Annotated in this window: 123 protein-coding genes and 1 tRNA gene (2 of these 124 only partly in view); 59 read left to right on the forward strand and 65 right to left on the reverse strand. The window is 61.5% G+C overall.

The window, feature by feature from the left end; all coding sequences use genetic code 11:
- Both V5N47_RS04310 and V5N47_RS04315 read left to right on the forward strand, forming a co-directional pair.
- A protein-coding gene (locus tag V5N47_RS04310; RefSeq protein WP_338729622.1) for a molybdopterin biosynthesis protein crosses the window boundary here: on the forward strand, positions 1–1064 show its 3' portion. The gene continues 820 nt to the left of window position 1, outside the view; the window shows 1064 of its 1884 coding nt (coding positions 821–1884); its start codon lies off the left edge, out of view; the stop codon is at positions 1062–1064.
- Positions 1065–1130: 66 nt separating this feature from the next.
- The gene (locus V5N47_RS04315; protein WP_338729623.1) at positions 1131–1343 is read left to right on the forward strand and encodes a hypothetical protein; all 213 of its coding nucleotides are present in this window, start codon (positions 1131–1133) and stop codon (positions 1341–1343) included.
- On the opposite strand, the gene V5N47_RS04320 is transcribed toward V5N47_RS04315, so the two are convergent.
- From V5N47_RS04320 to V5N47_RS04370, 11 genes are all read right to left on the reverse strand, one after another.
- On the reverse strand, positions 1340–2014 hold the full coding sequence (locus V5N47_RS04320; protein ID WP_338729624.1) for an HAD family hydrolase: 675 nt from the start codon (positions 2012–2014) through the stop codon (positions 1340–1342). The two genes, V5N47_RS04315 and V5N47_RS04320, sit on opposite strands and share 4 nt — an antisense overlap.
- A 41-nt stretch (positions 2015–2055) precedes the next feature.
- Positions 2056–2427 carry an LWR-salt protein gene (gene lwrS / locus V5N47_RS04325; protein ID WP_338729625.1) on the reverse strand — a complete coding sequence of 124 codons (372 nt, stop codon included), beginning with the start codon at positions 2425–2427 and terminating at the stop codon, positions 2056–2058.
- Complete coding sequence (locus tag V5N47_RS04330) at positions 2424–2699, reverse strand: 4a-hydroxytetrahydrobiopterin dehydratase (protein ID WP_338729626.1); 276 nt, start codon at positions 2697–2699, stop codon at positions 2424–2426. The genes lwrS and V5N47_RS04330 overlap by 4 nt, the downstream gene beginning before the upstream one ends.
- Before the next feature lie 47 nt (positions 2700–2746).
- Entirely contained in the window at positions 2747–3181 is a 435-nt protein-coding gene (locus V5N47_RS04335; protein WP_338729627.1) for a CBS domain-containing protein, read from the reverse strand.
- A gap of 98 nt (positions 3182–3279) precedes the next feature.
- Entirely contained in the window at positions 3280–4599 is a 1320-nt protein-coding gene (gene hemA, locus V5N47_RS04340) for a glutamyl-tRNA reductase (protein WP_338729628.1), read from the reverse strand.
- Complete coding sequence (locus V5N47_RS04345) at positions 4592–5248, reverse strand: bifunctional precorrin-2 dehydrogenase/sirohydrochlorin ferrochelatase (protein ID WP_338729629.1); 657 nt, start codon at positions 5246–5248, stop codon at positions 4592–4594. Before V5N47_RS04345 ends, hemA begins: the two co-directional genes overlap by 8 nt.
- Positions 5245–6300: an Lrp/AsnC family transcriptional regulator gene (locus tag V5N47_RS04350; RefSeq protein ID WP_338729630.1), complete on the reverse strand. Its 1056-nt coding sequence runs from the start codon at positions 6298–6300 to the stop codon at positions 5245–5247. The genes V5N47_RS04345 and V5N47_RS04350 overlap by 4 nt, the downstream gene beginning before the upstream one ends.
- 43 nt (positions 6301–6343) lie before the next feature.
- Positions 6344–7792: a hypothetical protein gene (locus V5N47_RS04355; RefSeq protein WP_338729631.1), complete on the reverse strand. Its 1449-nt coding sequence runs from the start codon at positions 7790–7792 to the stop codon at positions 6344–6346.
- Positions 7793–7949: 157 nt separating this feature from the next.
- Positions 7950–8348 (reverse strand): DUF5778 family protein, encoded by a 399-nt coding sequence (locus tag V5N47_RS04360; RefSeq protein WP_338729632.1) that lies wholly within the window; start codon positions 8346–8348, stop codon positions 7950–7952.
- An 89-nt stretch (positions 8349–8437) separates the two neighbouring features.
- Positions 8438–8632, reverse strand: a complete 195-nt coding sequence (locus V5N47_RS04365) for a cold shock domain-containing protein (RefSeq protein ID WP_338729633.1) — start codon at positions 8630–8632, stop codon at positions 8438–8440.
- Between the two features lie 2 nt (positions 8633–8634).
- Positions 8635–8829: a cold-shock protein gene (locus V5N47_RS04370; RefSeq protein ID WP_332899871.1), complete on the reverse strand. Its 195-nt coding sequence runs from the start codon at positions 8827–8829 to the stop codon at positions 8635–8637.
- A 130-nt stretch (positions 8830–8959) separates the two neighbouring features.
- On the opposite strand from V5N47_RS04370, the gene uppS reads away from it, so the two are divergent.
- The gene (gene uppS, locus V5N47_RS04375; RefSeq protein WP_338729635.1) at positions 8960–9883 is read left to right on the forward strand and encodes a polyprenyl diphosphate synthase; all 924 of its coding nucleotides are present in this window, start codon (positions 8960–8962) and stop codon (positions 9881–9883) included.
- A gap of 48 nt (positions 9884–9931) precedes the next feature.
- Positions 9932–10846, forward strand: a complete 915-nt coding sequence (locus tag V5N47_RS04380; protein WP_338729636.1) for an EamA family transporter — start codon at positions 9932–9934, stop codon at positions 10844–10846.
- A gap of 103 nt (positions 10847–10949) precedes the next feature.
- Here V5N47_RS04380 and V5N47_RS04385 read toward each other — a convergent pair whose 3' ends face one another.
- Positions 10950–11558, reverse strand: coding sequence for an undecaprenyl diphosphate synthase family protein (locus V5N47_RS04385; RefSeq protein ID WP_338729637.1), 609 nt, complete (start codon positions 11556–11558; stop codon positions 10950–10952).
- A gap of 98 nt (positions 11559–11656) precedes the next feature.
- On the opposite strand from V5N47_RS04385, the gene V5N47_RS04390 reads away from it, so the two are divergent.
- Positions 11657–12976, forward strand: coding sequence for a DUF92 domain-containing protein (locus tag V5N47_RS04390; RefSeq protein ID WP_338729638.1), 1320 nt, complete (start codon positions 11657–11659; stop codon positions 12974–12976).
- Positions 12973–13380, forward strand: coding sequence for a GNAT family N-acetyltransferase (locus tag V5N47_RS04395; protein ID WP_338729639.1), 408 nt, complete (start codon positions 12973–12975; stop codon positions 13378–13380). The genes V5N47_RS04390 and V5N47_RS04395 overlap by 4 nt, the downstream gene beginning before the upstream one ends.
- Here V5N47_RS04395 and dnaG read toward each other — a convergent pair.
- Positions 13369–14682, reverse strand: coding sequence for a DNA primase DnaG (gene dnaG / locus V5N47_RS04400; RefSeq protein WP_338729640.1), 1314 nt, complete (start codon positions 14680–14682; stop codon positions 13369–13371). The genes V5N47_RS04395 and dnaG overlap by 12 nt on opposite strands.
- A gap of 192 nt (positions 14683–14874) precedes the next feature.
- On the opposite strand from dnaG, the gene V5N47_RS04405 reads away from it, so the two are divergent.
- The 4 genes from V5N47_RS04405 (at position 14875) to V5N47_RS04420 (ending at position 17887) form a co-directional block, all read left to right on the forward strand.
- Positions 14875–15222 carry a tRNA-binding protein gene (locus V5N47_RS04405; protein ID WP_338729641.1) on the forward strand — a complete coding sequence of 116 codons (348 nt, stop codon included), beginning with the start codon at positions 14875–14877 and terminating at the stop codon, positions 15220–15222.
- A gap of 76 nt (positions 15223–15298) precedes the next feature.
- Complete coding sequence (locus tag V5N47_RS04410; protein WP_338729642.1) at positions 15299–15520, forward strand: DUF3311 domain-containing protein; 222 nt, start codon at positions 15299–15301, stop codon at positions 15518–15520.
- Entirely contained in the window at positions 15513–16979 is a 1467-nt protein-coding gene (locus V5N47_RS04415) for a sodium:solute symporter family protein (RefSeq protein ID WP_338729643.1), read from the forward strand. Before V5N47_RS04410 ends, V5N47_RS04415 begins: the two co-directional genes overlap by 8 nt.
- Positions 16979–17887 carry a DUF6293 family protein gene (locus V5N47_RS04420; protein ID WP_338729644.1) on the forward strand — a complete coding sequence of 303 codons (909 nt, stop codon included), beginning with the start codon at positions 16979–16981 and terminating at the stop codon, positions 17885–17887. Before V5N47_RS04415 ends, V5N47_RS04420 begins: the two co-directional genes overlap by 1 nt.
- Here V5N47_RS04420 and V5N47_RS04425 read toward each other — a convergent pair.
- Together V5N47_RS04425 and V5N47_RS04430 are read right to left on the reverse strand one after the other, a co-directional pair.
- Positions 17884–18603: a DUF1405 domain-containing protein gene (locus V5N47_RS04425; RefSeq protein WP_338729645.1), complete on the reverse strand. Its 720-nt coding sequence runs from the start codon at positions 18601–18603 to the stop codon at positions 17884–17886. The two genes, V5N47_RS04420 and V5N47_RS04425, sit on opposite strands and share 4 nt — an antisense overlap.
- A 49-nt stretch (positions 18604–18652) precedes the next feature.
- The gene (locus V5N47_RS04430; protein ID WP_338729646.1) at positions 18653–18841 is read right to left on the reverse strand and encodes a hypothetical protein; all 189 of its coding nucleotides are present in this window, start codon (positions 18839–18841) and stop codon (positions 18653–18655) included.
- Between the two features lie 143 nt (positions 18842–18984).
- On the opposite strand from V5N47_RS04430, the gene pdxS reads away from it, so the two are divergent.
- Positions 18985–19893, forward strand: coding sequence for a pyridoxal 5'-phosphate synthase lyase subunit PdxS (gene pdxS, locus V5N47_RS04435; protein ID WP_338729647.1), 909 nt, complete (start codon positions 18985–18987; stop codon positions 19891–19893).
- A gap of 81 nt (positions 19894–19974) precedes the next feature.
- Here the strand turns inward: pdxS and V5N47_RS04440 are convergent, their stop codons facing one another.
- Complete coding sequence (locus V5N47_RS04440) at positions 19975–20853, reverse strand: homoserine kinase (RefSeq protein WP_338729648.1); 879 nt, start codon at positions 20851–20853, stop codon at positions 19975–19977.
- Positions 20854–20953: 100 nt separating this feature from the next.
- Here V5N47_RS04440 and V5N47_RS04445 point away from each other — a divergent pair, with 100 nt between their 5' ends.
- The gene (locus V5N47_RS04445) at positions 20954–22261 is read left to right on the forward strand and encodes an NAD(P)/FAD-dependent oxidoreductase (protein WP_338729649.1); all 1308 of its coding nucleotides are present in this window, start codon (positions 20954–20956) and stop codon (positions 22259–22261) included.
- Positions 22262–22362: 101 nt separating this feature from the next.
- Here the strand turns inward: V5N47_RS04445 and V5N47_RS04450 are convergent, their stop codons facing one another.
- Positions 22363–22950 carry a DUF6149 family protein gene (locus tag V5N47_RS04450; RefSeq protein ID WP_338729650.1) on the reverse strand — a complete coding sequence of 196 codons (588 nt, stop codon included), beginning with the start codon at positions 22948–22950 and terminating at the stop codon, positions 22363–22365.
- A gap of 121 nt (positions 22951–23071) precedes the next feature.
- Between V5N47_RS04450 and V5N47_RS04455 the strand changes: the two genes are divergently transcribed.
- Positions 23072–24334, forward strand: a complete 1263-nt coding sequence (locus V5N47_RS04455; protein WP_338729651.1) for an FAD-dependent oxidoreductase — start codon at positions 23072–23074, stop codon at positions 24332–24334.
- 42 nt (positions 24335–24376) lie between these two features.
- Positions 24377–24784: a hypothetical protein gene (locus V5N47_RS04460; protein ID WP_338729652.1), complete on the forward strand. Its 408-nt coding sequence runs from the start codon at positions 24377–24379 to the stop codon at positions 24782–24784.
- A 70-nt stretch (positions 24785–24854) separates the two neighbouring features.
- Here V5N47_RS04460 and V5N47_RS04465 read toward each other — a convergent pair whose 3' ends face one another.
- Positions 24855–25121, reverse strand: a complete 267-nt coding sequence (locus V5N47_RS04465; protein WP_338729653.1) for a hypothetical protein — start codon at positions 25119–25121, stop codon at positions 24855–24857.
- A gap of 86 nt (positions 25122–25207) precedes the next feature.
- Between V5N47_RS04465 and V5N47_RS04470 the strand changes: the two genes are divergently transcribed.
- The 3 genes from V5N47_RS04470 to carB all read left to right on the forward strand — a co-directional run bounded on the left by V5N47_RS04470 (position 25208) and on the right by carB (position 29260).
- The gene (locus tag V5N47_RS04470) at positions 25208–25738 is read left to right on the forward strand and encodes a DUF5815 family protein (protein ID WP_338729654.1); all 531 of its coding nucleotides are present in this window, start codon (positions 25208–25210) and stop codon (positions 25736–25738) included.
- A 66-nt stretch (positions 25739–25804) separates the two neighbouring features.
- Positions 25805–26032 carry a hypothetical protein gene (locus V5N47_RS04475; protein WP_338729655.1) on the forward strand — a complete coding sequence of 76 codons (228 nt, stop codon included), beginning with the start codon at positions 25805–25807 and terminating at the stop codon, positions 26030–26032.
- Between the two features lie 135 nt (positions 26033–26167).
- Positions 26168–29260, forward strand: coding sequence for a carbamoyl-phosphate synthase large subunit (gene carB, locus V5N47_RS04480; RefSeq protein WP_338729656.1), 3093 nt, complete (start codon positions 26168–26170; stop codon positions 29258–29260).
- On the opposite strand, the gene V5N47_RS04485 is transcribed toward carB, so the two are convergent.
- The gene (locus V5N47_RS04485; protein ID WP_338729657.1) at positions 29254–30165 is read right to left on the reverse strand and encodes a prenyltransferase; all 912 of its coding nucleotides are present in this window, start codon (positions 30163–30165) and stop codon (positions 29254–29256) included. The genes carB and V5N47_RS04485 overlap by 7 nt on opposite strands.
- Positions 30166–30271: 106 nt before the next feature.
- Positions 30272–31342 carry a glutamine-hydrolyzing carbamoyl-phosphate synthase small subunit gene (carA, locus tag V5N47_RS04490; RefSeq protein ID WP_338729658.1) on the reverse strand — a complete coding sequence of 357 codons (1071 nt, stop codon included), beginning with the start codon at positions 31340–31342 and terminating at the stop codon, positions 30272–30274.
- A 102-nt stretch (positions 31343–31444) separates the two neighbouring features.
- Here carA and V5N47_RS04495 point away from each other — a divergent pair, with 102 nt between their 5' ends.
- Positions 31445–31858 carry an Lrp/AsnC family transcriptional regulator gene (locus V5N47_RS04495; protein ID WP_338729659.1) on the forward strand — a complete coding sequence of 138 codons (414 nt, stop codon included), beginning with the start codon at positions 31445–31447 and terminating at the stop codon, positions 31856–31858.
- On the opposite strand, the gene V5N47_RS04500 is transcribed toward V5N47_RS04495, so the two are convergent.
- The gene (locus tag V5N47_RS04500) at positions 31855–32559 is read right to left on the reverse strand and encodes a CehA/McbA family metallohydrolase (protein WP_338729660.1); all 705 of its coding nucleotides are present in this window, start codon (positions 32557–32559) and stop codon (positions 31855–31857) included. The two genes, V5N47_RS04495 and V5N47_RS04500, sit on opposite strands and share 4 nt — an antisense overlap.
- 281 nt (positions 32560–32840) lie before the next feature.
- Between V5N47_RS04500 and V5N47_RS04505 the strand changes: the two genes are divergently transcribed.
- From V5N47_RS04505 to V5N47_RS04525, 5 genes are all read left to right on the forward strand, one after another.
- Entirely contained in the window at positions 32841–33773 is a 933-nt protein-coding gene (locus V5N47_RS04505; RefSeq protein WP_338729661.1) for a YegS/Rv2252/BmrU family lipid kinase, read from the forward strand.
- 23 nt (positions 33774–33796) lie between these two features.
- Positions 33797–34387: an NUDIX domain-containing protein gene (locus V5N47_RS04510; RefSeq protein WP_338729662.1), complete on the forward strand. Its 591-nt coding sequence runs from the start codon at positions 33797–33799 to the stop codon at positions 34385–34387.
- A 207-nt stretch (positions 34388–34594) separates the two neighbouring features.
- Positions 34595–35296 (forward strand): SDR family NAD(P)-dependent oxidoreductase, encoded by a 702-nt coding sequence (locus V5N47_RS04515; RefSeq protein WP_338729663.1) that lies wholly within the window; start codon positions 34595–34597, stop codon positions 35294–35296.
- Between the two features lie 32 nt (positions 35297–35328).
- Entirely contained in the window at positions 35329–35772 is a 444-nt protein-coding gene (locus V5N47_RS04520; RefSeq protein WP_338729664.1) for an MOSC domain-containing protein, read from the forward strand.
- A gap of 42 nt (positions 35773–35814) precedes the next feature.
- The gene (locus V5N47_RS04525; RefSeq protein ID WP_338729665.1) at positions 35815–37212 is read left to right on the forward strand and encodes an NAD-dependent succinate-semialdehyde dehydrogenase; all 1398 of its coding nucleotides are present in this window, start codon (positions 35815–35817) and stop codon (positions 37210–37212) included.
- A 14-nt stretch (positions 37213–37226) separates the two neighbouring features.
- On the opposite strand, the gene V5N47_RS04530 is transcribed toward V5N47_RS04525, so the two are convergent.
- The gene (locus tag V5N47_RS04530; protein WP_338729666.1) at positions 37227–37340 is read right to left on the reverse strand and encodes a rubrerythrin-like domain-containing protein; all 114 of its coding nucleotides are present in this window, start codon (positions 37338–37340) and stop codon (positions 37227–37229) included.
- 97 nt (positions 37341–37437) lie between these two features.
- Here V5N47_RS04530 and V5N47_RS04535 point away from each other — a divergent pair, with 97 nt between their 5' ends.
- Complete coding sequence (locus V5N47_RS04535; RefSeq protein ID WP_338729668.1) at positions 37438–39021, forward strand: acetolactate synthase large subunit; 1584 nt, start codon at positions 37438–37440, stop codon at positions 39019–39021.
- A gap of 1 nt (position 39022) precedes the next feature.
- Here the strand turns inward: V5N47_RS04535 and V5N47_RS04540 are convergent, their stop codons facing one another.
- Entirely contained in the window at positions 39023–39313 is a 291-nt protein-coding gene (locus V5N47_RS04540; protein ID WP_338729669.1) for a hypothetical protein, read from the reverse strand.
- Entirely contained in the window at positions 39313–40356 is a 1044-nt protein-coding gene (locus V5N47_RS04545) for a zinc-binding dehydrogenase (protein ID WP_338729670.1), read from the reverse strand. The genes V5N47_RS04540 and V5N47_RS04545 overlap by 1 nt, the downstream gene beginning before the upstream one ends.
- A 136-nt stretch (positions 40357–40492) precedes the next feature.
- Here V5N47_RS04545 and V5N47_RS04550 point away from each other — a divergent pair, with 136 nt between their 5' ends.
- On the forward strand, positions 40493–40939 hold the full coding sequence (locus tag V5N47_RS04550; RefSeq protein WP_338729671.1) for an ester cyclase: 447 nt from the start codon (positions 40493–40495) through the stop codon (positions 40937–40939).
- 51 nt (positions 40940–40990) lie between these two features.
- Complete coding sequence (locus tag V5N47_RS04555) at positions 40991–41623, forward strand: MogA/MoaB family molybdenum cofactor biosynthesis protein (protein ID WP_338729672.1); 633 nt, start codon at positions 40991–40993, stop codon at positions 41621–41623.
- Here V5N47_RS04555 and V5N47_RS04560 read toward each other — a convergent pair.
- Positions 41620–42060, reverse strand: a complete 441-nt coding sequence (locus V5N47_RS04560; RefSeq protein ID WP_338729673.1) for a DUF6884 domain-containing protein — start codon at positions 42058–42060, stop codon at positions 41620–41622. The genes V5N47_RS04555 and V5N47_RS04560 overlap by 4 nt on opposite strands.
- Before the next feature lie 143 nt (positions 42061–42203).
- Here V5N47_RS04560 and V5N47_RS04565 point away from each other — a divergent pair, with 143 nt between their 5' ends.
- Positions 42204–42686: an SRPBCC family protein gene (locus tag V5N47_RS04565; RefSeq protein ID WP_338729674.1), complete on the forward strand. Its 483-nt coding sequence runs from the start codon at positions 42204–42206 to the stop codon at positions 42684–42686.
- A 43-nt stretch (positions 42687–42729) separates the two neighbouring features.
- Positions 42730–43428, forward strand: coding sequence for a 5-formyltetrahydrofolate cyclo-ligase (locus tag V5N47_RS04570; RefSeq protein ID WP_338729675.1), 699 nt, complete (start codon positions 42730–42732; stop codon positions 43426–43428).
- Here the strand turns inward: V5N47_RS04570 and V5N47_RS04575 are convergent.
- A complete protein-coding gene (locus tag V5N47_RS04575) occupies positions 43425–43742 on the reverse strand; it encodes a cupin domain-containing protein (RefSeq protein WP_338730345.1) in 318 nt (105 codons plus the stop codon). The two genes, V5N47_RS04570 and V5N47_RS04575, sit on opposite strands and share 4 nt — an antisense overlap.
- A gap of 116 nt (positions 43743–43858) precedes the next feature.
- On the opposite strand from V5N47_RS04575, the gene V5N47_RS04580 reads away from it, so the two are divergent.
- Positions 43859–44674, forward strand: coding sequence for an aldo/keto reductase (locus tag V5N47_RS04580; RefSeq protein WP_338729676.1), 816 nt, complete (start codon positions 43859–43861; stop codon positions 44672–44674).
- Here V5N47_RS04580 and V5N47_RS04585 read toward each other — a convergent pair.
- A complete protein-coding gene (locus tag V5N47_RS04585; RefSeq protein ID WP_338729677.1) occupies positions 44671–45120 on the reverse strand; it encodes a pyridoxamine 5'-phosphate oxidase family protein in 450 nt (149 codons plus the stop codon). The two genes, V5N47_RS04580 and V5N47_RS04585, sit on opposite strands and share 4 nt — an antisense overlap.
- 90 nt (positions 45121–45210) lie before the next feature.
- Between V5N47_RS04585 and V5N47_RS04590 the strand changes: the two genes are divergently transcribed.
- The gene (locus V5N47_RS04590; RefSeq protein ID WP_338729678.1) at positions 45211–45882 is read left to right on the forward strand and encodes an MBL fold metallo-hydrolase; all 672 of its coding nucleotides are present in this window, start codon (positions 45211–45213) and stop codon (positions 45880–45882) included.
- A 2-nt stretch (positions 45883–45884) separates the two neighbouring features.
- On the opposite strand, the gene V5N47_RS04595 is transcribed toward V5N47_RS04590, so the two are convergent.
- From V5N47_RS04595 to V5N47_RS04610, 4 genes are all read right to left on the reverse strand, one after another.
- Positions 45885–46202 (reverse strand): CTP synthetase, encoded by a 318-nt coding sequence (locus V5N47_RS04595; RefSeq protein ID WP_338729679.1) that lies wholly within the window; start codon positions 46200–46202, stop codon positions 45885–45887.
- A complete protein-coding gene (gene guaA, locus V5N47_RS04600) occupies positions 46202–47119 on the reverse strand; it encodes a glutamine-hydrolyzing GMP synthase (protein WP_338729680.1) in 918 nt (305 codons plus the stop codon). Before guaA ends, V5N47_RS04595 begins: the two co-directional genes overlap by 1 nt.
- A complete protein-coding gene (locus V5N47_RS04605) occupies positions 47119–48759 on the reverse strand; it encodes a CTP synthase (RefSeq protein ID WP_338729681.1) in 1641 nt (546 codons plus the stop codon). The genes guaA and V5N47_RS04605 overlap by 1 nt, the downstream gene beginning before the upstream one ends.
- Positions 48760–48827: 68 nt before the next feature.
- Complete coding sequence (locus V5N47_RS04610; protein ID WP_338729682.1) at positions 48828–49424, reverse strand: CocE/NonD family hydrolase; 597 nt, start codon at positions 49422–49424, stop codon at positions 48828–48830.
- Between the two features lie 55 nt (positions 49425–49479).
- Here V5N47_RS04610 and V5N47_RS04615 point away from each other — a divergent pair, with 55 nt between their 5' ends.
- Both V5N47_RS04615 and V5N47_RS04620 read left to right on the forward strand, forming a co-directional pair.
- A complete protein-coding gene (locus tag V5N47_RS04615) occupies positions 49480–50286 on the forward strand; it encodes a PspA/IM30 family protein (protein ID WP_338729683.1) in 807 nt (268 codons plus the stop codon).
- Between the two features lie 44 nt (positions 50287–50330).
- Positions 50331–51368 (forward strand): hypothetical protein, encoded by a 1038-nt coding sequence (locus tag V5N47_RS04620; protein ID WP_338729684.1) that lies wholly within the window; start codon positions 50331–50333, stop codon positions 51366–51368.
- Here the strand turns inward: V5N47_RS04620 and V5N47_RS04625 are convergent.
- Positions 51365–51826 carry a hypothetical protein gene (locus V5N47_RS04625; RefSeq protein WP_338729685.1) on the reverse strand — a complete coding sequence of 154 codons (462 nt, stop codon included), beginning with the start codon at positions 51824–51826 and terminating at the stop codon, positions 51365–51367. The two genes, V5N47_RS04620 and V5N47_RS04625, sit on opposite strands and share 4 nt — an antisense overlap.
- Positions 51827–51904: 78 nt before the next feature.
- Positions 51905–53827: a threonine--tRNA ligase gene (gene thrS / locus V5N47_RS04630; RefSeq protein WP_338729686.1), complete on the reverse strand. Its 1923-nt coding sequence runs from the start codon at positions 53825–53827 to the stop codon at positions 51905–51907.
- A 229-nt stretch (positions 53828–54056) separates the two neighbouring features.
- On the opposite strand from thrS, the gene V5N47_RS04635 reads away from it, so the two are divergent.
- Positions 54057–55892, forward strand: a complete 1836-nt coding sequence (locus V5N47_RS04635) for a threonine--tRNA ligase (protein ID WP_338729687.1) — start codon at positions 54057–54059, stop codon at positions 55890–55892.
- Position 55893: 1 nt separating this feature from the next.
- Here V5N47_RS04635 and V5N47_RS04640 read toward each other — a convergent pair whose 3' ends face one another.
- From V5N47_RS04640 to V5N47_RS04660, 5 genes are all read right to left on the reverse strand, one after another.
- The gene (locus tag V5N47_RS04640; protein ID WP_338729688.1) at positions 55894–56910 is read right to left on the reverse strand and encodes an NAD(P)-dependent oxidoreductase; all 1017 of its coding nucleotides are present in this window, start codon (positions 56908–56910) and stop codon (positions 55894–55896) included.
- Between the two features lie 196 nt (positions 56911–57106).
- Positions 57107–58144 (reverse strand): dipeptide epimerase, encoded by a 1038-nt coding sequence (locus V5N47_RS04645; RefSeq protein ID WP_338729689.1) that lies wholly within the window; start codon positions 58142–58144, stop codon positions 57107–57109.
- Entirely contained in the window at positions 58141–59154 is a 1014-nt protein-coding gene (locus V5N47_RS04650; protein ID WP_338729690.1) for a DUF1611 domain-containing protein, read from the reverse strand. Before V5N47_RS04650 ends, V5N47_RS04645 begins: the two co-directional genes overlap by 4 nt.
- A 58-nt stretch (positions 59155–59212) precedes the next feature.
- Positions 59213–60097, reverse strand: a complete 885-nt coding sequence (locus tag V5N47_RS04655; protein WP_338729691.1) for a Vms1/Ankzf1 family peptidyl-tRNA hydrolase — start codon at positions 60095–60097, stop codon at positions 59213–59215.
- Positions 60098–60128: 31 nt separating this feature from the next.
- Positions 60129–60470: a DUF5802 family protein gene (locus tag V5N47_RS04660; RefSeq protein ID WP_338729692.1), complete on the reverse strand. Its 342-nt coding sequence runs from the start codon at positions 60468–60470 to the stop codon at positions 60129–60131.
- A 116-nt stretch (positions 60471–60586) separates the two neighbouring features.
- Here V5N47_RS04660 and V5N47_RS04665 point away from each other — a divergent pair, with 116 nt between their 5' ends.
- Complete coding sequence (locus tag V5N47_RS04665) at positions 60587–61213, forward strand: DUF1405 domain-containing protein (RefSeq protein WP_338729693.1); 627 nt, start codon at positions 60587–60589, stop codon at positions 61211–61213.
- Between the two features lie 34 nt (positions 61214–61247).
- Here V5N47_RS04665 and V5N47_RS04670 read toward each other — a convergent pair whose 3' ends face one another.
- Together V5N47_RS04670 and V5N47_RS04675 are read right to left on the reverse strand one after the other, a co-directional pair.
- Positions 61248–61385, reverse strand: coding sequence for a hypothetical protein (locus V5N47_RS04670; RefSeq protein WP_338729694.1), 138 nt, complete (start codon positions 61383–61385; stop codon positions 61248–61250).
- 57 nt (positions 61386–61442) lie between these two features.
- A complete protein-coding gene (locus tag V5N47_RS04675) occupies positions 61443–62060 on the reverse strand; it encodes a helix-turn-helix domain-containing protein (RefSeq protein ID WP_338729695.1) in 618 nt (205 codons plus the stop codon).
- A 675-nt stretch (positions 62061–62735) separates the two neighbouring features.
- Between V5N47_RS04675 and V5N47_RS04680 the strand changes: the two genes are divergently transcribed.
- Positions 62736–63398 (forward strand): metalloregulator ArsR/SmtB family transcription factor, encoded by a 663-nt coding sequence (locus V5N47_RS04680; RefSeq protein WP_338729696.1) that lies wholly within the window; start codon positions 62736–62738, stop codon positions 63396–63398.
- Here V5N47_RS04680 and V5N47_RS04685 read toward each other — a convergent pair.
- Positions 63395–63853, reverse strand: a complete 459-nt coding sequence (locus tag V5N47_RS04685) for a hypothetical protein (RefSeq protein WP_338729697.1) — start codon at positions 63851–63853, stop codon at positions 63395–63397. The two genes, V5N47_RS04680 and V5N47_RS04685, sit on opposite strands and share 4 nt — an antisense overlap.
- An 85-nt stretch (positions 63854–63938) precedes the next feature.
- Here V5N47_RS04685 and gatD point away from each other — a divergent pair, with 85 nt between their 5' ends.
- Complete coding sequence (gatD, locus tag V5N47_RS04690; RefSeq protein ID WP_338729698.1) at positions 63939–65180, forward strand: Glu-tRNA(Gln) amidotransferase subunit GatD; 1242 nt, start codon at positions 63939–63941, stop codon at positions 65178–65180.
- Positions 65171–66079 (forward strand): GNAT family N-acetyltransferase, encoded by a 909-nt coding sequence (locus tag V5N47_RS04695; protein ID WP_338729699.1) that lies wholly within the window; start codon positions 65171–65173, stop codon positions 66077–66079. Before gatD ends, V5N47_RS04695 begins: the two co-directional genes overlap by 10 nt.
- Here V5N47_RS04695 and V5N47_RS04700 read toward each other — a convergent pair.
- From V5N47_RS04700 to V5N47_RS04710, 3 genes are read right to left on the reverse strand one after another with little or no spacing between them, the layout of a single operon-like run.
- The gene (locus tag V5N47_RS04700) at positions 66066–66344 is read right to left on the reverse strand and encodes a ubiquitin-like small modifier protein 1 (protein WP_338729700.1); all 279 of its coding nucleotides are present in this window, start codon (positions 66342–66344) and stop codon (positions 66066–66068) included. The genes V5N47_RS04695 and V5N47_RS04700 overlap by 14 nt on opposite strands.
- 43 nt (positions 66345–66387) lie before the next feature.
- On the reverse strand, positions 66388–67554 hold the full coding sequence (locus V5N47_RS04705; RefSeq protein ID WP_338729701.1) for a TrkA C-terminal domain-containing protein: 1167 nt from the start codon (positions 67552–67554) through the stop codon (positions 66388–66390).
- Entirely contained in the window at positions 67551–68786 is a 1236-nt protein-coding gene (locus V5N47_RS04710; protein ID WP_338729702.1) for a TrkA C-terminal domain-containing protein, read from the reverse strand. The genes V5N47_RS04705 and V5N47_RS04710 overlap by 4 nt, the downstream gene beginning before the upstream one ends.
- 96 nt (positions 68787–68882) lie before the next feature.
- Between V5N47_RS04710 and V5N47_RS04715 the strand changes: the two genes are divergently transcribed.
- Positions 68883–70055: an NAD-binding protein gene (locus V5N47_RS04715; protein ID WP_338729703.1), complete on the forward strand. Its 1173-nt coding sequence runs from the start codon at positions 68883–68885 to the stop codon at positions 70053–70055.
- Here the strand turns inward: V5N47_RS04715 and V5N47_RS04720 are convergent.
- From V5N47_RS04720 to V5N47_RS04740, 5 genes are read right to left on the reverse strand one after another with little or no spacing between them, the layout of a single operon-like run.
- The gene (locus tag V5N47_RS04720; protein WP_338729704.1) at positions 70052–71533 is read right to left on the reverse strand and encodes an HPP family protein; all 1482 of its coding nucleotides are present in this window, start codon (positions 71531–71533) and stop codon (positions 70052–70054) included. The two genes, V5N47_RS04715 and V5N47_RS04720, sit on opposite strands and share 4 nt — an antisense overlap.
- A 37-nt stretch (positions 71534–71570) precedes the next feature.
- A complete protein-coding gene (locus V5N47_RS04725; protein WP_338729705.1) occupies positions 71571–72296 on the reverse strand; it encodes a nucleoside phosphorylase in 726 nt (241 codons plus the stop codon).
- Between the two features lie 46 nt (positions 72297–72342).
- Positions 72343–73212 (reverse strand): carbohydrate kinase family protein, encoded by an 870-nt coding sequence (locus V5N47_RS04730; protein WP_338729706.1) that lies wholly within the window; start codon positions 73210–73212, stop codon positions 72343–72345.
- A gap of 39 nt (positions 73213–73251) precedes the next feature.
- Positions 73252–74076, reverse strand: coding sequence for a DUF63 family protein (locus tag V5N47_RS04735; protein WP_338729707.1), 825 nt, complete (start codon positions 74074–74076; stop codon positions 73252–73254).
- Between the two features lie 42 nt (positions 74077–74118).
- The gene (locus V5N47_RS04740; RefSeq protein WP_338729708.1) at positions 74119–75078 is read right to left on the reverse strand and encodes a ribose 1,5-bisphosphate isomerase; all 960 of its coding nucleotides are present in this window, start codon (positions 75076–75078) and stop codon (positions 74119–74121) included.
- 72 nt (positions 75079–75150) lie between these two features.
- On the opposite strand from V5N47_RS04740, the gene deoC reads away from it, so the two are divergent.
- Complete coding sequence (gene deoC, locus V5N47_RS04745) at positions 75151–75795, forward strand: deoxyribose-phosphate aldolase (protein ID WP_338729710.1); 645 nt, start codon at positions 75151–75153, stop codon at positions 75793–75795.
- Between the two features lie 120 nt (positions 75796–75915).
- On the opposite strand, the gene V5N47_RS04750 is transcribed toward deoC, so the two are convergent.
- On the reverse strand, positions 75916–77091 hold the full coding sequence (locus tag V5N47_RS04750) for a PQQ-binding-like beta-propeller repeat protein (protein ID WP_338729711.1): 1176 nt from the start codon (positions 77089–77091) through the stop codon (positions 75916–75918).
- A gap of 245 nt (positions 77092–77336) precedes the next feature.
- On the opposite strand from V5N47_RS04750, the gene V5N47_RS04755 reads away from it, so the two are divergent.
- Positions 77337–78590 (forward strand): tRNA (N(6)-L-threonylcarbamoyladenosine(37)-C(2))-methylthiotransferase, encoded by a 1254-nt coding sequence (locus V5N47_RS04755; RefSeq protein WP_338729712.1) that lies wholly within the window; start codon positions 77337–77339, stop codon positions 78588–78590.
- A gap of 20 nt (positions 78591–78610) precedes the next feature.
- Here the strand turns inward: V5N47_RS04755 and V5N47_RS04760 are convergent, their stop codons facing one another.
- Both V5N47_RS04760 and V5N47_RS04765 read right to left on the reverse strand, forming a co-directional pair.
- Positions 78611–79531 (reverse strand): cation diffusion facilitator family transporter, encoded by a 921-nt coding sequence (locus tag V5N47_RS04760; RefSeq protein ID WP_338729713.1) that lies wholly within the window; start codon positions 79529–79531, stop codon positions 78611–78613.
- A gap of 54 nt (positions 79532–79585) precedes the next feature.
- Positions 79586–80128 (reverse strand): HIT domain-containing protein, encoded by a 543-nt coding sequence (locus V5N47_RS04765; protein ID WP_338729714.1) that lies wholly within the window; start codon positions 80126–80128, stop codon positions 79586–79588.
- A 308-nt stretch (positions 80129–80436) separates the two neighbouring features.
- Here V5N47_RS04765 and V5N47_RS04770 point away from each other — a divergent pair, with 308 nt between their 5' ends.
- On the forward strand, positions 80437–80607 hold the full coding sequence (locus tag V5N47_RS04770; RefSeq protein ID WP_332899952.1) for a hypothetical protein: 171 nt from the start codon (positions 80437–80439) through the stop codon (positions 80605–80607).
- A 55-nt stretch (positions 80608–80662) separates the two neighbouring features.
- Here V5N47_RS04770 and map read toward each other — a convergent pair whose 3' ends face one another.
- Both map and V5N47_RS04780 read right to left on the reverse strand, forming a co-directional pair.
- Positions 80663–81553 carry a type II methionyl aminopeptidase gene (gene map, locus V5N47_RS04775; protein ID WP_338729715.1) on the reverse strand — a complete coding sequence of 297 codons (891 nt, stop codon included), beginning with the start codon at positions 81551–81553 and terminating at the stop codon, positions 80663–80665.
- Between the two features lie 293 nt (positions 81554–81846).
- On the reverse strand, positions 81847–82704 hold the full coding sequence (locus V5N47_RS04780) for an isoaspartyl peptidase/L-asparaginase (RefSeq protein WP_338729716.1): 858 nt from the start codon (positions 82702–82704) through the stop codon (positions 81847–81849).
- Positions 82705–82800: 96 nt separating this feature from the next.
- Between V5N47_RS04780 and icd the strand changes: the two genes are divergently transcribed.
- The gene (gene icd / locus V5N47_RS04785) at positions 82801–84054 is read left to right on the forward strand and encodes an isocitrate dehydrogenase (NADP(+)) (RefSeq protein WP_338729717.1); all 1254 of its coding nucleotides are present in this window, start codon (positions 82801–82803) and stop codon (positions 84052–84054) included.
- 194 nt (positions 84055–84248) lie between these two features.
- On the opposite strand, the gene V5N47_RS04790 is transcribed toward icd, so the two are convergent.
- Positions 84249–84590 carry a cupin domain-containing protein gene (locus V5N47_RS04790; protein WP_338729718.1) on the reverse strand — a complete coding sequence of 114 codons (342 nt, stop codon included), beginning with the start codon at positions 84588–84590 and terminating at the stop codon, positions 84249–84251.
- 78 nt (positions 84591–84668) lie between these two features.
- Here V5N47_RS04790 and V5N47_RS04795 point away from each other — a divergent pair, with 78 nt between their 5' ends.
- Positions 84669–85190 (forward strand): DUF5817 domain-containing protein, encoded by a 522-nt coding sequence (locus V5N47_RS04795; RefSeq protein ID WP_338729719.1) that lies wholly within the window; start codon positions 84669–84671, stop codon positions 85188–85190.
- Here V5N47_RS04795 and V5N47_RS04800 read toward each other — a convergent pair.
- Positions 85185–85310, reverse strand: coding sequence for a hypothetical protein (locus tag V5N47_RS04800; protein WP_338729720.1), 126 nt, complete (start codon positions 85308–85310; stop codon positions 85185–85187). The two genes, V5N47_RS04795 and V5N47_RS04800, sit on opposite strands and share 6 nt — an antisense overlap.
- 111 nt (positions 85311–85421) lie before the next feature.
- Positions 85422–86633, reverse strand: a complete 1212-nt coding sequence (gene hmgA / locus V5N47_RS04805) for a hydroxymethylglutaryl-CoA reductase (NADPH) (RefSeq protein ID WP_338729721.1) — start codon at positions 86631–86633, stop codon at positions 85422–85424.
- 80 nt (positions 86634–86713) lie between these two features.
- Between hmgA and V5N47_RS04810 the strand changes: the two genes are divergently transcribed.
- Both V5N47_RS04810 and V5N47_RS04815 read left to right on the forward strand, forming a co-directional pair.
- Positions 86714–87220 (forward strand): GNAT family N-acetyltransferase, encoded by a 507-nt coding sequence (locus V5N47_RS04810; RefSeq protein WP_338729722.1) that lies wholly within the window; start codon positions 86714–86716, stop codon positions 87218–87220.
- Positions 87221–87257: 37 nt separating this feature from the next.
- Positions 87258–88787, forward strand: a complete 1530-nt coding sequence (locus V5N47_RS04815; RefSeq protein ID WP_338729723.1) for an amidohydrolase — start codon at positions 87258–87260, stop codon at positions 88785–88787.
- A gap of 4 nt (positions 88788–88791) precedes the next feature.
- Here V5N47_RS04815 and gpmI read toward each other — a convergent pair whose 3' ends face one another.
- Positions 88792–90306 (reverse strand): 2,3-bisphosphoglycerate-independent phosphoglycerate mutase, encoded by a 1515-nt coding sequence (gene gpmI, locus V5N47_RS04820; protein ID WP_338729724.1) that lies wholly within the window; start codon positions 90304–90306, stop codon positions 88792–88794.
- A gap of 95 nt (positions 90307–90401) precedes the next feature.
- Here gpmI and V5N47_RS04825 point away from each other — a divergent pair, with 95 nt between their 5' ends.
- Together V5N47_RS04825 and V5N47_RS04830 are read left to right on the forward strand one after the other, a co-directional pair.
- Positions 90402–91316 (forward strand): sodium:calcium antiporter, encoded by a 915-nt coding sequence (locus V5N47_RS04825; RefSeq protein WP_338729725.1) that lies wholly within the window; start codon positions 90402–90404, stop codon positions 91314–91316.
- A 45-nt stretch (positions 91317–91361) separates the two neighbouring features.
- On the forward strand, positions 91362–92600 hold the full coding sequence (locus V5N47_RS04830; RefSeq protein ID WP_338729726.1) for a DNA double-strand break repair nuclease NurA: 1239 nt from the start codon (positions 91362–91364) through the stop codon (positions 92598–92600).
- Here the strand turns inward: V5N47_RS04830 and V5N47_RS04835 are convergent.
- Positions 92597–92935: a hypothetical protein gene (locus tag V5N47_RS04835; protein ID WP_338729727.1), complete on the reverse strand. Its 339-nt coding sequence runs from the start codon at positions 92933–92935 to the stop codon at positions 92597–92599. The genes V5N47_RS04830 and V5N47_RS04835 overlap by 4 nt on opposite strands.
- 139 nt (positions 92936–93074) lie before the next feature.
- Between V5N47_RS04835 and V5N47_RS04840 the strand changes: the two genes are divergently transcribed.
- Positions 93075–94865, forward strand: a complete 1791-nt coding sequence (locus tag V5N47_RS04840; RefSeq protein WP_338729728.1) for an ATP-binding protein — start codon at positions 93075–93077, stop codon at positions 94863–94865.
- A 42-nt stretch (positions 94866–94907) separates the two neighbouring features.
- Positions 94908–95336 carry a universal stress protein gene (locus V5N47_RS04845; RefSeq protein ID WP_338729730.1) on the forward strand — a complete coding sequence of 143 codons (429 nt, stop codon included), beginning with the start codon at positions 94908–94910 and terminating at the stop codon, positions 95334–95336.
- A 10-nt stretch (positions 95337–95346) separates the two neighbouring features.
- On the opposite strand, the gene V5N47_RS04850 is transcribed toward V5N47_RS04845, so the two are convergent.
- Complete coding sequence (locus V5N47_RS04850; RefSeq protein WP_338729731.1) at positions 95347–95811, reverse strand: ester cyclase; 465 nt, start codon at positions 95809–95811, stop codon at positions 95347–95349.
- Positions 95812–96063: 252 nt separating this feature from the next.
- The gene (locus V5N47_RS04855; RefSeq protein ID WP_338729732.1) at positions 96064–97134 is read right to left on the reverse strand and encodes a KaiC domain-containing protein; all 1071 of its coding nucleotides are present in this window, start codon (positions 97132–97134) and stop codon (positions 96064–96066) included.
- Between the two features lie 111 nt (positions 97135–97245).
- Between V5N47_RS04855 and V5N47_RS04860 the strand changes: the two genes are divergently transcribed.
- A complete protein-coding gene (locus V5N47_RS04860; protein ID WP_338729733.1) occupies positions 97246–98070 on the forward strand; it encodes an NAD(+)/NADH kinase in 825 nt (274 codons plus the stop codon).
- Between the two features lie 50 nt (positions 98071–98120).
- The gene (mptA, locus tag V5N47_RS04865; RefSeq protein WP_338729734.1) at positions 98121–99050 is read left to right on the forward strand and encodes a GTP cyclohydrolase MptA; all 930 of its coding nucleotides are present in this window, start codon (positions 98121–98123) and stop codon (positions 99048–99050) included.
- 1 nt (position 99051) lies between these two features.
- On the opposite strand, the gene V5N47_RS04870 is transcribed toward mptA, so the two are convergent.
- The gene (locus tag V5N47_RS04870; RefSeq protein ID WP_338729735.1) at positions 99052–99678 is read right to left on the reverse strand and encodes a universal stress protein; all 627 of its coding nucleotides are present in this window, start codon (positions 99676–99678) and stop codon (positions 99052–99054) included.
- A gap of 162 nt (positions 99679–99840) precedes the next feature.
- On the opposite strand from V5N47_RS04870, the gene V5N47_RS04875 reads away from it, so the two are divergent.
- Positions 99841–100062 carry a hypothetical protein gene (locus V5N47_RS04875; protein ID WP_338729736.1) on the forward strand — a complete coding sequence of 74 codons (222 nt, stop codon included), beginning with the start codon at positions 99841–99843 and terminating at the stop codon, positions 100060–100062.
- Positions 100063–100077: 15 nt separating this feature from the next.
- On the opposite strand, the gene V5N47_RS04880 is transcribed toward V5N47_RS04875, so the two are convergent.
- Both V5N47_RS04880 and V5N47_RS04885 read right to left on the reverse strand, forming a co-directional pair.
- A complete protein-coding gene (locus tag V5N47_RS04880) occupies positions 100078–100881 on the reverse strand; it encodes a TrmB family transcriptional regulator (RefSeq protein ID WP_338729737.1) in 804 nt (267 codons plus the stop codon).
- A gap of 44 nt (positions 100882–100925) precedes the next feature.
- Positions 100926–102557 carry a DUF255 domain-containing protein gene (locus V5N47_RS04885; RefSeq protein ID WP_338729738.1) on the reverse strand — a complete coding sequence of 544 codons (1632 nt, stop codon included), beginning with the start codon at positions 102555–102557 and terminating at the stop codon, positions 100926–100928.
- Between the two features lie 76 nt (positions 102558–102633).
- On the opposite strand from V5N47_RS04885, the gene V5N47_RS04890 reads away from it, so the two are divergent.
- The 7 genes from V5N47_RS04890 to V5N47_RS04920 all read left to right on the forward strand — a co-directional run bounded on the left by V5N47_RS04890 (position 102634) and on the right by V5N47_RS04920 (position 106314).
- Positions 102634–103164, forward strand: coding sequence for an FxsA family protein (locus V5N47_RS04890; protein ID WP_338729739.1), 531 nt, complete (start codon positions 102634–102636; stop codon positions 103162–103164).
- Between the two features lie 58 nt (positions 103165–103222).
- Positions 103223–103296 (forward strand) — tRNA-Ile (locus tag V5N47_RS04895).
- A gap of 140 nt (positions 103297–103436) precedes the next feature.
- Positions 103437–103757 (forward strand): cupin domain-containing protein, encoded by a 321-nt coding sequence (locus V5N47_RS04900; protein WP_338729740.1) that lies wholly within the window; start codon positions 103437–103439, stop codon positions 103755–103757.
- A gap of 38 nt (positions 103758–103795) precedes the next feature.
- Positions 103796–103993 carry a hypothetical protein gene (locus V5N47_RS04905; RefSeq protein WP_338729741.1) on the forward strand — a complete coding sequence of 66 codons (198 nt, stop codon included), beginning with the start codon at positions 103796–103798 and terminating at the stop codon, positions 103991–103993.
- 40 nt (positions 103994–104033) lie between these two features.
- Positions 104034–104471 (forward strand): universal stress protein, encoded by a 438-nt coding sequence (locus V5N47_RS04910; protein WP_338729742.1) that lies wholly within the window; start codon positions 104034–104036, stop codon positions 104469–104471.
- Positions 104468–104941 carry a pyridoxamine 5'-phosphate oxidase family protein gene (locus V5N47_RS04915; protein ID WP_338729743.1) on the forward strand — a complete coding sequence of 158 codons (474 nt, stop codon included), beginning with the start codon at positions 104468–104470 and terminating at the stop codon, positions 104939–104941. Before V5N47_RS04910 ends, V5N47_RS04915 begins: the two co-directional genes overlap by 4 nt.
- 77 nt (positions 104942–105018) lie before the next feature.
- Positions 105019–106314, forward strand: coding sequence for a hemolysin family protein (locus tag V5N47_RS04920; RefSeq protein ID WP_338729744.1), 1296 nt, complete (start codon positions 105019–105021; stop codon positions 106312–106314).
- Positions 106315–106388: 74 nt separating this feature from the next.
- Here V5N47_RS04920 and V5N47_RS04925 read toward each other — a convergent pair whose 3' ends face one another.
- A protein-coding gene (locus tag V5N47_RS04925) for an asparagine synthase-related protein (RefSeq protein ID WP_338729745.1) crosses the window boundary here: on the reverse strand, positions 106389–107671 show its 3' portion. Its footprint extends 406 nt past the window's final position; 1283 of the gene's 1689 nt are visible here — the last part of the coding sequence; the start codon falls outside the window, past its right edge; the stop codon is at positions 106389–106391.

Below are 107671 nucleotides of genomic sequence, written 5' to 3' on the forward strand. Positions count from 1 at the left end.
AAGACCAGGGCGAACTACTCCTCCACGGCGTGGCCGTGAAACCGGGCAAGCCCATGCTCATCGGCCGCCTCGAACAGTCCGCGTATATCGGTCTGCCCGGCTATCCGGTGTCCGCGCTCACCATCTTTCAGGCGTTCGTCGCGCCCGCCATCCGGAAGGCAGCGGGACTCCCCGAACCCGCGGCGGCAACCGTCACGGGAAAGATGGCCGTCCGCGAGCGCTACGCCGAAGGCCGGATGCGACTCATGCCCGTTGGCTTGGTCGAAGACGGCGCGGGCGACCTGCTCGTGTACCCGGTAGACAAAGGCAGCGGCGCGACGACGAGCCTCGTCGAGGCGGACGGCGTGGTCGAAGTACATCCCGACACCTCGTTTCTCGACGTGGATGAAGCCGTTTCAGTGTCGCTGTTTTCGCCCGACATCGTGCCACCCACGGTGTTCGGCGTGGGTGAGGACGACCCCGCACTCTCCCGAATACTCGACGGCGTCGAACGCCCGCGCTACCTCTCGGTGGGGAGTCGCGAGGGCCTCCGACGGCTTCGCAACGGCATTGCGGACGTTGCCGTGACGTCGATGGGTGGCGAACCGGAATTCGACGCCGTCTCCCTCGGTTCGTGGTCGCGCGAGTGGGGCCTCGTCGTTGCGGCAGGGAACCCGAAAGAAGTGACCGGGCTTGCAGCCCTCGTAGACCGCGACCTCAGATTCGTGAATCGTTCGACAGCGTCCGGGCTCAGAACCTCGCTCACGGAGGCGCTTTCGACGCTCGCGGCGGAGCGTGGCGAGACGCGCCACGACCTCGTGAGCGCGATTGCTGGCTTCGACCACACGGTCAAAGCCCACGAGAGTCCGGCGCGAACGGTTGCGGCGGGCAGTGCGGACGTTGGCCTCGGGCTCCGGGCGACCGCCGAGAAACTGGGGCTCTCTTTCGTCTCGCTCGGGACGGAGCCGGTCACTGTGTACGGAAATCCTGACCGTATGGAAAAGTCGGGTGTTCGCGCGCTTACAGCCGCGATTGCGGCGGCTGACGACGTTTTCCAGGCAATACCGGGCTACGATCGCCGCTGACCGGCCGCCGAAGTATATAACCAGTCGTGCGACGTTATACCATACGCCGAATTCCGGTGGTGGCACATGAGCTGCGCGCATCCACTTGAGGCGGAATACCTGTACCCCTCAGACACAGAAGTGTTAGGCATCGAACATCGAAACGGCGACGTTGTCGTCGTACTGGCACTACCGTGTCCAGAGTGCGGTCACGACCTGCGTGTCAATTCGACGATTACAACGGTCGAAGAAACCGTGATGGGGGCGCGACTCGAAGACCCACAGGACACCTACGATTAAGCATCGTCTGGTGACGGACGCGAGAACTCTACGTTGCTGTTTTGCCACAACTGTTCGAACGACGTGAGACGATAGTCTCCGAGCACGCACTCACCCCGCCGGTGTGGGTCGTGGCGTTCGACGTGAATCCCGTCGAGCCCCGCGTTCCACGCCGCGCCGATGTCGTTCGAGCCGTCGCCCGCGAGCACACCGTGGGCAGCGGGAGACACGCCGAGTTCGCTCATCGCAAACGAAACAGGGCCGGGGTCTGGTTTCCAGCCCACGTCGTCGCTACAGCAGACGATGGTGTCGAACCAGTCGGTGATATCGAGATGGGCGAGCACCGGATGGGCGAGAAACGGCTGACAGTGGGTGACGAGGCCAACCGGCGTCTGAATATCTGCGACGAACGCGGCATCGTCGTGGAGATACGTTGCCTCGGCGCGGGCGGCTGGGTCTTCGACAGCGTGGAAGGCGGGCCAGAACTCGTTTGAGTCGATGTCCCACTCGGCCAGTTTATCGTCGCGCTTGCCCCCGAGACCGTGCCAGAGAATTTCGGCTTCGCGGTCTGAAAAGGGCCGCCCAAGGCGGTCGCCAACCCGGTCGAACACCTCACGAGTGTAGCGCCACTCCACGTCGATGAGCGTCCCGTCTAAATCAAAAAGCCAGAAATCGTAGTCAGCGACGACCATTCACGAAGAAATACGTCACGAACCGATAAGACGCTTTCCGCCTACGTGACCTGAATCGAACTGCCGAGATACTTATTGAGCACCTCATCGACCGTGTCTGCATTGAACAGGTCGAGATGGCCGTGAATCTCGTCTTTCAGCGCGTCGAGATACGCAGTCGAGGTCTGGAGGCCTTTGAACTCAACGCTCACCACGCGCAGGGAATATGCCGCTTCGAGGTCACTGCGAAACGGGGCTGTCTCGTTCAATTTTCCGCGCCAGAGATAGTCTCGGAAGAACAGCCAGCCGTCTTCACCCGGTTGTGCCGCATCCTTATAGAGCTTGACCGACATCTCCGCGGGCGACAGCGTGAGGTCATCACGAGTGCTCTCTGGGCGGACACGAATCTCGAACACGTAGCGTGCGTGGCTCACTGCTCGTCGTTGAACCGCCCCGCGAGGTGCGTGTCCTGCTCGGTGATACCGCCCGCTTCGTGGCTTGTGAGCCGCACTTCAACCTGTTTGTAGCCGATGATGATTTCCGGATGATGGAACTCGTCTTCTGCGATTTCTGCGATGTTCGTGACGAACTCGACGCCGTCTAGATAATCGTCGAACTCGTAGGTGCGCGTAATTTCGTCGCCGTCTCGTTCCCAGCCACTGGGGAGTCGGGATGCGATTTCGTCGTCGGAGAGCAGGTCTGCCATATCCTAACAACTCGTTCAATTGAAATAACCGTTTTTGCTAGTTGTGGTTACGGGAGGGCGTACGGCGGTGATTCAGACCGGATGACCTCTGAGAGGTCGTGTAGCTCGTCTTCGAGCAACACAATAATGTCATCGAGCGTCAGAATGCCTGCCAGTTCGCCGTTGTCCATGACGGGCACCCGGCGCACTCCGCTCTCGCGCATCGTCCGGCAGACGTCGAAGACGCCATCGTTGACATCCACGGTGATGGTATTGCCGTTCATCACGTCCGCAGCCGTCATGTCGCGCGGGTCTTTGCCCGCGGCGACGATTTTCATGGCGAGGTCACGATCGGTGACGATGCCAACGGGCTTTCGTTCTGCTTCGATGACCACGCTCCCGACGGTTCGTTCTCGCATCATCGTCGCGAGTTCTGTTACCGGCGTCTCCTTCGTCGCAGAGACGAGTTCCTCTCGTGGCCGCGCAATATCTCTGATTGTCATAACGTCTTCCGTCGCCGTATCGTGCGGGCAAACGGTCGTAAGAGAGTACGCCTTCGCTGGAGAAATAGCTAATTCAGCCCCGACAGAAACTCGGCAAATCAGTCGTCTTCGGCGCTCGTCGCGGCGGGGTCTGGATGGTCGTTTTCGGTCATCGCTTTGACGAACGCTGGTGGCTCTGCCCCAAACTCGGGGTTGAACAGTTGGAGTGCCGTGTTGATGGTCGTCCAGTCGTCTTCTTCTGCCGCGTCGCGCAGACTCTTCGTCGGCGCGGCGAGCAACTGGCCGACAAGCGAGTTGGCGAGCGATTCGACAACCTCACGCTGTTCGTCGGTCAGTCCGCCGGTTGCCTCGAGTTGGGAGAATGCCGTCTGCAACTCCCGGGTCTTCAGGTGGTCTGCGCTCTCGTACATCGCCGCTATCACGCGGTCTGCGCGCTTTCGTTTGTACTGGGCGAGCAGGTGGTCGAACTCGCGGTCGATCATCTCAGCGACGCGCTGTGCAGCGGCTTTGCGTTGCTCGTGGGCCTCGTCGGTGACCGATTCGAGCCGGTCTAAGTCGAAGATGGTGATGTCCGGGAGCGACGCCGCAGCAAGCGCGACGTCGCGGGGTTGGGCGAGGTCGATGATGAGCGTCTTGGCTGCCTTCGAGAGCGTTTTTTCTGAGAGGATCGGCTCCGGGCTACCGGTTGCAGTGATGATGACCGACACGTCTGCGACGACGGCGGGAACATCGTCGAGTGAGATGGCCGTTGCTTCGGTTTCGAGCACCTCCGCGATGGCTTCTGCGCGCGGGAGGGTTCGGTTTGCGACGTAGAGCGTGGAAACGGTGTCTGCGAGCGACGTGGCCGCGAGTGACCCCATCTCACCCGCGCCGATGACGAGGGCGGTGGCGTCTTCGAGGTCGCACTCACGGGCGGCGAGTGAGGTGGCCGCGCTCGCAAGCGAGACGGTTCCTTCGTTGATTTCAGTCTCCGTTCGGGCGCGCTCACCGACGTGGATTGCCTTCGCAATGCCATCGTCGAGGAGGCGACCGAGCCCGCCAACGCCGCTCGCGTCGAGATAGGCGGTGCGCAACTGGCCGAGAATCTGGTCTTCGCCAATGACGAGCGACTCTAAGCCCGCCGCCACGCGCATGAGGTGGCGCAGGCTCCCTTCGTGGGTGAGCGAAACGACTGCCTCCTCGGGCACGTCCGCAACGTAGTCTGCGAGGATGCGCCGCCCGAGTTCGGGGGTTGCCGTGACGACGTACGCCTCCGCGCGATTGCACGTCTGGAGGACAAATGCCTCTTTGACGCCCTCTTCTGCAAGCAGCGTCTCGACGCCGGTTTGCTGGTCTGGCGCACACGCCGCTTCAATCGTCTCTACGCACGCGTTTTTGTGCGACACGCTCACGCCCGAGATGACGCCCGACTCACGCATCAAAATCACCGCCAACGACTGTTTCGTCTATCACGCTCTGTGCCTCGTTGCGCGCTTTTGCTGTCCCAGTACCTAAAGCCTTCCAAACGCGGTCAGATTTGACCACTGCGCGAATTGCCTCGCGGCGAGCCTCGGGGGCGACGTTCGCAGACTGGAGTTCGAGTCTGAGTTCGCTCGTCAGCTCCGCCATCGCGCCCGCACCCGCGATGTCCTGTTCGATGCGTTGTCTGAGCAGTTTCGAAAGTGCAGGACTCGCCCCGCCGGTTGAAATCGCCACCGTCACGGGGTCGTCGTGGACGGTCGCGGGGACGACGACGCTTCCCGCCTCGCGCTCGCCCGACTGGTCGGTGCGGTTTACGAGCGTTTGACGCTCTCTGGCCGCTTTCGTGATGGCTTCGTTCAGGGCGGCTTCGTCCGTCGCCGCGACGACGAGCACCGGTTCAAAGCGGTCTATCCACTCGCCAACCTCGGGAATCGACGGCGCGCCACGAACGCGCTCTGCGCCGCCAAACGAATCGTCTGCAAACGCCGGGCTGACCACGACCACGGTCGCTTCGCGGGCGAACCGGCGGGCTTTGCGCGCGCCGACGGAGCCGCCGCCAAAGATGAGGACGGTCTCGCCGCTGAAGTCGTGGAACAGGGGTATCATTCGGTGTTTGCAGTTGCGCGTTCGGTGATGCGGATGCCCGTCTTCTTCAAAATACGCGTCGAGAACAGCGTATCCCAGTCTTCGTCGCCTACCTCCCAGAACTCGCTCATTCGGTCTTTGACGAGGCCGATGTGTTTCTGGCTCTCTGCCTCGGTACGGCCGTGAGTCATCGCGAAGAAGTTGTACGGCCAGACGCCCTCATGACGGGGTCGTTCGTAGCAGTGGGTCACAAAGTCGAGGCTCGCAATCGCAGGGCCAACCTCCGAAAGCAGTTCGTCGGGGACGTTCCAGACGGTCATGCCGTTTTCCGTGTAGCCGAGTTTGTAGTGGTTCGGGATGACGCCGACGCGCCGAACTTTGCCCTCTTGGTTGAATCGCTTAATCGTCGAGATAACCCACTCAGTGTCTTGGCCGATGGCCGCCGCCACGTCCGCGTACGGCGTTGCGGTGATGGGGAGGCCACCCTGAATTTCGACCACGAGGTCGCGCTCTGCGGGGGTCAGCGTAGCGCGTGCCTTCGGCGTCACGTCCGGGCCGAGGTGCGAGAGGTCGACGTCACCCGCTGAGAGAGGACCAGAAAGGAGGAACTTTGCCTCGACGCGAAACTCCTGTTGTTTCGGGAGGTTGTACGTCTGCTGGCCGGTTTGTTCCTCGATTTCAGCGAGCACTTCCTCGACGCGAGCGGCGTCGCCAACGGAGACGACGAACCACATGTTGAGGTGCGGGTGTTCGCGCTCGTAGTTGTGGGCGACTTCCCGGAAGGCGTTTACCTGTTCTGCCACCTCGTCGTAGCGTTCCGGGGGCGCGTGCATGGCGACGAGCGTGGCCGTGCCGCCGATGGCTTCGGCGTTGATGAGCGCCCCAAAGCGTGTGAGGACGCCGCGCTCGTCGAGCGATTGGATACGAGAAAGCAGGTCGTCAGCGGAGATGTCGATACCGCGTTCGCGGAGCGCCGCGGCGGCGGGTTCAAACGGGCGTTCGGTAACGGGAAACCCGCCCTGGAAGGCGTTGACGATGGCGCGGTCAGTCGGGCCGAGGTCCGCCTCTGTCATGCCTGCTCTTCAGAAGGCGGCGGGCATAAGCACCTCGCTTGGGTCAGCGCAACTCGACTTCGACCGTGTTCTCCGAGATGTGGAGGAAGTAGAGCGTGTAGTTTCGCTGGTCGTAGTGGATAGTGCCCTCAGAGACGCTTTCGTTGATCGTCTGTGCACTCTTGTCAACGACCGTGAGGTCGATGTCTGGCCCCACCTCGCCGAGGTAGTTGCTCAACACCAGTCCAAGCTCGGTGTCTGCGCCACCGTTGTAGGCTTCGTCAGCCGAAAGGCGGTCTGCGTCGAGGCTCACGCCGCTTGCGCCGCCAACGACATCGTTGTTGCTGATAGATGAGTACTCCATCGTGACGTTCATCGAGTTGAGGTCAGCGTAGAGGTACGATTCGTCAGCAGTCCCATCGCCGTCGGCGTCGTAGCACGAGGTTTTGAACGCCTTGTCGTTCTTCCAGCCCTCGTAGACCGAACCGTTCTCGTAGTAGATGGTTATTCCCACCCACTTCTTATCGCAGGCTTCCCCGTCGTCAGGCGCGTTACCACTGTTTCTGAGGTGAATCTCGAACTCTTCATCGACTTGCTTCGAGACGAACGACCACTTCAGGTTGTTGTACCACGCGCTGTCGGTGTCGTCTGGGTACATCGTGACCGTGAACTCAGACAGTGGGTGGTTTTCATCGACCGCCCGGATGTGGAGTGAATCACCCTCTTCAGGCATCCGGAACCAACCCATGTCGTAGGGCACCGTCAGGTCGAGGGTCACGGTCTGGGTCGCCGCATCGACCGTCACCGTCCCCTCCGTGCGAGTTTCGAAATATTGTGCCCAGCCCTCGTAGTAGCGCGACTGGACGATGACCGTCATCGACCCCTCTGCGCCGGGGTTCGACCACGTCTCGCCGTTTGCGAGCGTCCGGCTCGCGTCTGGGAAGACGATGTCCGAGGGGGCCCCGCGCGTGGCTTCAATTCGCGCATTGTCGCCGGAAATCGAGCCGTCGCCCGTCACTCGGATGACCGGAACCGTGAGCGTCGCCGCACGGTAGTGGAACTCAGGCGCAGAGATCATGCGCGCCTGGCCGTTTGCGTCAAGCCGCCAGATACCGCCGCCCTGATACGCGATTTCGGTGTTGTCCTGTTTGTAGACAAGTGCGCCGAGGTCGTTGTTGTACAATACGGTGTCGCTGCCGTCTAAGTCGGTGTGAATAATCACCATCGACCCTTCGTCTTCATCGACGAACAGCTCCCCCTCACCCGTGTTGCCGAACGCAACCGTCTGGAGGTCAGACTCGCCGAACGTGACCGCGCTTGCCCGCATATCGAACACTCCCATCGCGGTTTCCGCTTTGCTTACTTCCGCCGTGGCTTGAATACTCGCCACCCCACCCGAGGCGGTAATCACCATGAAGCTGACCATCGCGATGGACAGCGCCGTGACGAGCAAGAATCCAAGTAGCTCCGACTGCGCCCGCTGTTGGGCCCCCATTCCCCCCTTCGTTCCCATGTAAGTTCCCCGAACATACCTATGCGCGAGATGGTCATTGTTACAAGCCGATTTCCACTGACTGTTCAGGCGTTAGCCAGCTCCTTCCATGGCAAACGGCGACACCAGCGGCTCTCGGTTTCAGTGCCTAACAGCGAAACGCGCATCGGTTGGGTAGTTAGCCAAGTACGCCCGTGACCTCGAAGCCGAGGTCGCGGATGTCGTCGAGGATTGCCTCGTGGTTATGCGCCGCTTCATAGTAGATGACGATGTGGAACGTGCCCTTCCGGAGCAGTTGCTGGCACTCCCAGACGAACTCGTCTTCCTCGATGGTCAGCCCCTGATGCTGGTTCGAGGAGAATTTCGGGTTGTCGTTGCCCGAATACACGTAGGTTTCGCCCGCGAGACCGGCGTATTCGGCGATGATGTCGCCGACATCGAGTGTGGCTTGATGCATCTCGATGTCTTGGTCGCTCGTGAGGCCCGTATGGACGATTGCCCCGTTTAACTCGATGTCACCCGGCTCTAACAGCGCCTTCGTTCGCTTGTATAAATCCTCGTCAAGCACGTCGCTCATACACCGCAGTCAGCACTGGGGGGGTTTACACGTCACGGTCGCCACTCGGGGCGGAAGAAAATATGGAAATAAGTCGTTCGAAAGCCGCCTTACAGCCGCTTTACGTTCTTTGCGCGCGGGCCTTTGTCGGCCTGCTCGATGTCGAACTCGACTTCCGTCCCTTCTTCAAGGTCCGGGCCGCCGACGTCTTCCATGTGGAAGAACACGTCGTCGTCTGCGTCGTCCGTTTTAATGAATCCGTAGCCGCCGGTATCGTTGAAGAAATCAACCGTACCTTTCGCCATGATTAGAGACGCTCCAAGTTCTTTGCGCGGGGACCTTTGTCCGCCTGCTCAATATCGAATTCCACTTCCTGCCCTTCCTCGAGGTCCGGGCCGCCGACGTCTTCCATGTGGAAGAACACATCTTCATCAGAGTCGTCGGACTTGATGAATCCGTAGCCGCCAGTATCGTTGAAAAAGTCTACCGTACCTTTTGCCATTGCAACCGTTGTGAGTAGTCCCACACGTAAATACCTGCGCACCAATTTGCCACTGGTTTCTGTGAGTGTCATCTCGACCGACTGGTTAGGTCACAAGACTCATAGAGTCGGAGCAAGACCTCTCAGGTGAATGCGCACGTGGGTTCGGTCGCAACTCAGGCGGACGTACGAGCGATTGCTCGAACGCGAGATTTCGGGCGTGCCAACGCACGTCGCCGTGATTCAAGACGGCAACCGTCGCTACGCAGACGCGAACGGCGACGAGACGAGCGACGGCCACCGGAAGGGTGCGAAAACCACCGAGAACCTGCTGTTTTGGTGTGATGACCTCGGCATCGAGGAACTCACCCTGTATGCCTTTTCGACGGAGAATTTCAACCGCCCCGAGGACGAGCGCGAAGCGCTGTTCGACCTCATCTGTGAGAAGCTCACCGAGTTCGCAGACGCAGACCGTATCCACGAAAACGAGGTGCGAATCCGCGCGATTGGCCAACTCGACATGCTTCCCCCGCGCGTCCAAGAGACCATCGACTACGCCCACGAGCGAACCGAAGGCTACGACCGCCTTCGGCTGAATATCGCGCTTGCCTACGGCGGGCGAGCGGAACTCCTCGAAGCCAGCCGCGACGTGGCGCGCTCGGTGCAAGCGGGCTCGCTCGCACCCGACGATATTACGGTCGAAACCCTCGAAGAACGCATCTACGACGGCCCAGCCCGCGACGTAGACCTCATCATCCGTACCGGCGGCGACGAGCGCACGAGCAACTTCCTGCCGTGGCACGCAAACGGCAACGAAGCCGCCGTGTTCTTCTGTACGCCCTACTGGCCGGAGTTCTCGAAGATCGACTTCCTGCGCTCGATTCGCACCTACGAAGCGCGCGAAGCCAGTTGGCGGCGCACCCGCGCCCAGCGCGCCGTCGCGCTCGTCAAATCCTTTGGTGGGACGGAGCTCGACGAAGCGAAACGCATCATCACGCGCTTTCGCGACCAGCTCCCGAACGGCGAGCTAGAGGGCGTCGAAGCAGACGACTTACGCGAGACGCAAGTCGAGTAATTCCCCGCAACCGAGAGCAATAATTATCCGGCGACCATCAGCAAACTCGTGAACCACCGTTTCGGCGTCGTTGGCATGTTCGTCACCCTCGCGTTCTGTTGGGGGTTTTCGTTTCTGGCAATCGCCGTCGGCCTCGAATCGCTCGAACCCGTGCTGTTTGCCGCGTTTCGCTACGACACCGCAGCCATCCTCCTGCTCGCCTACGCCCTCGTCTCTGGGGCGTCGTGGCGACCAACCGGCCGCGCAAACCTGTCTGCCGTCATCGCCGGCGGCCTCTTTCTCGTCGCCGCGAATGGGATGTTGTTCATCGGCCAGCAGACGGTGCCAAGTGGCGTCGCCGCCATCATGCAGAGCCTCATTCCCATCCTGACTTCGCTGTGGGCGCTTGGCCTGCTGCCAGAAGAGCGTGTTTCTGCGGTCGGCGCAGTCGGCATCCTCCTCGGCTTCGTCGGCGTCGGCTTCATCGTCCGCCCCGACCCCGGAAATCTGCTTGGCTCCTCGGTCGTTGGCCGTCTGTTGATTCTCGTCCAAGTCGCGGGCGTCGCCCTCGGCGGGGTCTTGATTCAGCGCGCAAATCCAACGCTCGATAAGTCCGCGCTTTCGGGCTGGTCAATGCTCATCGGCGGTGTCATCCTCCACGCCACGAGCACCACCATTGGTGAACCGTTCTCGCTCCCCACGACGCTCGAATCCGCCGCCGCCGTCGCGTATCTCGGCGTCATCGCAACCGCGCTTGCCTTCCTCATCTACTTCACGCTCCTCGAGGTGCGCGGCGCGCTCGAAACCTCGCTGGTCGCCTATCTAGTGCCCATCGTCGCCACGATAACCGGTGTCGTCGTTCTTGACGAGAAACTCACTCCGCTCACCCTCCTCGGCTTCCTCGTCGTGTTTTCGGGGTTCATCATCCTCAAACGCGAGGCAATCGCGGAGTTGGTGGGTGAAATTCGAGGCTCGGTGGCCTGAGTTCGTCCTGACGGCCAAACTACCGCCTCTCGCATTGCTCGCGGCGTGATTTGGTCTATCGACCAAATCGTCATCGCTCTCGTTGGTCGTGATGTGGTTCGCCCTATCGGCCGAACCTCCGCTGGCGATTCTGATAATCCAACACCGCGCGTAGGTAGTCGCGCCGTCGGAAGTCCCGCCAGTTCACGTCCGTGAAGTAGAGCTCAGAGTAGACCGACTGCCAAATCATGAAATCAGAAAGCCGCTCTGCGCCGGTTTTGATGACGAGGTCCGGGTCGGTGGGGAACACGAGATGGTCTTCGATGACCGCCTCGTCGATGTCATCTGGGGTGAGGTCGCCTGCGTCCACGCTTTCTGCGGTGGCGCGCACCGCTTTGGCGAACTCGTGTTTGCCGCCGAGCCCGATGCTCACCTGCACCGGGGTGTCTGCACGTTCGGTGTCGTCGCGGCCTCGAATCGCGAGCGGACGCGGGCTTTGGAGCTGGGAGAACGCGCGCTGGAGCGCCGGAACCGCGGCGGGGTCTAAGACGCTGATGTACACCATAATCCGCTCTGCGCCGAGTTCGAACGCCCACCCGAGGAAGGCTTCGAGCGTCCGGTAGGCCCCGCGCTCTAAGAGGTCGCGCTCCGTGAGGACGACGGCCACGCGTTCGGGGACGGGCGCGTCGTGGCGGCGGATGCGCATGGCGAGGTAGCGGTCGTAGAGACCCATTGCTCTGCAGGTTCCTGCGGGGAGGGGTAAAACTCACGGGTTGGCGCGCCGACACTGCTTCAGGAAGGTTAAATAAGCGACGCCGGAAAAACGGAGACGTGACTTCGACTGTCCGACGGGCCGGCGCATTCGCTCTCGTTGGAATGCTTTCGCTCTCCGCGCCGGTGTTGGGACAAGCCGCCGCGCTGCCGTTCGTCGCCATTGCGGTGCTCGCGCTGTTCGTCGTGAGCGAGGGTACCCTGTTCGAGTTGTTCGCCCGCCCGGGCGACCATCAGGACAAACGCCTCTACGGCCTCGCCTCGTTTTCGCTCGCCGCAGCGGGACTCGCCATCCTCGCCTCGCTCTTTGCCCTCCCCGTCTCCGTGTTCATCACGAGCGTGTTGATTCTCGCTTTCGGGAATCTCGCGCAAGAACTCCTCCGCCAGTACAGCGACAACCCCTTCATGGCCACGGTGGGGTTTTCGACCGGCGGCTTTCTCGCCGGGCTGGTCAGCCAAATCGGCCTGACCGCCGCCGAAATTTCGATGACAACCGTCCCCCTCGCAGCGTTTCTCGCGGCGAGTGGTGCGTTGCTCGGGGCACTCCTCCGCGCAGTGCTGTTCGAGCGTGACGACCCGTTGGTCATGCTCACGATTGGCTTCCTGCTCTGGCTGTTCGTTGACCTCGGCATCGAGGTGACCGGCCCGCAAATCGCCATCGCGCTCACGCTTACCGTCGTCCTTGGCTACGTCTCCTACGCGCTCGAAACCGCGTCGATTCCGGGGATGCTCACCGGCGTCCTCCTCAGCCTGCTCACCATCGTGCTCGGCGGACTCGGCTGGTTTGCCATGCTCATCTCGTTTTTCGGCATCGGCGGCCTCTCGACGAAATTCCGCTACGACGAAAAACAGCAGCGTGGCATCGCAGAGGAAAACGACGGCGCACGCGGGAGCGGGAACGTCCTCGCAAACTCTGCGGTGGCGATTGCCGCCGTCGTTGGGTACGCCGCAAGTCCCGCGCTGACGACGCTTTCGCCCGACCTGTTTCTCTTTGCGTTCGCCGGGTCGATTGCCGCCGCGATGAGCGATACCCTCTCAAGTGAGATTGGCGGCCTCTTCGACCACCCACGACTCATCACGACGCTCAAGCCCGTCCCCGCCGGAACCGACGGCGGCGTGACGTGGCAGGGCGAGGTTGCGGGCATCGTCGGGGCCGCGCTCATCGCGGCGATTGCGTTCGTGCTGTTCGACACCGTCGGCACCACGGGCGCGAGCATCGTCGTCCTCGCAGGTGTGGCCGGAATGACCGTCGATAGCCTTCTTGGAGCCACCCTCGAAGGCTCACGCCTCTCGAACCAGGGCGTCAACTTCCTCGCGACGCTCGCTGCGGCCCTCGTCGGCGTTGGGCTGGCGCTCGTCACCAACACCATCGTGCTATGATTCGAGCCGCGGCCGAGGCGGATTTGCCCGCGCTCCGGGCGATTCAACAAGTCTCGCTCGATGAACCGTGGCCAGACCTGCTCGCAACCACCGCAGACGGGCCGCTCATTCTCGTCGCAGAAGACCCCACGCCGGTTGGCTACCTCGTGGCGATTCCCGGTGAGACGCACACCTACCTCGCAGAATTAGCAGTGACGCCCGCCGCTCGGCGAAGCGGGTATGGAACCGAACTGCTCGACGCCCTCACAGAGCGCACGAGTGGCCGCATCGAACTCACGGTCCAAGAATCAGACGACGGGGCACGCGCGTTTTACAACAGTCACGGCTTCGTGGTCGCAGAACGCCTCGAAAGCTACTATAAAAACGGCGACGGGTTGCTACTCGTCTCCGCGTTAGGCGAGTAGCTGGTCTGCGGTGCGAATCCGGACGGCTGCGGGCTTTTTGACGAACTCGCCTTCGAGCTTTGCGACGATTTGTTCGACGCCGCGCTGGGCAGCCACGTCAAGCACTTTCTGTCCGAGTTCGCCGTCTAAGACGACCGCGTGCGGCGGCACGTCCGCGTCCTTGAGGAGGTCGAAGGCGTTTGCAGCGGGGGCGTCTGCCACCGTTTTGAAGTCTGCATCGAGCAGGCGAACCGTCCCGGTTTCGTCTCCGATGACGGCTTTGACGTGCCCGAGCAGCGTTTCGGGTTCGGGTTTTTCCGCTGGTTCTGCTTCAGCCACAGCTTCGACGTCAGCTTCAACCGGTGGTTCTTCGACCACGGTTTCGGGCTCCGTTCCGTCGTCTGTGAGCGGTGCGTCCGGTTCTCCGTCCACGTCCTCGATGACCGCGGGCGTCGCTTCTGGTTGGACGGTCTGTACCGCACCGTCGGTCACGGCGACGGCTTCGCGGGCGGCGGGAGCGGTTTTCGCCTCGTCGTACGGCACTTTCTCGCGCAGCGCGGCCATGACCTCGTGGCGGTCTAAGTCCTCGACCGAGAGGCCGGACGGCGCGAAGGCGACGTAATCTAAGTCACCGACTTGCGAGAGTTCCTTGAGGATGAGTTCTCCGCCGCGGTCGCCGTCTAAGAAGGCGGTAACGGTCTTCTGTTTCGTGAGTTTTGCCACGGCCTGTGGGACGTTCGTCCCTTCGACGGCAATCGCGTTTTTGATGCCGTATTTGAGGAGGGTGAGCACGTCTGAGCGGCCTTCGACCACGATGATGGCGTCGCTCGTTTCGACGCGTGGCCCCGCAGGGAGGCCCTCGTACTCGGTGATGTCTTCGACGCGAATCGAGCGGCGGACTTCCTCGATGAGCTCCTCACTGGAGAGGACGCTGTCGTCGAAAGCGCTCACGAGCAGGTCTTTCGCGCGGTCGACGACGCGACGACGCTTTGCGGCGCGCACGTCTTCGATGTTCGAGACCTCGACGGTCGAGCGACACGGCCCGACGCGGTCGATGGTTTCGAGTGCAGCGGCGAGGATGGATGTCTCGACCTTGTCGAGACTGCTTGCGATGGTGATGTTGCCAAACGAGTTGCCTCGTTCTGAGTCGATACTGACGTCTATCCGGCCGACTTTTGATGAGTTCTGGAGGTCGCGGAGGTCTAAGTCGTCGCCGAGAAGTCCCTCGGTTTGGCCAAAGATGGCCCCGACAACGTCACTCCGTTCGACCACCCCGTCGGCGGTGATGTCTGCGTGAATGAGGTATTTTGCTGAATCCTCCATGAGTGATGAACTGCCCCGGTTGGGGGCTTGATGATGATGAGACCATGATTGCGTTCATGGACACCCATATAGGTTCGCCACCCGCGATTCATATACCTTGTCGTCGCCACAGTCAGACCGCTCGCAGTGGTCGATTTTCGACAGGTTCCAGCGGGAAAAACTACTCGTCGCCGCCCCGTGAGATGCCTGCATATGGGTATCGACCAACCCGACATCGACCCGGCACAGTTTCTTTCGGACGTAGAGATGCGCATCGGCGAAATCGTCGCAGTAAGCCCGTTTCCCGAGGCGCGAAAGGACGTGTACAAACTGCGCGTCGATTTTGGTGACACCGTTCTCCAGTCTGCGGCAGGCCTCACGGACAACTACACCCAAGACGACCTCCTTGGCTGCCAAGTCGTCGCCGTCGTGAACCTCGGGACGGTGACCATCGCGGGGTTCGAGAGCGAGTGTCTCGTGACCGGCGTCGACGACGAATCGGGCAATGTCGTCCATCTCCAGCCCGAACGACCGGTCGAAAACGGCACCCGCGTGTATTGAAGGAAAATTCTCTTCAAAAACACGCTTTGGTCATAACTAGCAACGTTTAGATACTAGTAGAAGATATTATCCAGTAATGAACGGCAATAGTTCGATATACATTCTGTGGACGGTGATTGCCCTCGCGCTCGTGGCGCTTTCTGTCCCATGGTTCCTCTGGGGCGACTCGCGGGTCGCCTTCGGCCTCCCGCTGTGGCTCTGGTGGCACGTTGGCTGGATGCTCGTCACCGCGGGCGTGTTCTCCGTCTTCGCCCAGCGCGCGTGGGGCCTCGGCGTCGAGGGGGTCACCAATGGCTGAAACTGGCCTCCAACTCGGCATCATCGGTGGCTACTTGCTCCTGACGCTCGCCATCGGCCTCGTCGCCTACCGGCTAACCGACAAGACGGCAGAGGACTACTACCTCGCCAGTCGCACCTTCGGCACCGTCGTCTTGCTTTTCACGACGTTCGCAACGCTGCTCTCTGCGTTCACCTTCTTTGGCGGCCCGAACCTCGCCTACGCCGCCGGACCCGAGTGGATTCTCGTGATGGGCGTCATGGACGGCGTGCTGTTCGGGATTCTCTGGTACGTCATCGGCTACAAGCAGTGGGCCGTCGGCAAAGCCCACGGCTACGTCACGCTTGGTGAGATGCTCGGCGACCGCTTCGGGTCGAAAGCACTCAGAGTGTTTGTGGCCGCCATCAGCATCTTCTGGCTGTTTCCCTACGTCATGCTCCAGCAGAAAGGCGCGGGGACGGCGCTCGTCGCGCTCACCGACGGCGCAGTGCCCTACTGGGTCGGCGCCGGCGGCATCACGCTGTTCATGATTGCCTACGTCGTCGCCTCCGGGATGCGCGGGGTGGCGTGGACCGACACCATGCAGGGCGCGTTCATGCTCCTCATGGTGTGGGCGGCGGTGCTCTGGATTCTCGCCTCCCTCGGCGGCCCAAGCGCCGCAACCGCCGGAATGGGCGCGACGAACCCCGAGTTCCTCTCGCTTGGCGGCGGCCTCTACACACCCCAGTTCATCATCGGAACTGCCATCAGCATCGCCTTCGGCGTCACCATGTTCCCGCAGGTGAACCAGCGCTTCTTCGTCGCCCGCTCGAAGACCGTGCTGAAGCAAACGTTCGTCCTCTGGCCGATTCTCGTCCTCCTACTGTTCGTCCCGGCGTTCATGCTCGGGTCGTGGGCCGTGGGGCTGAACCTGAACGTGCCAGAAGGCGGAAACGTGCTCTCGGTGCTGCTTCGAGACACCACGCCCGCGTGGTTCGCCGCGCTCGTCATCGCCGGGGCGATGGCCGCGATGATGAGTTCCTCAGACTCAATGTTGCTGTCGGGGTCGTCGTACCTCACCCGCGACATCTACCGTCCGCTCGTGAGTGCCGCAGGCAACCGCGAGGACACGATTGCTCGCGTTGGCGTCGCCGTGTTTGCGACGCTTTCGTTCGTAGCGAGCATCTACACGCCGGGGACGCTCATCGAAATCGGTGAGACTGCCTTCGGCGGGTTCGCCCAGCTCGCCCTGCCCGTCATGGTCGCGCTCTACTGGGCGCGCACGACGAAGTGGGGGATGCTCGCCGGCGTCGTCGGCGCACAGACATTCTACCTCGCAAGCGTGTTCATCCCGCAGGTGCCCGCAACCATCATGACGTGGGACGCGTCACTGTACGGCATGGCGCTCGGCCTCGTCCTCACCGTCGGCGTGTCGCTCATCACCGCACCCGCTCCGACCGAAAAGCGGTCGGTCTACTTCGAGGAGGCTCGCGCCGACTGATGGCGCGCGCTGAGACTAGCTACGACCAGACGCACGTCGTGCCCGTCGGCTTCGACTACGACCGCCTCATCGCGCCGCTCGTGCGCGACCAGCACTCCGTTGACCGGGTGATTCTCTTAGAGGGCGCGGTCGGCAGTGAGGCGAACGTCGCCTACAGCAAGCGCCTCGCAAAGAAGTTGGAGCGCGATTTTTCGAACTTGCTCGGCGCGGAGACCGAACGCCTCGTCATCGCGGACGTGTACGATTATGATACGGCCTTCGAGCAGGCGTACGACCTCGTGAACGACGAACTCGACGCCGACAACGAGGTGTGGGTGAACCTCTCTGCGATGCCCCGCACCGTGAGTTTCGCCTTTGCGATGGCCGCCCACTCGGTGATGGTCGAACGCCAGGAAGACCGCGAACGGATTCACACCTACTACACTGCCCCCGAGAAGTATCTGGAGACGGAGTTAGCCGAGGTGTTGCGCCGGGGAACCGACCTCGTGACGGAGATGAACGACGTAGAGAACGACCGCGTGACGACGTGGTTGCGTGAGGCCGAATCCCTCCTCTCCGAGTTCGACGAACGCGGGACGACCATCGGCGCGAAATCCGTCGAGGGAAGCCATATTGTCGAACTGCCCGTGGCCTCATTTTCGAGCGTCAAACCGTTCGAGGAGGTTATTCTGTTCAAACTCGGCGAGGACGGCGAGTTCGAGAGCGTGAGCGAGTTGGCCCAAGCGCTCGCTCGCGACTTGGGCGAGGAGTACTCAGACAGCTTCCGCTCGCGGGTGATTTACACCGTTGACCGCCTCGGACCGGGCGGAAAGGGCTACATCGAACAGCAAGAGGACGGAAAATCGTATCGGACGAAGCTCTCACGCATCGGGACGTTGTGGGTCCGCGCCCACGCAAACGGCGACTAAGCTTCGAGTTTTTTCACGCGGGTGGCAAGCGCGAGGAACGTTGCGAGCACCGTGAGCGTTACTGCACCTGCGGCGGCGAGTTCGTGGCCCGGACTCGTGTGTTGCACCACGCCGTTGACGATTGGCTCAACCGCAGGCGGGAGCAGGGTGTGGTGGGCGTTGCCCACGAGTGGGATGAAGTAGTCCACGAGGTCGTTGAGCAGATACCACCCGGCGGCGACGGCCACTGCCTTGACGGGAAAGTTCGTGATACGGTGCAGGAGAAAGCCCTCGACGACCATGGCGAGGTGGCTCCAGAAGAGGAAGTTGTACATCGCCCAGTGGAGGTAGCCAAACTCGGTCATGAACGTCCCAAGGACAAACGGCGTCCACGCGCCGAGTTTCAGACAGCCGAAGAAGGCCAACGCTGAGAGGTAGTCGTTCTGTCTGCCGAGCAGCCACGCACCGAGCGCGAGCGCGATGAACAGCGTGGCGACGGGGCTGTCCGGAACGAGGGGCCACATCACGACCGGTTCGAGCGAGAACTGAAACAGGTAGTAGTAGAAGCCAAAGGCCGTCCCCGCGAGGTTGATGAACACGATGAGCCACGCGATACGTAGCCCGAAATCTTCGAGCCATTTGGGGAGGGGCGCAACGTACCACGGCAGGTCGTCGGGTTCGGGAACCGGTTTGGAGAAAAGGCGAGAGAGCAGTCCGCGCCCGGTTTCTGAGGCCATTGCCAGCAGAGAGGGACGGGTGGGACAAAAACGCTACTGATAGACGAGATTAGTCAGCGTAAAAGAGTACGCGGCGGCACTCAGCGCAGACGTAGGCGTTCACGTTCGTCGCGCCTTTGTAGCCGAACTTTCCGAGCACACCACTGCCCTCGCGGAGGCGAATCATGTCACCGTTCACGTCGGTGTCGTATTCGACCGATTGGAGCGTGCCGTCGCAATCTGGACACGGTTTACTCATACGACGGCTATCACCCAGAGGGCGAAAATCGTTCTGTCCGCTCACGTGGGAATAAAAGACGCCCGGACGACACCGTTGTCACCCTCGTGTGCCGAGGTGACACAATCGGTACGCATTAACCCTCCCACACGCTAGTGTCGCGTATGCCTGAGGAGACCAATCTTGAGGAACTAAAGCGCGGCACCGAACTGGTGAAGCGTGGGTTCGCAAAGATGCAGAAAGGCGGCGTCATCATGGACGTCGTCAACGCAGAACAGGCCCGCATCGCAGAAGACGCCGGTGCGGTCGCCGTCATGTCGCTCGAAGCCGTCCCCGCGGACATCCGCAAGCGCGGCGGCGTCTCGCGGATGGCAGACCCGGCGCTCGTCAATGAAATCATCGACGAAGTGTCGATTCCGGTGATGGGCAAAGCCCGCATCGGCCACACGACCGAGGCCCAGATTCTCGAAGCCATCGGCGTGGACATGATCGACGAATCCGAAGTCCTGACGCCCGCAGACGACGCCTACCACATCGACAAGCGCGAGTTCACCTCGCCGTTCGTCTGTGGCGCACGCAACCTCGGCGAGGCGCTCCGCCGCATCAACGAGGGCGCGGCCATGATTCGCACGAAGGGTGAAGCCGGTACTGGCGACGTCAATCAGGCCGTCAAACACCAGCGCGCCATCCGCGGCGCAATCCGCGAACTCGAAGGCATGACCTTCGAAGAGCGCGAGGCCTACGCCCGCGAAATCAGCGCGCCCGCAGAACTCGTCCACGAGACGGCCGAGATGGGTCGCCTCCCAGTCGTCAACTTCGCCGCAGGTGGCATCGCAACGCCCGCAGACGCGGCGCTCATGATGCACCACGGCTGTGACGGCATCTTCGTTGGCTCCGGTATCTTCGGCGCAGAGAACCCCGCCGTCATGGGCGAGGCAATCGTCGAAGCGGTCAACAACTGGGACAACCCAGAGAAACTCGCAGAAATCTCGTCGAACATCGGCAAAGGCATGAAAGGCGAAGCGAACGTCGACATGCCAGAAGAGAAGAAGCTGCAGGGCCGCGGCGTCTAACTACCACCTCCTTTGCTTTCGTGTTTCGTGGGCAGTGACGACGAGAGCGACGCGTGCGGAGAAAGTCGCGAATACGAAACCTCAGCGGAAAATCGTCGCGCCCTGTCCCATCTTCGTCTGGAAGGCGCGGGCTTCGACGCCCTCGCGGGCGAACCCTTCGATCATCGCGTTCGCAATCTCGCGCTGGTCGCGTTCGTAGCAGGCGGCGATGACCGTCGGGCCCGCGCCGCTCACGGTGACGCCGGTTGCGCCCGCTTCGAGGGCGTTCTCGCGGACGGTGTCGTAACCCGTGATGAGTTCTGCGCGAGCGGGCGTGACGACGGTATCGTGCATGCCCCGACCAACCAATTCCGGGTCGTTTCTGGCCATCCCCGCGGTGAGGGTTGCAGCCTTACCGACGGTGTCGATGAGCTGTGAGACGCTGGTCGTCTCGGGGACGACCCGGCGGGCGTCGCGCGTCGAGACAACGATGTCCGGCAGACACGCCACGAGCGGGATGGAGGCGTCGATTTGGGTGATGCCGTCTGGGGTTGCGATGGTGAACCCGCCAAGAATCGAGGGGGCGACGTTGTCGTCGTGGGCGTCCCCGGAGACGACGGCCTCGCCTTTCGCAGCAATTGGGACGAGTTCCTTACGCGTGAGGCCGCGGTCGTACAGTTCGTTCAGGCCAACGGCAGCGGCCGCGGCGCTTGCGGCCGACGAGCCCAGCCCGGAAGCAGGCCGGATGCCCTTGTCGATGTGGATGTGGGCGGGTGCGTCGAGGGCGCGGGCAACGGCCCCGACCGTGTTCTTGTCCGGGTCTTCGGGGATGTACTGCGCCCCGGCACCCGTCACCTCGATGGTCGTCCGGTCTGCCTTTTTCACACGGACGATGTCCGCGGGTCGTTCGAGCGCCACCCCAAACACGTCGAAGCCACTCCCCAGATTCGCACTCGTCGCAGGCGCTCGCACGGTAAGCATGGCACAGGGTTGTGTGAGGGCCTGTTTATATTTAGCGGAGCGTCGTTTCGCCTGACAGGAAGCCAAAACGTACATTTGCGCCGGTCAAATAGCTCCGGGCATGATAGGGGTCGTCGGCGGCGGTATCGCCGGACTCGCAGCGGCGTATCGCCTGCAGAACCACGGTCACGACGTCCACGTCTTCGAAGCGAGCGACGACGTGGGCGGCCTCGCGGGGGTCTACGAGACCCGCGGCGACCGCATCGAGAAGTTCTACCACCACCTCTCTGCCTCGGAACAAACCATCATCGACCTCATTTCTGAACTCGGCCTCGATGACAAGCTCGAATGGCCGATTGGCAAAAACGCCTACTACGTCGATGGCGTCATCCACCCGCTCGACAAGCCGTGGGAAATTGCGGCCTACCCGCACATGAGCGTCTACGACAAGTTCCGGCTCACGATGCTCACCATGGAAATCGACATGCGTGGAGGCATCCCGAAGTTCGACACCTACGAGAATCTTGAGGACTTCGAGGACGTGCCAATCAAGCAGTTCCTCGTCGAACACACCACCCGCGGCGTGTACGAGAACTTCTTCGAGCCACTCTTGGACGCCAAGTTCGGGAGCAAAAAGGAGTCCGTCTCTGCGGCGTGGCTCCTCGGGCGCATCAAGTTCCGCGGCGAGCGCGACCTGCTTCGCGGCGAACCGCTTGGCTACCTCATGGGTGGCTTCGGGCAACTGCTCGACGCGCTCGTCGAGGAAGTCGGCCGCGAGAACATCACGACCGGCGCGCGCGTGACCGACGTCGAGTTCGACGACGAAGTGCGCTCGATTACGGTCGAAACAGAAGACGGTGAAGAGGAACACGCAGTCGAATCGGTCATTGTCGCGTCGATGCCGAACGTGCTCGAAGATCTCACCGGCTACACCTGCGACATCGACTTCCAAGGAACGGTGTGCTCGGTCATCTCAATGGACGAACCGCTCACCGACACCTACTGGCTCAACATCGCAGACGACGCGCCGTTTGGCGCGCTCATCGAACACACGAACTACATCCCGCCCGAGCGCTACGGCGGCGAGCACATTCTGTACGCGCCAATGTACATCCAAGAGCCGAGCGAACGCCTCTGGCAGGCGAGCGACGACGAAGTCGAGGAGATTTGGCTGTCGGGCTTAGAAGACCTGTTCCCCAAATTCGACCGCGACGCAGTGAACTGGATTAAGACCGCGCGCAACCCGCGCACCGCGCCCGTCTACGAGCGCGGCTACCTCGACATGGTCGTACCGTACGACCTCAAAAACGAGGTGGCAGCGGGTGTTTACTACGCTGGCATGGCGTCGAAAGCACAGTACCCAGAGCGGTCGCTCAACGGCGGCATCGTCGCTGGCTTCGAGTGTGCAGACGCGATTGGACGAAACTGACGCGCTACTGTGAAATTTCGGCACACATTCGAGGAAATCGCTCGCGCGCCCGGCGCAAACGCATCCGCCGAACAAGACCGAAGCTGAAAAGCTGTTGCGCGTTACTCGTGACCGCGCATGCCGGGCGCGTCGCTCAGGTCAACGTCCGCAGGTTCCTCGACATCGCCACCTTTTCTGAGGTCGCCGTCGCCGTCTTCGACGTACACGTCGTCTGCGAAGCCAGCGATGGCGTTCTCGTACTCGGCAGTCTCTCGCTTTTCGAGCGTTTTCGGGGCCGCTGGGATGCCGTCTTCGGGGGTGAACGCGCCGAGCGGGTCATCGATGGTGATGTCGTAGGTTTTGAAAAACTCCTCGTAGCGGCGGTAGTGGGCTTCGAGTTCGTCGCCCGGAATCTCCATCATCTCCGTCCAGCCGTGGTTGAAGAAGTCGAAGTTGGCTTGGATGTGCGTGATTTCGCGGGCTTCTGCCTCGGGGAGTCCGGCTTCGAGTCCGGCAACGTAGGAGTCCATCGTCGCGTCGAAAAAGGCGTCTAAATGGGCGCGGCGTTCCTCGCGGTGATCGTCAGGAGCCTTCTTGAGGAAGATGCCGGTGTGGAGGGAGACGAGTTTGCCCGAGACAACCGCTCCGACGACTGGCATGGTCAGCGCTTGTTTCGCGGCGAAGTGGCGAACGTTCTGGCGGAGTTTCATTGCCGGGGGCTTAGGACTGGGCGGTAAAAACTGCTCGCCTGTGTGAAACCCGCTCACGGCGAATGTTGCGTGGTCATGAAGATAGCAATTCACATTAACCCCCAAGACGAACCTTCCTGCCATGACCGAGGCGTACGTCATCATCGGCGACGGAATTGCGGGTAGTTCCGCAGCCGAAACAATCCGGCAGGAGCAACCGGATGCGGAAGTCATCGTCGTCACTGATGAGGGTGAGGCGCTGTATAACCGCATTCTGACAAAAGAATTTGCCAAAGGAAAACTCCCTGAGGCGCCGATCTCTATTCACGACGGGAGCTGGTACGACGAGCGAGATATTACGCTCAAACTCAATACGCTCGTCACCAGCATCGACCGCGAGGCAAAAGAGATCGTAACCCACGAAGGCGAGACCATCGAGTACGGCAAACTCCTCCTCGCGACGGGCGGCACGCCGACCCAACTGCCCGTTGAGAACTCCGATGCTGAGGGCATCCACCACTTCTGGACCTTCCAAGATGCCCGCAACATCCGCGACCACGCAGAGCAGGCCGAAACGGGCGCCGTCATCGGTGCAGGGCTGCTCGGCATCGACCTCGCGGCCATCTGCGCCGCACAGGGTGTCGAGGCGAACTACCTCATGCGCGGCAACGCATGGTGGCGCTACGCGCTCTCAGAGCAAGGTGCAGACATCATCCACCAAGCGCTCGACGAACGCGGCGTGACCCCTGTCTTCCAGTCCGGTGTTGACCACTTCGAAACCGACGAGAACGGGAAGGTCGTCGCCACCGTTGACCCGAACGGCGAGCGCTACGAGAGCGACTTCGTGGGCATCGCCATCGGCCTCGACTTCAACACCGAACTGCTCGTCGAAACCGGCCTCGAACTAGACGACGGCATCGTCGTCGACCAGTACATGCGCACCAACGACCCGGACGTGTACGCCGCCGGTGACATCACCCGCTTCTACGACGTCATCCTAGAGGAGTACGCCCAGAACGGCGCGTGGGGCAGCGCAAAACAGCAGGGCATGGTCGCGGGCAAGAACATGGTCAAAGAGGCAAACGGCGAGCCAGCAGAAGACGACTTAGAAGAGTTCCGCTGGGTCTCCTCGTACTCGATTACGCACTTTGACTTCCCGTTCCTCTCCTTTGGCCACCCGACGATTGGCGACGACGAAGCCGAGATGAAGTACTCTGACACCGAGTGGCGGCGCCTTGCGTTCAAAGACGGTAAAATCGTCGGTGGCGTCCTGATTGGCGACCTCTCGCCACAGGGCAAGTACAAGAAACTCATCCGCGAGCAGACGGTCGTCGCAGACCAGAAGGACATCCTCTTAGAGAAGATGTTCGAGCCAGAAAAGCTCGCGACGCCGACCGAACAGTAAAAGACCGAAGCCGTTTTCGCGTGCGCTACCTGAAGTTCATCCATGAGTACCGACGGCGAGATGACCCTCGCATTCGAGCTTGAAGCGTTGAAAGAGCTCGCAAAACCCTCGGAGGCGTTCGCGGACGCCCGAACGTGGAGCAAATACGTGGGCGTCGTTTCCGAAAAACCAACGTACGTCGTGACGAATTTCACGCGCAAAAACCGCATCCGGCAGGACTTCTTCTCCGGGCCACGCGGCAAAGAAGAGAGTTTGGAGAACGTCAAACGCCAGTTCGACACCGCCCGCCACGTCTTCGTCGGCACCGACGACGAAGACAAGGCACTCGCAGAGAAGTTAGAGTGGGAGTTCCTCCACATCGAAGACGCAGCGAGCGCCGCAGACTGGCCGCTCGCACGAGACCAACCCGAAGACGAAACTGAAGAACCAGTCCGCGACGACTGGCCCTGACACAAGCGGTATTCTCGTCGTTTCTGCAAGCTGGGCCACTGGCTCGTCCCTGCCCCGACAGTGAAAGTGGTTAGTTCTGTCGCCGGTTTTGCGCCCACACAATCCCCTTCTCTAAGAGCACGCCGCTCGCCGCAACCGAAAAGCAGATGAAGAGAAACGCGGCGAGTAGTTCGACGCTCTGACTCGTGGTGAGTCGAGAGGCACCCATTGCGAGGGCGAACAGTACCGTCGCCATCAGTACAATTGGGACGACGTAGTACTTGAACGCCCAGTGGTCGTCTAAGAACAGCGAGGTTCGGTGGGCGACGGCCGCCACGAAATTGCGAACGCCTGACATTCGGTGACCGACGCACAGCGAGATATTATTGTTTGGGGTGGGTCGTACCCGCGGCGTTTTTAGGGCAGAGACCCAAAAGAGCGCGTATGTCAGAACCGCGCGTGCCCGGAAGCCGGGACGCCAGTCTCACGCTCCCCTGTGGTGAGTCCGTCGATGTCCGCAGATTCGACATGGGGATGCGCGAGTTTCGCTGTGAGTGTGGCGAGGTTCACGCAATCGTGATGGACGTCCACCCGCTTGGGCGGTTCGTCCCCGAGTTCCTCGAAACCATCCTCTTAGAAACCATCGACACCGCCTCCGGGGCCGATTTCGGAACCCTCCACATGCTGGGCATCGTCAAAGAAGAGTTCCCGCAGAAAGTCGTGAGCAAGGACGTCTCGAACGACGGACAGTTGGGCTGTTCGATGCTCTGGGTGAGCGACTTCGACGACCGCCGACTCCACGAAATCGTTGTTGAACTGATTATCGAACTCATGGAACACGCCGTGAGCCACGCAGATGACGACGCTGCGATGAGCGAGTTCGAAGAGCAGATGCTGTCGTTCGACGTGGCGGCGTTCGTAGAGGAGTATCGCAGCCAGCGGGATTTCCACTCGGCGTCTGACCAGCCGGTCTGAACCGTTTCATCAGCAAGCTTACCGCTTTGACTAGTACCTTTGTAGGAAGAACACGTATGGTGACGTATGCGACAGCAGGGGGGTGACTTCGAGCGGATTCGCGCAGTGTTGGCCGAAGTCGAGCCAGAGGGGGCACTGACGGCAAAAGAGATCTGTTCGATTCTGTCGAAACACGGCGAAGAGTTCGAGAGTGCCCACCGTGTGGCGACGGTGCTCGGTCGCCGCGCGCACGAAGGGGATATAGAGGTCATCGAAGGCCAGCCGTACCGGTATCGAATCCCGGAGTTTGCCTGACACGAATCGAGAATTTGCCAGCCACACCGAGTGACACCCCCACGCAGCCAATAATTCGAAATTCGAAATTTGGCTTCGCTATTCGTAATTTATCGTCGGACTTATTACGATGTACGGACTTGAGCCGAATAACCAATGACCGACGGAGACGACCGGACGATTCTTTTGATCGGGAGTGGGCCAATTCAGATTGGGCAGGCCGCGGAGTTTGACTACTCCGGCGCGCAGGCGTGCCGTGCACTCAGAGAAGAGGGGGCCCGAGTTGTTCTGGTAAACTCCAACCCGGCAACCATCATGACCGACCCGGAGATGGCAGATGCTGTCTACATCGAGCCAATCAACACCGAGGCGCTCACGGAAATCATCGAAAAAGAGCGCCCAGACGGCGTTATCGCTGGCTTGGGTGGGCAGACCGGGCTGAACGTGACCGCAGAACTCGCAGAGGAAGGCGTCCTCGAAAAATACGACGTCGAGATTATGGGGACACCCCTCGACACCATCTACGCCACCGAAGACCGCGACCTGTTCCGCCAGCGCATGGAGTCGATTGGCCAGCCAGTGCCCCGGTCTGAGACCATCGACGACATGGACCAGCTCGAAGACGCCGTCGAAGCGGTTGGCGGGCTGCCCGTCATCATGCGGACGACCTACACCCTTGGCGGGAGCGGGTCGGGCGTCGTCGGTGAGATGGACGAACTCAAAGAGCGCACGCGCAAGGGGCTTCGCCTCTCGCGCAACGGCGAGGTGCTCATCACCGAGTCCATCGCGGGCTGGATCGAACTCGAATACGAGGTGATGCGCGACGCAGACGACTCGTGTATCATCATCTGCAACATGGAGAACATCGACCCGATGGGCATCCACACCGGCGAGTCCATCGTCGTCACCCCGAGTCAGGTCATCCCTGACGAGGGCCACCAAGAGATGCGCACCGCCGCGCTCGACGTCATCCGCGAACTCGGGATTCAAGGCGGCTGTAACATCCAGTTCGCGTGGCACGACGACGGTACGCCCGGCGGCGAGTACCGCGTCGTCGAAGTGAACCCGCGTGTCTCACGCTCCTCTGCGCTCGCCTCGAAGGCGACGGGCTACCCGATTGCCCGCGTGACCGCGAAAGTCGCCCTCGGCAAGCGCCTCCACGAAATCGAGAACGAGATCACCGGCGAGACGACAGCGGCGTTCGAGCCAGCCATCGACTATGTCGTCAGCAAGATTCCACGCTGGCCAAAGGACAAGTTCACCGAGGTAGACTTCACCCTCAGTACGGCGATGAAATCGACCGGCGAGGCCATGGCCATCGGGCGCACATTTGAGGAGAGTTTCCTCAAAGCACTGCGTTCGACGGAGTACGAGCCAAGCGCCGACTGGGACGAGGTTGACGACGAGACGCTTGAAACCGAGTACCTCGTCAAGCCAACACCAGACCGGCCGTTCGCGCTGTTCGAGGCGTTCAATCGCGGCTACACGGTCGACCAAATCTGTGAACTCACGGGCATCCGCGAGTGGTACGCAGAGCGCTTCGAGCGCATCGCAGACGCGACCGTCGCCGCCCAGAACGGCAACTTCGCGGAGGCCGCACAGGCGGGCTACACGAACGCCCAAGTCGCGGCCATCGCGGGCGTCGGCGTCGATGAAGTCGAAACCGTCGCCCCAGAGCGCACGTACAAGCAGGTGGACACCTGCGCTGGGGAGTTCGCCGCGAGTACGCCGTATTACTACTCGGCGCGCGACCCCGTAAGCGAGATGCGCCACAACGAGGTGAAGGTGAACGAGGACGTCGAAAGCGTCGTCGTGGTCGGCGGCGGCCCCATCCGCATCGGCCAGGGCGTGGAGTTCGACTACTGTGCGGTGCACGCCGTCCGCGCGCTGCGCGAAATGGGCATCGAAGCCCACGTCGTGAACAACAACCCCGAAACGGTGAGCACGGACTACGACACCTCTGATGGCCTGTTTTTCGAGCCAATCACCGCAGAGGAGATTGCAGATATCGTCGAACGCACCAACGCAGACGGCGTGATGGTGCAGTTCGGCGGCCAAACCTCCGTGAACGTCGGCCACCCGCTTGAGGAGGAACTCGAACGCCGCGGCCTCGACTGTCAGGTGCTCGGCACCTCCATCGACGCGATGGACTTAGCCGAGAACCGCGACCGCTTCAACGCGCTAATGGATGACCTCGGCATCGCCCAGCCAGAAGGTGGGACGGCGCGCTCTGAGGAGGAAGCCCTCGCCCTCGCGGGCGACCTCGGCTACCCCGTCCTCGTGCGCCCAAGCTACGTGCTCGGCGGTCGCGCCATGGAAATCGTCGACGACGACGAGGAGCTGAAAACCTACATCGAAGAGGCGGTTCGCGTGAGTCCAGACCAGCCGATTCTCGTCGACCAGTTCCTTGATGGTGCAGTCGAACTCGACGTGGACGCCGTCTCTGACGGCGAGGACGTGCTCATCGGTGGCATCATGGAGCACATCGAGACGGCCGGCGTCCACTCGGGTGACTCTGCGTGTATGATTCCGCCGCGCTCGCTCGACGACGACCTGCTGGCCCGCGTCCGCGAAGTGACGGTTGACATCGCCCGCGCGCTCGAAACCGTGGGCCTGCTCAACGTCCAGTTGGCTGTCAAGGACGGCGAAGTGTACGTCCTCGAAGCCAACCCACGCTCCTCGCGTACCGTCCCGTTCGTCTCGAAAGCAACGGGCGTCCCGATTGCGAAACTCGCGGCGAAGGTGATGGGCGGCGCGATGCTCGCAGACTTAGACGTCCAGGAGCAGATTCCAGAGCACGTGAGCGTCAAAGAAGTCGTCCTGCCGTTCGACCGCCTCGAAGGCAGCGACCCACGTCTCGGCCCCGAGATGAAATCGACGGGTGAAGTGATGGGCTCTGCGCGCTCGTTTGCCAAAGCCTACGAGAAGGCACAGGCCGCCGCCGGGTTGGAGCTTCCTGAAAGCGGCACCATCGTGGTTGACCTCGACGTGGACGGTTTCGGGGCGTTCTACGACGTTGTCGAGTTCGATGACGTGCCCGCGGCGATTCGCAACGGCGACGTTGACCTCATCGTCTCCCGCGACGTGAAGGCGCTCCAGATGGCCGTCGAGGAGGACATCCCGTACTTCTCGACCGCAGAGAGCGCGAACGCCGCGCTCGAAGCCCTCGCCGCCCGCGACGAGCCACTCGACGTCGAAACGGTCGAGAAGCGGCCAAAGCAGGTGCGCAACTGGGGCGAACCTCAGTAGATGAGGTAGAAGCCAGCGACGTGGAACCACGCGGCGCTCTGGGCAACCGCGAGGACGGTCAGAGCCAACACGGTCGGTAACGGGCTTTCTGTTTTTGTGTACGTACTCGCACCCCACGCGAGCAGCGGCACGATGGCGTAACTCGCAAGCGCAACTGGGCGCGGGAGCACAGACCCGGTGAGCGCCGCGAGCGAGACGAACGTGGCGAGGACGGCACTCAGGTAGAGCCGACGCAGCCACGTCGCAGAGAGCCGCGTGGCGAGGGTCCGTTTCCCGACCTCGGCGTCCGCCTCGCGGTCTGGCCACATCAGCGCGAGCAGGTTGACGAACACGAGCAGACAGAGTGGCGCGGTGGCGAGGGCGGCCGCGCGGCTGTACGTCCCCGACGCCACGGCGACGCCGTATTGAGGTAAGAGCACGCCGCCGAGCAGTGCGTGTTCGAGTTCACCGAGGCCGCGCCACGCGAGCGCGAGCGGCGGGAGCGAGTACGACCAGCCGAGCAGCGCGCCGAGCGCGAGAATGGCGACGGCGTGAACCGAGAGCCAGCCACGGTAGGAGCCGTAGCCAGCCACGACCGCGCCGACGGCCAGCGAGACACTGGCGGCGTAGAGTGCGACGGTCGGTGAGAGCTCCGTCTCAGGGAGTGCGCCACTCCCTCCAGAAAAGCGCGTGCGCGTCGTCAGCGCGTCCGTCTCGTGGTCTGCGTACTCGTTCGCGTAGTGGATACTCGCAGTGACAGGTACGAGCGCAGCGAAGCCAGCAACGAGCGAGAGCCGGTCGAAGAATGCACCGTGTGCGAGCGCAATCCCGACGCCGAGGACGTACACCAGCGCCACGATCAGCAGGTGGACGGGACGGCTCATCACGAGGAGAGCCCACGCGGTCGTGGACGGAGCGCGGTCCATACCGGGGGAACCAGTCACGACTAAATAGTGTCTTCGAATCTCGTAAAATCCCGTTTTCGCGGGCGTCAGGACTCAGTGGGTGAAAATACGGAATAAAGTGGGTTGGTTAGTCGCAGGTGACGAGACGGCGTGTTGACTTTGCCATCGCGAGTACGTCGTCGAAGAACCCAAGCGTGTCGAGTGGGCCGGGGTGGGCTTCTGGGTGGTACTGACGGGTGAGGATGTTGAGGTCCTCGTTTTCCAGTCCCTCCGGCGTGTCGTCGTTGACGTTAATCTGGGTCACGTCGAGTTTGTCGCCGGGGTCTGCGACCGTGTAGCCGTGGTTCTGCGTCGTCATGACGACCTGCTTCGTTTCGAGGTCGAGGACGGGCTGGTTCACGCCGCGGTGGCCAAAGGCCATCTTCTCGGTCGTGCCGCCGAGTGCGCCCGCGACGACCTGTTGGCCGAGGCAGATGCCCGCGATTGGCAGGTCGCCAACGAACTCGCTGACGAGCGCCTGTGCCTCAGAGAAGTTCTCTGGGTCGCCGGGGCCGTTCGAGACGAACAGGATGTCTGCGTCGACAGCCGTCACGTCTTCCGGTGTTGCGTCGTGGGGCAGGACGTGGACGACTGCGTCGCGCTCTGCGAGCGAGTCGATGATGCTGCCTTTCGCGCCACAGTCAACGAGTGCGACCGACGGACCGTCGCCGTTTGCGTTCACGACTTTCGGTTCTGTCACACTCACCTGTGCGCCGATGTTCGTGTGCTCGCTCATCCCCTTGCACTCGCCGAGTGCTTCGAGTGCCTTTTCGGGAGAGGCGTCCGGGCCGGCGGAGATGCCACACTTGATGGCCCCGCCTTCGCGGATGGTGATGACGAGGTCGCGCGTGTCGATGTTATCGACGGCTGGAACACCCTCGTGGGTGAGCCAGTCTGCGACGTCGTCTGTGAGCTCACGAGCAACGACGGCACGAGGGTGGACTCGGTCGGACTCGAATCGTTCCGCTCGGACGCCATAGTTACCGATGAGTGGGTATGAGAAGGTGAGGATCTGTTCCTCGTACGAGGGGTCAGTGAGACTCTCCTCATAACCAGTGTACGCTGTTGTAAAAACCAGTTCCCCGCGGGCTTGACCCGGAGCACGCGACCGCGCCTCAACGACGCGACCGCCCTCCAGTGCCACGTAGGCGTCCGACATTACGAGATACGTATGAAAGCCCCCACCATAAGTGTTACTTTCGTAGAATCGCTACGAATTTCGTAATCGTCAAGTGTTGCCATCGAGTAGGTGCTAATCTCCATGGACGCGCTTGACCGAGAGATTCTGAGCATCCTTCGCCACGACGCCCGAACGCCGTACACCGAAATCGCGTCAACCGTCGGTACGTCTGAGGGTACCGTCAGAAATCGCGTCGAGCGGATGACCGAAGACGGCGTCATCGAACGGTTCACCGTCACCACCCGCACGGGCAACATCAAGGCGATGATTGAGGTCCGCGTCGCCGTAGACGTGGACACGCGCACGGTGACCGACAAGATGGCCGAATGGGAGGAAGTGGACTTCGTCTGGCAGGTGTCGGGCGAAGAGGACATTGTCCTCATCGTGGACGCCGCGGACACACAGGGCGTAAACGAACTCATCACGCAGGCGCGTGAGATGGACGAAGTCGTCCGGACGAAAACGAGACTGATTCTCGACGAGCGCCTCGGTTAACTCTCTGATTCTTGCGGAGGTTCGCCAATCCCCGGCGAAGACGTATCAGGGTTCGACATCCAGCCTTTGTGTCCGTGAGTGAGTTTGTAGCCGCGGTGGGCGAGGCGGTTGATGAAGTTGATCGAGACGTGCGGTTCAACTCGGCCGTCTCTGATGGCCTCGACGATGTTTTCTGGGGTCGGATTTTCGACATCGACGGTCGTGTAGGCGCGGCCGACTTCGACCGGGTAGTGGGCGTCTGAGCCGCCGACCAGCGGAAGGTCGCGTTTGCGCGCGAGGCGACGCACCCACTCGTGCGTGCGCGGGTGCTTGCCGTTTATTTCGATGGCGTCGAAGTCGGCTTTCACGTCGCGGACGGTGCTGTTTCTGTAGGGGTGGGCGATGATGGCCGCACAGCCGCGAGAATGAGCAATATCGACCACCACTTCGGGCGTTAACTCGCCCGGCGTCGTCTCTGTTGGGGGGTTCGGGCCGACGACGAGGATGTGGCCCTGCGACGAGGAAACTTCGATGCCCGGAAGGATGTCCACTGACCCAGAAAACGGCGTGTAGTAGTCGTGGTTGGTCGTCGCCACCGCGTCAAGCCCGCGCATCGCTGCGGCCTTCGTGAGCAGGCGTACCCCGATGGGGTCGAACGCGTCCCCGAGGGCCCGATGGCCGTGGAAAAAGCGGGTATGCGAGTGGAGGTCGATGGCGTACACAGCTATCGATGGGGGCCAACAGCCCTTTTGTCTTCTGGCGTCTGACGGGTGACACTATCCCGCAGCTGCAATCCGAACAGCAGGGGCGGCGACCACACGCCACAGTTTTTCGATTCCTCGGCAGCGAAGCCGCCCACTTCAGCGTAGACGATGAGCTGCTCGAAACAGCCATTCTGACCATCGAAACGCGCCCGCAGGTGCGTTCGGTGTTCGTAGGTGAGGACTCTGAGCCAATTCCAGAGAGGGCGTAGACCTTTCACGCCGCCGTCCGAGATTCGCCCATGAGCGATGCGCGACGGATTATCGTCCGAAACCCGAACAGTGGCGACCGAAAGCGCAGCAAACGCGCGAATGAGATTGGTGAGAAACGCGGCTACGAGGTGTGGAACAGCACGAAGAAAGGCGAAACCCACACCCTCGCGCGCGAAGCGGCCGCGGAGGCAGACCTCGTCGTCGCGTGTGGTGGCGACGGCACGCTGAATGAGGTCGTGCGCGGCGTTGCGGAGGCTGAGGCACTTTCCGACGTGGAACTCGGTGTGATTCCCGCAGGAACGGGCAACGATTTTGCGGACAACATCGGCATCAAAAGCGTCCCGCATGCCTTCGACGTGCTCGAAAAGGGAGCGGTGCGGACACTTGACCTCGGGTGGGCGGCAGACCGGCCGTTCATCAACTCGTGTGTGGCGGGGGTCACCGCCGAAGCAAGCGCGGCGACGACGCCCGCCCAAAAGCGCCGCCTCGGCGTTTTAGCCTATGTGATGAACACCCTCCAGAAAACGCAGGCGTTCGACGGGCTGAAAATCGACGTGCGAGCGAGCGAGAACGGCGACGTGCTCTGGCAGGGCGAGGCTATCATGCTCCTCATCGGCAACGGACGGCGCTTCCCCGGCGAGCAGATGAAGCAGGCGAACATGGAAGACGGACTCATGAACGTCGTCATCTTAAAACGCGTCCCGACGATTGATTATTTCACGCAGGGCGCGGTAAATCGCCTGCTTCAGCGCGGAGCCTCGCATCTGACGCGGCTCAAAGTGCCTCAACTCACCCTCACCCACGAGGGCGAACCCGTTCACTTCAGTCTCGATGGCGAGATGCTGAAGCTGAACACGCTGTCGGCGCGGAGTCGGCGCGGCGCGATGCGATTTCACGTCGGCCCGACCTACGACCCGGCGCCAGAAGAGTGGGGCGTCAAACCAAATCCGAAGGGTGTTTGAAAGGGGTCGTTGTCTGTAGCATCATGAGCACGACGAACTCTCCTGAGGATTCTGCGGCCGAGGCCGAGGGCGAAGTCCACAAAAACGCCATGCAGGACGTGATTGCAGTTGACGAAGACGACAACGAACTCGAACTCGTCAACCGACTCGACGCCCACATGGGTGACGGCATCCGACACCGCGCGTTCACCGCGCTCGTCTTCGACGAAGACGACAACATCTTGCTCGCCCAGCGTGCCTTCGACAAGCGCCTCTGGGACACCTGCTGGGACGGCACCGTCGCCTCACATCCCGTCGAGGGTCAGACCCAAGAGGAAGCCACGATGGAGCGCTTAGAAGAGGAACTCGGCATCACGCCAGACCAGTACGACGACCTTCGGGTCACGGACAAATTCGAATACAAGCGCTACTACGAGAACGAAGGCCTCGAATGGGAAGTTTGCTCCGTCCTCAAGTGCACCCTCCAAGACACCAGCCTCGACGTGAACGAGGAGGAAGTGGCCGGGCTGATGTGGGTGCCATACGAGTACCTGCACGAGAACCCACGCTTCTACCGCCAGCTCCGTCTCTGCCCGTGGTTCGAAATTGCGATGCGCCGCGACTTCAAGCAGTAGCAACTTTTTCTTCGTCGGGATTCACCTTCGGCGAACCGCTCCTCGAAAAACTTGCACCGAAGCAGGGAACCTGCTTCGAGCCTTCGTTCGCTCCGCTCACGAAGACATGAAAAAGGTCGAGAGCGACGACGTCGCTCACGGGTGTAACAGGGAACTCTCCGCCCAGCACCGCCACACGCTTTTGCTGATTCCGTGCGTCTCTCTGCCATGGACGAACCCCGACTCTACGACTCGCTTGATGGCCAAGTTGCGCTCGTGACCGGGGCGACACGCGGGATTGGCAAGGAGGTGGCGTCGATACTCACAGCCCACGGCGCGACCGTCTACGCCGGGGCGCGCAACGTGGACGATGGTACCGCAGACGACCAGCACGCCATCCAGCTCGATGTGACCGACACAGCCCAGATTCAGGCCGCCGCTGACCGCATCCGCTCCGAACACGGGAAACTCGACATTCTCGTGAACAACGCGGGCGTGGTTGGAAGTGGGCGTGCGCTCCACGAGACGGACATCAACGCCCTCGACCACACGCTTTCGGTGAATCTGCGCGGGGCGACGTTGGTCGCGCGGGCCTGTCTCCCCCTCCTGCTCGAAACTACGGCACCCCGAATCGTGAACCTCTCCTCGGGGATGGGCGCACTTGGCGAACGAATGTCCGGCGGCTATCCGGCCTACCGCATCTCGAAAACCGCGATTAACGGCCTCACGGCGTATTTGCATGGTGAGTACAACCGACGCGGCCTGCTTGCAAACTCAGTCTGTCCGGGCTGGGTGCGCACCGACATGGGCGGGCCGGGAGCCTCTCGAAGCGTCGAGGAGGGCGCGGACACTCCGGCGTGGCTCGCACGCTTCGCGCCGGGAAGTCCGTCGGGGTTGTTCTGGCGCTCGCGGACGGTCATCGACTGGTAAACACCTAACTCGGTTCGCGCCACTGTGTTCGCATGGCCGGACGCGTCACCGACATCCACATCGCCCGCGAGAAAAGCGCCCCCGTCGAATCGGTTTCGTCCGCAGCCGCCGTTGCTGGTGCAGGACTCCGCGGTGACCGACACTTTCTCCCCGACGACGACAAACCAGACCTGACGCTCATCGACGCAGACGCGTTCGCTGCGGCGGGCGACGACCTCGGTGTCGAACTCGAACCCGGCGAACACCGACGCAACGTAACCGTCTCCGGCATCGACCTCGATTCGCTCATTGGCACGGAGTTCACGATTGGCGAGGTGCGCTGTCAGGGGCTCGCCGATTGCCCGCCGTGTGCCCACCTCGAAAATCTCACTGCGCGCGACGGGCTACAGGTCGCCATGACAGACCGCGGCGGCCTCGAAGTACGCATTCTCACTGACGGCACCATCCGCGTCGGAGATACGGTCGAGCCGCTGTAAGCCGCCAGCAGAGTTACCCGTCTGTTTGTTCTAGCTTAGCACATGCAACGCGTGAATCCAGCGACGGGAGAGACGCTGAGCGAAATCGCCGAACACAGCGACGACGAGGTTGACGCGGCGCTCGACACCTCGATGGACGCCTTCGACGAGTGGCGCGACGTGCCGATTAGAGAGCGCCAGCAGTTGCTCTCGAACGCCGCAGTCGTCCTCCGCGAGAACAAACAGGAGTACGCAGACGTGATGACCGAAGAGATGGGCAAACCCATCGCCGCCTCGGTCGCTGAAGTGGAAAAATGTGCATGGGTGTGTGACTACTACGCCGAGCACGCGGGCGAGCAGTTACAGGACCACGTCATCGGGAGCGAGCCACACGCACAGACGAAAGTCACCTACGAACCGCTCGGCGCGGTGCTCGCGGTCATGCCGTGGAACTTCCCGTTCTGGCAAGTGTTCCGGTTTGCCGCCCCGCACCTGACCTCGGGGAACGTTGGTCTGCTCAAACACGCCTCGAACGTCCCCGAGTGCGCGCTCGCCATCGAAGACGTGTTCCGGAAAGCAGGCTACCCGGAGGGCGTCTTCCAGACGCTTCTCATTGGTTCGTCGAAAGTCGGCGACGTCATCGCAGACGACCGGGTTGCGGCCGTCACGCTCACCGGGAGCGAGGCCGCCGGACGGTCGGTCGCAGAGACTGCGGGCAAGAACCTCAAGAAGACCGTGCTCGAACTCGGTGGGAGCGACCCGTTCGTCGTCCTCGACGACGCAGACGTGACGACCGCCGCGAAGGTCGGCGCACGCGCGCGAACCATCAACTCGGGCCAGTCGTGTATCGCGGCAAAACGCTTCATCGTCCATGAAGCCGTCTACGACGAGTTCCTCGACGCGTTCCTCGCAGAACTCGAATCGCTCACCGTTGGCGATCCGACCGACGAGGAGACAGACATCGGCCCACAGGCCCGTGAGGGACTGATGGACGGCCTGCACGAGCAGGTCACGAAGAGCGTAGACGCGGGCGCGACCGTCGCGCTCGGTGGAGAGCCACTCGACCGCGATGGGTTCTACTACCCACCAACGGTGCTCACGGACGTGCCGGACGGCTCACCAGCAGCCGAAGAGGAGATCTTCGGCCCTGTTGCCTCCGTATTCAAAGTCGCAGACGAAGCCGAGGCGATTCGCGTAGCCAACGACACGAATCTCGGCCTCGGTGCGAGCGTCTGGACGGCCGACCTCGCGCGCGGCGAGCGCGTCTCCCACCGCATCGAAGCGGGCTGTGTGTTCGTAAACGAACTCGTGAAATCGGACCCTCGACTACCGTTTGGTGGTATCAAAGACTCCGGCTACGGGCGTGAACTCGCCCGTGAAGGGATGCTCGAATTCGTGAATCAGAAAACGATGTGGATTCAGGATGCAGACGGCGATGCCGAGATTTCACTCTCCGAGTAGGCTGGGAAAACCGCTCACTCGCGGCGAACGGTGAGGTTCTGCATCACGCCGCCACACTCTGGACAAGCTGTTCCGGCTGTGGTCTCCATGCGGTGGCCACAGTCCATACACTCGAACGTTTGTGTCATATGGTAGCATAACACATCCTGTGGTAATAATTATTCGCCGATTTCAGCGGACTCTCACAGCCGGTGGAATGATGGCTCGGTGAGACAAACGTGTGGTATGAAAGCGTCTGACTTACTCGTCGAGTGTCTCGCGCTGGAAGGGGTAGAGTACATTTTCGGCCTGCCGGGGGAGGAACTCGAAGACGTGCTGTTTTCGCTCGAAGACTCGCCAATTGAGTTCATTCCGACGCGCCACGAACAGGGGGCGGCGTTCATGGCCGACGTCCACGGGCGGTTGACCGGGAAGGCAGGTGTGTGCATGGGGACGCTTGGCCCCGGCGCGACCAACCTGCTCACGGGCGTCGCGGACGCCCACCTCGACAAAAGCCCGCTCGTCGCCATCACCGGCCAAGGCGGGCGCGAGCGCCTGCATAAAGAGAGCCATCAGGCGCTCGACATCGTCCACATGTTCGAACCAGTCGTGAAGTGGAACACCCAGATTAGCGAACCCGAAATCGTGAACGAATCGGTTCGCAAGGCGTTCAAACTCGCGGAGTACCAGAAACCCGGCGCGACCCATCTAGAGTTCCCCGAAGACGTCGCAAAAGAGGAGACGGACGCAACACCGCTCGAAAAACGCGAGCGTGTCCGTCGGCCAGACACCGACGTGACCGCCCTCGAACGCGCCGCAGAACTCCTCTGTGGAGCAGACAAACCACTCATCCTCGCTGGCAACGGTGCAGTCAGAACCCATTCTGCCGACCCACTCCAGCAACTTGTCAACCAGACAAATGCGCCCGTCGTCGCCACCTACATGGGCAAAGGTGCGATTTCGGACGCCGACGCCCACTCGCTCATGACGCTCGATTCCGGCTCCGGCGACGAGGCCCACACCGTCATCGAGCGCGCCGACGCGGTGCTCGCCGTTGGCTACGACATCGCAGAACACGACCCGGCGAAGTGGAACCCAGACATTGACAAAGAAATCGTCCACCTCGACCACGAGCCAGCGGAGGTGTACGAACACTACAACCCCGACGTAGAGTTGGTCTGTGACATCAGGGCTGGGTTGCGGGCCCTGCTTGGCCACCTCGACGGCTGTTCAACCGACGACGACTGGTACGCCACAGAGCGGGCTGCAATCGAAAAGGAGGTGCAGACAAAACCCGACGCAGACGCCGAGTTCAGCGTGGCAGGCACGCTGCCATATCTCCGCGAAGCCATGGCCAACGACGACGTGCTCATCTCCGACGTGGGCCACCACAAGATGGTCATCGCCCAGAACTTCCCGGCCTACGAGCCGAACACGACCATCATCTCGAACGGGCTCGCAACAATGGGAATCGCCGTCCCGGGTGCTGTGGCTGCAGACCTCGCGGTGGACGCGAACGTCGTCGCGGCGACGGGTGACGGTGGCTTCCTGATGAACGCCGCAGAAATCGAAACCGCAACCCGACTCGGCTGTGGGTTCACCATCATCGTGTTCAACGACGATGATTACGGCCTGATTTCGCGAAAACAGCGCGACCATACCGGCAAGTCGTTCGGAACCCACCTCACGAACCCCGATTTCGTGACATTCGCAGAGAGCTTCGGCATCGACGCGCACAGACCAGAAACGTGGGACGAACTCGAAGCCGTGTTACAGCGGGTGATTCCCGAAGACGAAATAGCGCTCGTCGAAGTGCCGTATTCGCGGTGAGTCAGGGGCGCGTCGTCGCCCACACCGCGAGCGACCCGAGCAAGAACGCCGGGATGAGCGGGAGAAACAGGTAGGTGTCACGGAACGAGAGGCCGATACTCACGACGAAGTCTTGGGCCATCGGCAAGAGGAGAATCGCACCCGGAATGACGAGAAACGAGACGATGATGACGCCCACGAGAATCCAGCCCCGCCAGCCGAAGTCGCGGTCTTCTATGGGCTGTTGGGTCGCGCTCGCGTCGCCACTCTCCTCGAAGGCGGCCGGGTCGTGGACGTATCGGTCGTCGGCCATTACTCGTACTGGGCGTCTGGAACGACTACAACCTTCCCAAATCCGTTTCGGGTTTCGAGCAGGCTGTGAGCGCGTTTGACTTCGCTCATCGGGAGCACCTCGCGGATGTGCGGACGGAAGGTGCCATCCCAGACGAGCGGGAGCACGTCGTCTGCTTCACCGGGCGTCCCCATCGAGGAGCCGAGGATTTGGAGTTGGTGCCAGAAGATGCGATTCAAGTCGGTTTCCGGATGGCGGCCAAGCGTGGCCCCGCAAGTGACGAGACGGCCGTTTTTGGCGAGACTTTTTATCGAATCTTTCCACGTCGGGCCGCCAACATGGTCGACGATGACGTCCACGCCGCGCTTGTCCGTCATCTCGTAGATTTCGCTCGCATAGTCAGTTTTCTCGTAGTTGATGACGTGGTCTGCGCCACACTCTGCGGCGAGTTCGAGCTTTTCGGGGCTAGACGCCGTCGCGTACACCTCCGCACCTGCGTACTTCGCAATCTGGACGGCGGCGTGGCCAACCCCACCGCTCGCGCCGAGGACGAGCACTTTCTCGCCGGGTTCCAACTCAGCGCGGGTGATGAGCATGCGCCACGCCGTCTGGAAGACAAGCGGTGCAGACGCCGCCACCTCCCACGAGACGTGGTCTGGAACCGGGACGAGGTTGGCTTCGGGGACGGCAGCGAGTTCGCTGTGGACGCCGCGGGTGTGTTCGCCAAGGACGCGAAAGTCCACACAGAACGAGGGGTCGCCGTCGCGACAGAACTCACAAACGCCACACGACAGTCCAGCGGTGACCGCGACGCGGTCGCCCGGCGCAAAACGCGTCACGTCCTCGCCAACCGCGTGGACGACGCCCGCGCCGTCGCTCCCCGGGATGTGCGGCAAGGGGAGGTCAAGGCCGGGCAGTCCCCGGCGCGTCCACACGTCTAAGAAGTTGAGCGCGCCTGCGCGCATCTCGACTACGACCTCGTCGCGGTCAGGCTCGGGGTCCGGGAAGTCGTCATACTGTAGCACGTCACGGTCGCCGTGGTCCTCGAAATAGACCGCCTTCATATGACACACACTCCCGTGGGGGGCCAAAATAGTACGGTCTGCGGAAAACATGGAAAATCCACGAAAGGAGAGAGTCTCAGCCGCGAGCAGAGCAGGATATCGTGTGAAAACACGTACTGACTAGTGGGTGACCAAGATGGCTAGTAAAGCGACACGCCCAGCGGCATCGCCCGGTGAGATTGCCCAAGAGTTGTGGACGAGCATCAACGAGGGAGACTTCAGCGTCGTGGATACGTACGTTTCAGAGAACTACGTCGAACACGACCCGAACTCGCCTGCGGAGATTCGCGGCCGTGAGGGGTTCAGACAGAACATCGAGCAGTACTTCGCTGCCTTCCCGGACATGGACATAACCATAGAAGACCTCATCGAAGAGGGCGACAAGGTGGTGACGCGGTGGTCTGGGACCGGCACGCACAAGGGTGAATTGATGGGCATTGCGCCCACGGACAAGTCCATCACCGTGACGGGCCTCGACATCGAACGCTACGAAGACGGCATGCTCACAGAATCGTGGTCTAGCTTCGACGCCCTCGGCCTCATGCGTCAACTCGGTGCGTTCCCGGATGCGGTCGGAGAGTAACCCCCCCGTTTTTCCCGGACAGTTTTTGTGATTCCACGAGTAGAGGCCGTCATGACTGAGAAGAAAAATCCCGACACAGCACACGGCCACGAGAAAGAATTGGGTCACGACGGGCACACCCACGACGACAGCCACGGTCATCACGAACACGGGCACGACACCCATGACCACGACCACAGCCACCACGACCACGACCTGAAGACTGTCGGCGTGGGCATCGTGACGATTTCAACGTCTCGGTCGCTCGATGACGACCCCGCCGGAGACGCGATTGCAGAAGCCTTCGAACACGCCGGCCACTCGGTCGCGACCCGCGAACTCATCGGTGACAAGTTCGATGGCATTCAACAGACAGTCGACCGCCTCGTCGGGCGCGACGACGTGGACATCGTCGTCACCACCGGCGGCACGGGCGTCACCCCCGACGACGTGACCATCGAGGCAATCGCGCCGCTGTTCGAGAAAGAACTCCCCGGCTTCGGTGAGCTGTTTCGCCAGCTTTCGTTCGGTGAAATCGGCACCCGCGTCGTCGGGACGCGGGCGACCGGCGGCATCGCAGACGGCGTCCCCGTGTTCGCACTGCCGGGCAGCGAAAATGCCGCGCGACTCGGCGCACACGAGGTTATCGTCCCCGAAGTGAGCCATCTGGCCGGGCTTGCAGCGCGAAGCGAACCAGACGCCTAAGGCGGCTTTGCGGGCCGTTTTCTGCCCGCCTCAATCGTGTCTTCACTTGGTTGCTCGACAGTCATACCTGCATTTTCTGCGTGCAAGTACACCGGTTCAAGCGCCGCCAGATAGTAGTCGTCGGTGAGGACGATGACGCGCGCGAACTGCGGATTCTCGCCCGCGTCAAAGAGCGCGTCGCGTAACTGCTGTTGAAGTCGTTTGACCCACTGCAGTTCCTCGAACGGGCCGAAGTCGTCACGAGTGAGGTCGTAACTCTCGATTTCCGTCTCGGATGCAACGATGTCGTACTTCGGTGAGACGACGACCCACGCATCGCAGGTTTCCTCGGCATAGGCACGACGTGACTCGAACGTCTCTCCCGTGTACTGCCTTCGAGCCACACGAGTCCCACCCCGTGTTTCGATACCCCCTTGGACAATCCCGATGGTTGCCATGTCTGGACAACGTTGCGTATCGCGTAAAAAATTAATCGACGGTCGCAATAACAGTTAAAATATCGTGAGTTTCTACGAGATTCCAGTGTTGTGTGCTGTAATTCTCACAAACAGTCATTCTCTCAGCGAGCATATCGTTCGCTATGGCACGGGTAGAATCCGCAACCACGATTCGGGCACCACAGGAGTACGTCTGGGAACTCGTGTGCGACGTGAACCGCTATCCAGAGATTTCGTCGGCGTTCACAGAGCGCGTGACCTACGTGAGCGACGGGCCGGTCGGGAAGGGAACCGTCTACCGCGAATACGGCGGTGTCGGGCCGATGAAAGACGAAAGCGAGTGGATGATAACCGAGTTTGCGGAGCCGACGCGACAAATTCACGAAGGCGACCTCGGCGTGATGCAACCGGTGTTGACCATCGAGCTCGAATCCATTGGCGAGGACACCCGACTGTTTCAGGCACTCGACTTCGAGATGCTGCCGCAGGTTCGCCCGGTTGGGCGACTGCTCGAAGCGGTGTTCGTAAAACGCACGATGCAACGCGGTCTCGACGACACGGTAGCGAACGTAAAGCGGATTGCAGAACGCGAGTACGAGACCGAGTCGAAGCAACCAATGGCGTAGCCGCGAGCGGAACTCGTTTTGGTGTGGTTTTGGTAGAACGCGCATGGATAAACAGCGCATCCGCGAGCGCGTCTGGGATGCCCTCGAAGCCGAGGGAATCGCCCGATTTCCGTTTCCCCCGCATGGCCGGATTCCGAATTTCGATGGCGCGCGCAACGCCGCGGACCGACTGGCTGAGACTGCGGAGTGGCAGGACGCCACAGCAATCAAGTCGAATCCGGATTCGCCCCAACTCCCCGTCCGGCGGCGGGCGCTCGCGGAGGGGAAGATGGTGTACATGGCCGTCCCGCGCCTGCGTCACGAGAAGTGTTTCGTCCGCTTAGACCCCGCGACCATCGACGACACCGACCGCGCCGCCGCTATCTCGCACATGGACGAGTACGGCGAGCAGGTCGGCCCAGATGAAATTGACAGCATCGACCTCATTGTGTCTGGGAGCGTCGCCGTCACAGCGGAAGGCGCGCGCATCGGGAAAGGCGAAGGGTACAGCGATTTAGAGTACGCCGTGTTGCGCGAACTTGCGCTGGTTGACGACGACACGCCCGTGGTCACGACGGTTCACGAGCGACAGGTCGTGGACGACGCGGTCGAAATCGAGGCGCACGACGTGCCAATGGACTGTATCGTGACCTCAGAACGCGTGATTCGCTCTGCAGGTGGGCAAAAACCCGTGGGTATCGACTGGGAGCTATTGGACGACGAGCGAATCGAAGAAATTCCCGTCCTCCAGCGATTTCGTTAGCTCGGGAACGGCGCGAGCGTCGCGGTGAAGTACACCACGTCTTCGGTGTCGTTTCGCGCACCGTGGAGGACGCCGCGGTCGTGGAACACGACGCCGGGGGCTTTGACGCGCTCTTCGTCGTCGTCTTGAAGCACCGTCACGGTCCCCTTGACGATGTGAAACACGTTCGAGGAGGAGTCGTGCGGGTGCGGTTTCAACTCGGCGCCGGGGCCGAGGGCGAACAGTTTGACGAGTGCGTCATCGGAGACGACCAGTTCTTCGGTGATGATTTCGCCCTCCTCCGGGTCGGGTTTCGTAAAGCGATTGAGCGACATGCCTGCATCCACGGGCGGGTCACCCTTAGCGTTTGGCCGTCGCATAGAGTCAGGAAAGCTGGACAGTCTCACGGGGCGAAAAAGCGGTTAGGGCCTCTGAGCGCGTTTGTGGTGTCATGGAGTACGTGGTCGCACAAGGGGCAGCGGTTCCGAAAATCGGACTGGGGACGTGGCAGCTACGGGGGACGACCTGTCGGCGCGTGGTCGAAGATGCCCTCGACCTCGGCTACCGACACATCGACACCGCACAGGCCTACGGCAACGAGCGACAAGTTGGCTCTGCGATTGCCGCCTCGGACGTGGACCGCGAGGAGATTTTTCTGGTCACGAAGCTCTCACCGCGCAATCTTGGTGCGAAGCGAGCGAAAGAGACGACGAAAGAAAGTCTCGCACGACTCGGCGTCGACTACGTAGACTGCCTGCTCATCCACCGGCCAAATCCACTGATTCCAGTCCGTGAAACGCTCGATACCATGAACGACCTCGTCGAAGAAGGCGTCATCAATCATATCGGCGTGAGCAACTTCAGCCAGTCACAGCTCATGGAAGCCCGTGAGCAGTCGCTCGAACCGATTCTGACGAATCAGGTCCGCTACTCGCCGTTCGACCGAAAACAGGCGTTGGTCGAATACTGCCAGATTCACGATGTGGTGTTGACCGCCTACAGCCCATTTTTACACGGCGGCATTCTCAGAGATAGCACGCTCTCCGGCATCGGGCTTCGCTACGAGAAGTCTGCCGCCCAAGTCGCACTGCGGTGGCTCATCCAGCAAGAAAACGTCGCCACTATCCCGAAGGCGTCGACATATCCGCATTTGCGAGAAAACCTAGAGGTGTTCGACTTCTCACTTACCGACGAAGAGATGGCGCGCATTGGCCGCCCCTCGGCCGCGAAAACGCTCTCGAGGACGCTCCGAGGCTTTCTGACCTAAGTGCCGCTTCCTTTTCTGCCAGTCGTTGCTTCGATGTCGAGGACGTATCCCTTGAGTTCGCCCATCGGGTCGGCTTCGGAGAACAGGCTCGGGTGCCACGCATTGTCCGCCATCGTGTCGCGGGCGTGGGCGACTTCGTCGTCACGCACTTCTCTGAGCCGCCCGGTGACGATGACGCTCTGCCAGTCGAACTTCGAGTTGACCTGATAGACGAGAAAGCTGGCCGTGTCCGTCGTGTCCGCGAAGACGCGTTTCCGTGACTCGACACCCAACTGGAGAAACAGGAAATAGAGGTGGTTGCCGTCGTAACCAAACGAGACAGGGACGCCATAGGCGTCGCCGTCTGCGGCGAGCGACAGCGTGCCGTAGCCCTGACTTCTGAGGAAGAAGTCGATTTCCGTCTCCTGCATCGTTCCACTCTGCTCGATAAATTCCTCCGATGACATCTCACACCTCCTCGTATATTGGAGCGCGAGCAGGTTAAACGAATATCTCGGGCGAAACTGCCTCGGGGCTAGAGCGCGTTTTCCCACGTAATGGTCAATCGACTCGGAACGATTGGATGGTGGTTCGACCTTCGGGGCGTCAACGCCTACCTCGTCGAAGACGGCGATGCACTCACGCTCATCGACGCAGGCCACCCGTGGGATGTCAACGCCCTCCGCCGCGAGGTCGAAGCAACGGGCCACACCGTCCGCGACGTAGACCGCGTGTTGCTCACCCACTACGACGTAGACCACGTCGGCACGCTCGCCCGTCTTACCGAACTCTCTGCGCCCATCTACATCGGCACAGGCGACGCACCCTATCTCCAAGGTGACGAACGCCCGACGTGGCGAAATCGGAAGGCGGCCCTTCAGCGTCTCGCTGGAGCCGTGGTCAAACCGGTCTCGACGGTCGAGCGCGTCGAGAGTGGCGAAGAAATCGGCAGTTTCACCGCCTACCATACGCCCGGCCACACGCCGGGGCACGTCGCCTACGTGAGCGAAGAACTCTCAGTCTGCTTCCTTGGCGACCTCGTTATCGAGCGAAACGGTCGCCTCGAACCCTCGCCGTACATGCTCAGCTACGACGACGTGGCGGTCGAGCGAAGTATCAAGGCACTCGCGGCTCACGACGTAGATTTCGAAATCGCGGCGATGGGCCACGGCGTGCCCTTCGTGACGAAGGGGGCAGCCCGCCTCGACCGGCTGGCGGCCACCCTCTAAAATTAAACCAGCTCTTCTGCGACCGTTTCGACGGCGAGTAGGTCTGGGTCGATGATGAGTCCGGCCTGTCCGCGGACGAACTCCGGCACCGAATCGTCCGCGTACACGACGACGCGCAGGTTCTCGTTTATGTCCTTCGCGACCGGAATCGACGTGGCCTGCGAGACGTCCGTGAGGACGAGCAAGTCACAGTCGGTGATGCCCGCGTCTTCGAGCGCGGGGCGGTTTGCGATACCATCGAGATAGGTGACGGCAACGCCCTTCGCTTCGAGGGCATCGCCAAGCGCGTACTCGTCTTCCCCGATGACGATTGCATTCATTATTCGTATTCGATGGTTGCGGGCGGTTTGTGGGTTACGTCATAGACCACGCGCGAGACGTTGTCGAGGCTGCCCGTGATGCGCGACTGGATGCGCTGGAGCGTCTCCCAGTCGAGTTCCTGTGCGCGGGCGGTCATGCCGTCGCGGCTCTCGACCGAGCGGACGGCCACAATCCAGCCGTGGACGCGGTTGTCACCTTTGACGCCGGTTGCTTTCCCGATGACGGCGGCGAGCGCCTGCCACGGTTCGTACTCCTCTAACTCCTCTTCGACGATGAACGTCGATTCGCGGGCGACTTCCACCTTCTCCTCGGTGACTTCACCGATAATACGCACGGCGAGGCCGGGGCCGGGGAACGGCATGCGCTCTGCGATGATGGATTCGAGGCCGAGGTCGCGGGCGACCTCGCGCACCTCGTCTTTGTAGAGGTCGCGGACGGGTTCGACGATACCCTCGAAGTCAACCACGTCGGGGAGGCCGCCGACGTTGTGGTGGCTCTTGATTTCCCCGTCGGATTCGATGCGGTCTGGGTAGATGGTGCCCTGCACCAGATAGTCCGCATCGACTTCGTTTGCGACGGTTTCGAACTCGCGGATGAACTGTTCGCCGATGATTTGGCGTTTCTCCTCTGGGTCGGTGACGCCGGAGAGTGCGTCTAAGAAGCGGTCTTGGGCTTCGACCACGCGGAGGTTCTCCATGAAGGAGAACGTCTCGCGGATTTGCTCGGTTTCGCCCTTGCGCATCAGGCCAGTGTCAACGTACACGGGCGTGAGTTGGCCGCCGATGGCGCGGTGGGCGAGGGTGGCAGCGACAGAAGAGTCCACCCCGCCCGAAAGGGCGATGATGGCGTGACCGTCGCCGACGTCGTCTTGAATCTCTGCCTCGGCTTCTGGGATGAATTCGTCTACGTTTACCATTAGGCTTCAACCTCCGTTTGCTGCGCTTCGAGCACTGCCTTCACGAGCCCCACGAACGGCGGACTTGCCCGGCCGGGTCGGGACTTGAACTCGGGGTGGAACTGCGTGCCGAAGAAGTACGGGTGATTTGCGAGTTCGACAATCTCCATCCGGTTTTTCGCCTTGCCCGAGAACGAGAGATCGTCGGCTTCGAGTCGGTCGATGTACTTCGGATTTACCTCGTAGCGGTGGCGGTGGCGTTCGACACACGACGTGCCGCCGTACACCTCGCTTGCGAGCGTGTCCGGGGAAATCTGGGTTTCGTGTGCGCCAAGGCGCATCGTGCCACCGAGGTCTTCTAAGTCGTATTGCTCTGGGAGCAGGTCGATGACCGGGTGGGGCGTCTCCGGTTCCATCTCGGTCGAGTCTGCGCCTTCTAAGTCGAGGACGTTGCGCGCGTACTCGATGACGGCGAGTTGGAAGCCAAGACAGAGGCCGAGGAACGGAATCTCGTTCTCGCGGGCGTAGCGGATGGCCTCGATTTTCCCGAGGGTGCCGCGCGACCCGAAGCCACCGGGGACGACGATACCGTCTGCGTCGTGGAGGCGTTCCATGTGGTTGTCGGCCATCTCGTCTGAATCGACCCAGAGGATGTCTACGTCAACGCCCTGGTCGAGTCCGGCGTGTTTGAGCGACTCGTGAATCGACATGTAGGCGTCTTCGAGCGCGTACTTGCCAACGAGTGCGATTTTGACAGAGCCCTCGGTTTCTTGCGTAACGAGGTTGCGCCACTCGTTGTTGCGCTCTGCTTTCGGGAGCGCATCGGCTGCGAGGTCGAGGTGCTCCATGACGTACTCGTCAAGGCCTTCCTCTTCGACCATCAGCGGGACGTGGTAGATGTCCTCGACGTCGGCGTTAGAGAAGACAGCCTCCGTCGGAACGTCACAGAACAATGCGATTTTCTCTTTGGTCTCTGGTTCGAGTTCCGTCTCACACCGGCCAACGAGGATGTCTGGCTGGAGGCCAATCGAGCGCAGTTCTTTGACGCTGTGCTGGGTTGGCTTCGTCTTCTGCTCGCCGTTTTTCGAGTACGGGATGAGCGTAACGTGGGTGAGAAGCACATCGTCTTCGTCTTCTTCGTGGACGAACTGGCGGAGGGCTTCTAAATACGGCATGCCCTCGATGTCGCCAATCGTGCCGCCCACTTCGACGATACAGACGTCGTGGCCCTCCGCGGCCTCGCGGATGCGGCGCTTGATGTCGTCGGTGATGTGCGGGATAATCTGGACTGTCTTTCCGAGATAGTCCCCAGCGCGCTCTTTCTCGATGACGTGCTGGTAGGTTTTCCCCGTGGTGATGTTGTGGTCGAACGTCATGTCGATATCGAGGAAACGTTCGTAGTTGCCCAGGTCTAAGTCCACTTCGCCACCGTCTTCTAAGACGTACACTTCGCCGTGCTGATAGGGATTCATCGTCCCCGCGTCGACGTTGAGATACGGGTCAATCTTGACCGCGGTCACGTCGAACCCAGCGTTCGAAAGCAGTCGGCCAGTGCTGGCGGCAGTGATACCCTTCCCGAGTCCGGACATCACACCCCCGGTAACGAAAATGAACTTGTTCCCGAGTGTCGGGTCGTAATCCGTTTCGGGTTCCGTCGGCATACTGACTGTCCGCAAGCGTTCTTCAAAACCATTTCGGAGCGACGGAGCCACCGAGAGGGAGTCACACACTACAGGTGCGAGGCGAGAAAGTCACAGACACAACGGGCAACCTTCTGGGTCTGCCCGACGAAAAAGTGGTCAGCACTCAACTCATCAACACGATAGTCGAGGGCGCGCGCCTGTTCGACAACTGGCTGCCAGTTCGCCGTCGTGTCGCGGGTGGCGTACACCACCTGGGTCGGCGCTGAGATGTCCGCGAGCGCGGTGGCCGTGTCGAAGCCCGCCGGAAGCGAGCCAGCGGGCGCGAGCGCACTGACGGCCGTGAGGTCGTCGCGGTTCGCCGCCGTGAGCAGTGAAATTGCGCCGCCAAACGAGAAGCCGAAGATGCCGACTCGCTCGTAGTGGTCGTGCGCCCACGCGATGGCGTTACGGGCGTCTTCGCACTCGCCGCGGCCCTCGTCCCACGCGCCGTAGTCAAAGCGCAGGGTAGCAATACCGTGGTCTGCGAGTGCGTCTGCGACGGCGGTGAGTCGGGAGTCGGTTCGGCGGCCGCCGTGCTGGGGATGGGGCGGGCACGCGACGACGACGCTCGTCGCACCCGAGGCGGTGTCGTGGCTCGCCCGCACGTCGCGGCCACCCGGGATGAGAACGGGGTCTGCTGTCATTACTGACTGTTAGTGAGGTGAGAGTTTTTAAGGCCGCGCATGGCCAATAGCCTCCATGGGAATCTTCTCGCGCATGTCGTACGTCATCCGCTCGAAACTGAACGCACTGCTCAACCGGGCCGAAGACCCGACCGAGACGCTCGATTACTCCTACGAGCAGATGCGCGACGAGCTACAGGACGTGAAACGAGGGATTGCAGACCTCACGACGCAGAAAAAGCGCCTTGAAATCCAGAAACGCCGGTTAGAAGAGAACGTCGAGAAGCACAACCGACAGGCCCGCGAAGCCGTCAATCAAGACCGCGACGACCTCGCCCGCCAAGCCTTAGAGAAGAAAAAGCAAAAGATGGCCCAAATCGAGGAACTCGAGGGTCAGGTTGCGAGCTTACAGAACACCCAAGACAACCTCGTCTCGAAGAAAAACGAACTCCAGAACCGCATCGAGGAGTTCCGCACCCAGAAAGAGACCATCAAGGCCCGCTACGAGGCCGCAGAAGCGAGCACGCGCGTCTCCGAGGCGATGACGGGCGCGGGCAAGGAGATGGAAGACGTCTCACGCGCCATCGAGCGCGCCCGCGAGCGCACCGACGACATGGAGGCGCGTTCTGAAGCGCTCGACGAACTCCAGGATTCGGGCGCGTTCGAGGACGCGCTCTCTGATAAGGACTCCATCGACCGCGAACTCGAATCGCTGTCCACTGATAACGAAGTCGAATCCGAGTTAGAGACGCTCAAAGCCGAAGCCGGGAAGGGAACGACGAGCGCAGCGCCGGAAGCGGAAGCCGAGGCGGAACCCGAAACCGAGTCAGTAGACCCCGCGGTCGAAGCCGAACTCGAAGACATCAAAGAAGAAGACAACTGAGCGGCCACCAACCCTTTTGAGTCACGCGAAGTTTCTCGGCGTAGATGAGCAACGCAAGCGGCGAGCCGAGCGACACGATGCGAGCGCGCGTCCCCGAAAGTCGCGCCAAACTCTGGTTTCTCATGGAGGCGAATCGCTGGCTGGTTGCGGGCGTGATGCTTGCAACCTTCTTCTTCGCACTCGTGATTCTCGGCGCGCTCGACCCGAGCCTGATTCGCGGGACGATGGCGAACAAAGACCCGACTGAGACGCTGTTTCAGGCCTTTGTGACGGCCATCATCACCGGCGTCACGCTCGTGGTGACGCTGAACCAGCTCGTGCTCTCACAGGAACTCGGGCCGATTGGCGACCAGCACGAGCGCATGGAAGGGGCGATGCAGTTCCAAGCCGACGTCGAGGACACCCTCGAGACACAAGTGAGCCCCGCAGAACCCGCGCGCTTCCTCCGGACGATTATCGAAGCAACCGGCGAACAAGCAGTGCGGCTCGCGGACACACTCGACGGCGACCTCTCGGACGACGAACGCGAGGAGATTATTCGCTTTACCGACAGCGTAGAAGAGAACGCCGCCGGGGTGGCAGACCGCCTCGATGACGCCCAGTTCGGCACGTTCGACGTACTCTCTGCGGCACTCGACTTCAACTACTCGTGGAAGGTGTACGAAGCCCGGCGAATCCAAAACACGTACGGCGGGCAGGTAGGAGCGAACGCCAACAGTGCACTCGACGACCTCCGTGAGACGCTCACGTTCTTCGGCCCCGCCCGTGAGCACTTCAAGACGCTCTACTTCCAGTGGGAGCTCATCAACCTCTCGCGGGCGATGCTGTACGCGGCCGTACCAGCGCTCATCGTCGCCACCGCATCGATTATCTACCTCGATGCGAGCGCCGTGATGGGCACGTTCCTCGGCCTCGACATGCTTATCTGGGTTGTGAGCGCCGCAGCCGCCATCTCGATTGTGCCGTTCGTCATCCTCCTCGCGTTCATCATGCGGATTGCGACGGTCGCAAAGCACACGCTCTCGATTGGCTCGTTCATCCTCCGCGATACGGAGGGCAGTCACAAAACGGGCGGCGACTAGGCCGCGACGGGTTCTCGAAGCAGCGTTTCGAGTTCGTCCGCCCGACCAGCCGTGAGCGGGCCGGGGGCGTGCCACCGCACCTCGCCGTCGCGGGTGACGAGGAAGGCGTGCATCGAGTGTTCTGAGAGAATCTCTAACTCCCAGCGGAACGGCCGCTTGTCGAGGTACGCCGTAATCGTGCGTTTGCGCATTGTTTCGTCGTCACTATCGACGCGCAGGCCGCCACCGATGAACGGTTTGACGAGGCGATAGCTGCGGCTCAGTACGGAGAGTTCGTAGGACTGGAACCGCTCGTAGCGCGCGCGGAGATTTTCGACGAACGGTTCCCAGGAGTCTACAGCTGCCTGCTGGTCGCGGCTGAACGCGACGAACACGAGATTCAGGTCGCCCTCGAAATCGCGCGGCAGTCGAAACTCCGTTCCTGCTACAGTTGACCCTGTTACGGTTGGAAATTGCAACGCAATACACGTCGTGGCGGGGTTGCCAGACAAGTGGATATTTGCGGGCAAACAGAATAAACGTGCCTGCGAGTGTGCCTACGCGAGGAAGTCCGGTTCGAGGCGCTTTTCTTCCTGTTCAGATTCGAGGTGGGCTTGGAACTCAGCCAGCTCTACGCCGTTTCGGTCGCGCTCCTTACGGTCGCGAACCGAGATGGTGCGGTCTGCTTCCTCGTCGCCGCCGATGATGATTTGGTACGGCACGCGGTCGGTGTGGGCTTGCTGGATCTTTCGCCCGACCGTCCACGAGCGGTCTTCGATGGTGACGCGGAAGTCGCCGAGGCGGTGTTTGAGTTCTTTCGCGTACGGGATGTTGTCGTCGCTGACCGGCAGGATGCGCACCTGCTCTGGGGCGAGCCAGAACGGGAACTTGCCGTTGTAGTGCTCGATGAGCACCATGAAGAAGCGCTCGAAGGAGCCGTAGAGCGCGCGGTGAATCATCACTGGGCGGTGGTCTTCGTTGTCCTCGCCGGTGTAGGTGAGGTCGAAGCGCTCTGGCATGTTGAAGTCGAGTTGCACGGTCGGGCCGTCCCACACCCGGCCAAGCGCGTCCTCGAACGAGAAGTCGATTTTCGGCCCGTAGAACGCACCGTCGCCGGTTTCGACGCGGTAGTCGATGCCCGACTCGTCGAGCACGCTTTCGAGTTGCGTCTCGGCTTGCTCCCAGATTTCGTCGCTCCCGACCGATTTCTCGGGGCGGGTTGCGAGCGCGACTTTGTACTCTAAGTCGAACGTTTCGAGCACCTCGAAGATGAGGTCCATCGTGTCCTCGACTTCTGACTTAATCTGGTCGGGGCGGACGAACAGGTGGCCGTCGTCGATGGTGAACGCCCAGACGCGCGAGAGGCCCGAGAGTTCGCCGCGCTGTTCTTTGCGGTACACCTTCCCGTTTTCTGCGTAGCGGACGGGGAGGTCACGGTAGCTCCACGACCCCTGCTTGAAGATGGTCGCGTGGCCCGGACAGTTCATCGGCTTCAGGCCGTATTCCTCGTCGTTCACGTCGAGGAGGAACATGTCGTCGACGTAGTTGTCGTAGTGGCCCGACTGCTTCCAGAGTTCCGTGCGGAACAGGTGAGGCGTCTCGACGTAATCGTAGCCGAAGCTCTCGTTCAGCGACTGGCCGTAGCCTTCTAGCTGCTGGAGGATTTTCTTCCCGTTCGGGTGGTAGAGCGGGAGGCCGGGACCGGTGACCTCTGGAATCGAGAAGAGGTCGAGTTCCTGGCCGAGTTTGCGGTGGTCGCGCTCTTTGGCCTCTTCGCGCTGTTCTAAGAATTTGGTGAGGTCCTTCTCGGACTTGAACGCCGTGCCGTAGACGCGCGTGAGGGTGTCGTTTTCTTCGTCGCCGCGCCAGTAGGCAGAGGAGATGTTGAGGAGTTTGAACGCGCCGATTTCGCCGGTCGATTCGAGGTGCGGGCCTTTACAGAGGTCTTTGAACTCGCCCTGTTCGTAGAAGGAGAGGGGGTCGTCGCCTGCGGCCTCAGTTTCGAGGATGTCGAGTTTGTACGGATTGTCCTCGTAGAGGGAGAGGGCTTCTTCGCGGGAGAGTTCCGTGCGTTCGACTTCGTAGTCTTCTGCGATGATTGTCTCGGCTTCGGCCTCGATTGCGCGCAGGTCGTCGCTGTCGAGTTCGACGCCCGTGATGTCGTAGTAGAAACCATCGTCGGTCCACGGCCCGATGGTGAGTTTGGCCTCGGGGTGGATGCGCTGGAGTGCCTGTGCGAAGACGTGCGCGCCGGTGTGGCGGAGCACCGAGAGGTAGTCGTCGCTCTGGGGCGTGACGATGACGAGGCGACAGTCGTCAGAAAGCGGCGTGTCTTTGTCAACGAGGTCACCGTCAACGACGCCAGCGACCGTGTCTCGGCCGAGTCCGGGCCCAATTTCGAATGCCACGTCTTCGACCGTCGACCCCGACTCCATGTGGAGTTCGGAGCCGTCGGGTAACGTGACGACGATTTCGCTCATGGCCGAGGTAAGTCACACACGCAAAATAAGTGTGTTGAGACGCGGCCACGCAGCAGGCGTGCGAGAAGGTGTCAATCCACGACAGGTTTATGCCGAGCGGTCATGTGTTTCTAGCTATGAGTGTGTTGTTCCGGACAACACGTGGACTCGCCTCTTTCTAAGGAGCCGCGCCGCTGGCTCTCAGTTTGCCACGACTGCCCACATCCACGTATCCAACCCAAATCAACTAATGAAACTCCTGTTCATCCACGCAGACCACCTCTCGTTCGAGGCGAAAAAAGAAGCTGGCCGCGACATCGCGGAAACCGAGGGCGTCCCCATGTCCGGACGCATGGACGACTGCGTCACCGTCTTCATCAGCGTCGAATCCGGCGACGCAGCGAGCGTCGACGGCGTCGTCGAAAACGCCGCCGCAGAACTCCGCGACGTCACGACCCAACTGAATGCAGACAAGGTGGTGCTGTATCCCTACGCCCACCTGAGCGACGACCTCGCGCCACCCGACGTTGCAAAGCGCGTCTTCCGCGAACTCGAGGCCGAACTGAAAGACGAATACGAACTCCTGCGCGCACCCTTTGGCTGGTACAAAGCGTTCGAAATCTCCTGTAAGGGCCACCCGCTCTCAGAGCTTTCCAGACATGTGAGCGCCCACCGCGACGAGGAAGCAGAAGCAGAAGAACGCGCCCCCAGCGAGTGGCACGTCCTCACGCCCGACGGCGAGTTGCTCGACCCACTTGAAGCGAAGGACCAGTTCAGTGAGGACTTCCAGTCGCTCATCGCCGCCGAAGTCGAAGGCGTCACCGCGAGCAAAGGCCAAGAACCCCCACACCTCGCACTGATGGCCGAGAAAGAATTCGTCGGCTACGACGAGCTATCCGATATCGGCAACCTCCGGTGGTATCCGCGCGGGAAACTCGTCCGCGACTCGCTGATGCAGTACGTTTCTGACCTCGTTATCGACTACGGCGGGATGCCCGTCGAGACGCCCATTATGTACGACTTGGGCGCACGGTCGATTAGCGAGCACGCAGAGAAGTTCGGTGAGCGCCAGTACCGTTTCGAGTCCGGTGACCGACGCATGATGCTCCGCTTTGCCGCCTGCTTCGGGCAGTTTTCCATCATGCGCGACATGCACATCTCGAAAAACGACTTGCCGCTGCGAATCTACGAGATGAGCACCTACTCGTTCCGCCGCGAACAGCGCGGTGAGGTGTTGGGGCTGAAACGCCAGCGGGCGTTCACGATGCCCGATATGCACACCGCGACGAAGGACATGGCGCAGGCCAAAGCGGAGTTCGAAAAGCAGGCGAAACTCGGCTACGCGACGGGCGCAGACTTGGGTGTCTCGTACGAGGGTGTTTTCCGCATGACCAGCGCGTTCTACGACGAGCACCGCGACTGGGTCAAAAGTGTGGTCGCGGACGTAGGAAAACCCGTGCTCCTCGAACGCATCCCCGAACGCCACCACTACTGGTCTGCGAAAATCGACTTCGCCGTCATCGACGGCCTGCGTCGCCCCATCGAGAATCCGACGGTGCAGATCGACGTCGAAAGCGCCGAACGCTTCGGTATCGAGTACAGCGACGGCCAGCAAAGGCACCACCCGAACATCCTGCACTACTCACCGAGCGGGAGCATCGAACGGGTGATGGCCGCCCTCCTCGAACACGCCGCGACCGAGGACGTGCCGCGACTGCCGACGTGGCTCTCGCCGACGCAGGTCAGGTTCATCCCGGTGAGCGACGACCACGTGGCTTATTGCGATGAATTAGTGGAGAAACTGTCGGCGACGAGGATTCGCGCCGACGTAGACGAGCGCGCCGAAACGGTCGGCAAGCGCATCGTGAAAGCAGAACGCGACTGGGTGCCCTACTACGTCGTCGTTGGCGACGAAGAACTCGACGCAGGCGAGTTCAAAGTGAACCGACGCGCGGCGGGCGACGAGGTGCGCCACTCGTTCGCTGCGCTCCGTGAGGCAGTCGATGCAGAAATCGGAGACCGCCCGCGACGACCCCGCTATCTTCCGGCGCACATGAGCGCCCACCCGCACTTTACGGGTGCGTAGCTCAGGCGGTGCGCCAAATCGTCGAATCGGATTGCTCGCCAACCCACGTCGGTTTCCCCCGGCGGTCGGTGAGTGAGCCCTGTCGCTCCCACTCCTCTACGATGTGAGAGAGCCCATCGCGGTAGTCGCCAAAGTGCGGCCGCCAGCCCGTTTCCTCACAGAACGGCTCATTCGTCGTCGGCATCGAGTGACTGAAGAAATCGACGGCCGCTTTCGTGGTGCGAAAGCGAGCAAGCCACGCTGGGATGCGCCGTGGCTCCGATGCCCCGAGCAAGCGCGCGAACTCGCGGAAGTAGCCAGCAGTCGTGACCGGGGTGTCGTCGGTGACGTGCCAGAGCCCGTTGGTTCTGCGATTGATGACTGTCGTGAACGCGCGGGCTGCGTCGGCTGCGTGCAGACACGAGAGCGTTGCGTCTTTCCGGCCGAGGAGGCCACCGCCGATTATCGGAAGCTCGCCTTCGAGCAACCCTTGAGCGATGAGCCGAGTGTGGGCGGCGTCGGGAGCGTACAGCCAGCCACAGCGCAGGATACTCACGTCGTATGCATACTCCATGCGCGCGTCGATGGAGAGACGCTCTGCATCGACTTCCGATTGCGTAATCGCGGTTGGGTTCCAGTCGTCTTCCTCCGAGAACGACCCACCATCCGGTTTGCGCGCAACCCAGACGAGACTCTGTTGGACGTACTGGTCTGCGCCGACGTGTCCGGCCGCGGCGGTGAGGTGTTTCGTGCCTTGGCGTCGGATTTTGTCGTTGTGCGCCCAGTCCTGTTTCGTCGGCGCGCGCGTCTTTGGTATCGCAGAGGCCGCGTTTACCACGACATCTGCGCCGTCTGTGGCGGTGAGCAGTGAATCAAAATCAAGAACGTCTCCGCGCCGTGGCTCGCCGCCAGCGGCGCGAATCACGCCATCGCTCCGCGCAGACCGGCTGAGCCCAACGACCTCGTGGCCCTCGCGGGCCAGTTCAGAGACGAGTCTCCGGCCAAGGACTCCGGTCGCCCCAGCAACGAAGACGTGCATACCCCGGGGTTTGTGCTACAAATATAAAAGCGCACACACTTCTCAAACTACCTGAAATGTCCAGCTAGAGGTTCTCATTCGAGTTGATAGATGCATTGTCTGACACAATATGTTGTTATCATTAAGTTACAGCAGTGGTGACAGTAATGTGTGATATCACCCGAAATAGACACGGAAAACGGCCAAACAGGCGTACTTAGCGGTGGCGTGCGCCTGTTCCGGGACGTGTGGGGTCGAGTCCGATCGCTCCGCCTGGCATCGAGATCCCGTCATATCGATCTTCTGCAAGGAGCAATGAGCCATCTATGTCGGCATAGTCGAGCAATGGCGCAAGGTGGGCCGCCGCCGCGATTGAAGCGTTCGACTCGATCATACACCCGAGCATAACTTCGAGGCCGTGAGCGCGCGCGGTGTGGATCATCCGCTTCGCTTCGCGGAGGCTGCCACACTTCATCAGTTTCAGATTCGCGATGTCCACGCGGTCTGCAATCTGTGGGATGTCTGCGAGGGTGATACAGGACTCGTCTGCGGCGATAGGGAGCGGTGAGCGTTCGTAGACGAATTTGAGTCCTTCGGGGTCTTCTGCGGGAACCGGCTGTTCGACGAACTCGACGTCGTAGGTGTTGAGCATGTACGTCATCTCGACGGCCTCGCGGGGCGTCCAGCCCTCGTTTGCATCCACGCGAATCGTGGCTTCCGGGGCGGCCTCTCTGACCGTCTCGATGATTTCCTCGTCGCGGTCGGTGCCGACTTTGACCTTCAGGATGTCGTAGCCCGCGTCGACGGCCTCGCGGGTTTTCTCGTGCATCCGCTCTTTCGTGTCGATGCCGATGGTGAACGACGTGTCCGGTGCGTTCGAGGGGTCGAGTCCCCAGTAGCGATACAGGGGCAAGCCCGCGCGTTTGGCCGCGAGGTCGTGGAGCGCGATGCTCACCGCAACTCTGGCGGCCGGGTTCAGGTTCACGCGCGCCTGCATTGTCCGCTCGATTTCCGCTAAGGCATGGGGGTCGCCCACCTCCTCGACCACCGAGAGGAGCGTCGGGAGGACTGCTTCGACGGTGTCTGCGGTCTCGCCGTAGTGCTCCGAGGGAGCGGCCCCGCCAACGCCGACGGTTCCGTCGTCGTCTTCGATGCGGACGATGACGTTCTCTGCGACCTCTTGCGTGCCACGCGCGATGGTGAACGGATTTTCGAGCGGCAGCGAAACGCGCTCGAAGGAGGCGTCGAGGCTCATAGTACCTCATCCAGAATGGTATCTGGGTCGAAGCGGACCGGGTCAGTCGCGGGTGCGTCGATGGCATCTGCGAAGTCATCGACGGCGGCCTGTGCGTCTTCATCTTCAGCGATAGAGCGCGTGTTGAGCGCGCCAGCGACGACTTCGGTCTCGTGAACCGGGCGGGCGAGGTCTTCGTAGAGCTGTCGGTAGGTGCTGAAGTCGGGCAGCGCGAACGATTCGTAGCCGTGGATTGCCTCGCGTCCGGCGGCGTGACAGAGGACGAGTTTGTCCGCCATCGAGCCGTGGAGGATGCCGCAGGTGACCGCGGAGTAGGCGGGGTGGATGATGGTGCCCTGCCCTTCGACGAACAGGTAGTCGTGGTCGTTGCCTTTTTCGAGAATCATCTCCTCGACCGCACCCGCGGTGAAGTCAGAGACGACGCGGTCAACGGGGTTGCCCCAGCCTTCGATCATGATGCCGGTCTGGCCTGTCGGGATGAATTCGGCATCGATGCCACGTTCCTGTGCGGCGCGGGCGAGTTCGAGCGAGACCGTCATTTTCCCGACCGAGCAGTCGGTTCCAACGGTGAGGATGACTTCGGCATCCACTGAGTCTGCGATACCCTGCGCCACGGTCAGGTCGTCGTGCGGTTTGCGCACGTCCCAGATGTCCGCGCCGTGCTCGTCTGCGAGTTGGGCGAACTCCTCGTCGTCTTCTAAGAAATAATGCAGGCCGGAGATGACGTCCTTCCCGGCTTTGAGCGCCGTACGCACGTCGTCGCGCCACGTATCATCGAACCCGCCGCCAATCGGCGCGATGCCGATGACGAGCGCGTCGTAGGATTCGACTTCGTCGATGCTCGCGACGATGGGCGCGTCTTGGACGTCCGGAACCGTGTCGTGGACGCGGGTGTCGGGACTGTCCCGGTCGAGCACGGCAACGACGGTGTCGTCCGAATATCGAAGGATACCGAGTGCGGTTTTCGCCTCGTCGGGGAACTTCTCGTGTGCGAGTAGGGCAATGTCCATACCGATTGTTCGTGCGAGGGGTTCCTTAATTCTCGCGGAGGCGGAGACTGCTGGAACGTCAGACGCTCGACAATCGCGTCGTCCAGAAATCGTGGAAGGCTTCTGCAAGTGCCGCCTCGGGGTCGCCTGTGGCGTCGACCGTCCGCGTGGCGTCCGCGTGAGGTTTGAATTTGCCGAGCACCGTGCGCTCGCCAACGACAATAAGTCGGTCTGCGTCGGTCTGTTCGACCGCCGCAAGACAGCGTTCGACGTGGTCTGCGATTTGGCCCTCGCGGATGCGCTCGAAGCGCCCTTGCGAGAAGCCACCTTTCGAGTGGTTGCTTTTTACGTCTGTCTCGAAGCCGGTGAGCGAGACGCGCTCGCGGCCCTCGTATTCGCCAAGCGCGAACAGGTCAGACCGGACGAGCGCGAAGGCGAAGCTCCCCGTCGGCTCGAACCACGCGCGGTCAAACGCGAAGTGGTCGTCCCACGTCACGTGTGCGTCGGGCAAGAGCGGCGGTTCGAGAACGACGCTCACGAGGCCCGCATCATCGCCAAAAAAGACGCACGGAGCGGCCCGCGAGACGAGCGCGGCGCGGTCGCCGAGCAGGTCGGTGACTTCCGCGGGGAGCGAGTCTTCGACCACCGCAGACAGCGCGCCCTCCGGCTCGGTTTCCACTGATTCGAGCCGGGTGAGCACCTCGGAGAGTCGGTCGCCCCGGAGCCGTTCCTCGTGGCGAACCGAGAGCGACTGCTCGGTTTCTGGCTTGTCGAGCTTGCCTTCGAGGCCCGCAATCTGGTCTTCGAGGCGATTGACGCGCTCTTCTGCCTGCTGGCGGGCGTGGGCGGCGTCGGCGCGGCGCTCCTGTTCGGCCGAAAGCTGGCGTTCGAGGTGACGGGTTTCCGATTCGAGCTCCTCGATGCGTTCCTTTAGCTCCGTGCGGCCGAGCAGGTCGTCAAACATCGGTCGAACTCGGGGACGAACCCCCTTAAAATCAGGCGACTGTGCCCGCGATTCTGAGCAGTTGCTGGGCGCGCTCGCCGCGGGCGAGCCACACCTCGCGGCGCTCTGGCGGGTTGTCGAGTCTGAGCGCCTCGTGCAACGACGCGGGCACGGCGAGGGTGTACTCGGGGACGCCTGCGTCCCCATGAACCGAAAAGTGGCAGGTTCCGAGTTTCATCACGAGCGGGTAGTCTGTGCGGGCGATGCCCGCCGTGGCGTAGACCTGTTCGTTCACCTGCTCGTGTTGGGAGTGGTGCATCAGTGCAACGTCGCCATCGTACGGTTCGACGTACAACTGACCGACGTAGTAGCCACTTGAGAATCGCTCAAACATATTGGTATGTGTGAACATACCATGGTATAGCTGATAACTGTTTGCCAGCACGTTTATGTTGCCGTGCAAACACGGCACACGATACGCCTTTGGCCGCGGGGCCCGCCACTTTGAGTATGATTCCGGAGCGCTACGCGCGCTACTATCTCGAAAACGCGCCGAGCCTCACGTGGCTCATCTTCGCAAACGCCGTCGCAATCCTCGTCGGCGTCCGCTTTTACGTCGAGACGATGCCCGATGTTTCGACCTTCCTCTGGCCGTTTTACACCGACTCACCAGTGGCCGTGTTCTTCGCCACGCTCTCACTCATGGTGCTCGTCCCGAACCTTGGCAAGCGGCTCGACGAAGCGCCACAGAACCTCCCGCTTGTATATCTGCACACGATTGCGTTCGTCTGGCTCGTCAAGTACGGCATCTGGACGGCGCTCGCGTTGAATCTCGGGTTTTCCGAATACTTCCCCGCGGTGTGGGCGTACTTCGGCATCATCCTCACCCACCTCGGGTTCGTCGGGGAGGCCTATCTCATGCCCCACTACGGGAAAACGACGCGCGGGGCGCTCGCCTCCGCACTTGGTCTCATGTTGCTGAACGACTACATCGACTACGGACTGGGCTTGCACCCGCCGCTTCGCTACGAACCGGGTCTCGCGTTGCCGGTGTTGACTGTCGTACTCTCGGTCGGAACGGTCTGGCTCGCCTCGCGGGCGTTCGACCGATACGAGCCGACAGAAACCACCCAGTAAAGCACTTGCGAGGCAGACAGTGCTCACAGCGCATCTAGCGGCTCTGTAATCGCTCCGTAGAAATCAGTCGACGGGCGATGACCACGAGGCCATTGCCCAATCCGCTTGCGAAAACTGCGTGTTCTTCGGTCAGTTCGGTATCGTCCTTGCCATCCGATTGGATGGAACTCACAAAGAGGTTCTCGCGGTCGGTGAGCAGCAGACGGCCAACCGCCGCTTCATCGGCCAGTTACGGCCCAACAAGCCAATCCAGCCCGGATTCGAACACCTCAATCGCGGTCAACTCGTGTTGGAGTGCTTCTATCACTGTCGGAGAAAATCCCCCAACTGTGACGGCGACGCCGCGGTCTTTCGCCGCCTTGAGCCGTTCGAATAACGCTTCTGTGAGCATCGCTTCGTCAGCGACGACGAGGATGAGTTCCTTTTTTGCCGTATCAATCAGCTCGATGGTGCGCGATTCGATAGCCCGAGGGTTTGAAAGCGTCCACACCTCCTGCATCAGCTCGTCGTCTGTGGTTTCTGTGAGTGGGTTGAGGTTGTTGAGCGTCGTTTGAAGGCTTTCAATCCGCTCAAGATACTGCATGCGAAGCGTTTCTGCGGCCTCAGAAACGGAAACAGCACGAAACCGACGGGGACTGCCATGTTGAACGGTGACGAGTCCTTCTGCCTCCAACACCCGAATGGCGTCATACACCCGCGTTCGAGGGATGTCCGCGAGTTCGCTTATTTCCTTTGCAGTTCCAGTCGGTAACTGTGTGAGTGCGACAAAACAGCGTGCTTCGTACTCTTTCAGTCCGAGCTGTTGTAACAGGTCAACGGCATGTTCTGGTTTCGTGCTTTCAATCATGGGCCCAACCATTGTCTGACCCGTGCGGCCAGACAGCTACCTCAGATAGTAGTCCCACTGCAATAAGAAGGGAGAATATTGGAACGAGTTTGTCATGTGGTCTGAAATAGCTAAAAGATGCTGGCGAGGTGTTGTCAAGAAAGCATCTTGAGAATAATACCGGCAAAAAGATGTTTAACTGCCAGGTTGCGCAGAACTTTCACCCACATAATCACACAACGTTCTTTACCTCAGGTAGAGAATGGTATACTGGTGCGTGACTGGGAGGCCCAACCCCCAGTCATGGTACCAATTCTCAGAAACCCCCCCTTCCCCACAGTTTTTCCGTTTCGCAATGTGTGCAGACAGCCACCACGAGTTTCACTAAATTGCGTAAAATCCGGAACTGGGTGAAACGAAACCTTACCCACGTTGCCGCCAAACTCACTGTTGCGTACTTCGTCACAGGTGCGCATCTTCGACAACTTGTCGAGACGGGGTATCCGCTTCGTGGGGACGGGGCCATTCCGCTGAGTCAAGCGTGCTATCTCGCTCCAGAGCGAAGCCGTGTAGCTCAGTGGAACTGTTCGGCCGTCAATGACTGAGTCAGGTGCCTCTGAACAAGCAGAATTGACGGTCGATTCCGACAGCGGCGGTGAGGTATGCTTTTCCCCACAGACTACCAATGAGTGGCTAATGGACTCGGCTGCCCTGCTTGACTTACTCGGGAACGAAAATCGCCGGCGCATCCTGCGATTGCTCGCACGCAAACCGTGCTATGTGACCGAAATCAGCGAGTACCTCGGGGTCAGCCCAAAGGCCGTCATCGACCACCTGCGCAAACTCGAAGACGCCGGACTCGTCGAGAGTCGTACCGACGACCAACGGCGCAAATACTTCCACATCGCCCGGAACCTCCGGCTCGAAGTGAACGTCTCACCCTACAGTTTCGGCACAAAAAGCGCCTACCCAGCGAGTTCGAGCCTCGACATGACGACGACGTGTCGCCACCTCACGCTCGACGTGAAAACCGCGAGTACGAACAGCGACACCTCGGTCGAAGAGGTCGTCTCGGAACTCGCCAGCTTAGAGCAGTTAGAAAGCGAGTTGTCGATGGCCCAACGCTGGGTGCAGGGCCGGCTCACCGACGTGATGGACCGGCTCTCTGAGTATGTCGGCGATGCGAACGCGCGGCTCTTTACCGACATCTTGCGCGCGATAGCCGGTGGCGCCGACACGGTCGCGAAAATCGCGACCGTCGTGGAAGCGCCCTACGCCATCGTCGAAGACTCGCTGTATCAACTCAACGAGCGCGGGCTGGTGTACTTCGAGAACGGCCGTTGGAAAATTGCGGACTAAAGCTCTCTTGTGAAGCCGTCTTTCAGGTCGCGTCCGATGTAGAACCCAGCGATAGCGAGGCCAAAGCCTGCGCCAGCGCTGAACACCGCGACGGGGACGCCAAGGCCCATCGCGGTGAGGAGCAGGTTTCCGAGGAGGGCACTCACGCCGGAGACGAGCGCCCCCGCCGCACCGATTTCGAGATAGCGACGGCCGTCTGCGATAAGACCGAGCAGGAAGGCAACGACTGCGAGACCAGCGAGGCTCCCAAGGGGCCCAAACGGCAAGACTGCGCCGCCGATGAACAGTCCGACGAGCGTACCAACGAGCGCGAGGAGGAAGAATTTCGGGTCGAACAGCCGCGTGAGGCGAGGCGCTCGCGGGCGAAGGCGCGAGAGGCGACTCGTGTCCGACTCTTCTTGGTGGCTCGCGCGTGACGGGCGCGTTCGCGTGAGTTCGTCTGTTCGCTCTGCCATACGCGGTGGTTCGCGGGCCGAGAATATGGGCCTTGTGCGGAAGTGGATGGCAGGGTTCAAGTCCAGTCACGCGGTAGCGGGGCGTATGAACCCAGGGGACCGCGTCCGTGTCGAACGCGGCGGCCAGACCTACGACGGTGTGTTGCTGCCATCGACCACCCACGAGACGCTCGTCGTCAAGTTAGACGGCGGTTACAACGTCGGTATCACCCGCGCAGACGCCGAAGTCGAAGTGCTCGAATCTGACGTCTACCAAATCGAACCGGGCAAGACGAGCGACGTGTCCGAAGTCGAGTTCGACGACGACCTGCCGACCATCGCGCTCATCTCGACCGGCGGTACCATCGCCTCGACGGTGGACTACCGCACCGGTGCGGTGACCGCCCAGTTCGACGCAGAAGACGTGCTTCGCGCCGTCCCCGACCTCGCCGGACGCGCGAACTACCGCGGGCGCGTCGTCGCAAACATCCTCTCTGAGAACATGACGCCCGACGTGTGGCAAGACCTCGCCCACGCCATTTACGAAGAAATCGAGAACGGTGCAGACGGCGTCGTCGTCATGCACGGCACCGACACGATGCAGTTTACCGCGAGCGCGATGGCGTTCATGCTCGAAACGCCCGTCCCCATCGTCTTCACCGGGAGCCAGCGCTCTGCAGACCGCCCCTCCTCTGACAACGTGATGAACGCCGTCTGTGCGGTCGAAGCCGCGAAAAGCGACTGCGCAGAAGTGCTCCTCTGCATGCACGCGACCGAGAGCGACACGACCTGCGCGCTCCACGAGGGCACGCGCGTCCGGAAGAACCACACCTCCCGGCGCAACGCCTTCGAAACCATCGGCGCGGCTCCACTCGGCGAAATCGACTACGACACGGAGGAACTCACGTTCCGCCGCGAGTACACGAAACGCGGCGAGCGCGACCTCGACATCGCACCGGACATCGAAACCGACGTGGAACTCATCAAGTTCACGCCCGGGATGGACACCGCGTTTCTCGACGTGCTCGAAGGAAAGGCAGGCGTCGTCATTGAAGGCACCGGCCTCGGCCACGTCCACACCGACTGGATCGACAGCATCGAAGCGCTCGTTGACGACGGCACCGTCGTTGTCATGACCAGCCAGTGTCTCGCCGGGCGGGTCTGTGACCGTGTGTACGACACGGGCCGCGACCTCCTCGATGCGGGCGTCGTCGAAGGCGAAGACATGCTCCCGGGCACGGCCAAAGTCAAGCTGATGTGGGCGCTCGCCAACGCCGACGACGTGACCGGCACGATGCAGACGCCGCTTGCTGGCGAAATCACGCCGCAGTCTGTGCCATGGAACTGACGGTCAGAGGAATCCGCGACACCGACGTAGACGCCATCATCGGCTTCACCCAAGAGACGTGGGCAGACCGAGAGGTCGGCGACCACATCCCGCGCGTGCTCGAAGACTGGCTCGAGTCTGAAGGCGACACCCAGAAAACGTTCGTCTTAGACGCGGGCGACGACATTGCGGGCCTCTGTCAGGGCGTGTTGCTCTCAGACCACGAAGCGTGGGCACAGGGCATGCGCGTGAATCCGGCGTTTCGCGGAAACGGCGTGAGCCGCACGCTCACGAACACGCTGTTCGACTGGGCCGCACAGCAGGGCGCGACCGTCGCGCGAAACATGGTCTACTCATGGAACATCGGCGGCCTCGGCCAGTCGCGCGCTACGGGGTTTGCCCCCGCCACCGAGTTCCGCTGGGCGAAACCTGAACCGGACGCTGATGCCCGCCCCGAACTCACCGTCGAAGCTGACCCGGCGGCGGCGTGGAGCTACTGGAACCGGTCTGACGCGCGCACCCACCTCGTCGGCCTCGGCCTCGACTTGAACGAGTCGTGGGCGCTCTCTGAACTCACCCTCGACAAACTCCGCGCGCTCGCGGCCGACGACGCCGTGTTCGCGGTCAAAGCTGACGGCACGCGGGCGATGGCCTACCGCAACCGCACGTTCGAGCACACGAACGACGAGGGCGAAACCCGACGTTACGCCGAGTACGGCGTCGGCGCGTGGGAAGATGCAGCAGCCGCCCGCTCGCTGTTCGCCGCGCTCAGCAGAGACGCCGCCGAGCTGGGTGCGGACAACGCGCGTGTCCTCATCCCCGAGACGGTTCGTCACGTGAGCGACGTGGCGACCGCTCGCGTGCCTGTGAGCAGCGAACCGGACTTCGTCCTCGAAGCAGACCTGACTACCCGCCGCTGACCGGCGGAAACAGCGCGAGTTCGTCACCGGCTTCGAGCACGGTGTCGAGCCCCTCACTTTCTGTAAACGGACTGCGCCCGTTTCGCAACAGCCGAATGTGGTCGTGGAGCGTGCCGTCTTCGTCGTACACCTCTGTGCGGAGTGCCGGGTGTTCGGAGACGAGGGCGGCGAGGGCATCACCGAGCGTGTCGCCGGGGTCGGCGGCCACGGTGACCTCCTTCCCGCCGGCGGCTTCTGCAAGATTCGCAAAGAGCTTCCACTGCATGCGAGAGTCTACCGGACGCGAAGGCAAAAAGGCTCGCCGCCAGTTAGTTCATCGTGCTCTGCTGTTTCGACGGGCCAGTGACCGCTTCGAGTCGCCGGAGTTCGTCGGGCCGGACAATCGCGTAGATGGTGTCACCGGCTTCGAGAACGTGGCCGCGTGCCGGAATCGCCGTGACGCCGCCTGATTGGGGTTTGACCGCGACGACGGTGGTGTCGAGGTTCCCTAGTTCAGTCCCGACAAGCGCACTCGATTCGTCGACGGTGACCGCACCCATCGTCTCGTCTGCAACCCGAAGGAGGGAGGCGAACTCGCGGTCGGGGAGCGGTTCGGAGGGCATCGTGATGAGGCGATAGGTGTCCTCAGCCGAGAGGCGCTCTGCATCGTCTGCATCGACGACGACCGTCACGACATCGTCAACCGTGGCTCTGAGTTCTGCGGCCGTCACAAGTTCCGGTTCAGGGCCGGGCTTCCATAGTTGGACGAGGTCGCCCGCGCTCGCGCCGTGGGCTGGGTCTGCGCGGATAGCGACGGCCGCTTTCCCCGGCGGGAGCGTCGGGCCAAGCCCGGCCGCCCGACTTCCGATAGCGAGGAACGTAATCGACCCGTTTTCGTCCAACTCAATGTCCACGTGGCCAACGCTGTAATCTTCTTTGAGTCGTGAGACGAGGCGGGTTTTGAGTTCCGCGACCGTGAGCCGACGCGGGAAGACGAGCGAGATGCCTGCGAGTTTCTCTTTGGTTGCCTCGTCTACCGGGTCGTAGCCTTCGATGTCGTTGATGTCGTCAGGCAACGTGACCGTAATCGTCCGCCCGACCGACTGGACGAGTTGGCTCATCTCTCGGTTCAGGTCTTTGACCCCGGAGATGGCGAAAAATCGCACGGCGAGATCGTCACCAATCTGGTGGCCAAGCGACGCGCCGAAGCCGCCGACGACGAACGACGCAATCGTGATGATGGCGTTCGTTTCAAGGTTGTCTAAGTTGCCTGCGGTGATGACCTGCTTGAGCGCCAAATCGGTGTTGAGCCAGAGCGACACCGCAGCGAGCCCAACGAGAATGGCGACGTTGACGGGCGGTTTCTGGCGGGAGTACCAGCGGTAGACAAACGTGAGCACGAGCGCACTTGCAAGGGCGAGAAGCCCCATCCCGACGACCGACAAAAGCGCACTGAGGTCGAGCAAAACGCCCATCAGCTCGGATGCGACCGTCACGCGGCCACCTCCTTGAATCCGGCGAGTGCATCGCGGGTTCCGACGACGAACAGTTCGTCACCGGCCGCGAGCAACGTCTCGCCACGCGGGGCGAACACCCAGCCACGTGCGGTGCCGTTGGTGTCCGCCTTCGAGGAGCGTTTGACCGCGAGCACCGCCACGTCGTACGTGCTTCTGACCGCGATGTCGCCAAGCGTCTGCCCGTCGAGGTCGCCGCCGGTTCTGACGGTGAGTTTTTGGAAGCGCTTGCCCGCCCGTCGAAGCAGGGAAACGAGTTCGTATTCACGGCGCGTCCCGCGTGCTTGCGTCACGATGCGCCCGGTTTCGACGCCGAGCAGTTGCTTTGCGTCCGTGCGGTCTACGGCGACGGTAATGCGCCCCTCACCGCCAGTGGTCGTCGGCGCGTGTGGCGCGGGAATCGGGGTTTCGTCGGCTTCGTCGGTGGGTTCCGCTGGTTTCTGCTCGCCACCACCGTCGGACTGTGCGGCGACGACCGGCCCGGTGACCGAACCAGCAGTCGTCTGTAACACCACTTCGTCGCCGCGCGCGATGCCGGTCGGGAGCAGCGCCTCGATTGAGACGGCGCGTTTGCCTTTCGGAACGCGCCGGGAGAGACGGCCACTTGGTGGGGCGGCGTTCACGCTTGCTTTTGCGTTTGCGTCAACGGTCACCGACACGTCCGCGAGGTCGTGGTCGTTTCGCAGCCGGTCTGCGAGGCGGCTTTCGAGTTCCGAAAGCGGGAGGTCGGGCGGGACGGTGAGTTTCGACTCTTTGATGGCCTTCCGCAAATCTGCGGACAGCGGCGGATAGCCCTCCATGTCGCCAACGGGGCCGACGATGTCGAGTTGGATTTCGCCGCGAACGCCGACGCGGTTGAGTACGTCGCGTGAGAGTTTCTGCTCGCGCAGGCGTTTAAGCGAGAGGCGTTTTGGAAAGTCCGCACCGAGTTTGTCGCCCATCGAGTGCGTATAGAGTGTAATCATCATCACGACGATGGCGGCGACGAGCAACATCGGCGAACTCTGGACGGCGGGGTCGATAAGCCCGAGTAGGCCACCGTTGATACCGGCAATCGCGACCCCAAGGGTGACGACACCAAAGCCAGGGAGGGTGACTCCGGTGAAGTATTTGAACACGAAGCCGAGCGTGAAGGCGATAAGGCCCGGGAGAAGCCCCGTCAAGAGGCCGAGATAGATGCCAAACAGCACCTGCAGCGGAAGGGCTTGAACCATAGTTGCACCACTCAGGGTATGACTTTACCAGTACCGGAACACAAAGTCGGCCGACAAGTCGAGGTTTATATACTGTCACGAAACAAGCAGTGGTGTATGGAACGGAGGCGCGCTTGGTACAGCATCCGTCTTGCAATTTTGCTGACTCTTGCAGTGGCGTTGCTCTCCTTTGCGACGGGGGTGGCAAACATCGCGACGCCGACGGTCGTGCCCGGCCCGCTCAGCCCCTACGTTCACGAAACGATCCAGCAGACCGCTGGCTTTACCGGCGCACTCACTGGCTTCTTGGTGTTGCTCAGTTTCGTTGGCCTGCGGCGCGGACTCGAAGCCGCGTGGCTCTCGACGATGATACTGCTGCCGCTGACCGCAGCACAGGGACTTCTCCAGTCGAACTCACTGTCGTTGCCCCTCGTGGCACTCTCGCTGATTGCACTGGTCGTCGTTGGCTTCAATCGAAAGCGCTTCACGCAAGAGGTTTCGCTGAGTACGACCCAACTCGGCGCGCTCGCCGCAATCGCGGGAGCCCAGATTTATGGCACTGTTGGGACGTTTGCCCTCAGAGAGCAGTTCGCCGGCGTCAACAACCTCACCGACGCCTTCTACTACACCCTCGTCACGGCGAGTACGGTCGGCTACGGTGACGCCTCACCGACCACGCAGGTCGCCCGCCTGTTCGGCATGAGCGTCATCGTCATCGGCACCGCCAGCTTCGCAATCGCGCTTGGGTCCGTCCTCGGCCCCGCAATCGAAGCGCGCTTCAGCAGAGCCCTTGGTATCATGAACGAATCACAACTTGCAACCCTCGAAAACCACGTCGTCGTGCTCGGCTACGGCGAACTGACCGAACCGATTTTAGAAGAACTCGAAACGACCGCTGAGTTCGTGGTCATCGTCCCGGACAAAGAACACACCACCGAACTCTCAGAGCGCGGCTACAAAGTTCTCACTGGCGAACCCTCAGACGAGGATGTGCTAGAGCGCGTTGGCATCGACCGTGCGCGCGCCGTCGTCGCTGCGACCAACTCGGACGCAGAGGACGCGCTCTCGATTCTCACGGCGCGCCAACTGAACCCGAACGTACGAATCGTCGCCGCCGCCACCGAACGCGAGAACATCCAGAAGCTGAAGCGCGCCGGGGCAGACACCGTCATCAGCCCAGCGGTCATCGGCGGGCACTTGCTCGTCCAGTCCGCACTCGGCCAGCGCGGCATGGAGGACTTCGCAGACCGCATCTTAGACGTGGACGAACAACACACGGACGCCGCCTAATCGAGAATCGGCAGCGGGTGTTTGCCGCGGTCAACGATGACAACGTCACTTTCGAGTTCGTGAATCCGTTCGAACGTCGGCGGTGAGATGAGCCGCGAGGCCGCAGAGCGGTCGGTGCTTGCCCCGAGGAAAATCGCGTCGTACTGCGGGGCGTTCGCCGAGAGGAACGCTTCGATGGTCGCCCGCGAGACACGCGTTTCCAGGTTGCCTTCGAAGGCGTCAACGAGGTCTGAGAGCATGTGCTCTGCGGCGCGGCGCTGGTTGGGTGCGGTGATGCAGTTTGCGACGCTCACCCGCCCCGTGCGTCCGGCTAGTCTGAGGCCGAAATCAATCATCGCGTGGGCCACGTCGCTTGGCTGGCGGATGGGGACAAGAATGTGCTTCCACCGGGTGCGCCCGCCAACCGAGCGGTGGACGGCCACGTCAACCTCGCTGCGAAACAGCGTGCGGACGAACGGCGACAGCGCGCCGTGGCGCTCTTCGTAGGGCGTGACAATCAGGTCGCAGTTGGTCGATTGCGCCGTCTGGATGACCGTCTGTGCTGGCGAGGTGCCATCGACTGCGACGACGACTTCCACGGGAACCCCGACTTTCGTCCGGAGGCGATTCGCCCACGCCTCTAAGTCGGCCGCAGCATCGGTCGCGGCTTTCGTCTCCGCCTGTTCTTCGAGGGGCTGTTTTTCGCCGCTGTCGGTGAGCACCTGTGCGTCGTGGCCGAGCAAGGCGGCTTCGGCTGCCGCGATGGCTTCGTCGTCGACGATGTCGAGGAGGACGACCTTTCCGGCGTCGTGGGCCGCAGCGAGGCGCGCGCCGAACATGGCAGACGTCTCCGGATGCTCACCACGCATCGGGACGAGGACGTGGTCGTCGCCTTTCGTCGATTGATACAGGAAGCGGGCTCTGCGCTGGTAGAACTGCTGTTTCCAGAAGACAAAGGCGAGCGCGACGATTGCACTGGAAGCGGCAACCGAGAGGACGTAGTCGAACTGGGTCGAGCCAGCGACGAGGGTGAGGAGTGCCGTCGAAAACGCAGAGGGCTCTTCGATATCGAACATCCACGTCGCAAGCGCGGTGAGGAAGATGCCAAGTCCGGCGCTGACCGCACTCACCGACTGGCCACTCGGTGCCGGCGTGAATGGACTGATGGCGACGAGTTCGAACGCGCCCCAGCCACAGAGCGCGCCGATGGTGAGTCCGGCGACGAACTTGCCGGGCTTCGAGTATTTCCCTTCGGGGTCTGCAAACAGCGTGTACGTGCCAGCAGCGAGCGGTGGAAACAGCAGGAACGAGAGTTGTTCGAGCGAGTTCGAGATGGCGGTAACGGTGGCGATGAGCAGCGGAACGAGGACGACAACGGAGAGATGAACCAGATTGCGCGTACTCTCGACCCAGCGTCGGAGGTCTCTGAGGCGACGCCGTTCGAGGCGTTTGGCTCGGGCGTAGTAGGTGGCGAGACGAGTGCGCACCGAATCGAGCATTGCCAGACGTTCGAAAGTGGCCTTGAAAGGCCTTTCTCTACAGCGAAGTCGTCGCGGTGAGCGCGATGCGGATGGCGCGCTCGACGTTGTTTTTCGCCTTGTCGGGGAGTTCTTCGCCTTCAGTCTCGCCCTTCTGTGTGCCTTCGACGAGGTTGCCGTCAACCGTACAGATGGCCCCGGCGCGCAGGCCCTTGCGGCGGGCGAGCGTGAAGACGGCGGCGGCTTCCATCTCGACCGACAGCAGGTTTGCGGCTTCCCACGCATTCACGAACTCGTCGGTTTCCGCGTAAAACGCGTCGTCGGAGGCGATGGGGCCGACGTGGACGTCTTCGTCGTTTGCCTCTGCGGCGTTGACGAGTTCCGTGAGCACGTCGTAGTCGGGGACGGCGGGGAACTCGACGTCCTCGTAGCGTTTCGAGGTGCCTTCGTTTTTCGCCGCGCCGGTTGCGACAATCATGTCGCCGATTTCGATGCCTTCCTGGAGTGCGCCCGTCGTCCCGACGCGGATGAACGTCTCGACGCCGACGCGGGAGAGTTCTTCGACGGCGATTGCGGCGGAGGGACAGCCAATCCCGGTCGAACAGATGGTGAGTTCGCGGCCCTCGAACTCCGCGTTTACGACCTTGTACTCACGATTCTCAGCGACGAGTTCGACGTTCTCACACTGCTTTGCGATGCGGTCGACGCGACCCGGGTCGCCCGGGATGAGTGCGATATCAGTCACGTCGCCTTCTGAAACGAGGAGGTGGGGCTGTTTTGCCATACGCGCACTCACAGGAGGCGCGGCAAAAAATACGACGGGTTTGCGGTCAGTGCGTTTCGAGGAACGCGTCCACGCGCGCTGGTGTGAGCGAACCGCGAGCGCCGACTTGCTGACTCGCAAGCGCGCCACACGCCGCGGCGAATTCGAGCGAGTCGGGAAGCGAGTCCCCTGTGAGTTGGGCGTGGATGAAGCCCGCGGCGAACGCGTCGCCTGCGCCGGTCGAGTCGGTGGTTTCGATGTCGAAGCCCGGATGTGAGGCGAGTTTGCCCCCCGAAATGAGTTGTGCCCCGCCCGCCCCGAACTTGGTGACGACGACGCGATTTGGGGTGTCGAGGTCGAATTTCTCCGCTGCTTGCTCGGCTTCGTGCCGGTTGAGAAAGAGGTAATCGACGTGTGGGAACGTTGCAGAGAAGTCACGAGAGGCGACGCGTCGGCCCGGGTCGAAACTGACGGGCACGCCGGCTTCAGCCGCGAGGGCAGCGAGGTGGGCTGCGGTGTCCGGACGTTGACTCGTCAGATGGAGGTGGTCTGCACTCGTGACGTAGTCGGCATCCACGTTTTCGGGCGTGACGGCTTCGTTCGCGCCCTTGTTGCCGAGCACCATCACCTCGCCCGTCTGGTCGACGATGAGGTACTTGACGGCGGTTTCCGCCTCGACTTCGAGGAGGTGTGAGAGGTCGAGTCCGGCACCAGTCAGTTCTTCGCGGGCGAGCGTGCCGTTTTCGTCGGTTCCGACGCTTCCGATGAGTCCCGCCGTCGTACCGAGCCCGGCGAGGGCAACGGCGGTGTTGGCCGCGCTCCCGCCGCCTGCCGTGCGCTGGGACTCGATGAGCGCTTCACCGTCGGGTTTGGGCAGACGGTCGACACGCAAAGTCAGGTCCCAGTTGACGTGGCCAGCACAGATGACGCGGGGCATTAACACCGCCACTTCGGTGGGTGAGACAAAAAAGTCTGCTTACCCGAGGACGGTGAACAGCAAGAGGTTGTGTGCGCCGGGGCCGAGGCCAACGGCGGCGATGAGCGCGAGCAGGAGGTAGCCCTCCCGTGGGCTTTCGCGGACCGTCTCTGCGAGAAACGCGACGACGACGGTGGCGAGTGCGATTTTCACGAGGACGAACAGCCACACCGTGCCGAGCACCTCAGCCGTGGGGAGGGCGGCGGCGAACTCAATAATGGCTCTCGAAAGTGGCGTCTGCTCGCCAAAGCCGAGCGCGTCGATGCCGACCGCCGTCGAGACGCCGTCGAGCGTGTGGCCAAACACGACAAGCGCGCCCGCGCTCCCGGTGGTGGCCGCAATGTCGGGGAGGCCGGTGCGGATGCCCGCCCAGACGAGCGCGGCGAGGAGCACAGCGATGAGGAGGCCAATGGCGGGCCAGAAAAGCATCAAGCCAGATTGCGCACCGACGGCGAGCGTCGCCCCAGCCACAAGGAAGATACCGAGCAGGCCTGTCGCCGCGAGGATGCCGGGCGCAGAGCGCAGCGCCCAGTCGTCTGCGGGAAGGCGAGACGAGACGGCCCAGATCGCCCCGGCGATGACGAACGTCGAACCGTACACAGTCGGCGAACTGAACAGCGGCGCAATTGCCGAGGGCAGTCCCTCAATCTGATAGAGGACGTACAAACTCGACCCGACGACCATCCACGGTGCGAAGGCGACGACGAGGCGGCGGGTGACCGGTGGGTTGCGCCGGTAGAGCGCGCCACCGACGACGGCGAGGGAGACGAAAAGAGCCAACACAAAAGGGAGCGGTGGAATCGAAAATCCGTCCGGAAGTACCATAGCCACACTCGTGGCCGGAAGCAGTAAACGCGTTGCGGTCTCTCAGAGTTCTTCCCACGGGTTGGTGACTCGCTCGCCGAACAGTTCGCGCATAAGGATGACGATGCTCTCTGGGGGGAACTGGCCGCGTTCGGTGACGATGGCGTCGACGTAGCGCGGCGGCGTCACGTCGAAGGCGGGATTATTGATGCGAATGTCACCAATCTCCGCGCGCACGTCGTCTGCGACGACTTCCGTCGCGTCGCGCTCTTCGATTTCGACGGTGTGGCCCGTCATCGTCGCCGGGTGGAGTTTGATGGTCTGGGCGGCGACCATCACCTGCGTTCCCATGTCGCGGGCGTTCACGGCGAGACCGCTCGTGCCGATTTTGTTGATGACCGAGCCGTCTGCGGCGATGCTGTCCGCGCCGACGAGGACGTGGTCGACGTCGTTCAGGTAGTGGCGCGCGGCGTTGTCCACGATGAGCGTGACATCGACGCCCAGTTCGGTGAGTTCGCGGGCGGTGATGTGGCCCTGATTGCGTGGGCGCGTCTCGCGGACGTAGGCGGTGAGTTCTTTCCCATCTTCGACGGCGGCGCGCACGCACGCGATGACGTCCGTCGAGTGGCAGTGGGTCATGATGGTGTCGCCGTCGCGCAAGCGGTTGCCGCCAAAGCGCCCGAGGTCGTCTTGGGCGCGTTCTAGTTGACCACAGAAGGCGGCGACGCGCCGCGCAATCGAGTTCTGCAGTTCCTCGACCGTGGTTCCCTCCATTCCGAGCAGGACGTAGCGAAGCGCGTTCGGGAGGCTGACCGCGGTCGGTCGGGTGTCGTGAAGCACGCGCGCAGCAGCCCGGAGTTCGGCACGGAACTCCTCGGGAGTGGCCGCCGTGCTCGCTTCGGCCTGTGCACCAAGGGCGCGCGCGGCGGCGTCCGCGATGGTTGCCGCGCCGCGAATCTCCATCTCCGCGATGGCTGACGCCGTTTCGGTCACCTCGGTGTGGAGCGTCTCAGGCGTGTTCATGACATCTATTTGGTATCCCGCGGGGAAAAGTCGATGGGGCAATTTTTACACAGAGAGCGTTTTTGGTGCGATATGAACGCAGACCGCCTCGCCTCCATGCTCGACCACACGGTGCTCGGTCCTGAGACGACCTTTGACGACGTCCTCGCCGTCCTCGATGACGCGACCGAGTACGGCATGAACGCCTGCATCCCGCCGTGCTACGTCAAAGAAGCGAACGAGTATGCTCCCGACGTGACGCTCGCAACCGTCGTTGGGTTCCCACATGGGCAAAACACGACCACCGCAAAGCGCGACGAAGCAGAAGACGTGTGGAAAGACGGTGCAGACGAGATTGACATGGTCATCAACATCGGCCGCCTCAAAGCCGGTGAGTACGACGCCGTGCGTGAGGACATCGCAGAAGTCGTCGCCGCCGTTCCCCTCCCGGTGAAGGTCATCATCGAAACGGCGCTACTCACCGAGGACGAGAAGCACAAAGCCTCCGAGTTGGCCAAGGACGCGGACGCCGCCTACGTCAAGACCTCGACCGGTTTCGCGGACGGCGGCGCGACCGTTTCTGACGTGGAACTGATGGCAGAATACCTCCCCGTCAAGGCGAGCGGCGGTGTCGGCAACTGGGAAGAGGCAAAGGCGATGTTTGAGGCAGGCGCAGAGCGCATTGGCGCGTCCTCGGGTGTCGCCATCATGGAGAGTTTCTTCGACGCACAGAAATAAACCGAGATGGGTGAAGTGCGGTCAATCAAGATGAGTGACTGTTCGAGCGGTGTGTAAACTGCTCTATTGAAAATGCAGTATAGCAGCGTGATTATTCGGGCTGGGTTGCTCGGACGCTCACTACTCAGCGACGGTGGTGAGGGCATACATCTCCCCAATCTCATCGAGGACAAATACGGTATTACGAGCAACCACCGGTCGAGAAATACTCCTACCATCAAGTGAGAACTCACCGAGGAGACACCCGCTCGCGGCGTCAAGTGCCCAAACCCCGCGACTTCCATCAGTTTGACCGTTGTTCACCCCAGCGTAGAGGACGCTATCGGCGACTTCCGCTGGCGTCGTCACGGTTCCAGTCTCGAACTCCCGGCTCCAGACGTACTCACCTGTCTCGGCAGCAAGTGCGGCAAAACGATACCCGTTCGCGGCGCTCCTCCCCGAGCAGTACACCCGGCCGTCAGCAATTCCATCGACGCTTTCCAATCCAGACTGCTCCCATAGAGTTGTCCCGTCAGCAGTCGAGAGGGCGAGCGCTGTCTCCGACGTTCCCTCGACGCCGAGGTAGAGCGTTCCATCTTGGACACCACCGAATCTGACATTCAGGTTGACATCGTCCACTGGAAGTGTCCGCCGCCACCGTTCGTTCCCGCTCATCGTGACCGAGAGAAGGACACCATCTTCCCACGCTACGTAGACTGCGTCACCGTCAGCGGAGACGGTCCATCCGAATTCTCCTTCCCCCGGAACGTCGTCGTATTGCCACAATGACTCACCGGATGTTGCATCGAGTGCGTCCAATCTGACGAACGTCTCCTCGAAATTCTCTGAGGCAGTCGGGTACTTCGAAGTGACGACATACACCTGCCCGTCTGCGACGGCAACATCACTCACACTCGCATTCTCTTCGGCCTCGAAGCGCCAGTCAGTTGACCCAGTAGCTGCGTTAATCGCTCGAACCGTCTCGATACCGGCGAGGAGTACACGCCTGTCGGTGGCTGCAACCACGTCGGTATTCGCATCCTCGATTTGAAGGTGCTGCTTGGGGGTTCCATCGAAGTTGTATGCGACGATGCCCTGAGACACGCTCGCGTACAGAACATCATTGACGATGCGCAGGTCATCAGCATCGTTTCCAATATTTTTCTGCCACCGCACAGTCGGTTCCCAAGTTCGGTCACATTTGCTGGACGGTGGGTTGGTTCTGGCCTCTTTAGTCGTCGTCTCGGTCGTTGTGCTAGTCTCCGTGAGTGTTGTTTGTGGCTGGGTGTCCAAACAGCCGGAGACGCTGGTGAACACTCCAACTCCAATCAAACCAAGGAGGGCACGGCGCGAGCAATGGGGCACAGGTAGAATATTTGAAGTGAGAATCAAAGCGTTTGTGTTGGAGTGTTGAATGGTTCGCGCTCATCTGCTGTTTTTCCATATCGATGAGCGTCTGCTCGCTACTGAATTTCTGGTGATTGCCCTATTATCGAAGGCATACGAGTAGCCAGTCAATCCGTCGCGTTTTTGCCTCCCCGGCCGTTAACGACGCCAAGCGAATGGCCCGCTATCACATCGAGACGTACGGGTGTACCTCGAATCAAGGCGAGAGTCGCTACATCGAGCAGGCGCTCCGCGACGGGGGACACTACCGCGCAGAGGGCCCCGAAGACGCCGACGTCGCCATCCTCAACACCTGTACCGTCATCGAAAAGACCGAACGCAACATGATTCGGCGGGCGGAAGAACTCCAGTCTACGACAGCCGACCTCATCGTCACCGGTTGTATGGCACTCGCACAGGGCGAAGAGTTCGAAGACGCCGGTATCGACGCACAGATTCTTCACTGGGACGAAGTGCCGACGGCGGTGCTCAACGGCGAGTGCCCGACCCCGACGCCCGACTCGAAGCCGATTCTCGATGGCGTCATCGGGATTCTCCCCATCGCCCGCGGCTGTATGAGCAACTGCTCGTACTGCATCACGAAGTTCGCCACGGGCAAAATCGACTCTCCACCCGTCGAAGAGAACGTCCGAAAGGCCCGCGCGCTGGTCCACGCCGGTGCGAAAGAGATTCGCATTACCGGTCAGGACACCGGCGTCTACGGCTGGGACAAGGGCGAACGCCAACTCCACACCCTGCTTGATGAAATCTGCCAGATAGAGGGCGACTTCCGCGTGCGCGTCGGGATGGCGAACCCGAAGGGTGTTCACGGCATTCAGGACGAACTCGCCGAAGTGTTCGCCAAACACGACAAGCTCTACAACTTCTTGCACGCGCCCGTCCAGAGCGGGTCGAACGACGTGCTGGGGGACATGCGCCGCCAACACCAAGTCGAAGAGTACGTCGAAGTCGTCGAAACGTTCGACGACCACCTCGACTACTGGACGCTGTCGACAGATTTCATCGTCGGCTTCCCGACCGAGACGGACGCAGACCACCAGATGAGCATGGCGCTCCTGCGCGAAACCCGTCCGGAGAAGGTGAACATCACGCGCTTCTCGAAGCGCCCCGGGACGGACGCCGCGAAGCTGAAAGGCCTCGGCGGGACGCTCAAGAAAGAGCGCTCGAAGGAGATGTCCACGGCGAAGCACGAAATCGTGGGCGAGGCCTACGAGGAGATGGTTGGGACAGTTCAGCGAGATTGCCTCGTCGTAGAGCAGGGCACGGGCGACTCCGTGAAGTGCCGAGACGGAGCGTATCGCCAAATCATCGTCCAGAACGCGTCAGAACACGGCATCGAACCCGGCGACTTCGTGGACGTTGAAGTTACGGGTCAGCAGACGGTGTACGCCTTCGGCAAACCGCTGTAAGGTTTGCTTAACAGACCGTTTCAATCGTCAAACCGGCGGAGCAGTCGGTTGGTTTCCTCGTCTTCTTTCCATTCCCCCAACTCTTTCGGGTCGATGTGGACGAACACGTCGTCAACCTGAGATATATCCCGAATTGCATTGACGACGGCCGTTTCGATGTCGTGAGCTTCCATCAGCGTGAGGTCGCCTTCGACCTCGATGTGCAGGCTTACGTCGATTTCCGGGCCGACGTAGTGGGCGATGACTTCGTGTGCACCAGACACTTGGGGGTGAGCGAGCGCGCGTCGGAGGATTTCGATTCGGAGTTCTTCTGGCGGGGCCGCGCCGACGAGGTAGGCGACGTTGTCGCGGACGATTTCGATGCCCGTGTAGAGAATGCCAATCGAAACGAGGCCCGCGGCGAGTGGGTCTAAGATGGGGAAGCCGATGGATGCGCCGACCACGCCGACGAGCGCGGCGCTCGCAGTCAGGATGTCGTTCCGGTTATCGAGCGCAGCGGCGGTGACCGCAGGCGAGTGATACCGACTGCCCACGTCGAGGCAGTAGCGATAGAGGCCGAATTTGATGACCGCGGCCCCCGAGAGCACGACGATGGCGAAGGGGCCTGCAGGAGGTGAGACGGTTCCGTTTACCACAGACGAGGCGGCTTGGACGAGGATGAGCACGCCCGCGACGAAGATGCCGATGGCGATGACGAGCGAGACGAACGGCTCGATTCGCTCGTGGCCGTGGGGGTGTTCGAAGTCCGGCGGTTGGGTGGTGAGATAGAGGCCACCGAGAACGACCGCCGAGTACACCGCGTCCGCGAGACTGTTTACGGCTTCTGAGCCAACGGCCAGCGAGCCGGTGGTGTACCATACCGCCGCCTTCGTCGCCATAAGCACGAAGTTCACCCCCAATATAACGAGGCCAACCCGACGGATTGCGGCGGCGCGCGACATGGAGTCGTGGTTGGCGACCCGAGCGTATAGTGGCTTCGCCGTGCGGTTGTCGGATTATTCGATGACAACGGGGCCGTGTTCGTGGTCGACGTGCGTGCCGTCCTGTGCGGCGAACGCATCGTGGAGGTGGTCGTACGTCTCATCCAACGCTTCGACGATGACTTTCGTGTCGCTCGTAATCGGCATGAAGTTCGTATCACCGTTCCATCGCGGGACGATGTGGGTGTGGAGGTGGTCACCAATGGAGCCACCCGCCGCCGGGCCGAGGTTGAGCCCGGCGTTGAACCCTTGGACGCCACCCATCGCCGCTTCGAGGGCGTCGAAGGTGCGCTGTTTGAGCGTGGCGTGGTCGAGGAGTTCTGCGTCGGTGAGGTCGCCGTACTCGCCGGTGTGTTTCCGGGGAATCACCATCACGTGGCCTGGATTGTACGGGTAGTTGTTGCAGAGGACAAACGTGTGTTCGCTCGCAGCGACGACGAGATTCTCGCGTGCGTTCTCACGGGTTGGGAGGTCACAGAAGACGCAGCCGTCTACAGCGTCGTTCTTGTCTTCGCGTTTGATCCACTCGATGCGCCAGGGGGCGAACAGCTGGTCCATGCCGTCCGTGGTCGCGCAACCGGGTTAAATCCCCGGCAGAGTGGGCTCAGTCGTTTGATTGCGACTCTATAGCACACCCGGCTGAAACACCTATATAAATATTACGACCATATGGTGTTTAACCACCCCCAAAACACGTTTAGCGCAGGTTGTAAACGCTCTAAAGACCTATGGAACAGTCGTTTGCCCAATTCGACCCCCATATGGCGAAAACCGTCTGAAACAAGGTGCAACAGATTGGGGTTTTTATGCTCTCCCCGGTGCCAGTAGCTGATACGATGTCAACCCAGAACCGAACCCCAGGCGACATGACCGAAGATTGCAACGCGTGCGGTCGTGACACGCCCCACAAAGTCGCCCTGAAGCTCCTCACGGAGAGCGACAAACCGGAAAACGCAAAATTCTCGCGCGAGCCCTACCGCGTGAGCACGTGCATGAACTGTGGTCACGAGACCACGCTTCGAATGAACAACGCGTAAAAAATCGATTCCTCGCTGACGAACGGTCCTCCAACCGTTCTACACCCCTCCGAGATTACGCCGTCGTAATCTCACACCCATCTTCTGTGACGATGATGGTGTGCTCTTTTTGACTCACGAGGTGCCCGTCTGCTTCCTTGAGCACCGGGTAGCCGTGGACGATGCCGTTGCGCTTCAGGCGACGGAGCGCCATCTCCGCGCGGTCGGTGTCGAGCCACCGGATAGCAAACGGCAGGGTACGGAACTCTTCTGTGATCTGGTCGAGTGCTTCGCGTGCCTGTCGGTTGCGAATCGGGCGCTCGTGTTCGAGGGCGAAGATCTCCTCTTTGCTCCCTTCGCGAACCTTCCCGCTCCCGTCGGTGGCGAACGGTTCGATGGCGACCACGTCACCAACTTCGAGTTCGACGCCCGTCGAAACGGCGCGATTTGGAATGGTTGGCTGGGTGTGTTGTTGCCAGTGTTCGAGGCCGTGGCCCGTGAGGTTCACGACGGGGTTGAACCCGTAGCTCGTGATGACATCTTCAATCTCTGCGCCGAGTTCGCCCGTGCTGACGCCCGGTTCGACGAGTTCGAGCGCGGCTTCGAGTGCTTGCTCTGGGGCCTCTTTGAGTTCGGTGTGCCCGGAAAGGTCAACAGTAATCGCCGTATCTGCGAGCCAGCCATCGACGTGGACGCCGATGTCTAAGTTAATCATCTCTTCGCCGAAGACGGATTCGTCACCGATTTTTGGCGTGGCGTGGGCGGCTTCTTCGTCGATGCTGATGTTCACCGGGAAGGCGGGTTCGCCGCCGAGTTCGCGGATGCGGTTTTCTGCGAACTCTGCGACCTCCAAGTGTGTGACACCAACGTCGACTTTGTCGGCTGCTTCGTCGCGTACCTGCGCGAGGATGCGGCCTGCCTCGCGGTTCTTCTCGTACGATTCCGAAGAAAGGTCGATATCGCTCATACCGGCTTTTCGCCGGAGCGGTCCAAAGGGTTTGCGACTACCTGTTCTCGACCCACGGACACTCGTGGCACGTCATGAGCCCCTGCACGTTGAGCAGCGCGCCTCCACAGTCCGGGCACGCTGTGCGCTGTTCCCCTCGTTTCACTGTTAGCTGTGCCATGAGAGGAGGTATGAGATTCGTCGATAATAAAACTGCCCCACGACAATTGTCGAATATCTCGCGCAGTCGACTGTCTGTGAAAAAGAGTGGAGACGCAGTGGTGCTACGCCACGGGTTTCGAGGAGGCAGCCGACTACTCGCCCGCCACGCTCACCTGCATCGCGTCTGTGTTGTACGCGCTTCCGACGGAACCGTCTGCGCTGAGAACGATGACACCGGCTTCAGAGCTAGTGCGGTCTTCGAGTTCTTCGATGGCCTGATCTGCGGCATTCTGCGCCGTCTCACCGGCTTCGAGCAAATCGACGGCGCGCCGAGAGAGGGTGACCTTCGCAATGTCTTCGCCCGCGCCCGTCGCGCTCGCACCGCCCGCGGGCGTGGCGTAGAAGCCGCTGCCAATCTGGGGGACGTCGCCGACCCGTCCAGCGAGTGCAAGCCAGCGGCCACCAGTCGAGGTTGCCGCGGCCACACGACCGTCCGCAACGGCGACCGCGCCCACGGTGTCGTGTCCACCGAATTTCTCATGTATCCAGTCGAGTTGTCCCCGAACGTCCGTGTTCTCAGGGACGTGTTCGAGCTCGGCCCACTGCTCGCGAGTCTCGTCTGTCAGGAGGTCTCCGCGCGTCTCGATACCGAAGGCGTCCGCGAGGTCGACGGCGTGGACGCCCGAGACGAGGACATGTGGGGTCTCTTCCATCACGACACGGGCCACGTCGATGGCGTGACAGACGCCGGGCATGGCCGCTGCGGCCCCCGCTTCATACTCATCGGTCATGATACCCGCGTCCGTCCGGACGATGCCGTCCGACTGGATGGCTCCGCCGACACCAGCATTGAATCGAGGCGACGATTCGAGGACGTGGACGGCGGCGACGACGGCGGAAACGGGGTCTGTTTCTGCCGCGCCTGTGGTCGCTGCTTCGTCGAGAATTTGTTGGCGACGGTCGGGTTCGTCGGGCTGACCGCCAGCACCACCATGGACAACAATTCGCATACCCAAAACACGCACCCGGCGACATAATCCCCTCGGCTCTCGTGGCGAGACGAGAACAGCAGGGCTTTTACTGTGCTAACCTGAGGCTAATGTGTTATGAGCTACGAGAAGGTCGACGTTCCCGAAGACGGGGAGAAAATCACCGTCTCGGACGGCAAACTGGAGGTACCTGACAACCCAATTATCCCAATCATCCACGGCGACGGAATTGGGTCAGACGTCGGGCCAGCCGCTCAGAAAGTGCTGCAGGCAGCCGCACAGGCAACCGGGCGTGAAATCAACTGGATGCGTGTCTACGCAGGCGAGAGTGCACGCGAAAAGTACGACGAGAATCTCCCAGCAGACACCGTCGAAGCAATCAAAGAGTTCCGCGTCGCCATCAAGGGGCCGCTCACCACCCCTGTCGGCGCAGGCTTCCGCTCGCTGAACGTCGCGCTCCGCAAGAAGCTCGACCTCTACGCAAACGTTCGCCCAACCTACTACATCCAGGGCGTCCCATCGCCGGTCAAGCACCCAGAGAAGATGGACATGGTCACCTTCCGTGAGAACACGGAAGACGTCTATGCGGGCATTGAATGGGAAGCGGGCACCGACGAAGTCGAGCAGGTCAAAGCGTTCGTCGAAGACGAGATGGGCAAGACGGGCATCATCCACGACGGTCCTGTCGGCATTGGCATCAAGCCAATCACCGAGTTCGGGACGAAGCGCCTCGTCCGCGAAGCAATCGAGTACGCCATCGAGGACGACCGCGACTCCGTTACCCTCGTCCACAAAGGCAACATCATGAAGTTCACCGAGGGTGCCTTCCGTGACTGGGGCTACGAACTCGCAGCCGAAGAGTTCGGCGACGTCACCATCACCGAGGACGAACTCTGGGAAGAGTACGACGGCGAGGCGCCAGCGGACAAAATCGTCATCAAAGACCGCATCGCAGACAACATGCTCCAGCAGATTCTGACCCGCACCGACGAGTACGACGTCGTTGCGACGATGAACCTGAACGGCGACTACATGTCCGACTCCGCCGGCGCACAGATTGGCGGCCTCGGCATCGCCCCCGGTGCGAACTTCGGAGATAAACTCTGTCTCGCAGAACCCGTCCACGGCTCCGCGCCAAAATACGCCGGCATGGACAAGGTCAACCCAACCGCACTCATCCTCTCGGGCCGCCTGATGCTCGAATACATGGGCTGGAAGGACGCCGCAATGCTCGTCCGCGACGCCGTCGAGGAAGCCGTCTCCACCGGCCGCGTCACCTACGACCTGCACCGTCAGATCGAGGGTGGCCAGAAACTCGCCACGAGCGAGTTCGCTGACGTCATCGTCGAAGAAATCGAAAAACTGGCGTAAGCCAGTTTTTCGTCCCCTCGAACCGCGTTCGAGGAAAATCGAGAAGCTCGCGTAAGCTCGCAGCACCTACGTTTTCTTTTTTCTCACTGGTGAGCCGACGGTGTACCTTTCAAAGCCTGGTTTCTGGGCAATTCGAAGACGGCTGCCGACGGCACTGGGCAGCTTGTGAAAATGCGCATCGCTCGGCGACTGACTCAGTCTTCCATCCACGGCACGTCGAGGCGCGGCGGGCTGAAGATGTCGAGGCCATCGACGGGCACGTCGCCGCGATTTTCTGCGGCGTGGGGTTCGCCGCCGGGGACGACGTAGGATTCACCCGCCGAAACAGAGATTTCTTCGCCATCGACGAGGAAGATGAGCGTCCCCTTCGTCACGTAGCCCGTCTGCTCGTGGGGATGGCTGTGTTCCGGGACTTTCGCGCCAGGTTCGATGTGGAAGTGCTGGACACTCATTTTCTCGCCGGCGGCGAGTTGGGCGAGGTGCACACCGTCGATGGCTTCGACTACGTCGCTGTCTGAAAGGGAGACTGCGTCCATGTGCGTGAGACGATAGCAACCCACAAAAGCATGGCCCTGGGCGGTGGATTCAACTCCCCGCACCGAGTGTGTGTTCGTATGTATGCGGTCGTCGGCTGTAGCAACTGTGGCGCGCTGAAAGTCGTCGAGGGACGCCCGAAGACGACGAACTGTACGAGCTGTGGCAAGCGCCTTCGCTACAAGAAACTGAAGAAATTTATTACGACCGACGACGCGAACGAAGCGCGCCAACACCGCGCGCAGATGCTCGCAAACCGGCAGGGCGAATCCGAGGCGTTCGCCAACGTCGATTCCTTCGGTGAGATGGAATCATATACGGGCGAGTCAATGATTTCAGACGAGGAGTACCTCGAAGGCTCGGGACTTGACGCCGCAGAAATCACGGCGGCGGGCAAGCAGGCGACCGCAAACCACGAGACCATGAGCAAGAAAGACACCGTACTCGCGGCGCTTGCGGAACTCGATTCACCCACGGAAACTGACGTGGTCAAGTTTGCCGAACAGCGTGGGGTCTCACGGGGCTATGTCGAGACGGCGCTTACCAGACTCGTACAGGCCGGAGAAGTGAGTGAAAGTCGGGGCGTCTATCGGTTGTTATAGCTGGCCAACCGCCTGCCAGATGGTGACGGCCGTTGCGATGATGCCAAGCAGGAGCTTCAGCAGGCGCAACAGGCGATAGGCGCGCGATGCCGCTGGCTGGTCGGAACAGGAATCGGTCATTTTCGTACCTCTGTGGAAACGCCCGCTGGTGCTCGCCAGCGGGCGCTATTATTCCAATTTCGAGCACGGTACAATAAACGGGAGCCGTAAGCAGGGTGAAAGTGAAACTGGTTATCGGCCTAACTCGGCATGTGCCGAAGACAGGTGTCTCGACGCCAGTGCCGACAGAAGCGAGAGTTCGCCAGCGAGTGCGCCGGTGGCTATCACTTCCGCCAAGGCGTCTGCGTTCGCACCCGCCGGGTCGCCGCCGCCGCGAAGCCCGAGCACGGAGAGCCCTTCTGCCTGCGTCGGGAGCTTCGTCCCGCCGCCAACGGTACCGACTTCGAGGCTGGCGAGGCTGATGCTCGCGTACAGTTCGTCCTCGCGGGCTTCCGCGGTGACAATCGCATTCGACCCTTCGACAACCTGTGCGGCGTCCTGGCCAGTAGCGAGGAACATCGCGGCCACGGTGTTCGCGGCGTGGGCGTTGAAGCCGAGACTACCAGCTTTCGCGCTTCCCACCAGATTCTTCCGGGTGTTGACCTCCGCTATCGCTTCTGGCGTGGTCTTGAATCGTTCTTCGACGAGTTCACGCGGAATGCGAACGTCGGCGACAACGGTGCGACCGCGGCCCTCGATGGCGTTGATGGCAGCGGGTTTCTTGTCCGTACAGAGGTTCCCCGAGAGCGCGACGAGGGAGGCTGGCGTTTCTTCTTCCACGATGGCGCTCGCGGCTTCGGTGGCGATGGTCGCCATGTTCATCCCCATCGCGTCTTTCGTGTCGTAGCCAAAGCGCAGGAAGACGTTGTCGCCGACGACGTAGGGCGTCACGTCAAGGAGTTCGCCGTGGCTCGTCGTCTCCTCTGCGGCTTCCTTCAACTTGTCCGTGTTCGCGCGGACCCATTCGACGACTTCGACGGATTCGGCCACGTCCTGCACCCGAAACACGGGGGCGCGGGTCATCTTCGACTTGATGACGCGGGCGGTCGAACCGCCTGCGGCGCGGATGGCGGAGAGTCCGCGGTTCACGCTCGCGAGCAGTGCGCCTTCGGTCGTCGCAAGTGGAAGGTAGAACGTTCCTTCTGCTTCGCCTCCGTGGATTGGCACGGGGCCCGCAACCCCGAGAGGAACCTGAATCGCGCCGACCATGTTCTCGATGGCCGAGGCCGCGTCTGCGGCGTCGAAGGCGTACTCGCCTGCCACAGAGAGGTCTGCGCCGGTTTCTTCTTCGACGTACAGGCGGCGGGCGGCGGCAGCCGTGTCCGCGTCTGCGTGCTGTTCGAGTTCGTGAAGCCGAATATCTCCGTCGCGGACGCGGGCGACGAGGTCGGCAGGCTCGGTCATGTTCCTGCCATGACGGGCCGGGCGCGTAACGATTGCGCTTCGCCCGTAGGCTTTTGTCGGCCGAACCTGTCATCGAAGCTATGCCATCCGGCGTGACCGTTCGTGCGGCAGCGTCCGAAGACGTGAGCGCAATCAAGCGTGTCGCGCGGGCAGCCTACGAAGCCGCCTACATGGAGATTATCGGACAACGAGAGATTGACGCGGCGATGACGGCATGGTACAACGACGAGAGGCTCCACGACGCGATTGTGAATCAGGAGACCGCGTACTTCGTCGCTGAAGCCGACGAGGTGGTTGGCTACGCCTCCGGCGGTGGAACAGACGAACTCGGTGAAGGAGAACTCTACAACATCTACGTCCATCCGGAATGGTGGGGCGAGGGCGTCGGCACCCAGTTGCTCTCTGCCATTGAAAATGAACTCACTGCCCGCGGTGTGTCGAGGTTGCAACTCCAAGTGTTCACAGAAAACGACGGGGCACGACGCTTCTACGAAGCGCGCGGATTCACGCGCGTCGGCGAAAAGGAGACCGACCTCTTTACCGGGACGACGACGGGAATTGTCGTGTACGCAAAGGCCCTCTCCTAGCCCGACTTTTTATCGCCACGGCCACAGAACAGGGGGTATGACCGAGGCCGCCGACCGCATCCTGCTAAACGCGGAGGTTCACACGCTCACCGACCCGGACGAAGTTGCAGACGGCGTCGCCATCCGCGACGGGCGCATCGTCCGCATCGACCGCGCCTACGAACTCGACTTTCTGGCTGGCACAGAGACAGAGATTATCGACCTTGACGGCAGCATTGTTCTCCCCGGGTTTATCGACGCGCACACGCATCTGAACATGGTTGGTCGTCGCCTCGTCCACGCCGACTTAGCCGATGCGAATGGCCCCGTTGACTGCCTCTCTCTGCTCACGGAATCCGCGCGCGAGTCGGGCTGGATTCTTGGCTACGGCTACGACGAAAGCGAGTGGGACGACGCCCGTTACCTTACCCGCGAGGACTTAGACGAAGTGAGTACCGACCGACCCGTGGCCGCCTTCCGCGAAGACCTCCACGTCGCCTCGCTCAACTCCGTCGCGCTCGACCAGTTCCTCGATGCCATGCCAGACGAGGACGTTCTCGCAGCGGGCGGCGAGCCAACTGGCGTCGTGGTCGAATCGGCGCTCGACGTGATTTTCGAGGCCACGGAACCCGACGCTGCAGAGATGCGCGACTTGCTGACGGCGGCCCAGCGCCACGCAAATGCCCGCGGCGTCACGGGCGTCCACGACATGGTTCGCAATTCGACCGCGCCCGAGGTGTTCCGCGACCTTGATTTGGAAAATGAACTCACCCTACGCGTCCGCCTCAACTACTGGTCTGACCATCTCGATGCGGCCGTAGAAACCGGCCTCCGGACGAATCACGGCTCTGCGATGGTTGAGACGGGAGCCATCAAGTCCTACACCGACGGCAGTTTCGGCGGGCGCACCGCGAAGCTGTCAACCCCCTATGCCGACGCCGACACGACTGGTCAGTGGGTCGTCACCCCGGAAGAACTCGACACCGTCGTCGGCATCGCAGACCGTGCTGGCTTCCAAGCCTGCGCCCACGCGATTGGCGACGAGGCGATTACTGCGGTTCTCGACGCCTACGAAGAACAGACAGCAGACCCAGAAGCCGCCCGCCACCGCGTCGAGCACGCGGAGCTGCTCACCGACGAGCACATCGAGCGGTTCGCGGAGTTGGGCGTCGTCGCCTCCGTCCAGCCGAACTTCCTGCGTTGGGCCGACGAGAGCGGCCTCTACGACGCCCGACTCGGCGAGCAACGCCGCCGCCAATCAAACCGCTACGCCGACTTGCTGGACGCGGGCGTCCCCCTCGCCTTCGGCTCAGATTGTATGCCCCTCGACCCACTCTTTGGCATCCACCACGCCGTGAACGCACCCGACCCCACCCAGCGCATCTCGGTGACTGATGCACTGCGCGCCTACACGGCGGGCGCGGCCTACGCCGGGTTTGCCGAAGACCGACGCGGAACCATCGAGAAGGGGAAGCAAGCAGACCTCGTCGTGCTCGACCGGTCGCCGTGGGAGCACGCAGACGCAATCGAGGACATCGACGTGACGATGACGCTTGTTGGCGGAGAAGTCGTCTACGACGGGCGGTAGAAAATTAGTTCAACAGCGATTCGCCGGTCATCTTCTCGGGCTTTTCGATACCGATGAGTGAGAGGAGCGTCGGCGCGATGTTCGCAAGCGTGCCGTCTGCGATGACGGTACGGCCGCCGTCGGTGTTTTCTGGCGTGAGATAGATGAGCGGCACCGGGTTCAGCGTGTGTGCCGTGTCCGGGTTTTCGGGGGTGCCCATGTCATCTGCGTTGCCGTGGTCTGCGGTGATGAGGACGTGCCCGCCCGCCTGCTGGACAGCAGCGACGAGGCGACCGAGTTGTGCATCAACGGCTTCGACCGCCTTCACGGCGGCGTCGTAGTCGCCAGTGTGCCCGACCATGTCGGGATTCGCGTAGTTGCAGACGAGCACGTCTGGGTCGTCGGTTTTGATGACCGAGAGCGCCGTATCCGTGACTTCTTTCGCGCTCATTTCGGGTTGCAGGTCGTAGGTCGGAACGTCCGGACTCTGGATGATTTTCCGAATCTCGCCGTCGAATTCGACTTCGCGCCCGCCGTTCAGGAAGTAGGTGACGTGGGCGTACTTCTCCGATTCCGCGAGGCGAAGTTGGGTGAGCCCTGCCGCAGACACGACCGCTCCGAGGGTGTCTTTGGGCTGGTTGGGCGGGAACGCCACGGGGACAGGGAACGTCTTGTCGTACTGCGTCATCGTGACGAGATACGTCTCCGGCGGGTGGGTCTCGAAATCCCATTCGGGGCGGATGTCCGCGAGCATGCGGGTGAGCTGGCGGCCGCGGTCTGAGCGGAAGTTGAAGAAGATGACCGCGTCGCCGTCTTCGAGGGCCGGGCCGCCCTCAATGAGCGTTGGCTCCACGAACTCGTCTGTATCACCGCGCTCGTAAGACGCTTCGACCGCCTCAACGGCGGAGGCGGCGGTGTACGGCGCGTCTCGGTTCACGATGGCGTCGTAGGCGCGGCGAGTGCGCTCCCAGTTCTGGTCGCGGTCCATCGCGTAGTAGCGCCCGGTGACGGTTGCCACGTTCCCAGTTCCCGCGTTTGTGGCGTGCGCTTCGAGGTCGGTGAGGAACTGTTGGCCCCCTCTCGGCGCGGTGTCACGGCCGTCGGTGAAGGCGTGGGTCACGGCGTCGATATCCCGATCTGCGGCGATGTCGATGAGCGCGTGGAGGTGACTCTGGGCAGAGTGGACGCCCCCGTCGGAGACGAGTCCCATGAAGTGGACGCGGCCGCCCGACGCCTCGGCGTGGTCGAACGCGTCCTGAATCGCGTCGTTCGTGGCGAACGAACCGTCGGCGATGGCGTCTTCGATGCGGGTGAACTCCTGCATGACGACGCGGCCTGCGCCGATGTTGAGGTGGCCGACTTCGCTGTTCCCCATCTGCCCTTCGGGGAGGCCAACGCGACGGCCGGAGACGGTCAGTTCGCCGTACGCGCCCGCTTCCGTGAGGCGGTCGAAATTCGGCGTGTCCGCGCCTTTCACCGCATCCAGCCGGTCGTGGCTCCCGAGTCCCCACCCGTCTAAAATGATGAGCGCCGCTTTCATGTGCGTGGAATTTTCGGCCACGGTAAATAGCGTGCTGGTCGGCGAAGGACTAACCTGTCGGCTGTCGTAGCCGTTCGTATGCTGGAGGTCCGTGGGTGTTAGTCGAAATACTGCTCTTTCTTGGTGGCCTCGCGCTGCTCGTTTACGGCGCGTCGCGCGCCGTCGGTGAGGCAAGTAACCTCGCACTGTACTACGGCGTCACGCCGTTTTTCATCGGCGTGACGGTCATTTCAATTGGGACGTCAGTACCAGAAATGGTCACCTCCGTCCTCGGGGCACGACTCGGCGCGGGCGACATCGTCGTCGGGAACATCGTCGGCTCAGAAACCTCCCAAATCACCCTCGCCATCGGCATCGTTGCGTTGGTCGCCCCCGTCGTCGCCACCCGCCGCGAGGTGCTCGTGTACGGCGGCGGCATGGTGCTTTCTATGGTCATCATGATGCTCGCGCTTGACGACGGGGCGCTCACCTTCTCAGAAGGCGTGTTGATGATGCTCGCCTACGTCGAGTTCATCTACATCCTCTATACGAACGCGGGCGGCGAGGAGATAGCAGAAGAAACCGTCGAACGACAGACACCCCGCGAAACTGTCCCGTGGATTGTGGTTGGGCTTATTTTCGTCGTCGTGGGCGGGCAGCTGATGGTCACGAACGCGATTTCGCTCGCCCGCCTCTTTGGTATCTCTGAGTACTTGATTGGCCTGCTCACCGGCCTCGGGACGACCGCGCCGGAAATCGCGGTTGCGGGCATCGCCGCCTACCGTGGCAACGGCGGGATTTCGGTGGGTGCGTTGCTCGGGAGCAACATCACCGACCCCGTGTTCTCCCTCGGCGTTGGCGCGCTCGTTGCAGACGTGGTCGTCGATACGGCGGCGATTTCAACCTCGCTCACCTACATGCTCGGTGTCTCGATTCTCGTCCTCGCGCTCATGTACTGGCGGCGCGGCCTCGGGCGGTGGGAGGCACTCGTCTGTATTCTGCTCTACCCGGTGAGCCTCCTGTTTCACTGAGCGATTACCCCGGTGTTTTTCTCGCGGGCCGCAGATGAACGGGATATGACACTCGACCCGGTCCACTTCGACGGCATCGCGGATCTGGCCCGCCGGATCGAGCAGGACGTGGATGCGAGCGACCACCGCGCGTTCGCAGAGACCGTCTGGAACGAGTTTTTAGACCCGCTCTGGGACGGCAATACGAAAGTCCTCGAACCGCTCGACAAGGTGGCCAGAAAGCGCATTGACATCGCCGATGTCGCTCTCTGTGATGACCGCTTTGAAACGTGCCACGGCATCGACTCTGGCACCATCAACCCGACGACGTTCAAAAACGGGCTGGTCATCGACGTGGCCCAAGCGGCGATGAGTGCGGTTCCCTCTGATTTAGCGCTCCACCGCTCACGGACGATGGTTGCCACCGTTCACACGAACGACACGGCGGGCACGTTCGACGAGGACTGGTCGATGTTCGACGACGGCTACAGTCGCGCTCGGCTGTTCAAAGTCCCGCGCGTGAGTCGCTACGAGGGGGCCGTCGTCCACGCGCTCGCGCTCTATCTCGCAGAGAGCAAACACGCCCTGTTGCAGGCCGACGTGGTCGAAAACCTGCTCGTCCTCGATGGGCCAATCTACCCGAAAGGCCTGTTGAACTGGGAGAATCGGCATCCCGAACTCCGCGAGTTGCTCGTAGAGGACAAGCGACCGCGTGACGTGGTCGAAAACTACGTCCGGTTGGTCGAGCGCTTTGCAAACAGAGAGATTCCGCTCATCGGCTTCGTGAAAAACACCTCGACGAAGGCCATCACGAACGCTGTCCGCGGAAAAGCAGAGGCCCCGTGGGTCAACGACGCCGCCTTCTTCGCAAAAGTGCTCGAACGCCGGGCAGACGACGAGCGCCTGACCGATTGCCTGACATTCACCAATTGGTTCATCTCGCGAGGCGGCGCAGACGAGACGTTTTCGGTGAAAGGCGACGCGCTCGACATCGACCGCGAACTGCCAGCCGAACAGTACGAAGTGACGTTCTTCATCGTCTACGACCCACGCCAAGACCTCGTGTACAAGGTGGAAGCGCCGTACGCGTTCACGAAAGACGAGGAACTGCGAGAGCAGCTCACCATGCAACTGCTCTGTGACGTGGCGCGCAATCGTGGGCCACCAAAGGTCATCGGAAAGGCGGACGAACTCGCGCGCATCAGCCAGCAAGAGAAAGAATCACTCAAACAAAAACTCGAACAGACGTTCCATGCAGACCGTGAGCGCACCTACGACGACGTGCGCTGGGGACTCGATTATTAAGTTTCCGGGTGAACTTTCGACAGTTCGAAATCGACGTCACTCGACGGAAGGCCAAGCCGCGCAAACTGCGTGCGGATGTGGTCGTAGGCATCGCGGATGGCTTGCTCGCGCGTCTCGAAGCCGTGTGGTGAGGGCGCTTCGAAGGCAACGCGGCGTTCTTCGTCGTTGATGGTCTGGACCTGTCCGCCGCTTTCAACCTCGTAGAACGAATCACACACCCAGACGTAGGGCGCGCCGTCGTCCGGCGCACCGCGGTAGGTTGGCGGGCGCTCGCCGCGCTCGTACAGCGTCCCGGTCAGCGTCGTCCCACCGGCGTGGCCACGAATAAGCAGCATAGGATATGTTTGGTTCGCTGAACATATACGATTGGCTGTACCTCTAGGAAGTAATGAATTGGATTGTTGAGCAGTTAGCACGGCACACGGCGAGCGCGTCGTGGGAAACGGATTTGTGGGAATGGTGTGATTGGGGCATATGACCGACCTCGGTGACTTCAACGATTTCGACCCCGACGACGGGGACGTTGAAGCGACAACCGCGACGGAGAGCGATTTTGAGCCCGTGACCGTAGAGGGCGTGGGACCAGACCGCGGCATTGGCACGCTCGCTGTCTCCGCTGGCCTCTCGATTGGCGAAGACCGCGACGAGACGTGTCTCAGAGCCTACGTGACCGCGAAAAACCGCTCTGACGTGCGTATTGGAAAATATCTCCTCATCTCCTATCCCGACGGCGAGAGCCTCTTTTGCCGGATTACGACGCTCGAATACGCCCAAGAGTACTACACCGACGACGCCACCGAGATTCACGCCCGCCGCGCGATGCGCTCTTCTGGCATCGACGAACACGACTACAAGTTCATGGCCTCGCTCGAACCCATCGCGGTGCTCTACGAGGACGACGGCGAACTCAAACGCCGGATGACCGACCGCGTCCCGAAGCCAGAAACCGTCGTGCGCGAGGCAACCGACCAGACAGAAATCAAGACCGGCCTCAAGATTCCAGAGGAAGGCGTCTTCCTCGGGCACCTCTCGGTCGGTGGCGAGAAAGTCCGGACGGGCGCAGAGCCACCGACCATCGACTACCGCGTCAAGGACAACTACGAGTCGGGTGACCCGCTCGTGTTTCGCCACACGCTGATTGCGGGTGGGACGGGGTCGGGGAAAACCCACAGCGCGAAAAACGTCCTCAGGCAGTATCTGAGCGAGGCACGCACCTACCCAGTCGAAGCCGGGAGTTCACAGGAGCGCCGGATGGCCGTCGTCCAGTTCGACCCCCAGGACGAGTATGCCCAGATGCACGACGACAACCCGGAGATGACCACGGAGTTCGCTCGGCGGTGTGAACGCGAGAACATCGCCCACGGCGGCCACGAGGACACCATCGCGTTCATCCCGAAAGTCGAGGGGTCGAACTACGCCGCAGACCACCACCGCGCAGAGCAAGTCGAGTTCACCATCCCGTTCTCGCTCGTGCGCAACAACCGCTGGCTCGTCGCGGGCGGGAGTCTCAACGACAACCAGTACAACGCCCTCGACTTCCTCTTAGACCGCTACTTTAGAACCGGCTCTACGCACACCTATCGCGGCTTCCTCTCGTTCCTTGACGACCCCGCCCTGCGCGAGGAACTCGACGAGAGCGGGCGCGTCCACGAGGCCACCTTCGATGCCGTCCACCGCCGGGTGCGCTCCTCGGCGTTCAACAGTGTGTTCGACCAAGACGCAGCGCCGATTACTGAGCAGATTCACCGCCTCGTGCGGGCCGGCGGCCTCACCGTGATTCCGACCTACCACGTCACGAATAGCCGTGCGACCGAAGTCATCGTCCTCGCGGTGGCAAGCCTGCTCATCGACCAGAAACTCTCGAACGACCCGCAGTTCGACCGCATCAAGGAGACGCCGCTCGTCGTCGGGATGGACGAGGCGCACAACTTCCTCGCAGATGCGGAGAGTGCCCAAGCGCGCAAGGTGATAGGCAAGTTCACCGAAGCCGCAAAACAGGGCCGGAAAGAGCGCCTTGGCCTCTTTCTCATCACCCAAGACCCACAGGACATCGCCGAACCGGTGTTCAAGCAGGTGAACACGAAAATCGTGCTGAATCTGGGTGATGTAGACGCCATCAAGAGCGTGAACATCCCCGCGAATTTAGAGAAGAAAGTGCCCTACATGGAGAAAGGCCAGATGGTGATTTACTCGCCGGACAACTCAGAGCCGGTCGAGTTGATCGGGCTCTCTAAATGTCTCACCCGACACGGCCGGGGCGCGTAGGGGTAACGAGTCTTTTTGACGGCTGGGGACGTATCAGATGCTATGGGAAAGCGCCTGCTGATTCCGATGGACGGCTCAGAGCAAGCCGTCCACGCGCTCCAGTTCGGCCTCAAAGAGTTTCCGAGTTCGGACATCACCATCCTCCACGTCATCAACCCAATGGACACCGGCTTTAGCCCGCAGGCGTCGCTCCCCGGCTACGCAGAGGAGTGGTACAAAAACGCAGAAGAGAACGCAGCTGAGATTTTCACAGAGGCGGACGATATCGCAGGCGAGTTCGACCGCGGCGTCGATACCGAACAGGTCGTCGGACGGCCAGCCCGTGAAATCGTCACGTACGCGAAGGACAACGACGTCGACCAAATCGTGATGGGAAGTCACGGGAGAACGGGTGTTTCGCGCATTCTCCTCGGGAGCGTCGCTAAAAACGTCGTCAAACGGTCGCCAATTCCGGTGACCGTGGTTCGCTAAAAAGAGGGAGTTACATCCCGATTTTTTGCAGGTCGTCCGGGAGGACGCCGAGCTGTTGGGCGTAGTTTAAGCTGTCGTCGATGACCCAGAACTCTGCGAGTTTGCCGTCTTTGATGCGGTGGAACGCCACGCCCGACGAGCGGTAGTGCTTGCCGGTCGGGTCGATGCCCGCGAGTTCACCACGGGTGAGTTCGCCCGTGAACGTGCCTTCTTCCATGAAGCGAAGGACGACAACGTCGTCTTCTGCGATGAGTTCTTTGGCGTCAACGGTGAAGTCGGGGAAGGCCGTCCGCCACGCTTCGACGTGCTTTTGGAAGCCCTGTGGCCCGGTTGCGACCGTGTTGCCGTCGTCGTCAAGGACGCGGATGTCGTCGTGGGCGAGTTGCGAAAGCGACTCGAAGTTCCCTTCGTTCCAGCACTCTTTGAGCGTGCGCTCTACGATTTGTTTGTTCTGTGCGGCTGTTGAAACTGCCATATTGTCCCTCCAATCGTCTCTCTGGCGTGCCCCGCCCGCAGAGACGTATAGGTAGTTCGTCGGCTGAGACGATAGCCGTAATTCAAGGGTTTGGGAGGGTCTGTGCGGCTTGCAGGATGGATTTGCGGTAGAGCGGTCGCTGTGCAGTTGGCGTCAAGCACTCTAATCGAACGCGCCAGCGGCGCGTTCGGCTTTTTCATGCAAGTTTTTGCCAGCGGGGGTTGCGAAGCAACCCCCCGCCGGAAAAAGTTGCTAGAAGATATTCGCCTGCTGATACACACTAATCCCGGTGCCCGTAATCTCGTAGGGTTTGGTCTCCCGGGAGTGGTTCGCGTTACGGATTTTCTGGATTTCGACGGCCAGTCGCGTTTCGCGGAAATCAGAGGGGCGGACGTACTGGAGGATGAACACGGCGTCGGTGAGGTACTCAACAATCCCGTGGCGCGAAGCGTAGGGATTGTCGTCGCTGGCTTCGCTCGTGAGCATCGTCGTGATACCGGCTTGCTTGAGCGCGCGGGTGAAGTTGAAAATCTCGGTGCGGCGCTTTGCCTGCTGGTCGTACATCATTTCGAGCAAGGAGACGGAGTCGAGGACGAACCGCGACGCGCCGAACTCGGAGATGAGTTCAGGGAGTTCAGACCGGATGTTGTCGAGGCTGTTTGCCATCTCGACGGGGTCTAAGTCGATGACGGCGAGTTGGTCGTTTTCGATGTAGGTGTCGAAATCGTAGCCTTTCTCGACCGCGGTGTTGATGACCTGTTCTTGGCTCTCTTCTAAGGTGATGTAGATGGCTTTTTCGTCGTTTTCGAGGGCGTGGTGGAGAAACTGGAGCGCGAACGTGGTTTTGCCCGTCCCGGCGCTCCCGATGGCGACCATCAGCGAGCTTTCGGGAACCCCGCCTTGAATCATGTCGTCTAAGCCGAGAATCCCGATGTCGATACGCGGGATGTTCGAGTCGAGCGCCTCGTCATCGAAGTTTGCGTTGCCACCCGAGCCGCTGGGGCCAGGGGCGTTTCCGAAGGCGCTTGCAAAGTCGTCATCGAACAGCGAGTCGTCGTCAAGCCCGAACGAGTCGTCACCGCCCATCCCGAAGTCGGCGTCACTGCCCATGCCAAACTCGCCGTCTCCACGTTCATCCATGCCGAACGCGGCTGCGTCATCAAAGCCGTCACCGTCGGCTGGGTCCGCGTCTTGTGGGTGGTCGAGTTGCTCGCTCGATGCGTCTGCGGTCGAATCTGCGTCAGTGTCGTCGCCTGCGTCGTCCGAGAGGCCGCGTTCGAACCAGTCGTCACCCTTGTCAGTCGGCTGTTCGTCCTCGCTCACGAACACCACCTCATGACTGGCCGCTGAGACATACGCTGACCTCGCGCCGATGCCTGATTAATGTTGCCCGAACGTGGGCAGATTTTTACACCGCCAGACGAATCGCCACACATGAGAGTCGGTATCGTCGGCCAGCGCGGAAATCCACGGGCGGCGTCGCTCACCGACGAGATTCGCGAGAGTCTCCTCGCTGAGGGCGTGGACGTCTGGATTGACGAGGAGATGGCCACAGCCCTCGACATCGAAGGCCACGACATTCCGTCGATGAACGAGTGTGACCTCGTCGTGAGCATCGGCGGTGACGGCACGTTTCTGTTCGCCGCCCGCGGTGCTGAGGCCACCCCCGTCATGGGCGTGAATCTCGGGGAAGTGGGCTTTCTCAACGCGGTTTCGCCCGAGGAAGCGGTCGAGGCCGTGTCGAAAGAGGTCGCGCACTTCCGCGAGGCGGGCGAGATTCGTACGCGGTCGATTCCACGCTTACAAGCCGAAGGCGACGGCTGGGAACTCCCGCCTGCGCTCAACGAAATCGTCATCCAAGGCGACCAACGCGGCCACGGACAGGGGCTCAGCATCGAAGTCAGAATCGATGGCGCACTGTACTCGGGCGGGCACGCGGACGGCGTGCTCATCGCGACGCCAACGGGTTCGACGGCGTACAATCTGAGCGAGGGTGGCCCACTTATCCACCCGTCTGTTCCGAGCCTTGTCGTGACCGAGATGTGTGCGACCGAGTCGATGCCGCCGCTCGTCACGGGCGTGGAGAGTGAAATCGTCATCCGCGTTGCAGACGCAGACACCGCCGTCGTCATCAGCGACGGTCGGACGAAAGAGTACGTCACGCCACCTGCGGAAATTCGGGTGTCGGTAGCAGCTGTGTCGATGCACGTCGCCGGGCCGCCGCTCGATTTCTTCAAAGCCCTTGGCAAACTCGACTGAGATGTCACCTTTCGTAACCCATAATCGCGCGCGGGTTCTTACTGCAGGCAATGGCCCATCAACTGCCTGACGTACAGGCGACGAGCCCGGACGTCACCGTCGGGCTGAACCGCGTTGGCGTCACTGGCGTCGAGAAACTCGTCAAACTCGCTCGGAAAGACAAACGGCCAATCGTTCTCATGGCCGACTTCTCCGTCTTCGTTGACCTCCCGAGCTGGCGCAAAGGCGCGGATATGTCCCGCAACATGGAGGTGATCGACGAGGTGTTAGAGCAAGCCGTGAGCGAACCGGCCTACCGCGTCGAAGACGTGTGCGGCGACGCCGCAGAGCGCCTGCTGAAGAAACACGAGTACACGACCCGTGCTGAGGTGCACATGGAGGCCGAGCTGGTCATCCGCGACCACACACCCGCGAGCGGCTTAGAGACCCAGAGCACCATCGACATCATCGCCTCAGCAGAGGCCACAGAAAAGGGCACCTTCGAAGAAATCGGCGCGCGCGTCGTCGGCATGACCGTGTGTCCGTGCTCGCAAGGCATGTCGGAATCGCGCGCCCGCGACACGCTCGAACAGCTTTCGGTGGACGAAGCAACCATCGACGCCTTCCTCGAAAAAGTCCCCCAACCGGGCCACTCCCAGCGCGGCCACGCGACGCTGACGGTCAAATGCCGCGACGCCCCGAAAGTAGACCTCATGGACATCGTAGAAGTCGCCCGCGATTCGATGAGTGCGCGCATCTACAACCTCGCAAAGCGCCCGGACGAAGACCACATGACCTACGAGGCACACGCGGACGCGAAGTTCGTCGAAGACTGCGTGCGAGCGATGGCCGAAGACGTGGTCGAAAAGTTCGACCAACTCCCCGACACCACGGTCGTCACGATGAAACAATCGAACGACGAATCCATCCACCAGCACAACGCCCACGCAGAACGTGTCGCAGAGATGGGGCAGCTGCGCGGAGAAGTAAACGGCGAGTAAGTTAGCGAATTTTTGCGACTCTGGCGTCGCCCGTGGCCGCATCGATGTGGACGTTGAACGTGTCGCCATCGCTTTCTGCCCGAACAATCCACGTACTGCTCTCTTGGTAGGGCGTTTCAGGAACCGCAGTGAGTGCGCGTCCTTCTCGTTCGAGGGCGTCTCGCGCCACCTCGATGGCTTCGTCGTCGGTGGTTACAGCCTTGTCCGGTCGCATGAGTTTGACCGTCAACACAGGCGTGTTTCCGGTGCGGATGACGCGCTCGGTCACGCTGCCGAGGAGATAGCGGTCGAAGCCACGCCGTCCGTGTGTCCCCATAACGATGAGATCGGCGTCGATTTTGGCTGCGTAGTCGAGAATTTCTGCGTGTGGCGTCCCGTGGAGCACGGTTTCCGTCACCGCCACGTCTCGCTCCGCCGCAAGTGCGGCGACGCGCTCGGTCGCAGCTGTCGCTTCGTCTTCGAGCGACGAGAGGACCTGTTCTAAATTTCTGGCGGGAATGTCCGCATCGTCTACGACGAAGCAGGTGTAGAGTTCCCCACCGCTGAGAACCGCAAGGTCGAGGGCGTATTCGACAACCCGAGACGTGCGTGGGCTGCCGTCTGTGGGAACGAGAATTCGGTCGTACATATCAATTACAGAGATGCAAGCAGCGGATAAAAGACGAAGCGGCGATTCTCAGACCGTAAGAATCCGAGTGAACAGTTACGTCCTTTGACGGAGACTATCTACATAGTTGTCATTCGGTGGATCGCAAACGCGAGAAAGTCCGGACGACACAAGGGGGAGACAATGACGAAATCACAACCAAAAAAAGGGACGCAAGCCGCGGACGACCACGAGCTACTACCGGCAGTCGGTATCGAATTCGAGCTCCAGTCAGTGCTCGTGAAGTACGAACACGCACCAGACGAGCTGACCGTGTTCCCACGTAACAGAAGCGAGGTTGACGTGTACACGACGTGGATTACGGCGAGCGAAGGGTCGTTTTGCGACCTCGGCGAGATGTGCTAACCGAGCGGGCTCGAATTAAAACGAGAGGGGGTGAGCGGCCTCCCACCGGGGGGAAAACTCATTTTTGATGCCGGTCGCAAAGCTCCGGTCTTTTAAGTCTATCATGGCGAAAATTTCTTCGGTGTCGAGGGGATGGGGAACCTCGATAACGACTTCCGTGCCATCGATAACGTTGAACGTCCCGCTCACGTCGGTGCTCGTCCGCACATCGAAGTCAGGATGCGACGAGAGTGTGGCGGCGTAGTGGTCACCAACAGATTCTGGGAGGAGGTCTACCAGTTCAGGGCGCATCAACACCTTGACTGAAACGCCGCGGTCGAGGGCGTTTTGGAGCTGTTCTGCGACGAGCGCCCCGATTTCGCCGATGTCGAACTGCTGGCTAAGCGTTGACGCGACGATGATGATGGTGTCGTCTGCGGCCGCGAGTCGTTCGAGAAGCAGGTCAATCGTCTGTGTTGGACCGACTGCTGCGGTCCAGAACGTTTCTTCGACGGGTTCTGCGGCATCGAGTTCGTGGGCGAGTTCGTCAACGATGTCCTCGTACTGGTCTTTTTTCTGGTCGAGTTCGCGTTTTTTGTCATCGAGGAGGCGGTCGAGCGCGGTCGTCGGTTCGACGGCGACGTACTTTTTCGGGCGGCTCGCACTCTGGCTGCGAACGAGGTTGTACGTCTCGATGCTGTTCAGAATGTCGTAGATGCGACCCATCGGCACGTCGCTCGCCCGCGACAGCTCCTTTGCCGTGGTCGGGCCGGTTTGTAAAAGCGCGCGGTACGCGCGCGATTCGTACTCAGACAGGCCCAAATCTCTCAGACTCGCCATATACACCTTGTTTTGGCGGGAGGGGCTATAAACGAAGGGGCAGTTTACTCGAGGTTATTTTGGTCGGTCGTCGTCACGGTGGCTAGCAACTCATCGGGGGTTTCGACGGTGTGCGTCTCGCCGTCGATGGTGACGCGAGCTGTTCCCGAGGAACCGTCGCTCTCGGGGATAACGACCTTTTCGTGGTCGGGCAACTGGAGTGCTGCGCGGTGCAGCGGCGAGCCAACATCCCCGACAAAAACGGTGAGCGGCGTGTCGGTGAGTCGGGCGGCTGTCGTCGCGTAGCCCGCGACTTGGACGCTCATTCGGTCTGCTGCGCCCGCGAACGCTTCGATGGTTTCCCGAGCGACGGTTCGGTAAGTGTCGTCGCCGGTGAGTAGTGCGAGGTCGAGGAGCGCGTCTGCGAACTCGGCGTTTGCGTCGAGTGGGCGAAGCGGGAGCGAGAGCAGGCCGAGTCCGTCCGTTGGCCCGTCTACGAACGAGGTGCCGTCGCGGCGGTGTTCGATGGTGTAGTCTGCAACGGCGCAGGCGAGCGATTCGTACTCGCCAAGCACCTGCATCGCCGTGGTGAGTGCGTCGAGGACGCGGGCTTGGTCCGCGAGCAGGCCAATCTCGCTTGCTTCGCCGTTGAAGTGGGCGACAGCGCCGTCTTCTGCGATAAGGGTGTCGTCGAGATAGCGAAGTGCGCGTTCGGCGAACGCCCTCGACTGCTCGTGGCCCGTCGCGGCATAGAGCGTGAGCAGAGCGTCGATGGCGAGGCCGTTCCAGTCGGCGAACGCCGTCTCATCAACCTGCGGTTGGTCGGCTTCGGCGCGTTCATCGATGGGGAGGCCGTAGTACTCGTCGTCCGGGCGTTGGCTTCCGGCGAAGGCCTCGCCGTTCCAGAGCGTCGTCATGAGGAACTCAGCCGAGTTCTCGGCCGTCTCTTTGTACTCCTCGTGACCGGTGTAGCGGTAGGCGGTAGCGAAGGTACGGACGAGCGCGGCGTTCACATCAAGCACTTTCTCGCGGTGAGGGGTGCTCCAGTCTGCGTTCTCTGCGAAGCGGAAGAAGCCGCCGTCGAAGTCATCGTAGAGGTGTGACTGGATGGCGTCCAGCGTGCGGATGGCCTGCTGTTGTTCGCGCTTTAAGGCGAACTCGATGGTGCGCGCGAGCGGGAACTTCGGGGCCTCGCCCCAGCCGCCGTGTTCGGTGTCGAACTCGCCTGCGAGTTGGGCGAACAGTTCGCCTTCGATGGTGGGCGAAAGCGGCGCCTGTGGCGTCTCTGCGTCCCGCAGCGCGCGGGGGACGCGACCGGCCGATGTACCTTTGCTGTCCCACGCACGGCGCACGCTGTCGAGCACCTGGCGCATGCCGCCTTGGGCGAGGAATCCGGCTCCAGAAATGAGTTCGCCCTCCGGGGTGAGGAACACGGTCGACGGAAAGCCACCCATGTTGTAACGGTCGCGGATGCGCGGCTGGCGGTCTACGTCCACGCGCATCGGCACAAAGCCGTCGTTCAGGTGGGCGGCGATGCGCGGCTCTGCGTACGTCGCTGCGTCCATCTCGTGACACCAGTCACACCACGTGGCAGAAAGCGCGAGCAGGAGGGGCTTTTTTTCCTCCTGTGCTTCCGCAAAAGCGTCCGCGCCCCACTCGCGCCACTCGACCAGCGTCTCGACTGCAGGGTCGTCCATGCGCGGGCTTTAGAAAGGGGTGGGCAAAGGGGTTCTCATCCGCAAGTATTTCACGCTGCCACCGTTATGCCAACCCATGTTGCTGCGGATTGCAGCCGTCTTGCTGTTGATTCCCGTGCTCGACGCGATGCTACTGGTGGTTCTCGCCGGAGAAATCGGTGGCGTCGCAACCGTCGCGCTCGTCGTCCTCACCGCGCTCATCGGCATGCTCCTCGTGCGCGCCGAGGGCCGCCACACGCTCAGAAAGATTACGACGAAACTCGAACGCGGCGAGCCGCCGACGAACGAACTCTTAGACGGCGGCCTCCTGCTCGTCGCGGGTGCGCTGTTGCTCACCCCCGGCGTCGTCACCGACCTCGTGGGCTTCATCTTCATCGTCCCGATTACGCGCATCCCGATTCGAATGGCCGTCAAACGCTGGTTCGTGACGCCCTACATCGACAAGCGCATGGACGGGTTCGTCACCGGAAACGTCTACACCGCTGGCTTCCCGAACCAAGACGACTTCGACGACACCGGCGACGACACCGTGGACGTAGACGGCTTCACGGTAGAGCGCGACGACGACGATGACCGGCGCTCCACGGGAAGTCACGACGCCCCATAGTACTGGCAAAAAGAAACGCTTAAACACAACACCGCGCAACGATAAAATGCGCCAACCTGGGCCAATAGCTCAGTCAGGTTGAGCGCTCGGCTGATAACCGGGAGGTCCGCGGTTCAAATCCGCGTTGGCCCACTACGGGCGACAATCGTCGCCATGGTGGTTGGGCCGCAAACTCCCCAGCCACCTAACTTTCGGATACTATACTCCTGAGCATCGCAGCTGCTTCTTACGACCTGATTTAACCATCTGCCAGCCGTAGCTTTCTGTGACACATGCCAATCGTGAAAGCCGGAGACGCGAGGGCCGAATCGTTCCGGGGAACCAACTTTGAAGTGCTCGCCGTTGGTGAGAACTCGATGGTCACGAAGATGCACTTCGAGAAGGGGACGGACGTGCCGACCCACAGCCACGAAAGCGAGCAAAGCGGCTACGTGGTTTCTGGAACATATCGGCTCACGTTCGGCGAGTACGACGAGGTGCTCGAAGCCGGTGATAGCTACTCGATTCCCGGCAATGTCGAACACACCTACGAGGTGCTCGAATCGGGCATCGTCATCGACGTGTTCTCGCCGCCCCGCGAAGACTACGTCTGACCAAAACCTACGAATACCAACCGGTCTTACAATCAAATATGGCTTCAGGAACGTTTGGCTGGGTGGTCTGGGCGCTGTTTCTCGTTATCTCTGTTTTGTTCATCTGGGAGGATGCGGTCATCTGGGTGCGGCAGGGCATCGTCCCCGGCATCGAATTTTTCCTCGTCGGCCTCGTGACCCTCGGGCTGGTGTTCGTGTTGCTCCGCGAGATGCCTCGACCCGTGAAACGCCGGTAGGCTGGGCGACGGCTATAGTGGTCGACGTCGTACATGACGTATGGCAATCACCTCGATTCTCGTCCCGACCGACGGCTCGCCCATGGCAGAGCGGGCGCTTCGCCACGCCGTCGAAGAGTATCCCGACGCGACCATCACCGTGTTTCACGCCCTCGATTTCCGCGGGAGCGACGACTACCCCGGCGGCTGGGGTGAAGCCCCCGGCACGTGGGAGGAGTGGTTAGACCACGCCCGCGAGGAGACCGCGTCGCTGTTCGAGCAGGCGAAGGCGGTTGCCGCTGAGTACGACCACGACATCGAGACGGATTCGACGGTCGGACAGACGACCCGCGCGATTCTCGACTACGTCGAAACCCACGACTTCGACCTCGTAGTGATGGGTAGTCACGGCCGCACCGGAATGTCGCGCATCCTCATCGGAAGCGTCGCAGAGACCGTCACGCGGCGGTCGCCAACGCCCGTGGTGGTCGTCCGATGACCACGATTTCGGGGGCGTGGTCGGCGACAGAGATTGAGCGATTCCTCGACGACGCGATCATCCCTATTCGGCTCGCGTGTACCACCCCCGGCGGCAAACTCTGGATGCTCTCGCTCTGGTTTCGATACGACGAGGGGAGTTTCTGGTGTGCGACAGGGCGGGATGCCGACGTGGTGGGCTACCTCAACTCGTCTCCTGAGGTGACCTTCGAGGTGTCCACGAACGACCCACCCTATCGCGGTGTGCGCGGGCGGGGCGTGGCGTCGATTACGCCGGATACAGAAAAATCGCTGCTGACTGCCCTCTTAGTGCGGTATCTCGGCGGCACTGAGTCGTCGCTCGCCCAGCAGTTGCGCAGCGCAGGCCGCGAAGAAGTGCGCATCGAAATCGTCCCGGAGAAGCTCTACTCGTGGGATTTCAGCGAGCGTATGGCCGATGCAGTAACCCCACAACAAGAAAAGTCGACGTGAAACCGACCGCACACCGAGTTGGATAGCAAGACGAGTCGGTTACCTGAGTTTTTACCTGCCCCGGACAAACCTGACCTATGGTCGTCATCACTGCGCTCACGCTCGCTGGCCTCCTCGCAATCGTGGTGTTGGTGCTTGCAAGCGCATTCTTCTCGTCTGCGGAGATTGCCATCTTTTCGCTCGAAGACCACAAGTTCGAAGTCGAAGGTGGAGAGTCCCCCGGCGACGAGGATACTCGAATACACACGCTCAATCGACTGCGTGACAATCCACACCGACTCCTTGTCACGATTCTCGTCGGAAACAACGTCGTCAACATCGCCACCGCGAGCGTGGCGACGGGACTGTTGGTCACGATGCTCCCCTCCGGGTCTGCCATCACCGTCTCCACCATCCTCGTGAGCTTCGTCGTTCTCGTGTTCGGGGAGATTACGCCGAAGTCCTACGCCATCGCGAACGCCGAATCGTGGTCACTGCGGGTGTCTCGACCGCTTGCCACGCTGCAAAAACTGCTCTACCCCATCGTCGTCAGCTTTGAACTGCTGACGAGCGCGATTGCAGCCCTCGTCGGCGGGAGTACGGAGTACGAATCTCCCGCGGTGACGCGAGAAGAAATCACAGCACTCGTCCGGTCTGCTGGTCGTGCGGGTGTTCTCGACCGCGACGAACAGCAGATGATTCAGCGGATTTTTCGCTTTTCGAGTATCACGGCCCGCGAGGTGATGGTACCGCGTGTCGAGGTCTTGAGCGTCCCACTCGACACCTCGTGTGCGGACGTCGTTTCGTTCTGTGCGACAGAGCGGGTGACGCGCGTCCCCGTGTATACGGACACCATCGATCACATCACCGGCTACGTAGACCTCCGTGACGTGGTCGGGAACCAGGATGAGAACACCCCGCTTTCCACCTTTGTCAGACCCGTACTGCACGTGTTCGAGGCGCGAGAAATAGACGAGGTGCTCACCGACCTCCAAGACGAGCGACTGGAGTTGGCCGTCGTCATCGACGAGTTCGGGACGACGGCAGGCTTGCTCACGGCGGAGGACATCGTCGAAGAAATCGTCGGTGAAATCTTCGACGCAGACGAAGAGCAAGCAATCGCCACCCTTCACCGAGGGTCGGTCACAGCCAGAGGCGACGCGAAAATCGAAGACGTAAATCGCGCACTCGACGCACACCTCCCGGCCGAAGACGGGTTAGAGACGATTGCCGCGTTCATCTACAACGAATTGGGCAGACCCGCAGAGTCGGGCGAAGTACTCACCTACGACGGGCTGCGGGTGACTGTTGGGGCGGTCGAAAACAACCGCATCCTCCGCGTCAGAGTCGAACGAGTCACGACGGATACGGCGAACACAACGACGCCAGAGTGACTCAGGGTGAGAGTACGGGCAAGCGCACAGGCTCCGCCAGCTGTGCGAACACAACCGGGATGAATGCTGCAGAATCAGACGCGCGGCGGGGCGATGACCTCTTCTGGGGTCAGCTGGGATTCGCTGGTCGAAAGCCGCATCCACCGGCTGATGTCGTTGATGCGGAGTTTCATCCGCACGGGCAGCGAGTGCACCGACTTGTAGCCGGGGAACAGCTTCTGGTCTAAGTTGTACCGGTCGTAGACGACGCGGCGGTCTGGCCACGGGTTGCCCGCGGCTTCGAGGCCGGGGACGACCCGCCGGAGGAACGTTTCGACTTCGTTCAACTGCGAGGAGTCGTGTGGGCGGTCTGGCGGCCGGTGTTTCAGGATGTCCGGGTCAAGCTTGCGCAGCGCCTTCAGGTACGTCTGCTCGTTGCGGTGTTCCGGCGGCGTCTTCAGGTGCCACTCAATGAGTTCCTTGTCCGCGGCGATGAAGGCGTCCAGATAGTTCGACGCGAGGTGTGTGTGGAACGCCTGCGTCGGCATCGCGCGGACGGTAAACAGTTCGATGGCGTCGTACACCGTCTCACACCGGTCGGTGAAGCGGCCGTATTCGGAGCGAATCTGCTCGCGGATGAACGTTGAGGCGTCGTTTGCGTCCACCGACGCGCTCGTGAGGTCTAAACTCTCGTTGGAGCTGAACATCCCGAGCGTGGTCGCGAGGTGCTCGATTGGGTCTGGGTCGGGCTGGAGGCGCTCGCGCGGGACGGTTTTACCTAATATCTCGATGCCATCGCGGGGCAGGAAGTGCCCGCGCAAGAGCGTGTCGAACAGCAGGCCGTGGAACAGCGTATCGACCTGCATCTCGTCGTCGTAGCCGCCGTGGTGGATGTGCAGCGACTCTTTGACGCCGTTGGTGTGTTTGATGACCTCGTCGCCAGTGTTCAGATACTTGTCGTCCGTTTCAAGCACCGAGTGAGACGCGCCGTACTGGTCTGCGAGACGCTTTGCCACCTCGACTTCGGGCGTGCCCGTCGTGCCGATGGTGAACGTCTCGTCGATTTCGGGCAGTTGCGAGAGGATACAGCGCGAGTCGTACCCTGCACTCAACAGAAGGCCTTTGCGACCGGGGAGGTGCGAACGCCGACGAATCGCGCGCTGGAGGCGGCGAGCGAGTTCTTCTGCGTAATCGAACTCCTCTGGCTCGTAGACGAACCGGCGAAGCGTCTCCGTGCTCGTCTCGGTGAGGTAGCCATCAAAGGGCACGCGGCGAAGCTGGTCGAAGACGGTTCGGCCGTCTAAGACGAAGCCGAGGTGGAGGAACTCATAGAGGGACTTCTGAGTGACTTCCGGCGTCTGGATGGGGCGTGCGACCT

Origin of the sequence: Haladaptatus sp. DJG-WS-42, assembly GCF_037198285.1 — an archaeon.
Taxonomy (GTDB): domain Archaea; phylum Halobacteriota; class Halobacteria; order Halobacteriales; family Halococcaceae; genus QDMS2.

What these genes read in the sequence shown, in the direction of transcription:
- V5N47_RS04315 (WP_338729623.1), top strand. Translation starts at nt 1,131, where the DNA reads ATGAGCTGCGCGCATCCACTTGAGGCGGAATACCTGTACCCCTCAGAC.
- V5N47_RS04320 (WP_338729624.1), bottom strand. Translation starts at nt 2,014, where the DNA reads ATGGTCGTCGCTGACTACGATTTCTGGCTTTTTGATTTAGACGGGACG.
- V5N47_RS04330 (WP_338729626.1), bottom strand. Translation starts at nt 2,699, where the DNA reads ATGGCAGACCTGCTCTCCGACGACGAAATCGCATCCCGACTCCCCAGT.
- V5N47_RS04335 (WP_338729627.1), bottom strand. Translation starts at nt 3,181, where the DNA reads ATGACAATCAGAGATATTGCGCGGCCACGAGAGGAACTCGTCTCTGCG.
- hemA (WP_338729628.1), bottom strand. Translation starts at nt 4,599, where the DNA reads ATGCGTGAGTCGGGCGTCATCTCGGGCGTGAGCGTGTCGCACAAAAAC.
- V5N47_RS04345 (WP_338729629.1), bottom strand. Translation starts at nt 5,248, where the DNA reads ATGATACCCCTGTTCCACGACTTCAGCGGCGAGACCGTCCTCATCTTT.
- V5N47_RS04350 (WP_338729630.1), bottom strand. Translation starts at nt 6,300, where the DNA reads ATGACAGAGGCGGACCTCGGCCCGACTGACCGCGCCATCGTCAACGCC.
- V5N47_RS04355 (WP_338729631.1), bottom strand. Translation starts at nt 7,792, where the DNA reads ATGGGAACGAAGGGGGGAATGGGGGCCCAACAGCGGGCGCAGTCGGAG.
- V5N47_RS04360 (WP_338729632.1), bottom strand. Translation starts at nt 8,348, where the DNA reads ATGAGCGACGTGCTTGACGAGGATTTATACAAGCGAACGAAGGCGCTG.
- V5N47_RS04365 (WP_338729633.1), bottom strand. Translation starts at nt 8,632, where the DNA reads ATGGCGAAAGGTACGGTTGATTTCTTCAACGATACCGGCGGCTACGGA.
- V5N47_RS04370 (WP_332899871.1), bottom strand. Translation starts at nt 8,829, where the DNA reads ATGGCAAAAGGTACGGTAGACTTTTTCAACGATACTGGCGGCTACGGA.
- uppS (WP_338729635.1), top strand. Translation starts at nt 8,960, where the DNA reads ATGCGCACGTGGGTTCGGTCGCAACTCAGGCGGACGTACGAGCGATTG.
- V5N47_RS04385 (WP_338729637.1), bottom strand. Translation starts at nt 11,558, where the DNA reads ATGGGTCTCTACGACCGCTACCTCGCCATGCGCATCCGCCGCCACGAC.
- V5N47_RS04395 (WP_338729639.1), top strand. Translation starts at nt 12,973, where the DNA reads ATGATTCGAGCCGCGGCCGAGGCGGATTTGCCCGCGCTCCGGGCGATT.
- dnaG (WP_338729640.1), bottom strand. Translation starts at nt 14,682, where the DNA reads ATGGAGGATTCAGCAAAATACCTCATTCACGCAGACATCACCGCCGAC.
- V5N47_RS04405 (WP_338729641.1), top strand. Translation starts at nt 14,875, where the DNA reads ATGGGTATCGACCAACCCGACATCGACCCGGCACAGTTTCTTTCGGAC.
- V5N47_RS04410 (WP_338729642.1), top strand. Translation starts at nt 15,299, where the DNA reads ATGAACGGCAATAGTTCGATATACATTCTGTGGACGGTGATTGCCCTC.
- V5N47_RS04415 (WP_338729643.1), top strand. Translation starts at nt 15,513, where the DNA reads ATGGCTGAAACTGGCCTCCAACTCGGCATCATCGGTGGCTACTTGCTC.
- V5N47_RS04420 (WP_338729644.1), top strand. Translation starts at nt 16,979, where the DNA reads ATGGCGCGCGCTGAGACTAGCTACGACCAGACGCACGTCGTGCCCGTC.
- V5N47_RS04425 (WP_338729645.1), bottom strand. Translation starts at nt 18,603, where the DNA reads ATGGCCTCAGAAACCGGGCGCGGACTGCTCTCTCGCCTTTTCTCCAAA.
- V5N47_RS04430 (WP_338729646.1), bottom strand. Translation starts at nt 18,841, where the DNA reads ATGAGTAAACCGTGTCCAGATTGCGACGGCACGCTCCAATCGGTCGAA.
- pdxS (WP_338729647.1), top strand. Translation starts at nt 18,985, where the DNA reads ATGCCTGAGGAGACCAATCTTGAGGAACTAAAGCGCGGCACCGAACTG.
- V5N47_RS04440 (WP_338729648.1), bottom strand. Translation starts at nt 20,853, where the DNA reads ATGCTTACCGTGCGAGCGCCTGCGACGAGTGCGAATCTGGGGAGTGGC.
- V5N47_RS04445 (WP_338729649.1), top strand. Translation starts at nt 20,954, where the DNA reads ATGATAGGGGTCGTCGGCGGCGGTATCGCCGGACTCGCAGCGGCGTAT.
- V5N47_RS04450 (WP_338729650.1), bottom strand. Translation starts at nt 22,950, where the DNA reads ATGAAACTCCGCCAGAACGTTCGCCACTTCGCCGCGAAACAAGCGCTG.
- V5N47_RS04455 (WP_338729651.1), top strand. Translation starts at nt 23,072, where the DNA reads ATGACCGAGGCGTACGTCATCATCGGCGACGGAATTGCGGGTAGTTCC.
- V5N47_RS04460 (WP_338729652.1), top strand. Translation starts at nt 24,377, where the DNA reads ATGAGTACCGACGGCGAGATGACCCTCGCATTCGAGCTTGAAGCGTTG.
- V5N47_RS04465 (WP_338729653.1), bottom strand. Translation starts at nt 25,121, where the DNA reads ATGTCAGGCGTTCGCAATTTCGTGGCGGCCGTCGCCCACCGAACCTCG.
- V5N47_RS04470 (WP_338729654.1), top strand. Translation starts at nt 25,208, where the DNA reads ATGTCAGAACCGCGCGTGCCCGGAAGCCGGGACGCCAGTCTCACGCTC.
- V5N47_RS04475 (WP_338729655.1), top strand. Translation starts at nt 25,805, where the DNA reads ATGCGACAGCAGGGGGGTGACTTCGAGCGGATTCGCGCAGTGTTGGCC.
- carB (WP_338729656.1), top strand. Translation starts at nt 26,168, where the DNA reads ATGACCGACGGAGACGACCGGACGATTCTTTTGATCGGGAGTGGGCCA.
- V5N47_RS04485 (WP_338729657.1), bottom strand. Translation starts at nt 30,165, where the DNA reads ATGGACCGCGCTCCGTCCACGACCGCGTGGGCTCTCCTCGTGATGAGC.
- carA (WP_338729658.1), bottom strand. Translation starts at nt 31,342, where the DNA reads ATGTCGGACGCCTACGTGGCACTGGAGGGCGGTCGCGTCGTTGAGGCG.
- V5N47_RS04495 (WP_338729659.1), top strand. Translation starts at nt 31,445, where the DNA reads ATGGACGCGCTTGACCGAGAGATTCTGAGCATCCTTCGCCACGACGCC.
- V5N47_RS04505 (WP_338729661.1), top strand. Translation starts at nt 32,841, where the DNA reads ATGAGCGATGCGCGACGGATTATCGTCCGAAACCCGAACAGTGGCGAC.
- V5N47_RS04510 (WP_338729662.1), top strand. Translation starts at nt 33,797, where the DNA reads ATGAGCACGACGAACTCTCCTGAGGATTCTGCGGCCGAGGCCGAGGGC.
- V5N47_RS04515 (WP_338729663.1), top strand. Translation starts at nt 34,595, where the DNA reads ATGGACGAACCCCGACTCTACGACTCGCTTGATGGCCAAGTTGCGCTC.
- V5N47_RS04520 (WP_338729664.1), top strand. Translation starts at nt 35,329, where the DNA reads ATGGCCGGACGCGTCACCGACATCCACATCGCCCGCGAGAAAAGCGCC.
- V5N47_RS04525 (WP_338729665.1), top strand. Translation starts at nt 35,815, where the DNA reads ATGCAACGCGTGAATCCAGCGACGGGAGAGACGCTGAGCGAAATCGCC.
- V5N47_RS04530 (WP_338729666.1), bottom strand. Translation starts at nt 37,340, where the DNA reads ATGACACAAACGTTCGAGTGTATGGACTGTGGCCACCGCATGGAGACC.
- V5N47_RS04535 (WP_338729668.1), top strand. Translation starts at nt 37,438, where the DNA reads ATGAAAGCGTCTGACTTACTCGTCGAGTGTCTCGCGCTGGAAGGGGTA.
- V5N47_RS04540 (WP_338729669.1), bottom strand. Translation starts at nt 39,313, where the DNA reads ATGGCCGACGACCGATACGTCCACGACCCGGCCGCCTTCGAGGAGAGT.
- V5N47_RS04545 (WP_338729670.1), bottom strand. Translation starts at nt 40,356, where the DNA reads ATGAAGGCGGTCTATTTCGAGGACCACGGCGACCGTGACGTGCTACAG.
- V5N47_RS04550 (WP_338729671.1), top strand. Translation starts at nt 40,493, where the DNA reads ATGGCTAGTAAAGCGACACGCCCAGCGGCATCGCCCGGTGAGATTGCC.
- V5N47_RS04555 (WP_338729672.1), top strand. Translation starts at nt 40,991, where the DNA reads ATGACTGAGAAGAAAAATCCCGACACAGCACACGGCCACGAGAAAGAA.
- V5N47_RS04560 (WP_338729673.1), bottom strand. Translation starts at nt 42,060, where the DNA reads ATGGCAACCATCGGGATTGTCCAAGGGGGTATCGAAACACGGGGTGGG.
- V5N47_RS04565 (WP_338729674.1), top strand. Translation starts at nt 42,204, where the DNA reads ATGGCACGGGTAGAATCCGCAACCACGATTCGGGCACCACAGGAGTAC.
- V5N47_RS04570 (WP_338729675.1), top strand. Translation starts at nt 42,730, where the DNA reads ATGGATAAACAGCGCATCCGCGAGCGCGTCTGGGATGCCCTCGAAGCC.
- V5N47_RS04575 (WP_338730345.1), bottom strand. Translation starts at nt 43,742, where the DNA reads ATGTCGCTCAATCGCTTTACGAAACCCGACCCGGAGGAGGGCGAAATC.
- V5N47_RS04580 (WP_338729676.1), top strand. Translation starts at nt 43,859, where the DNA reads ATGGAGTACGTGGTCGCACAAGGGGCAGCGGTTCCGAAAATCGGACTG.
- V5N47_RS04585 (WP_338729677.1), bottom strand. Translation starts at nt 45,120, where the DNA reads ATGTCATCGGAGGAATTTATCGAGCAGAGTGGAACGATGCAGGAGACG.
- V5N47_RS04590 (WP_338729678.1), top strand. Translation starts at nt 45,211, where the DNA reads ATGGTCAATCGACTCGGAACGATTGGATGGTGGTTCGACCTTCGGGGC.
- V5N47_RS04595 (WP_338729679.1), bottom strand. Translation starts at nt 46,202, where the DNA reads ATGAATGCAATCGTCATCGGGGAAGACGAGTACGCGCTTGGCGATGCC.
- guaA (WP_338729680.1), bottom strand. Translation starts at nt 47,119, where the DNA reads ATGGTAAACGTAGACGAATTCATCCCAGAAGCCGAGGCAGAGATTCAA.
- V5N47_RS04605 (WP_338729681.1), bottom strand. Translation starts at nt 48,759, where the DNA reads ATGCCGACGGAACCCGAAACGGATTACGACCCGACACTCGGGAACAAG.
- V5N47_RS04610 (WP_338729682.1), bottom strand. Translation starts at nt 49,424, where the DNA reads ATGACAGCAGACCCCGTTCTCATCCCGGGTGGCCGCGACGTGCGGGCG.
- V5N47_RS04615 (WP_338729683.1), top strand. Translation starts at nt 49,480, where the DNA reads ATGGGAATCTTCTCGCGCATGTCGTACGTCATCCGCTCGAAACTGAAC.
- V5N47_RS04620 (WP_338729684.1), top strand. Translation starts at nt 50,331, where the DNA reads ATGAGCAACGCAAGCGGCGAGCCGAGCGACACGATGCGAGCGCGCGTC.
- thrS (WP_338729686.1), bottom strand. Translation starts at nt 53,827, where the DNA reads ATGAGCGAAATCGTCGTCACGTTACCCGACGGCTCCGAACTCCACATG.
- V5N47_RS04635 (WP_338729687.1), top strand. Translation starts at nt 54,057, where the DNA reads ATGAAACTCCTGTTCATCCACGCAGACCACCTCTCGTTCGAGGCGAAA.
- V5N47_RS04640 (WP_338729688.1), bottom strand. Translation starts at nt 56,910, where the DNA reads ATGCACGTCTTCGTTGCTGGGGCGACCGGAGTCCTTGGCCGGAGACTC.
- V5N47_RS04645 (WP_338729689.1), bottom strand. Translation starts at nt 58,144, where the DNA reads ATGAGCCTCGACGCCTCCTTCGAGCGCGTTTCGCTGCCGCTCGAAAAT.
- V5N47_RS04650 (WP_338729690.1), bottom strand. Translation starts at nt 59,154, where the DNA reads ATGGACATTGCCCTACTCGCACACGAGAAGTTCCCCGACGAGGCGAAA.
- V5N47_RS04655 (WP_338729691.1), bottom strand. Translation starts at nt 60,097, where the DNA reads ATGTTTGACGACCTGCTCGGCCGCACGGAGCTAAAGGAACGCATCGAG.
- V5N47_RS04660 (WP_338729692.1), bottom strand. Translation starts at nt 60,470, where the DNA reads ATGTTTGAGCGATTCTCAAGTGGCTACTACGTCGGTCAGTTGTACGTC.
- V5N47_RS04665 (WP_338729693.1), top strand. Translation starts at nt 60,587, where the DNA reads ATGATTCCGGAGCGCTACGCGCGCTACTATCTCGAAAACGCGCCGAGC.
- V5N47_RS04675 (WP_338729695.1), bottom strand. Translation starts at nt 62,060, where the DNA reads ATGATTGAAAGCACGAAACCAGAACATGCCGTTGACCTGTTACAACAG.
- V5N47_RS04680 (WP_338729696.1), top strand. Translation starts at nt 62,736, where the DNA reads ATGGACTCGGCTGCCCTGCTTGACTTACTCGGGAACGAAAATCGCCGG.
- V5N47_RS04685 (WP_338729697.1), bottom strand. Translation starts at nt 63,853, where the DNA reads ATGGCAGAGCGAACAGACGAACTCACGCGAACGCGCCCGTCACGCGCG.
- gatD (WP_338729698.1), top strand. Translation starts at nt 63,939, where the DNA reads ATGAACCCAGGGGACCGCGTCCGTGTCGAACGCGGCGGCCAGACCTAC.
- V5N47_RS04695 (WP_338729699.1), top strand. Translation starts at nt 65,171, where the DNA reads ATGGAACTGACGGTCAGAGGAATCCGCGACACCGACGTAGACGCCATC.
- V5N47_RS04700 (WP_338729700.1), bottom strand. Translation starts at nt 66,344, where the DNA reads ATGCAGTGGAAGCTCTTTGCGAATCTTGCAGAAGCCGCCGGCGGGAAG.
- V5N47_RS04710 (WP_338729702.1), bottom strand. Translation starts at nt 68,786, where the DNA reads ATGGTTCAAGCCCTTCCGCTGCAGGTGCTGTTTGGCATCTATCTCGGC.
- V5N47_RS04715 (WP_338729703.1), top strand. Translation starts at nt 68,883, where the DNA reads ATGGAACGGAGGCGCGCTTGGTACAGCATCCGTCTTGCAATTTTGCTG.
- V5N47_RS04720 (WP_338729704.1), bottom strand. Translation starts at nt 71,533, where the DNA reads ATGCTCGATTCGGTGCGCACTCGTCTCGCCACCTACTACGCCCGAGCC.
- V5N47_RS04725 (WP_338729705.1), bottom strand. Translation starts at nt 72,296, where the DNA reads ATGGCAAAACAGCCCCACCTCCTCGTTTCAGAAGGCGACGTGACTGAT.
- V5N47_RS04730 (WP_338729706.1), bottom strand. Translation starts at nt 73,212, where the DNA reads ATGCCCCGCGTCATCTGTGCTGGCCACGTCAACTGGGACCTGACTTTG.
- V5N47_RS04735 (WP_338729707.1), bottom strand. Translation starts at nt 74,076, where the DNA reads ATGGTACTTCCGGACGGATTTTCGATTCCACCGCTCCCTTTTGTGTTG.
- V5N47_RS04740 (WP_338729708.1), bottom strand. Translation starts at nt 75,078, where the DNA reads ATGAACACGCCTGAGACGCTCCACACCGAGGTGACCGAAACGGCGTCA.
- deoC (WP_338729710.1), top strand. Translation starts at nt 75,151, where the DNA reads ATGAACGCAGACCGCCTCGCCTCCATGCTCGACCACACGGTGCTCGGT.
- V5N47_RS04755 (WP_338729712.1), top strand. Translation starts at nt 77,337, where the DNA reads ATGGCCCGCTATCACATCGAGACGTACGGGTGTACCTCGAATCAAGGC.
- V5N47_RS04760 (WP_338729713.1), bottom strand. Translation starts at nt 79,531, where the DNA reads ATGTCGCGCGCCGCCGCAATCCGTCGGGTTGGCCTCGTTATATTGGGG.
- V5N47_RS04765 (WP_338729714.1), bottom strand. Translation starts at nt 80,128, where the DNA reads ATGGACCAGCTGTTCGCCCCCTGGCGCATCGAGTGGATCAAACGCGAA.
- V5N47_RS04770 (WP_332899952.1), top strand. Translation starts at nt 80,437, where the DNA reads ATGACCGAAGATTGCAACGCGTGCGGTCGTGACACGCCCCACAAAGTC.
- map (WP_338729715.1), bottom strand. Translation starts at nt 81,553, where the DNA reads ATGAGCGATATCGACCTTTCTTCGGAATCGTACGAGAAGAACCGCGAG.
- V5N47_RS04780 (WP_338729716.1), bottom strand. Translation starts at nt 82,704, where the DNA reads ATGCGAATTGTTGTCCATGGTGGTGCTGGCGGTCAGCCCGACGAACCC.
- icd (WP_338729717.1), top strand. Translation starts at nt 82,801, where the DNA reads ATGAGCTACGAGAAGGTCGACGTTCCCGAAGACGGGGAGAAAATCACC.
- V5N47_RS04790 (WP_338729718.1), bottom strand. Translation starts at nt 84,590, where the DNA reads ATGGACGCAGTCTCCCTTTCAGACAGCGACGTAGTCGAAGCCATCGAC.
- V5N47_RS04795 (WP_338729719.1), top strand. Translation starts at nt 84,669, where the DNA reads ATGTATGCGGTCGTCGGCTGTAGCAACTGTGGCGCGCTGAAAGTCGTC.
- V5N47_RS04800 (WP_338729720.1), bottom strand. Translation starts at nt 85,310, where the DNA reads ATGACCGATTCCTGTTCCGACCAGCCAGCGGCATCGCGCGCCTATCGC.
- hmgA (WP_338729721.1), bottom strand. Translation starts at nt 86,633, where the DNA reads ATGACCGAGCCTGCCGACCTCGTCGCCCGCGTCCGCGACGGAGATATT.
- V5N47_RS04810 (WP_338729722.1), top strand. Translation starts at nt 86,714, where the DNA reads ATGCCATCCGGCGTGACCGTTCGTGCGGCAGCGTCCGAAGACGTGAGC.
- V5N47_RS04815 (WP_338729723.1), top strand. Translation starts at nt 87,258, where the DNA reads ATGACCGAGGCCGCCGACCGCATCCTGCTAAACGCGGAGGTTCACACG.
- gpmI (WP_338729724.1), bottom strand. Translation starts at nt 90,306, where the DNA reads ATGAAAGCGGCGCTCATCATTTTAGACGGGTGGGGACTCGGGAGCCAC.
- V5N47_RS04830 (WP_338729726.1), top strand. Translation starts at nt 91,362, where the DNA reads ATGACACTCGACCCGGTCCACTTCGACGGCATCGCGGATCTGGCCCGC.
- V5N47_RS04835 (WP_338729727.1), bottom strand. Translation starts at nt 92,935, where the DNA reads ATGCTGCTTATTCGTGGCCACGCCGGTGGGACGACGCTGACCGGGACG.
- V5N47_RS04840 (WP_338729728.1), top strand. Translation starts at nt 93,075, where the DNA reads ATGACCGACCTCGGTGACTTCAACGATTTCGACCCCGACGACGGGGAC.
- V5N47_RS04845 (WP_338729730.1), top strand. Translation starts at nt 94,908, where the DNA reads ATGGGAAAGCGCCTGCTGATTCCGATGGACGGCTCAGAGCAAGCCGTC.
- V5N47_RS04850 (WP_338729731.1), bottom strand. Translation starts at nt 95,811, where the DNA reads ATGGCAGTTTCAACAGCCGCACAGAACAAACAAATCGTAGAGCGCACG.
- V5N47_RS04860 (WP_338729733.1), top strand. Translation starts at nt 97,246, where the DNA reads ATGAGAGTCGGTATCGTCGGCCAGCGCGGAAATCCACGGGCGGCGTCG.
- mptA (WP_338729734.1), top strand. Translation starts at nt 98,121, where the DNA reads ATGGCCCATCAACTGCCTGACGTACAGGCGACGAGCCCGGACGTCACC.
- V5N47_RS04870 (WP_338729735.1), bottom strand. Translation starts at nt 99,678, where the DNA reads ATGTACGACCGAATTCTCGTTCCCACAGACGGCAGCCCACGCACGTCT.
- V5N47_RS04875 (WP_338729736.1), top strand. Translation starts at nt 99,841, where the DNA reads ATGACGAAATCACAACCAAAAAAAGGGACGCAAGCCGCGGACGACCAC.
- V5N47_RS04880 (WP_338729737.1), bottom strand. Translation starts at nt 100,881, where the DNA reads ATGGCGAGTCTGAGAGATTTGGGCCTGTCTGAGTACGAATCGCGCGCG.
- V5N47_RS04885 (WP_338729738.1), bottom strand. Translation starts at nt 102,557, where the DNA reads ATGGACGACCCTGCAGTCGAGACGCTGGTCGAGTGGCGCGAGTGGGGC.
- V5N47_RS04890 (WP_338729739.1), top strand. Translation starts at nt 102,634, where the DNA reads ATGTTGCTGCGGATTGCAGCCGTCTTGCTGTTGATTCCCGTGCTCGAC.
- V5N47_RS04900 (WP_338729740.1), top strand. Translation starts at nt 103,437, where the DNA reads ATGCCAATCGTGAAAGCCGGAGACGCGAGGGCCGAATCGTTCCGGGGA.
- V5N47_RS04905 (WP_338729741.1), top strand. Translation starts at nt 103,796, where the DNA reads ATGGCTTCAGGAACGTTTGGCTGGGTGGTCTGGGCGCTGTTTCTCGTT.
- V5N47_RS04910 (WP_338729742.1), top strand. Translation starts at nt 104,034, where the DNA reads ATGGCAATCACCTCGATTCTCGTCCCGACCGACGGCTCGCCCATGGCA.
- V5N47_RS04915 (WP_338729743.1), top strand. Translation starts at nt 104,468, where the DNA reads ATGACCACGATTTCGGGGGCGTGGTCGGCGACAGAGATTGAGCGATTC.
- V5N47_RS04920 (WP_338729744.1), top strand. Translation starts at nt 105,019, where the DNA reads ATGGTCGTCATCACTGCGCTCACGCTCGCTGGCCTCCTCGCAATCGTG.